This is a genomic window from Qipengyuania profundimaris (genome assembly GCF_030717945.1).
Taxonomy (GTDB): Bacteria; Pseudomonadota; Alphaproteobacteria; order Sphingomonadales; family Sphingomonadaceae; genus Qipengyuania; species Qipengyuania profundimaris.
This window is the reverse complement of record NZ_JAVAIM010000001.1, coordinates 2,415,816-2,528,235: the sequence shown is the minus strand read 5'-3', so window position 1 is coordinate 2,528,235 and position 112,420 is coordinate 2,415,816. Positions and strand designations below refer to the sequence as shown.

Genomic DNA, 112,420 nt, shown 5'->3' with positions numbered 1-112,420 from the left:
CAACACCGGCCATCCGGGCAGTTTCTCGACTGTTCACGCCAACAGCTTGCGCGGTGCGCTGGAGCAATTGTCGCTCATGGTCATGCAGACGGGAATCGGCCTGACTCGCAGCGATACGATTGCCTATGCAGCCAGCGTTATCGACGTGATCGTGCAGTTGGGGCGCGACGAAACGGGCAAGCGCGGCATCACGCAGATCGCGGAAAGCTATACGCTGGTTTAGGCCGCAGATTGGCAGACCATCGGATGCCGTAGCGTCAAGGTGCGTCCGGTCTGCGTCGATTGAACAACACTCGGTAAAAATCAACGGGCTTACGCGCAACAATCCTGCGTGGGACCTTGCGCGCATACGAATGTGTGTTAGCCTCCGCACCTGAAACCGCAAAGACGGTTCATGGAGAGGAGAGGGTTTATGAAGGTACGGGCTACCCTGCTCGCGGGTATCTGCGCGAGCGCGATTTCATTCCCGGCATTTGCTCAGGAAGCGACCGACGACGATCTGGAGAATCCCAATTTCGGGCAGAACGTCATCGTCGTGACCGCACAGCGTCAGGCGCAAAGCCTGCAGGAAGTGCCGATCGCAGTCAGCGCATTCGATGCCGAAGCGCTCGAAGCGCAGCAGATCGAGAATGCCAGTGACCTTCAGCTGACCCTACCGAACGTTTCCTTCACCAAATCCAACTTCACCGCCTCGAGCTTCACCATCCGCGGTATCGGCGACCTGTGCGTCGGCGTGACCTGCGACAGCGCGACGGCCATTCATGTCAACGGATCGCCCCTGTTCGGCACGCGCCTGTTCGAGACCGAATATTTCGATCTCGAGCGCGTCGAAGTGCTGCGTGGTCCGCAAGGCACGCTGTTCGGGCGTAACGCCACCTCCGGCGTCGTAAACGTCGTCACGGCCAAGCCTGAGATGGGTGTGTTCCGTGGCGCTGCCGAGTTCGAATACGGCAATTACAACAGCATCAAAGCGAAGGGCATGGTGAACGTGCCCCTTGGCGATACGCTAGGCGTTCGGGTGGCAGGTTACTATCTGAACCGCGACGGATTTACCGAGAACCTTTACGACAATTCGGACATCGACGGTCGCGACATGTACGCGGTGCGCGGATCGCTACGGTTCGAGCCGACCGAAAGCACGACGATCGATCTCATGGGTTTCTACTTCCGTGAGAACGACGATCGCCTGCGCATCCAGAAGCAGACCTGTCAGCGGGACCCGACCGGCGTGCTCGGCTGTCTCAACAACCGCCGGGATTTCGACAGCACCAATGCGAACTCGACGCTTGCTACCGTGCTTACCTCGGTCGAACTGTTCCGGATTCAAGGCATTCCGGAAGGGCTGGCCCTGGGCAGCGTTTACGGTCCCGATGGTTACGCGAACTTCGACGAGCCCAACGATGTCCGCACGGTAAACACGGCTTTCACGCCTGAATACTTCGCCGACGAACTCCAGTTGCAGGCTCATATCGATCAGAATATCGGCGCGATGAACCTGTCGCTGACCGGGATTTATCAGGAGACGACGGTCGATTCCCGGCAGGATTACAACCTCGGCATTCTGGACCGCACGGGATATGCCACCGGGCTCAACACCCTGGCGTTTCTGGCTGCCAACGGGATCCCGACCGGGCTTCCGGCGCCCGCCTTCATTCCGGGATCGAACGCCTATTTCGCTCCCATCGCCGATGCGCTCATTCCGAATGGTCCCAATGGCCAGCTCTGCACGTCGGACAATGACGACGGAAACCGCGGCGTCTTCGAAGGCAATGCAATCTGCAGCGATGTGCCGCTGTCGTTCGACAGGTCCAACCAGGATCAAACCGCTTGGTCGGCCGAGGCCATTCTCACCAGCGACTTCGATGGGCCGTTCAACTTCCTCGTCGGCGGTATCTATGCCGAAACGGAAGTCAGCGAGAACAGTTATTACGTGAACTCGTTCGGGCTGGATTACGCGACGGCCATTCTCGGGACGTTCTCCGCCTTCGCCAACGGGCTTCCGCCATCCTATCTCGCGACGTCGATGTATCGGAACAACACCACCGATTTCAAACTGGAGAGCTTCGGTGTGTTCGCGGAAGTCTATTTCGACATCACGGACAAGCTGACCTTCACCGGCGGCCTGCGTTACAACGACGATACGAAATCGGTCGCTGCACGCACCACACTGGCGAGCTTCCTGAACCCGTTCGGAGGCGGCGATCCGTTCGATTCGCCGTTCGTCGGCACGTTCGATGCCGATGCCAGCGTACCCGGCAACCAGTTGCTGCAGGAACGCGACGTCTCGTTCAACGCCATCACGGGGCGTGCGGTGCTCGATTACGAGATCACCCCGGACAACAGCCTCTATGTCTCCTACTCGCGCGGCTATAAATCCGGCGGCATCAACCCGCCGCTGTCGCCAATCTTCGCAGTGCCGGAGAGCTTCGATTCCGAAAGCATCGACGCCTTCGAAATCGGTTCGAAGAATGTCTTCCTCGACGGCGCAGCGCAGGTGAACCTGACTGGCTTCTACTACAAATATAAGGACCTGCAGCTCAGCCGCATCGTCGCCCGGACTTCGGTCAACGACACGATCGATGCCAACATCTGGGGTGTCGAGCTCGAGACGATCCTGCGGCCGAGCTACAACTGGCTGGTCAACATGAACCTGAGCTACCTGAATGCAGAGGTGGCCGGCGACCAGTTCTTCAGCGATCCGCGCGATCCCGGCGGCGGCGATCCCGACGCTGTGATCATCAAGGATATCTCCAACGGGGCGCTCTGTGCAGTGACCGGCGCGGGCGCCAACGCCTTCGTCGCCGCCGTGAACAGCGGACTTGGCCTACAAGGACCGGGACCGTTTCCGGGCGATGGCGGCATCGCATCGACCGGTGCCTTCTCGATCTGTTCGGTGCTTGCCGATCAGGCGACGGCGATCGGCGGCCTATTCGGCGGCGTGAACGTCCTCAGTCCGGGCGTCGAGAAAAACCTGCGCGGCAACAAGCTGCCGCAGGCTCCGGAGTACAAGGCATCGATCGGTGTTCAGTATACCGCCGAGTTCGACAACGGGATGTCGCTCGTACCCCGCTTCGACCTGGCGTTTACCGGCACACAGTACGGGAACGTGTTCAATGGCGCGGTCAATCGCATCGAGCCTTTCGTACAGGCCAATGCCCAGATCCAGCTCAATGGCGCGAACGATCGCTGGTTCGTGCGGGGTTTCGTGCAGAACATCTTCGACAGCGATTCGGTGACAGGGCTTTATGTCACCGACGCGAGCTCGGGGAACTTCACGAATATCTTCACCCTCGACCCGCGGCGCTACGGCATCGCGGTGGGCGCGAAGTTCTAATCCTAAGACCTGATAAAAGGGGGGAGGAGGGGCGGCCTGCGGGTCGCCCCTTTTTCGTGCCCTGCGCCAACTGCGCCGCCCATTTATTTCTTCGATGTAGCGAAGGGAGAGAAGTCGGTATCGGTATCGAAAATCTCGACCCCTTCGGCGCGTTTCAGCAAATTGATCGCTACATAGGTGAACGGAGTCAGCAGGGCCTCCCACAGCGTCTTGATCAGCCATTGCGACAAGGCCACCTGCCACAGCAGTTCCACCGGCCACCCGGCGAGCCCCCAGAAGGCCAGCGGATAGAAGATCAGGCTATCGAGACCCTGGCCGACCACGGTCGATCCGATGGTGCGAGTCCAAAGCGCGCGGCCTTCTGTCCAAATCTTCATCTTGGCCATGACGAGACTGTTGGCGAACTCGCCCACCCAGAAGGCGACAATGGAGGCGAGCACGATGCGCCAGCTATTGCCGAAAACGAATTCATAGGCTTCCTGTCCCGGCCAACCTTCCGCCGCAGGCAATTTCACAACGACCCATGCCATGAAGGCCATGAACAGCAGCGCTGCGAAACCAGTCCAGATCACTCGCCGCGCACGGGCGTAGCCATAGACTTCGGTCAGGATGTCGCCCATGATGTAGCTTACCGGGAAGAACAGCACGCCTGCGCCGAACGACCACTCGCCGATCACCGGCAGGACGACATAGCTCGGCTTCGATGCCCCGATGAGGTTCGATAACAGCAGGATCGTGACGAACGCCGCCATCACCAGATCGTAATAACGGAAGCGCGGCTGCTGGCCGCTTGGCGGGGACGATGCATGATTTTCCATGGCAAAGCTGCCTAGAGCCGATTGGCGCTGCGGAAAAGCCGCGTTATGGCAGGCCCAGCGCGCGCCCGTAGCTCATCTGGATAGAGCGCGAGACTTCTAATCTTGAGGCAGCAGGTTCGAGTCCTGCCGGGCGCGCCATCTCCGTACAGCTTTCCCTCGGACAAGCTGACCGTGACCGCGAGGCAAGCTAAACTTGACCGTAGGGCTTGTCTCCAGTCCGCAATGCGCCCTCATTTCGGACCTTCGAGCATTTGCCATCAAATCCGAGAACAGTTTTTCATGGATCGCACTGCCGGGGATTTTTGGTTTCTGCTGAGCCGCGTGGCGATGCGCTGGAGCGCGCCGTTTTCCCAGTTGTCGCATGACATTCGAGAGGCGATGACCATGGGATCGTGTCGGCGAAGGGCATTATGGTTGAAGTACTGAAAGGCGTCGCTCTGGTAAGCAACGGAACCCTTTACGCTTAATTGCGAGACGGCATTTCAAAACTTGATCGAAATGCGAATCTGATCTTCGTCAAGGCCGAGCTTGTGAGCAAGATCGCGTCGGGAAGCGGCGATCGTTTCCTGAAAAAAGACATTCGTACCGTTGTCCGGCGCCACGATGCTTTCCCGCATTTCTACCCCGGCAAATTGTGACCGTTTTAGAAAGTCGAGCACCGATTGCTGATTGTCGTGAGAAGGGGTCGCACGGCCGCTCTCCCAAGCCCACAGGGTCGGCCTGCTGACCCCGAGATGTCGAGCCAGTTCGGTCGTGGTGTAGCCCGAGGCCTGCCGCGCAGCCAGCAACGCTTCGGGAAGCTTGGCCAGAACACTTTCGGACGAAGTGACCTCGGTCGGACTAACGGAATTGACACGCAGGATGTCCGAAAGGTGGTCCTCCGAGAGTGGAGTGGCGAAGGTACAGCCATACAGCGTGTCGCTAGACCACGCTACAGTAGCCTCGATCGGATACTCGTCGCGCAATGTAATCTTCATGTTTATCGACTGACCGGGCAACAGGTATTCGAGCGTGGAGAGCAGACAACCCTCGCGTGACAGGTTGAGAATGCTGCCGGGAAGTTCCGCTCCTTCTCCGGAGATAATCGATATCGGCAGTTGTAAGGTGTAACGCGCCGAACTGCGCGACTGCGCTCCTCTGCCGACTGTCATGATGGCTATCCCGTATAGAAGACTGCAAGCCTAGCATATCCTGCGCATAGCCTCAATTCACCGCGGTAAAACATACTTTTGTTAAGTGGCCTGACCATCTGTTAAGCCTATTCCTTATGCGGGCGGAGGTCGACTGTGCCATCGCGAAACATTCCCCGTAAACACAACGCCTTGAGCATTTACATTTGGATTAACACCTTGTTAAGTGATTTGCATCGCAGGACGGCGATTCGAGGGGGTGGGCAGACAGTCATCTGCAGAAATCTTCGCTGAGTCAAAAGACTGCGCGCATGTTGCGCTCCGCAGATAGAAAAGACGGAGTTCTGGCAGTTCCTTTCATAGGGAGTTGCATATGGGTTCGCACTTAACGGCAGTGTTAAGCACTGTTCTCGCTACGATGTCTGAAAGGAAATACCTTATGAAGAAGCTTGCTCTGGTCGCTGTAGCGACTACCGCTATGGTCTCGTCGCCTGCCTTTGCCGACGCTACCGACTCCGCCACTCTCGACGTTAGTGCCACCGTAGCTGACGAATGCAGCATCGAAGCGCCTGCCGCTTTCGAATTTGCTTCTGTTAACATCAACCAAGGCGCTGGTGCCAATGCGTTGCTGCTGAAGAACGGTTCGCAAAATGCCGACTCGGGCACGCAGAACATCTACGTGAGCTGCAACTACGCCGCGCAGATCGCTGCGAAATCCACCGCCAACAACGGTCTGCTGAATGCTGCCGGCGCAAGCCTCGCCGCGAACGATGCCGCGGACTTCACCAACCTGATCCATTACCGCATCGAGCTGACCTCGAACGATGGCAGCTTCAGCAAGCTGGATTACCGCACCAAGGGCACCGGCAGCTCGCCGACCGTCACTCCTGGCGGCGCGTTCCACGACGATGCCAACCTGCGGGTCTACATCGACCGTGACGATACTCAGAAGCGTCCGGTTGCCGGCGCTTATGTTGACACCGCCGTGATCACCCTCGGCGCGATCTGAGGCTGAACAAGCCTTTTGAACAGGAAAAGGGGGAGCTTCGGTTCCCCCTTTTTTCTGCGTTTACCGCACATTGAGGGATAGGGATCAATGTGCGGACCGTTCGCCGGAGTGGCGAAGGATCGAGTGGGGGTTGCAGTGATCAGATATCTTCTCGCCGTACTGAGCGCGGCTTTGCTCGCAAGCGCACCGCTGCCTGTACAGGCAGCCCGTCTTTCGCCGATGGTCGTCGACGTCGAACCGTTCGGCCGGGAGTCCATCGCACGGGTCGAACTCACCAACCCCGGGGCCGGAGAGTTCCCGGTGGAAGTGCAGATGTTCCGCGGCGTAATCAGCGAAGACGGACAGTTGGAACTATTTCCTGCGGACGACGATTTCCTCGTTTTTCCGGCCCAAATCGTAGTGCCCGCCAATTCGCAACAAGCATTCCGTGTGCAGTACGTCGGCGATCCTGAGCTGGCCAAATCCGAAGTCTACTACATGCAGGTCAGGCAGGTTCCGGTGGAAGTTTCGCCGGGTCAGTCGCAAGTCCAGGTTGTCGTCAACTTCAATGTCCTGGTGAATGTCATACCTGACGGTAGTGCTCCGGACCCGGTGGTCGACGAGGTGGCTCCCGTGATGAACGGTGAACAGCCAGGCATCCAGGTGCGGCTGGCCAATCGCGGCACCCGATACTTCACCGCAGGAACCTTGCCGTGGCAGGTCCTTGGACGGGCCGAAGATGGAACCGCGGTCAGCATGCAGCTGACGCCGGAGCAGATGGCGAAGCTGATCGGCGTCGGAGTAGTCGCTCCCGAGCGGTTCCGATCGTTCTTCATCCCGACGGAAAGGCCAATGGCCGAGGAAGGCCTGACAGTTACCCTGGGGGGCTGATTCATGACCGGGGGTAAATCCGCCGGGCTGATCGCGGGGGTCAGCCGATTGGCACTGATAACCGCCTGTCTGGGCCTGCCCTATGGTGCGCGCGCCAACGAAGTTGTTGCGCGGCAGGCGAAGGAACCGACTGCCGGACAGCAATCGCGTTCGATCGACATGTCGGTACCGCTGGTATGGAATGGTCGCGTACTGGGCGACGTGCTCGTTCAGGTGGAGCCCGATGGAACGGCTGCCATCGAAAGCCAGTCGCTGACCACCCAACTCTCAAGACTACTGAATGATGCGGGCGTCCTCCGCCTCCGCGAAGCAATAGCGGGGGATCCTTTCGTTACCTCGTCGGAACTGGCGACTGCAGGATTCGACATCAATTTCGACATGTCGCGCCTGGCGCTTGTGGTACAGGCGATCGAGGCGACCTACCGTCCTATCGAACCGCTGAGAGGAAGACAGGAGTCCGCCGAGCCCGAGTTGCCGACGATCGAGCCGGCGAATTTCAGCGCCTATCTTAATACCAGTGCAAACCTGATCTACCGGGACACCGGCGGCCTCGGGCCACCCGAAATCTTTCTTTCCGGTGCAGCCCGCTATCGCAACGTCGTTCTCGAATATGACGGCGGACTCGCCGAGGGACTGAACGGCCGGTATCGTCCCTACAGACGGGCAGTAAGAGCGGTCTACGACCAGCCTGAATCCTATCGACGATGGAGCGCGGGCGATCTTCGGCTGACCAACACCGGCAGGTTGCAGACTCCTTTCATCGGCGGAGTCGCTCTCGAAAAAAGCCGCCGCGTTTTTGATCCGTTCGCGCCGGTCGTCAATCTGGGTGGGCGGCAGATCCTCCTGACCTCTCCTTCCACCGTGGAGGTCATCGTCAACGGCGCCTCATATCAGACGCTGGATCTCCAGCCCGGCACTTACAGCCTCGAAGATCTGCCAATACAGGCAGGGTCCAATGACGTCGAACTGGTCGTGCGGGATGCAACGGGGCGTGAACAGGTGACGCGCTTCGATTATTTCTTCGAGCCGATCGAACTCGAAGCGGGCGAGGACGAATACACCTTCGCGGCCGGGGTGCTCGCGACGGAACTGGACCTGCAGCCGCGGTATTCGGACGATCCCGTAGCAATTGCGCATTATCGCAAAGCGTTGAGCGATACGCTGATCCTCGGGGGCGGCTTCCAGGCTTCGCAGGACGTGCAGGTTGTTTCGGCAGAAACACGCTTCGTGCCTCAGGTGATCCCTGGCAGCTTCGATCTGCAGGCGGCGGTGAGCTCGGGCGGTGGCACTGGCTTCGCCGTGCGGGGTGGGTACCGCCTCATCGCAGGTTTTGGCCCAGAAGCGATCCGTTTTTCGGCCAGTTTCGATTACAACAGTGACAATTTCCGGACCGTGAGCGATCTGACCGATTTTCGCCTCGAGAGCCTTTCGCTTAATGCAATCTTCAGCAAATCGCTTTCCCCGCGCACTTCGATCCTAGGCGGTGCTAATTACCTGTCGCGATCGGGAGCGAGGGACCAAAGCACCGTTTTCGCGGACATCTCACATTCTACCAGACACAACCTGCGGTTTACCGCCGGGGTAGAGTACGGGACGGGTTCGACGTTCGGTCGCAACTTTGGTGTACGCGCGTCTGTTTCCTACTTCTTCGGGGGGCGGCACCGGGCCGATGCCAGTTACCAAAGCAGACGCAAGTTGGCGCGCGCTACGCTGTCACGCAGCCTGACCAACGATGTCGGGTCGCTAGGCTATTCGATCAATGCGCAATCGTCCGACGGCAGCACATCACTGGACGGGGTAGTAGATTACATATCCAATCGGTTCGAGGCGCGCGCATCGCTTGCAACTTCGGGGCCGAATCTAGGTGGAGTAACCGATAACCGGACCGCAAGACTGCAACTCGGCACATCCTTCGCGATAGCAGATGGCGTATTTGGTATCGGTCGTCCGATCCAGGACTCATTTCTTCTCGCCCGTCCCCATCAAACGCTCCGGGGCACCGACGTTATTACCGGACGCAGCCTTACCGGCGGCCGATACGAAGCCGCCAGCGGACCATTGGGTGCGGCTGTGGTCAGCCGCCTCTCATCCTACAATACGCAGGACGTGCGATACGATATCGACTCGCTCGAAGCTGGCTACGACATCGGGACGGGTGTGGCCCGTGTCGACCCGCCATACCGAAGCGGCTACGAATTCGTCGTTGGCAACGACCGGTTCGTAAGTGCAGTTGGCTTCCTGCAATCGGGCGAAGAACCGGCCGCGCTCATGGTCGGACGGATCACTTCGGTCGACGACGAGGGCTTCGAAGCCCAGCCGTTCTTCACGAACTCCGTCGGCCGTTTCGGAGTAATCGGGCTGGCTCCGGGGCGCACCTATGTCGTACGCCTCAACGATACCGGGCAGGAGTTTACGATAGAAGTGCCGATGGAAGTCACGGGCCTTCTTCGATTGGGGACGGTTCGAGTACCGGCGAAAAGCGACTAGGAGACGATATGAGACAGCTGAACTTAGTCCTGACCCTGATCGCGCTCGCCGCGATGCCCACTTCGCTGATGGCAGCCGAATGCGTGCCCGAGTTCGCGAGTTCCGACCAATCGGTAGTAGTTAGCGGCGTCGAGATTGCCCCCGGCGCGATGAGCGTCGACAATTTCCAGGTGCGTATAAGAAAATCGGTCGGAGAGGGCAGCGACGCCGGCCGCGGGCCTGCCGGAAATGCTTGCCCGGCGACGATCAGGGTCTCGCGTCTGACGGGCCCGGTCGATCCGAACTTTCCCGAATACAATCTCAGGGCGCCCGGACAGCCGCAAATCGAGATTCTCCAGGACCCTTCGTCCAGTGGCACTTCGCTCAGCGACGTGAAGATCGCAAATGCGTCGGTAGGACAACAAGGGCGTTCGGTCCCGTTCGAGCTACAAGTACCTACCGAGTGGGGTCTGACGGCAGGGACCTACACCGATCGGCTGGAACTGCTTTTGTTCGACCAGAACGGGGCACTTGTCGACCGGACCAACCTTACGATCACCATACTAATTCCAGCCACAGTCTCTGTTAGATTCGTAGGCGCAGTGATCGGTGGTGGCTTCGGATCCGGAGCACGGATTGATCTCGGCACATTATCAACGTCCGAACAGACGCGGTCACAACCTTTTGGCGCGCGCATTTTCAGCACCGCGCCTTATCTGGTGAACGTCGCTTCCGCCAATTCGGGTAACCTGGCGCACGTCGATCTCGGTAGCGAAATTCCCTATCGTCTGTACTTCGACGGGGCGCAAGTCGATCTCACTGGTATCAGCGCCTTCACTTACCTTGCTCCTACTCCCCGTTCAGGGAATACCCGCCCGATGAGCTTGGAAGTTCCGCCGGCTTCAGTTCCGGCGGGACGGTACAACGACCGGATAACACTGACAGTCAGTGCCCTTTGATCAAAGGGCCGTAATTCCAAGGCTGATCGCCAGTTCCTCGCGTAAGCCCCGCGCCTGAACGACGAACGGCACCTTTTTCGCTACAGGACTCTGGCGGACAGAAATCTCGGTAAGGCCGGTTGGCGCAAGCGGGCTGGCTTGTCCGGCGTAAACGATGCGCGCAGTTTCTCCTGCCGCCAATGTACGGTGCGACGCGATCACGCGAAAACCATGGCTGGCGTTGCACATCTCGAACACATCACCCGTAGTAACCCCACTTTCCGGATCGACCGAAGCGATAGAAGCTTCTAGCTGGCAAATCTCTGGGATATTTAGGGAAATGCGCATCCCTGCCGACGCGCCTGGATTGGCTTGGGCGGCGCAGGGAAAAGCCAGAACGGTAGCAAACAGGGCAAAGCGAAGCATGGTCTTCTCCTTTGCCCGAATTCATAACTAGGAAAATTAAACATCCGGTATATTTGGAGCTCCCGCCCCTTTCATAGAGATAGGATGCTGCTCGGCCACGGCTTCCTCTAACATTATTTCTTGCCGGACCAGCGCCAGAAGAAGCTTATCTTCCGTGCCTATCGCAACACCGCGCGCGTCGCCGCCAACTCGATCTCCCAGGAAGTCGTGAAGCTAGAGCGCGAAGGTCAATACTTCGAAGAGGTTGCGCATCTGGTGAAGGGACAGCGCGGCCTTGAAGGCTATGAAGTCAGCGATACCGATCGCGGGGTCTGGAGCGCAGGCATGATCCAAGGATTGATCTACGATGTTCCGGGCGTAAGCGAACTGGTCGAACGCATCATCGAAGAGGCGGCTGCGATCATCACTCAACGACTTGCCGAACTAGTTCTATAGGGCGCAAGGACATTGTGTGCCGAACAGCGACGACATTATCCTACATCATTACGATGCATCGCCGTTTTCCGACAAAGTCCGCGGGCTGCTCGGCCTCAAAGGCCTCAGTTGGAAATCGGTCGTCACGCCCAACATGATGCCGAAGCCAGATCTCATTCCCTTGACCGGCGGCTATCGCCGCGCGCCGGTAATGCAGATTGGGGCAGACATCTATTGCGATAGCCAAGTCATCATGGCCGAGATAGAGCGCCGCTTCCCTGAACCGGAGACCGATCTGGGGTCGAGTTGGCCCGTCAACCTATGGGCGGACAGAATTTGGTTCCAGCACTCGGTCGCCATCATTTTTGGCTCACTTGGCGACCAAGTTGCCCCAGCTTTCATCGCCGACCGCGAGAAGCTGTCGGGGCGCCCTTTCGACGTGAAGGCAATGGCAGCCGCTGCCGAGCCGGCGAAGGCGCAATGGCGTGCTCAGGCGGGCTGGATCGAAAGCGCTTTGGCTTCTGCCAACGACGCTTTCCTCTGTGGTGATACTGCCGGCATCGCCGACCCCTCCGCACACATGAACATCTGGTTCCTCGCTTCGGTTTTCCCCGACATGGCGAGCGAATTGCTGCAAGGCTTCGATCGCCTGAACGAATGGCGAGCATCCATCAAGCACATCGGGCAAGGAGATCGGCTAGAGATCAGCGGTGCCGACGCGATCAGAGTGGCTTCGGAAGCTGAGCCAGTTGAAGCGATACCGGAACATACAGAGGCAGGAACTATATGCCGAATGATCGGCAAGAAAGTGATCACCTCAGCCGACGATTATGGCCGTGATCCCATCGCAGGAGAACTCATCGCATCCACAAACCAGAGGTCGGTAATCATGCGAACTGATCCTGCGACCGGAACCGCAACAATCACGTTCCCCAAAGTCGATTTCGTCGTGACAGAAGAACAGTGATCGAACATACCGGCATACCCGGCTACACCCTTTTCGACCGCCCATATCAAGAAGCTACCTAGAGGTGGAGTATCCGCTCTCGCGAGTTTCGGAAGCCGTCCCGAATAGCCGGAATGAGGGCGCAAAGCCACGAGCATGGGGGCAGGAGGTTGAGATTCTCAAATGATTACAGTGCCTAGCATATTCATGCCGGGTGCGCCAAATCATTGGCAGTAAGCTTCTATCCCCGCGCCACGGTGTCCAGCGGTTCGCCGGTCACAGGATAGCCCAGGTCCTCACCGATCTCGAGCCAGGTCTGGCCGTCGCGGTCGCCCATGTAGGGCGTGATCGTGCGTACCGGGATTGCTTCTGCCTGCGCCTTGGCTTCGGCGTAGCTGCCGAAGAGGGCGAGACGTTCGAGATTGCGCCGGGTCGGGAAGATGACCTTGATCTCGCCGCGTTCCGCCGCATCGAGTGCGCCCTGCGCCGTCGTCCAGAACAGATGCGTGTTCTCGGACAGATCGGCTTCGATTTCGACTGCCCCTGTGCCGAGGTCCGCCAGGTAGAAGCGCGTGTCGTAGACGCGCGGTATGCGCTCATTCTTCGGAAACCAGCGCGCGAAAGGCGTCAGCTGCGCCAAGTCGAGGTCCCAGCCGAAATGATCGAGCACCGGCGCCAGTTCACCGGTCTGTTGCAGATAGTCCCGCGCCGCGCGGGCCTGGGCCGCGTCGATATCGCCCGACAGTCCGATTGCGAGGCCGGTCTCTTCCAGAGTTTCCCTTACGACTGCGATCTGATGCGCGGCCTCTTCCGGATCTAGCGGGCCGCCGATCCGGGCGCCGAGATCGAAATCCGCCGGATCGACCCGGCCGCCGGGGAACACCGCCATGCCGCCGGCGAACACCATCTCGCGCGATCGGATCGTCATGAGGATTTCCGGCGGACCATCGTCCGCGCCATGACGGAAGATCACTACGGTGGCGGCGGGAATTCCTTCGGACGCCGGGTCGGATGGTGTGCTCATGTTGGCATGTGTGGCCTGCAGTGCGCAGCTTGCCAAGTGCATTCGGCGAAGCGGTGTCGGAGAAGTTTACAGATGCGTCGGGTCAAGGCTTGGCGTTAACCATCGAAACTGCTGCAAACGCTGAAAATGTCTAGTTTGGCACGCTCTGTGCATAGTGATGGATGTCCCGACACAGTCTCCCGCGGGGCGCGCTGTCCCTGGTTTTAAGCAGCGCCTCGACGTGAACAAAAAGGCCCGCCCGGTTGTCTCCCGGGCGGGCCTTTCCCGTTCTGGTCTCGTCGGTCTGGGAAATCAGGACTCGGCTTTGGCCACCTGCTTTTCATCCATCATGGTCTGAAGCTCTCCGGCTTCGAACATTTCCATCATGATGTCGCTGCCGCCAACGAATTCACCCTTCACATAAAGCTGCGGAATGGTCGGCCAGTCCGAATAGGTCTTGATGCCTTGCCGGATTTCCATGTCCTGCAAAACGTCCACGCTTTCATAGGCGACGCCGCAATGGTCGAGGATCGCGACAGCGCGGCTCGAGAAGCCACACTGGGGGAACAGCGGCGTGCCCTTCATGAACAGGACTACATCGTTTGAGCCGACAACGTCGGCGATGCGCGTATTGGTGTCGGACATAGCGGTCCGTCCTTTATCTGAGAAACTTGATGGGGATCAGTTGGGGGCTTGGGTGGTCAGTTGCAAGGCGTGCAGTTCGCCGCCCATGCGCCCGCCCAGCGCATCGTAGACCATCTTGTGCTGTTGTACGCGGCTCTTGCCAGCGAACTGCGGGGCAGTGACCTTGGCTGCCCAATGATCGTTGTCGCCTGCCAGATCGCGCATTTCCACCTCGGCGCCGGGAAGCGCCGTCGTGATCGCCTCGACGATATCGTCTGCCGCCATCGGCATCGGATCAGCTTTCGCTCATATACTGGCGGCGGGCCTCTACGGCGCACTCTTCCAGCTTGGCGCGGATGTCGGCTTCGCTGACATCGCAATCGGCGGCGGTCAGGTCGCCCAGCAGCTTGCGGATCACGTCCTCGTCGCCCGCTTCCTCGAAATCGGCCTGGACGACCGCCTTCTTGTAGGCGTCGGTCTCTTCTTCGGTCAGGCCCATCAGGCCGGCGGCCCACTCGCCGACCAGCCGATTGCGGCGTGCCGCGATCTTGAAGGCGGTTTCCTGGTCGAAGGCGAATTTGGATTCCTCACCGCGTTCGCGATCCTTGAAGTCGGTCATGTCGTGTCCCTCGGGAATGAATAGCTGTTGCGGGGGAATAGGCGCGGCCCATCCCACCCGCAAGGGCGCTAGTCCATGGTGACGACGAGTTTTCCGATTGCGCCGCGGTTTTCCAGCTTGGCAATGGCCTCGTGGGCGCGTTCGATCGGATAGGTCTCGCTGACCAGCGGGCTGATCTTGCCCGCCTTCCACAAATCGAACAGCTCAGCAATGTGGGCCTTGTTCTTCTCCGGCTCGCGAGCGGTGAACGCGCCCCAGAACACACCGCGGATGTCACAGCTCTTTAGCAGCGTCAGGTTGAGCGGCATCTTGGCGATCCCGGCGGGAAAGCCAATAACAAGGAAACGCCCTTCCCACGCGATCGAGCGCAGGGCCGGCTCCGAATAATCGCCACCGACGATGTCGTAGACGATATCCGCCCCGCCTTCGCCGACAGCGGCCTTGAAGTCGTTCGCTAGCTGCTTGGAGGTGTCCTTGTCGAAAGGCGCGCGGGGGTAGATGACAACCTCGTCCGCACCGGCTTTCCTTGCGGTCTCTCCCTTTTCTTCGGTGGAGACGGCTGCGACCACGCGGCAGCCGTAGGCCTTGGCGAGTTCGACGGCAGAGAGGCCGACGCCGCCCGCTGCGCCGAGCACGAGGACGGTTTCGCCCTCCTTGATGTCGCCGCGATCCTTCAGGCCGTGGATGGTCGTCCCATAGGTCATCAGCAAGGCGCTGGCCTGCACCAGGTCGATGCCCTCGGGCACCTTGAACAGGCGTGCGGCATCGACGGCCAGTTTTTCCTGCAGACCGCCATTGCCGACGCCGCAGATCACCTTGTCACCGACTGCGAAGCCCTCGACGCCGTCGCCCAGCGCTTCGATCGTCCCGGAGATTTCGCCACCCGGCGCGAAGGGGCGGGGCGGCTTGAATTGATACATGTCGCGGATGATCAGCGTGTCGGGGAAATTGATCGCGCAGGCGGCGACCTTGATGAGAACCTGACCCTTACCGGGGGTCGGATCATCGATCTCCTCGACGACAAGGGTTTCGGGGCCGCCGGTTTCTTTCGACAGGACTGCTTTCATGCTGCGTCTCTCCTTTGCGGCGCGTCGAGCCAGGGAAGGGCCTGCGCGCGCTGTTGTTCATGGGTTTCAATGGCTGCGCCGCGTTCCAGCGTCAGGCCGATTTCGTCGAGCCCTTCCAGCAGGCAGTGCTTGCGGAACGGATCGACTTCGAAGGCGAAGCGATCCTGGAAGGGGGTGGTAACGGTCTGGTTCTCCAGATCGATCGTGATGGGGTGGTCCGCGGCGATTTCGAGCAGGCGGTCGACCTGATCCTGCGGCAGTTCCACCGTCAGGATGCCGTTCTTGAACGCGTTGCCCGAAAAGATGTCCGAGAAACTCGGCGCGATGACCGCCGTTATGCCGAGATCGAGCAGCGCCCAGGCGGCATGTTCCCGGCTCGACCCGCAACCGAAATTGTCGCCCGCGATGAGGATCGGGGCACCGGCAAAATCTTCTACGTCGAAAGGATTTCCGGGCGCTTCGCGGATAGTCTCGAATGCACCCTTGCCGAGGCCTTCGCGGCTGACCGTCTTGAGCCAGTGTGCAGGAATGATGACGTCGGTATCGACATTCTTCAGGCCCAGCGGGATCGCGCGGCCTTCGATCGTCGATACCTTGTCCATCAATCGGTCTCCGGTTTCTCGCCCGAGGGGATTTTGCCGGGCTGCTCTGGCTTGTTTTTGTCGGTGGTGCGCTTGCCTGCATAGAGCAGCGCGGCGGCGATGGCGGCAGAGCCGATGGCCCCGGCGATCTTGAGCTTGTTCGTCATGCCCCGTTCAATGGTCAGGCATCGACCGCTTGGCAAGGGGCGAGCGTGCGGACATCGGCGAGGCGACCGGTGACAGCGGCAGCAGCGGCCATCGCTGGGCTGACGAGGTGAGTACGTGCTCCGGGGCCCTGGCGACCGACGAAGTTGCGGTTGCTGGTGGACGCGCAACGTTCGCCGGGCGGCACTTTGTCGGGATTCATAGCCAGACAGGCCGAACAGCCGGGCTCGCGCCATTCGAAACCGGCGGCGGTGAAAACCCGGTCCAGGCCCTCGGCTTCCGCCTGCCGCTTGACGAGGCCGGAACCGGGCACGACGATCGCCCAGCGCACGTTCGCTGCTTTCGTGCGACCTTTGAGCACGTCCGCGGCGGCGCGCAGATCCTCGATGCGGCTGTTGGTGCAGCTGCCGATGAAGACGTTCTCGATCCGGATGTCCTCGATTCGCTGGCCGGGTTCGAGGCCCATGTAATCGAGGCTCTTGCGAGCGGCGGTTTGCTTGGAGGGGTCGGCGAAGCTTTCAGGAGCGGGCACATTGCCGCCCACTGGCACGACGTCTTCGGGGCTGGTGCCCCAGCTCACGGTCGGCTCGACAACCGCGGCATCGATCACGACGGTCTTGTCGAATACGGCATCGGGGTCGGAGTGCAGCGTCTTCCACCATGCGACCGCCTTGTCCCATGCTTCGCCTCGCGGGGCATAGGGGCGACCTTCGAGATAGGAAAAGACCGTATCGTCCGGCGCAATCAGACCGGCGCGCGCGCCGCCTTCGATGCTCATGTTGCAGACGGTGAGACGGCCCTCGACGCTCATCCGCTCGAACACGGGCCCGCGATACTCGATCACGTGGCCCGTGCCGCCTGCGGTGCCGATCACGCCGATGATGTGCAGGATCAGATCCTTCGGAGTGACGCCGGGGCCGAGTTCGCCTTCGACCCTGACTTCCATCGATTTCGACGGGCGCAATTGCAGCGTCTGCGTCGCCAGCACATGTTCGACCTCGCTCGTGCCGATGCCGAAGGCCAGCGCGCCGACGCCGCCATGCGCTGCCGTATGACTGTCACCGCAGACGATCGTCGCACCGGGGAGCGAAAAGCCCTGTTCCGGCCCGACGACATGGACGATGCCCTGTTCGGGTGCGGTCGCGTCGATGTAATCGATGCCGAATGCGGGGGCGTTCGCTTCCAGCGCAGCCAGCTGAGCGGCGCTCTGTGGATCCTCGATCGGCAGGCGGTTCCCGGACACATCGGTGCGCGGGGTGGTCGGTAGATTGTGATCGGGAACGGCCAGCGTCAGGTCGGGTCGGCGTACTTTACGTCCCGCCAGCCGCAGCGCCTCGAAGGCCTGCGGGCTGGTGACTTCGTGTACCAAGTGCCGGTCGATATAGAGGATGCAGGTGCCGTCGTCGCGGCGCTCGACCACATGGGCGTCCCAGATTTTCTCGTAAAGCGTGCGCGGTTTGCTGGCCATGGCGCGAAATTGCGGCACGAATGTCACGAGCGCAAAAAGGCAATTCCAGAGTCTTCCAAACTTAACCTTTCTCTGCTCTACTGACACTTATGTCAGCAAAGCCATTCGCATTTCCGATCAAAGTGATTCCCTCGGACATCGACTTCATGGGGCACGTGAACAACGCGCGTTACCTGAACTGGGTGCAGGATACGGTGCTGGCGCACTGGCAGAAGCTTGCACCGGCCGAGGAAGTGGCGAGCAAGGCATGGGTCGCACTCAAGCACGAGATCACGTACCGCAAGCCAGCTTTCCTGCATGACGATGTGATCGCCGAAACGGTGCTGGAGAAGATCAAGGGCGCACGCTCGTTCTACAACACCGTCATCAAGCGCGGCGAGGAGGTGCTGGCCGAGGTGCAGAGCATGTGGTGCTGCCTCGATAGCGAAACGCATCGCCCCGCACGCATCAGCAGCGAAGTCGCCGAGAAATTTTTCGGCCTTAAGACCCGCCAGCCTTCTTGCGGGGAATAGGGTTTTGCGCCGACGGCTGCGCATCCCTATATAGCAGACATGGGTCGACCGTCGGTCAGTACTGAAACCGCAGCCGGCGAAATACGCCAGGCGTTGACAGGCCTCGCGTTGACGGCGGCAATCTTTGCCGCGTGGCTGACCATCCATCTCTTCGCCATGTTCGTGTTCCAGCTAACCTGGGCGAGCCTGCCGCTGGCCCTGGTCATGGCGATCGTACAGTGCTGGCTTTCGGTCGGCATGTTTATCGCCAGCCACGACGCGATGCATGGCTCGCTCGTTCCCGGCGGCGGGCGCATCAACGACGTGGTCGGCGGCTTCCTGCTGTTCGTATACGCTGGCTTCGCCTGGAGGCGGATGCGCGATGCCCATTTCGCGCATCACAAGGCGCCGGGCACCGCTGACGACCCGGACTTCAGCGTCGATCATCCGACACGGTTCTGGCCGTGGTACGGTACCTTCTTGAAGCGCTATTTCGGGTGGCAGTCGATCGCCTTCGTCAGCACGGTCGTAACCACATACTGGCTGTTGCTGGGTGTGCCGGTCGAGAAAATTGTCCTGCTCTACGGCGCACCGGCGATCGCTTCTTCGATGCAGCTGTTTTATTTCGGGACCTATCGCCCGCATCGGCACGACACTGCCGGGTTCGACGACAAGCACCACGCGCGCAGCGACGATTTCGGCACGCTGGCTTCTCTCGCCAGCTGCTTTCATTTCGGCTATCATCACGAACACCACCGCGCGCCGCATGTGCCGTGGTGGAAGCTGCCGGCCGCACGCAAGGCCATGGCCCTCGAAGAGACCAAAGCATGAGCATCGGTGCAATCCTCCTGACCGTCTTCCTGTCGATCCTCGGCATGGAGCTGTTCGCGTGGTGGGCGCACAAATACATTATGCACGGCTGGGGTTGGGGCTGGCACCGCGACCATCACGAGCCGCACGAAAAGGTATTCGAGAAGAACGATCTCTACGCCGTGACCTTCGGCACCATCGTATTCGGCATGTTCGCGATCGGTTACGCCATGGGCTGGGACGTACTGTGGTGGGTAGCCTTCGGGATCACTTGCTACGGCCTGATATACACGCTGGTGCACGATGGACTGGTTCACCAGCGGTATTGGCGCTGGGTGCCCAAGCGCGGCTATGCCAAGCGGCTGGTGCAGGCGCACAGGCTGCACCATGCGACCATCGGCAAGGAAGGCGGCGTCAGCTTCGGTTTCGTGTTCGCGCGCGACCCGGCTAAGCTTAAGGCAGAATTACGACGCCAGCGCGAGACGGGCGAGGCCGTCGTACGCGAAAGCGCCGGAGCCTAGAGGCCCCGGCGCTTCCGGATCCTTCGCTGTAGCGCGTTTTACCTGGCGTAATTCACATACAGGCCGTGGATCAGGCCGGGAATGAAGCCGAGCAGCGTCAGCACGAGGTTGATCAGCGTCGTCGTGCCCAGACCATGCTTCGCCGCAACGCCGAGCGGGGGCAGCAGGATGGTCGCGATCAGAATCAGAATTGCCATTGAGAGTGTCCTTTCGTTCACCCTCCCGTCGTATGATTGATCAACGGGTGGTCGCTGGCGCAGTTCCCGATATCATTCGTTGCGGGTTGCAATCCAGCCGCCGCAAATCACCAGGATGGCGATCGAAATCCAGTACCAAGGATGGCCGAGCGTATACCATGTGAAGATTGCGCCCACACTCATCGCACCGATGGCCATGGTCTTTGCGCGCCGACTGATGGCGCGCCGTTCGCGCCAATCTTTGACCTGCGGCCCCCAATGCGGGTGATCGAGGATTTTCTGCTCCCATTCGGGATTGCTGCGAGCAAAGAAATAGACCGCCAGCAGCAGGAACGGCACGGTCGGCATGATCGGCAGAAAGGCGCCGACAGCGGCGAGGCCGACGCTCAGCAGGCCGAGCCCACGATAGATCGGGCGTTTCATTTCATCCCGCCGCGATCCGCGCCGCATGTTCCTTCACCAGCGAGATCATGTTCGGCACCCCCTGGGTGCGATTGCTGGACAGTTGGTTCTTGAGGTCGAACGGCTCGAGCGCGGCCGTGACGTCCATTTGCGCGACCTCTTCGGCCGGCTTGTCCTGCACGGCGCTGATGACGAGCGCGACGATACCCTTGGTGATGGCGGCATTGCTGTCGGCGAGGAAACGGAGCTTGTCGGCTTCGCCCGTTGGATAGACCCAGACCGCCGCCGAACAGCCGCGCACCAGCGTCGCGTCCGTCTTAAGCGCATCGGGCATCGGCTCCAGCTCGCGGCCCAGCTCGATCAGCAGGCGATAGCGTTCGTCCCCTTCGAGAAACTCGTATTCTTCTGCAATATCGTCGAGGTTTCGCACCGTATCTCCGTTCGCCGGGCCCTGTCCCGATTCACGCGCGCCGCTAAGCGGGAAAGCAGCAGGCGGCAAGTCTAAGACGAACGGGTCGGCGATAGGTTCACAAGTCCACGCCGCTGGCGATCGCTTCCAGCTTGCGGATGCGCTCCTTCAGGTCGGCGATCTCGATCCGGGCGGCGCCCATGGGCGAACCGTCCTGGCGCGGCGCGGCGTCCTGTTCGAGTTCGCGGCGCTTCAGCTCAAGCCAGCCGTGCCAGCCGCGCAGCATTGCGGTGGCGACGATGACCAGGCCGAGCAGGCTCGCGCTGGCGATGATGATGGATGGTTCGAACATTGTTCCCTCATGTCCTCCTTGAACCGGTGTTGATCCTGCCGCCTCAGTCGGCCTGCTTGTCGCGCAGCGCTTCGATCTCGGCGGAAATTCTCTTGGTTTCGGCGGCGTCGAGCGAGTTGCCTTCGGTGGCGATCCGCTCGAGCACCTTGATGCGCTCGCGCAGGTCCTCGACCTCGCGCTTCGTCTGCACCTTGTCTTCGGTGTCGACCGAGCTTGCGCCGGGACCGATCCAGTGCTGGTTGCCTTTGCGGTCGGTAATGATCCCGCCCTGCGCCCGGTACTTTGCGGCCATGACCTTACCCACGACCACCATCATGACGATGATGACAACTGCAAGCGGCCAGGTCATTCGTTCATCTCCCGATTGCCGGTCTCGATCCGGTCGAGCGTGCGCAGTTCATCGATCTGGGAAGCGAGCGCATGATTGCTGTCGGTGGCGATGCGTTCGAGCACACGGACGCGTTCTTCCATCCTGCTGTAATCGCCGTTCTGGAAGCGGGCCTGCTGCGCTTTCGCTTCTTCGGCGCGCGCCTGCAGCTCCAGCTTGCGCTCCTTGTGATCGTGCTCGCGCTTGTTCATGACATAAGCGAAGGGAAAGACGATCGACAGCACGACCAGAATGAAGCCGAAGATGAGGAGCAGGTCGGGGTCCATCAATTGGCCTCCCGCTTGTCGCGCAGCTGTTCGATCTCGCTGGTCAGGTGGTAGCCGCTATCGGTAACGATGCGTTCGACATTCGCCATCCGGTCCTTCATCGAGCCGAGCTCGGCGCGTAGTTCGGCGTTCTCCTGCGTGAGCAGCTTGACCCGTTCGACCGCCTGGTCGTTCTTCGGATAGATCGCCTTGCCCCAGCTGTTCTCCAGCGGGTAGCCCATCTTCATGCGCATCCAGCTGTTCACGATCCAGCCACCGGTCATGATCGCAACGCCGACGATGATCGCCGTTTCGCTAAGGAATTCCATTATGCTTTCTCCCCTTTCTTCAGCGACAGCGGCACGCCATTGTCTTCGTCGCGGTCGCGCAAGGCCTCGATCTCGTCATGGAGCGAGTAGCCGCGGTCGGTGACGATCTTCTCCAGCACGATCATGCGGTCCTGCATGGCGTCGAGCTTGTCGTGAAGCTGGCGGTTCTCTGCCTTGAGCGCTTTCGTTTCGACGGTATCGCCGCGCTCGGTCTTGCCGCCCCATTCGTCTTCGAGCGAATAGCCATGCTTGGCGCGGATCCAGTTGTTGACGAGCCATCCCACCGTACTGATTGCGACCAGCAGGACGACGAAGGTCGGTCCACCCCAATCCATCACGCCTTCTCCTGTCGCTTGATGTCGAGCGGGACGCCCGTGCCTTCTTCATGGCTTTTGGTGTCGCGCAGTGCCTCGATCTGGGCGGCGACGTCATAGCCCTTGTCGGTCACGATCCGCTCCAGCACCTGGACGCGCTGCTCCAGTTCGGCGACCTGGGTCGCGTGGCGGGCGGCTTCCTCGGCGCTTCGCGATGCGGTGGCGTTGAGGCGCTTCTCCTCCAGCTTGCGCTGGTTGGCGATCCACACGATGGCGACGACCATGATGAAGGGCGCCAGCGGGATCATGAGTGCGAGAATGCCTTCCATAAATCTTCCCCTTTTGTCTGGTGCTTACCGAAGCCGTTCGATTTCGGCGTTCAGGCGCGGATTGCTGCTGACGTAGAAGGTTTCGACTTCGGCCAGGCGGCGATCGACATCCTTCATCTTGGCGCGGATTTCGCGCGCCGTGCGCTTCGGGTTCTGGCGGACGCGCTGCCAGTATTTGCTCTCGTCCTGATCGGTGTAGAGATGCGGCGGCTTCTTGTTCAGCAAAATGCCGGCGGCGAAATAGGCGAGGATCGGCCAGCCCATGCTGATGGCCAGGATCAGGAAGCCCAGCCGGACCCACAGGGCATTGACCCCGGTGTAGTCGGCGATGCCCGAGAGCACGCCCATGAACTTCGCATTCTGCTTGTCGCGATAGAGGGTGGTGCGGGGGCTGTTCACTGGGATGCTCCTTTTTTCTCTGCCATCAGCTGTTCGAGTTCGCGCAGCTGCTGGTTGTCGACTTCGCTGTCATGGACGAGGCGGGCCGGCTTGAAGTCGGGATTGTCGGACGCGACCAGGCGCTCGACCGTGTCCATCCGGTCGTCGAGCCGCTTGGCGAGGTTGTAGAGTTCCTCCAGCAGGGCTTCGTCGTCGGTGGTGATGGTGGCGGAGGTCTTCCACTTCGTGATGTAGTGAAGGACGATCCACGGGAGTGCGATGAATAGCGCGGCGATAAAAAGTACTTCTTCCACGGATCAGTCCTCCTTGGGTGCGCTGCCTTTACCCAGCGCCTTTTTCATCTGTTCGAGTTCGTCGTCGATGGCATCGGCCCCTTCCAGCGCGGCGATTTCGTCCGCGAGATTCGGGCTGTTCTTGCCATCGGCAATCTGAAGTGCATCGGCACGCCCCTCGGCGTAATCGACCCGGCGTTCGAGCTGGTCGAAGCGGCTCAGCGCATCGTCCACCCGCTCGTTGGTCATCAGGCTGCGGAGCTTGACGCGGTTCTCCGCGCTTTCCAGCCGGGCCGCGATGGCGGTCTGGCGGCTGCGCGCTTCGCGCAGGCGGTTCTGCAACTTCTGGATGTCCTGCTCATAGGCCCGCAGGGCATCGTCGAGCACCGAGATTTCCTGCTTCAGCTGGTCGGACATGTCCGATGCCTTCTTGCGCTCTACCAGAGCGGCGCGGGCGAGATCTTCGCGATCCTTCGACAGCGCCAGCTGTGCCTTCTCGCCCCAGTCGGCCTGGAGCTTGTCCAGCTTGACCGTGTGGCGATGCATTTCCTTCTGGTCGGCGATGGTGCGCGCGGCACTTGCGCGGACTTCGACCAACGTTTCCTCCATCTCGAGGATGATCATGCGGATCATCTTCTGGGGGTCGTCGGCCTTGTCCAGCATGTCGTTGAAATTGGCGGCGATGATATCGCGGGTGCGGCTGAAAATGCCCATCAATGGTGCTCCAGTAGAAAAAAAGTCCGATCCGAACCCGGAATCCTTGGCGCGTCCGCCTTCGCGAGTCGGGGTGGGCGAGCGGCGCAGCCGTTCTACCTCTTCCTCGAGCCGCGACAAATTCGTGCGGGGGCGGCCCGGAGCGTCTTGGGGACTGTCGGGGGAGTTGCGCTCCGGGCCAAGGGGGTCGTGGTCGGGCGGCAGAGTCATGCGATCTCGACCTGCTCGTAGGTTGCGATTGCCGCGACCGGCGTCGTGACCGTGATATGCGAGCTTAGCATTACGAATGCCGACATGGCGACGATGCTGGCGAGCGCTGCCTGGCCCAGTTGGGTGCGGAAGAAGCTGCGATCGTACATGGCGGTGTGCCTCCCTTGGGGTCGTCCGGCTGATCCGGGACCGAAATTGCTGTTGTGATATGTTCAGCAAGGGCCGTGCCAAAACTCGAAAGCGGCTGGAAAGCTGGAAGTTTTCACCGTTATGCGAGCATCGTGTTGGTTTTAATTGCCAAGCCTTGGTGTATTTTCCTATATCTTGGTCATGGAGCGGGAAAACCAGTTCATCGGCCAGTCCGGCGCCTTCCTCGACGCGGTGGAGCGTGCCAGCCGCGCGGCCCCAATGCGCCGGCCGGTGCTCGTCATCGGCGAGCGCGGTACGGGCAAGGAATTGATCGCAGAGCGTCTGCACCGCCTCTCCACCCGCTGGGACGAACCGCTCGTCACCATGAACTGCGCCGCCTTGCCGGAAACGCTCATCGAGGCTGAGCTGTTCGGGCACGAGGCGGGAGCCTTCACCGGCGCTACCAAGCAACGCGTCGGCCGGTTCGAAGAAGCCGACAAAGGCACGCTGTTTCTCGACGAACTGGGCACGCTGTCGATGGGGGCGCAGGAACGCCTGTTGCGCGCCGTCGAATATGGCGAAGTCACGCGCATCGGCTCCAGCCGACCCGTTCGCGTGGACGTCAGGATCGTCGCGGCGACCAATGAAGACCTGCCCGAAAAGGCCGCCCGCGGCGAATTCCGGGCCGACTTGCTCGACCGGCTGAGCTTCGAGGTCATAACCTTGCCGCCGCTCCGCGTGCGCGAGGGCGATGTCGAGGTGCTGGCGGATTACTTCGGCCGCCGCATGGCCGCAGAGCTGGGCTGGGAAGGCTGGCCGAGCTTCGCTCCGCATGTGACCGAGCAGATGGTAGCGCACGACTGGCCGGGCAATGTGCGCGAGCTGCGCAATGTGGTGGAACGCGCCGTCTATCGCTGGGACGACTGGAACGAACCGATCGGCCATGCGCAGTTCGATCCCTTCGACAGCCCGTGGAAGCCGGTTTCGCCCGTAAAGCGCCCGCCCCAGGCCGCCCCCGCCGCTGCCGGAGCAACCGCGCCACACGGTGCCGGTCCGGATTTCGAACATATCGACGACTTGCGCACCGCGGTTGACGATCACGAGAGGGCCATCGTGGAACACGCTCTCGGCAAGCACCGCTGGAACCAGCGACAGACGGCAAAGGCGCTGGGGCTAAGCTACGACCAGCTGAGGCACTGCATAAAGAAGCATGGCCTGATGCAGGAAGCCGATTAGCGGATTTTTTACCGGCGCGTATTGTAATACCTCAACTTTACTGAGGGGTATTGCTCATGGACATCGTAAAAGCCGGACTTTCGCTGGTCGGAACTGCCGTCATCGCTGGCTGGGTGGCATATTCGGTGTCTGCGCCGCGCAATGCGAACGCTTATATGAACCAGGAAATGGATGCTCTCGGCGGGCAGTCGATCAACGAGCACATGGCAGAGAAAAAGGCTGAAGTTGATGCCATGCAGTGTGCGGAATACTCGCGCCTGTCGCAGGAGTTGTGGGATCGGGCGGTCGCAAACGGCACGACGGAAGTTGATTCTGCCCGGATCGACGAGTTGCAGCGCCAGGTGGATCGCTACTGCTAGGCCACGGGGGCCGCGCCTACGCCCGAGCAATTCTAGCGCTCGGCAAAGACTCATATTGCTTTTCGGTATCCGACGACCTAAATGGCCGTCATCCCGACATTGTCGCGACACTGAAGGGCTGGCGCCGCGAGGGGCCGGCACCAACCGCCGTTGCCGCAATGTCTATCGTACCGGAGACCAGATGGCAGATATCGCGCGACTGACCGAAGTTATCGAACCCGAGGCCGAGGCCCTGGGCTTCGAGCTCGTGCGCGTGAAGATGATGCCGTCCGAAGCCGGAGACGGCGGGCAGGCGCTGCAGATCATGGCGGAAGACCCAAAGACCGGCCAACTGGTGATCGAACAATGTGCCGCCCTGTCGCGCCGCGTCTCCGACCGGCTCGATGCGCTCGAGGAAGAGGGCACGGTCCTCGTTCCAGGGGCCTACCATCTCGAAGTCTCCAGCCCGGGCATCGACCGTCCGCTGACCCGCGCGAAGGATTTTGCGAATTGGGCAGGGCACGAGGCGAAGGTCTCGCTGACCGAGAAGGTCCACGGGCATCGCAACCTCAAGGGCGAGCTCAAGGGACTGGATGGCGACATGGTCGTCATCGAGGACCACAAGGCGGGCGAGGTCAGCTTCCCCCGCAATCTCATTCATTCGGCGAAGCTCGTCTTGACCGACGAACTGATTGCCGCCACCCAGCCGCTCGATACGAGCGGTGCCGACGAAATCGTCGAAACTGAAGAAGAAAAGGCAGACGACTGATGGCCAGTGCCATTTCCGCCAACAAGGCTGAACTCCTCGCGATCGCCAATGCGGTCGCATCGGAAAAGATGATCGACAAGGCCATCGTTATCGAAGCGATGGAAGAGGCGATCCAGAAGTCCGCCCGCAACCGTTATGGCGCGGAAAACGACATTCGCGCCAAGCTCGATCCGCAGACCGGCGATCTGCGCCTGTGGCGCGTCGTCGAGGTGGTCGAAGAGGTCGAGGATTACTTCAAGCAGGTCGACCTGAAGGCCGCGCAGAAGCTGCAGGACGATGCCAAAATCGGCGACTTCATCGTCGATCCGCTGCCGCCGGTCGATCTCGGCCGCATCGACGCGCAGTCGGCCAAGCAGGTGATCTTCCAGAAGGTCCGCGATGCCGAGCGTGAGCGCCAGTACGAGGAATTCAAGGATCGCGCCGGCGAAGTCATCACTGGCGTGATCAAGTCGGTCGAATTCGGCCACGTCATCGTGAACCTCGGCCGCGCCGAGGGCGTCATCCGCCGCGACCAGCAGATCCCGCGCGAAGCCGCCCGCGTCGGCGAACGTGTCCGCGCGCTCATCACCAAGGTGGAGCGGAATAATCGCGGTCCGCAGATCTTCCTCAGCCGCGCGCATCCCGATTTCATGCGCAAGCTGTTCGCGCAGGAAGTGCCCGAAATCTACGACGGCATCATCGAGATAAAGGCCGCCGCCCGCGACCCGGGCAGCCGCGCGAAGATCGGCGTCATCAGCCACGACAGCAGCATCGACCCGGTCGGCGCCTGCGTCGGCATGAAGGGTAGCCGCGTCCAGGCTGTCGTGCAGGAACTGCAGGGCGAGAAGATCGACATCATTCCCTGGTCGGAAGACGGCGCGACCTTCATCGTGAACGCGCTGCAGCCGGCCACCGTCAGCCGCGTGGTGCTGGACGAGGAAGAGGGCCGCATCGAGGTCGTCGTGCCCGATGACCAGCTCAGCCTCGCCATCGGTCGCCGCGGCCAGAACGTGCGCCTCGCCAGCCAGCTGACCGGTAACCAGATCGACATCATGACCGAGGAAGAAGCCTCGGAAAAGCGCAGCAAGGAATTCGCCGAGCGCTCCAAGATGTTCGAGGAAGAACTCGACGTCGACGAAACGCTCTCGCAGCTGCTCGTCGCCGAGGGCTTCGTCGAGCTCGAAGAAGTCGCTTACGTGGAACTCGAGGAACTCGCTTCGATCGAAGGCTTCGACGAAGACCTCGCCGAGGAGCTCCAGAGCCGCGCGCAGGAAGCGATCGAGCGCCAGGAAGCGGCGCACCGCGAAACGCGCCGCGAGCTGGGCGTGGAGGACGATCTTGCCGAGCTGCCGCACCTGACCGAGGCCATGCTGGTCACGCTGGGCAAGGCGGGCATCAAAACGCTCGACGACCTGGCCGATCTCGCCACGGACGAACTCATCCAGAAGAAGCGCGAAGCTCCGCGTCGCCGCAATAATGCCGATGGCCCGCCGATGCGTCGCGACCGTCCGCAGCGCGAGCAGGACAAGGGCGGCGTGCTGGGCGAGTACGGCCTGAACGAAGAGCAGGGCAACGAGATCATCATGGCCGCCCGTGCGCACTGGTTCGAGGATGAGGAACCTGCAGAGGCTCCCGCCGGAGACGCCGCAACCCAGGAGGCCGCCGATGCGGACTCCACCCAATGAGCGCCTGACGTCCGACATCGCCGACCCGCCCAAGGCACGGAACGCTTCCGAGCCCGGTAAGACCTGCCCGGAACGCCGCTGCATCCTGACCGGCGAGACCCAGCCGCGCGCTACCCTGCTGCGGCTGGCTGTCTCGCCGTCCGGCCTCGTCCTGCCCGATGCGCAGGAAAAGGCGCCGGGGCGCGGGGCCTGGGTGTGCAGCGAACGCGCGGCGATCGAAACCGCGCAAGGTAATGGCAAGCTGAAGGCCGGCCTGTCCCGCGCCTTCAAGACCGGCGACCTCGAGATCCCCGAAGAGCTGCCGCAAATGGTCGAAGATGCGCTGACCCGCGTCGTGCTCGACCGGCTGGGCCTCGAAATGCGCGTCGGACACCTTATGTTGGGCACCCAGCGCATTGCCGAAACGGCGCGGGCAGGGGGCGTGGCGCTGTTGTGCCATGCCAGCGACGCGAGCGAGGACGGGCGTAAGAAGCTGGACCAGGCCTGGCGCGTCGGGCGCGACATGGAGGGCTCGGGGGAGCGGGGGCTGATCCTGCCACTGGACCGCGACGCATTGTCTGTGGCATTGGGCCGCGACAATGTCGTCCATCTGGCGCTGGCCGATGATGCTGCGGCCGCGCGAGTGCTCAAGCCCCTGGTGCGCCTCATGCTTTACATGGGGCACGATGTGCCCGCCGAATACGGGCGCGCCGAGGCCTGACCGGGCCGCGCACGCCAGATGACGAACTGAACGATTAGATCGAAGAGAAACGAGCAAGAATGAGCGACGACGACAAGAAACCGGCCCGTAAACCGCTGACCCTGAAGGGTGCGCAACCGGGCGAGGTCAAGCAGACCTTCAGCCACGGCCGCACCAACAAGGTGGCGGTCGAGGTCAAGCGCCGCCGCAAGCTCGTGAAACCGGGCGAAACCCCGGCGCCCGAGGCGGCTCCCGCCCCTGCGCCTGCGCCCGCACCGGCTCCCGCACCTGCCTCGGCACCGGCAGCGAAGAAGCCTGCGGCCAAGAAGGCCCCGGCCGGAGAAACGCCGCAGGAACGCGTCGCGCGCCTCCAGCGCGAGGCCGAGGAAGAGCGCCTGCGTCTGGCCGAAGAGGCCCGCAAGCGCGAAGACCAGGAAGCCAAGCAGGCAGCCGAGGAAGAAAAGCAGCGCGCCGAAGACAACAAGAAGGCCGAGGCCGAAGCCGCGAAAAAGGCAAAGGAACAGGCCAAGGCACCGAAGGACGCGCCGGCCGAGGAAGCGCCCGCCGAGCAAGAGGCAGCACCTGCCGAGGACGGCACGCCCGCGCCTGCGCCGCGCAAGTTCACGCCCGTCAAGCGTCCGGAAATCAAGAAGCCCGAGCGCAAGAAGAAGGACGACAAGCCTGCGCGCGGTGCGGAAACGCCCGACAAGCGTCGCTCCGGCAAGCTCACCGTCAAGAAGGCGCTCAACGAGGACGAGGGCCGCCGCGCCCGCAGCCTCGCCGCGCTCAAGCGTGCGCGCGAAAAGGAGCGCCGCATGCAGGGCGGCGGCTCCAACAAGCCGCGCGAGAAGCAGGTCCGCGACGTGATCGTCCCCGAGGCGATCACCGTCGGCGAACTCGCCAAGCGCATGGGCGAAAAGGGCGCCGACCTGGTGAAGGAGCTCTTCAATCTCGACATGATGGTCACCGTCAACCAGACGATCGATCAGGATACGGCGGAGCTGCTGGTCGAGCAGTTCGGTCACAATATCGAGAAGGTCTCCGAAGCCGATGTGGACATCCAGGCCGAAGAGGATGTGGATCCGGAAGAAACGCTGAAGCCGCGTCCGCCGGTCGTCACCATCATGGGCCATGTCGACCACGGCAAGACCAGCCTGCTCGACGCGCTTCGCGGCGCCAATGTCGTGAAGGGCGAAGCCGGTGGCATCACGCAGCATATCGGCAGCTACCAAGTGAAGACGAAAGGCGGCGATGCCGTGACCTTCCTCGACACCCCGGGCCACGCCGCTTTCACCGAAATGCGCCAGCGCGGCGCCAATGTGACCGACATCGTGGTGCTGGTCGTGGCTGCCGACGACGGCATAATGCCGCAGACGATCGAGGCCATCAATCACACCAAGGCTGCCGGCGTTCCGATGATCGTCGCGATCAACAAGATGGACAAGCCGGAAGCCAACCCGGACAACATCCGCAACCGCCTGCTCGAACACGAGGTCATCGTGGAGAAGATGTCGGGCGATGTGCAGGACGTGGAAATCTCTGCCAAGGAGAAGACCGGGCTGGACGAACTGCTCGAGAAGATCGCGCTGCAGGCCGAACTGCTTGAACTGAAGGCCCGTCCCGACCGCATGGCCGAGGCGACCGTCATCGAAGCGCAGCTCGACAAGGGCCGCGGCCCGGTGGCGACCGTGCTGATCACGCGCGGCACGCTGGAGCGTGGCAACACCTTCGTCGTCGGTACGCAGAGCGGCCGTGTCCGCGCCATCGTCGACGATCATGGCAAGCAGATCAAGAAAGCCGGACCTTCCATGCCGGTCGAGGTCCTCGGCCTCGGCGGCGTGCCGAGCGCGGGCGATGTGCTGACCGTGGTCGAAAACGAGCAGCGCGCTCGCGAAGTGGCCGAATATCGGCAGGAAAAGGCGACCGAGAAGCGTACTGCACTGGCTCCGACCAGCTTCGATACGATGTTCAACAACCTTGCATCGGATCTCGTCGAATTCCCCGTACTGGTGAAGGCCGATGTGCAGGGTTCGGTGGAAGCGATCACGACCGCGCTGCACAATCTCGGCAACGACCTCATCAAGGTCCGCGTGCTCCATGCAGGCGTGGGTGCGATTACGGAAAGCGACGTCCAGCTGGCAGCGGCATCCAACGCGCCGATCATCGGCTTCAACGTGCGCCCGAATGCCAAGGCCCGCGAGCTGGTGAAACGCGACGGCGTGGAGATGAAGTATTACGACGTCATCTACCACCTGACCGAAGAAATCGCGAAGGAGATGGCAGGCGAGCTGGGTCCGGAGCGGATCGAGAACGTCGTTGGCCGTGCCGCGGTCAAGGAAGTGTTCCGCTCGGGCAAGAAGGACAAGGCGGCCGGCCTGCTGGTCGAGGAAGGCGTCATCCGCAAGGGGCTGCACGCACGCCTCACGCGCGACGACGTCATCGTCTCGGCCACGACCATCGCCTCGCTCCGCCGCTTCAAGGACGACGTGGACGAAGTTCGCGCCGGTCTCGAATGCGGTGTGGTCCTCGCCGATACGAACGACATCCAGGCGGGCGACCAGCTCGAGGTGTTCGAGGTCGAGGAGCGTGAACGCACGCTGTGAGCGCGAATACCGAAAGACCGCATAACCATGGGGCGGCGCACGCCGACCTCATGGGCGTCGAGTTCGATCATTTCGATGCGGAGCGTGAGGAAATCACGCTCCGCTTCACTGCACCCGACAGCTTCATCACCCCGCGCGGCAGCGTGCAGGGCGGGCTGGTCGCGGGCTTCCTCGACGAGGTCATGGGCTGGGCGCATGTCTGGGCGACCGAGCAGCGCGAGGCCCCGCTCAATCTCGACATCAGCATGACGCTGCTGCGTCCGGTGATGGCCGGGCCGCTGATCGGCAAGGGCCGTGTCATCCGGCGCGGGCGGCGGGTGATCTTCCTCGAAGGCGAATTGTTCGACGAGGCTGCCAATCTGCTGGCGCGGTCGACCAGTACCGCGATCCCGACGCCGAGGCCGGGAAGCGAGACGTGACCACGCGCCTCGCGCTGCTCGGTAGCATCAATATCGGCGGCAACCGTATCAAGATGGCCGATCTCCGTGAACAACTGGAGGCTGACGGCTTTGAGCGTGTCGCAACGGTAGCGGCGAGCGGAAACGTCATCTTCTCAAGCGATGACAGCGAAGCCGATCTCGCCACCCGCATCGCGACCGTCATCGAGCGCGACTTCGGCATTGCCGGCTTCGTCGTCGTCCGGACTCTCGCCGAGGTGCGCTCGGCCATTGAGGACAATCCCTTCCACGGGGAAGGGTCGGACAAGATGGTCCACACCATCTTTCTGCCGCGCCAACCGGACGAAGGCGGGTTCGAAGCCCTGCTGCAGGCACATCGCGATCGCGGCGCCGAACGGCTCGCATTGGGCGACCGCGTGCTCTATCTCGACTACGTGCACGGTGTCGGCGTGTCGGATCTGACCGGACGCTTCATCGAAAAACGCCTCGGCTGCCGGGGCACGGCACGCAACATGACCTCGCTCAAACGTATCCTCGCGAAAATGGAAGAATTCGCCTGATGGCCAAGCACCAGCATTCCACCCCCGAGCAACAGTCGGTCCGCGTCCTCAAGGTGGGCGAGCGGGTGCGGCATATTCTGTCCGAATTGCTCGCGCGCGGCGAAGCGCATGACGATGTGCTGCGTGCCTCGAACATCTCCGTCACCGAAGTGCGAATGACGCCCGACCTGCGCAATGCGAAAGCCTATGTGAAGCCGCTGCTCGGCCAGGACGAGGCGCAGGTCCTGAAGGCCCTGCGCACGAACACCGCCTTCTTCCAGAAGGAAGTCGCCAAGCGGCTGGGCCTGAAGTTCGCGCCGAAACTGTCTTTCCAGCCGGACGAAAGCTTCGACGAGGCCGACCGGATCGAGCAGCTATTGAACGACCCCAAGGTCGCCCGCGACCTCGACGACGAAGACTAAGGTCTACTCCATGATCGCCGGAGCTGCGGGTGCTGCCATCTCGGGCAGCGCGTAGCCCACCGGCGCGTCCGGCCCCAGCGGGATGCCGAGGTAGAACCACAGCACAATCAGCACCGTGCCCGATACCAGCAGCCAGATGGAATAGGGGATCATCATCGCGGTCAGGCTGCCGAGGCCGAAATCCTTCTGCCAGCGCTGGGCGAACACCAGGATCAGGGGGAAGTAGACCATCAGCGGGGTGATGATATTGGTCGCGCTGTCGCCCACGCGATAGGCGGCGGTTGCGCCTTCCGGGCTGATATTGAGCAGCATGAGCATCGGCACGAGGATCGGGGCCAGCAGCGCCCACTTCGCGCTCGCCGAACCCACGAACAGATTGAGCAGGCCGGTGAACAGCACCATCAGGCCGAGCACCAGCGGCAGCGGCAGGCCGGTCGACTGGATCGCCGCCGCGCCATGCACCGCGCTGATTAGGCCGAGGTTGGACCAGCCGAACATCGCCACGAAATGCGCCGCAGCGAAGGCGAGGACGAGGTAATAGCCCATGTCCTTCATGCTCTCGGCCATCATTTCGACGAGGTCGCGGTGATTTTTGATCGTCCCTACCGCGCGGCCATAGGCCCAGCCGGTCAGCAGGAAGAGCAGGAAGAAGGCCGCAACCAGCGACTTGTAGAACGGATCGAGTTCGGCGTGGATCGAACAGTCCGCCGCCGGAATACCCTCGCAAGCGGCTTCGTTGACCAGCGGCGTGCCGGGCGCGAACACCATGATCGCCCACAGCGCTACGACGAACAATGCGGCGAGACCGGCGGCGCGCAGCCCCTTCGACGCCAGCGCGCCTTCGTGATCGCTCGGGTCGGGGCTGAGATCGTCTCCGCCGGAGGCATGGTCTGTCGCCGCGTCGTCGCTAAGATCTTCCGTCACGCTGGCCGTTCCGGTCGCGTGATCGGCATTCGTGGTGGCCGCGCCTGCCTGCGCGCCGCCGGTCCATGCACCCAGTCGCGGCTCGATCACCTTGTCGGTGACGTACCAGATGATCGGCAGGAAAATGACGGTCATCGCGGCGATGAAGTACCAGTTGCCCGCGATATTGGCAGTCCAGGCCGGATCGAGCGCACTAGCGTTGACCGCTTCTTCGGTGATCCCGAACAGCAGCGCGTCGAGCTGGCCGGGCGAGATGTTGGCCGAGAAGCCACCCGACACCCCGGCAAAGGCGGCCGCGATCCCGGCCAGCGGATGACGTCCGGCGGCAGCGAACAGGATGCCCGCCAGCGGGATCAGCACGACGTAGCCCGCGTCTGCTGCGTGGTTGCCGATCATTGCTACCAGCGCCACGACGGGCGTCAGCAGGGATTTAGGTGCAGCCTTCACCGCCTTGGACATGCCTGCAGCAAAGAAGCCCGAGCGTTCCGCCACGCCGGCACCCAGCATCACGACGAGCACGTAACCGAGCGGATGGAAGTGCGTGAAAGTCGCGGGCATTTCGACCCAAAGGCGCTGGATGTTCTCCGGCGAGAGCAGACTGACCGCCTCGATCCGCTGGGCGCTGCCGGTAGCCTCGTCGATAGCAGTCGGGTGGAACGCGGACACGCCGCTGATGGCCGCGATCATGGACACTGCGACAAGGGCGAGGATCAGGTAGAAGAAGATGAAGACCGGGTCCGGCAGTTTATTGCCCGTCCGCTCGATCCATCCCAGAAAGCCGGTCTGCGTGTTCCCCGCCGTCGCTGCCGCGTCTGCCATGTAAGGTCCCTGTCGTCTTGTTCTGTCTGGTCGGGGCGTCATCCCCGATCCCGTATGACGCCCTCCTTAACACCTCGCGCGCCTGAGGCTAGGGCTGGGCGATGGCCAAGCTCTATTTCTATTTTGCGAGCATGAATGCGGGGAAGAGTTCGACCCTGCTGCAAACTGCGTTCAACTATGGCGAGCGGGGCATGCGTGTCTCGCTGTGGACTGCGGCGCTGGACGATCGGCCGGGCTTCGGCGCAATCTCCAGCCGGATCGGGCTGGCAAGCGACGCGCACAGGTTCGAAGCCGATACCGATATCGAAGCGCGCGTACTGGCCGACCACGCCGAGAATCCCCTCGCCTGCGTGCTGGTGGACGAGGCGCAATTCCTCACGCGCGAGCAGGTCTGGCAGCTCGCGCGACTGGCAGATGACGGCGGCATCCCCGTGCTCTGCTACGGCCTGCGGACCGATTTTCAGGGCGAGCTTTTCCCCGGCTCGGCGGCCCTGCTCGGCATCGCCGACCACCTCGTCGAAATGAAGGCCGTCTGCGATTGCGGCCGCAAGGCGACGATGAACCTGCGTGTCGACGAAAACGGCAAGGCCGTGAGCCAAGGCGCGCAGACGGAAATCGGCGGCAACGATCGCTATGTCGCCATGTGTCGCAAGCATTTCCGCGAAGCGCTGGCGGGCTGACCCGCCGGTCCCTATCTAGCCTCGATGACCGAAACTCTTATTCTTGCTGCGGTGCTGGTGCCGTGCCTAATCGTCGCCATCGTCTTTCACGAGGTGGCGCATGGCTGGGTCGCGCTGATGCTGGGCGATCCGACTGCGAAGGAGCAGCGCCGCCTCAGTCTTAACCCGATCCGCCATGTCGATCCGATCGGGACCATCATCGTACCCGGCGCACTGGCATTGTTCGGCGGGCCGATCTTCGGCTGGGCCAAGCCGGTGCCGGTCAACGCGCGGCGGCTCGACAATCCGCGTTTCGGCATGATGGCAGTCGCTGCCGCCGGTCCGGGGACGAACCTGCTGCTCGCGCTGGTCGCGGCGCTGTTCATCGGTGTGATCGGAGGGTTCGCGCTGAACTTGGGCGCGGCCTTGCCCGAATGGGTGATGACCGCTTTCGGCGCGTTCGTCCTGATCAACGCCTTCCTCGCTTTCTTCAACCTGTTGCCGATCCCGCCCTTCGACGGGTCGCATATCGTCGGCGGGCTGATGCCGCGGCGCTGGGCGAACCAGTGGCAAAAGCTGCAGGCGATGGGGATGCTGGTCTTCGTCGTGCTGATCGCGGCGACTTGGGCCTTCCCCGACGCTCGGTGGATCGAGAACACCATCCTGCCGCCGGTCGAATGGATCAGTGGCTTCTTCTTCTCGGTCGCCAACGGCATTGCGGGTGTGATCGGCGGATGAGCGATCTCAAACCTGCGCCGCACGGGTGGTTAGTGCTCGACAAGCCGCGCGGCCTCGGTTCGACGCAGGCCGTGAGTGCGGTCAAACGACTGTTGCGGCAGGGTGGCTATGCCAAGACCAAGGTCGGCCATGGCGGCACGCTCGATCCGCTGGCCGAAGGCGTGCTGCCGATTGCGCTGGGCGAGGCGACCAAGCTTGCCGGGCGCATGCTCGATAGCGACAAGATCTATGCGTTCACGATCCAGTTCGGCGAGGAGACCGATACGCTCGACACCGAAGGCGAGGTGATCGAGCGAACCGACCGCCGGCCACCGATGGCCGCCATCGCTGCGGTGCTGGAGCATTTCACCGGTGAGATCGAGCAGGTCCCGCCCGCCTATTCTGCGGTGAAGGTGGACGGCAAGCGCGCGTACGACCGCGCAAGGGCGGGCGAGGAAGTGGAGATGACAACGCGCCGCGTGACGATCCACAAACTCGGCTTCGAAGGGGAGCGGGAAGATGCGCCGCTGCGATCCGTTTTCGCCACCACGGCCGGTCGCCCCGATCCCTACGATCCGCAAGCCCCGCTCGAACTGGCCGACAGCATTACCTTGGTGGCGCATGTGTCAAAAGGCACATACATCCGCTCGCTGGCACGGGACATCGCACGCGCCCTTGGAACGCTGGGGCATGTGACTTATCTCAGGCGCATCAAGGCCGGTCCGTTCCGCGAAGATCAGGCGATTTCGCTGGACACGCTGGAGAAAAACGCTAAGGGCGCGGCCATCGAAAACCTTCTCCTGCCGCTGGAGGCGGGACTGGACGACATCCCGGTCCTCACCCTCGACCCGACAAGCGCGCAGGCGGTCCGCCAGGGCCGGGTATTGTCGGACTTGCCCCACACCGACGGGCTCCACCTCGCCACACTGCACGATGTGCCGGTGGCCCTGATGGAACTCAGCGGAGGCTCGGCCAAGGTCGTGCGGGGCTTCAACCTACCGGATGTCGCGGAGTAGAATGCATGTCGGTTACCGCCGAGAACAAACAGAAGATCATCAAGGACAATGCGCAGGGCAAGGGCGACACCGGTTCGCCGGAAGTCCAGGTCGCCATCCTGACCGAGCGCATCAAGAACCTGACCGAGCACTTCAAGTCCAACCACAAGGACAACCACTCGCGTCGCGGTCTCCTGATGATGGTCAACAAGCGTCGCAACCTGCTCGCCTATCTCAAGAAGAAAGACGTCGAGCGGTACAACGCGCTGATCCAGAAGCTGGGTCTTCGTAAATAAGAGTTTCGGGAGGGGCGGCTCGGAAGGGCTGCCCCTCTTGCTATCCGGCTCCCGGGCAATTCGGCTCCGGAGCGGGCAATGGGGCCAAAACAGCGCCCCGAACCGGACCGGGACGGTATCCCCGGCACAGTAGGCCCCGCCGGTGCAATCAGGCGCGGCGGGTCATTTAGGAAAATACATGTTCGACAAGAAAACCGTATCGATCGAGTGGGGCGGAAAGACCCTCACCCTCGAAACCGGTCAGATCGCCCGTCAGGCAGACGGCGCCGTGCTGGCCACCTATGGCGAAACCGTGGTGCTGTGCGCCGTGACCGCCGCGCGTAGTGTGAAGGAAGGGCAGGACTTCTTCCCGCTGACCGTCCACTACCAGGAAAAATTCTCCGCTGCGGGCCGTATCCCGGGCGGCTTCTTCAAGCGCGAAGGCCGCGCCACGGAGAAGGAAACGCTGACCAGCCGCCTGATCGACCGCCCCGTGCGGCCGCTCTTCCCGGAAGGCTTCTACAACGAAATCAACGTCATCGCGCAGGTCCTGTCCTATGATGGCGAGACCGAGCCCGACATCGTCGCGATGATCGCCGCCTCGGCTGCGCTGACCATCAGCGGCCTGCCTTTCATGGGCCCGATCGGTGCCGCGCGCGTCGGCTTCGACAATGATGGCAACTACGTTCTCAACCCGACCGTCGCCGACGCGCTGGGCGAAAACGGCAATCTCGACCTCGTCGTGGCCGCCACGCAGGACGCGGTGATGATGGTCGAATCCGAAGCGAAGGAACTGACCGAAGAGCAGATGCTCGGCGCCGTCATGTTCGCGCATGAGGAAAGCCGCAAGGTCATCGGCGCGATCATCGATCTCGCCGAACAGGCCGCCAAGGATCCGTGGGAACTCGCTCCGGTCGAAGACAAGACCGCCAAGCTCGAAGAGCTGCGCGGCGTTATCGGCGACGATCTGGCGAAAGCCTACAAGATCACCAACAAGGCCGAGCGCCAGGACGCGGTCAACGATGCCCGCGCCAAGGCGCGCGAGCATTACGCCGATCTGGAAGAGAGCGATCCGGCCGAATACATGGGCCGCCTGAAGCTCGTGAAGAAGCTGGAAAGCGACATCGTGCGCAAGGCGATCCTCAAGGATGGCCAGCGTATCGACGGCCGCAAGACCGACGAAGTTCGCCCGATCGAGGCGATGGTCGGCCTGCTGCCGCGCACGCACGGTTCGGCGCTGTTCACCCGCGGTGAAACGCAGGCGATCTGCACCACCACGCTGGGCACCAAGGATGCCGAGCAGATGATCGATGGTCTGGAAGGCCTGTCGTACAGCAACTTCATGCTGCACTATAACTTCCCGCCCTATTCGGTCGGCGAAGTGGGTCGCTTCGGCTTCACCAGCCGCCGCGAAACCGGCCACGGCAAGCTCGCTTTCCGCGCGCTGCGTCCGGTCCTGCCCGATCACGAGGACTTCCCGTACACCATCCGCGTGCTGTCCGACATCACCGAGTCCAACGGCTCGAGCTCGATGGCGACGGTGTGCGGCGGAAGCCTGTCCATGATGGACGCCGGCGTTCCGCTGGCGCGGCCGGTCTCGGGCATCGCCATGGGCTTGATCCTCGAAGGCAGCGACTTCACCGTGCTGTCCGACATCCTGGGTGACGAAGACCACCTGGGCGACATGGACTTCAAGGTCGCCGGTTCGGAAAAGGGCATCACGTCCCTGCAGATGGACATCAAGGTCGCCGGCATCACGCAGGAGATCATGCAGACCGCGCTCGAACAGGCGAAGGCCGGTCGTGCGCACATCCTCGGCAAGATGACCGAAGCTCTCGGTTCCTCGCGCGGCGAAGTGTCCAAGCACGCTCCGCGTATCGAAACGATGCAGATCGACAAGTCGAAGATCCGCGACGTCATCGGCACGGGCGGCAAGGTAATCCGCGAGATCGTCGCCGAGACCGGTGCCAAGGTCGATATCGACGACGAAGGCGTGATCAAGATTTCGTCGAGCAATGCCGATGAGATCGAAGCCGCGAAGAAGTGGATCGAAGGCATCGTCGAAGAGGCGGAAGTCGGCAAGATCTACACCGGCAAGGTCGTCAACATCGTCGACTTCGGTGCCTTCGTGAACTTCATGGGCGGCAAGGACGGTCTCGTCCACGTCAGCGAAATGAAGAACGAGCGTGTCGAAAAGCCGACCGACGTCGTGTCGGAAGGCCAGGAAGTGAAGGTCAAGGTCCTCGAGATCGACCAGCGCGGCAAGGTCCGCCTGTCGATGCGCGTGGTCGACCAGGAAACCGGCGAAGAACTGGAAGACACCCGCCCGCCGCGCGAACCGCGCGGTGATCGCGGTCCGCGCGGCGGCGGCGGCGGCCGTGGCGGCGATCGTCGCGGCGGTCGCGGTGGCCCGCGTCGCGATCGCGATGGCGGCGGAAACAAGGACGAGGGCGGCGAAGCCCACGTGCCGGACTTCCTTAAGGACTGATCTGCAACGCCTTTTGGCAATGTGGGGCCGCGAGGGTATAGACCTTCGCGGCCCTTCCTTTACGGGCCTGTTTTTGGGCGAGGAGATACGAGGGTCGATGTTCAGGGCGCTGCGGGACTTGCCGCCGGACAGTCTTACTTTCCTGCAAAGATTGCCGCTCGCCAAGCGCCGCCCGTGGATCGGCTATGGCGTCGCGGTCGTTGCGAGCTTAGCAGGGCTGCTGGTCCGCTGGGCGGTTGGCGGAGCCTTACCCGAGGGCTTTCCCTACATCACTTTCTTCCCCCCGGTCATTCTGACTGCCTTCTTCTTCGGCGTCGGCCCTGGGGCGCTCGCTGCAGTCCTGTGCGGACTGTTGAGCTGGTACTTTTTCATCCCGCCGCTCGATAGCTTCGCGCTCGACTATCGCGCCGTGGTGGCGCTGCTATTTTTCATCGGGATCGTCGTTGTCGATATCGCGCTCGTCCATTGGATGCAGATCGCCAATGCGCGGCTGGCGCTGGAGCAGCAACGCACCAGCCAGCTCGCTGAAACGCGCGAGATGCTGTTCAAGGAGCTCCAGCACAGGGTCGGCAACAACATCCAGATGATCTCCTCGCTGCTCAATCTGCAGCAGCGCGGGTTGGCGGACGGTGACGGCAAGCAAGCGCTGACTGATGCAGCCCGGCGGCTTGGTCTAGTCGGTCGTTTGCAGCGCACTCTCTACAGCGCCGATGGCGCCCAGCTGTCGCTGGCCAATTATATCGACCGCATCGCGCGCGACACGCTGGACGCCTCGGGTCGTGACGACATCGATTACGTCTTCGATGCCCAGGCGAGCGGCACGCTGGCGACCGAGCATGCCGTTTCGACCGCGCTGGTCGTCGCCGAGGCGATCAGCAATTGCGTGGAGCATGGCTATGCCGACGCAGGTGGGTCGCTTGAAGTGACGGTCGTGGACCGCGCTGACGAAGAGCCGTGCTACATCATCTGCATTCAAGACGAAGGATCAGGCTTGCCGTCCGGCTTTGCGCTGGAGAATGCCGACAGCCTCGGTCTGCGGATCGCCACAAGCCTTGCCCGTAGCCTGAAGGGTGAGTTCACCCTGTCCAACCGGGAAGACGGCAAGGGCGCCATCGCGCGTCTGGTCATTCCCCAATCCGAAGAGATCATCGATGCTGCCCCGTGAAACCCTGGCGACCGCCGAAGTGCCCGACGGCGAAACGCTGACGCTCGTCAGCCATGGCCGTGACTTCATCATCATGCTCGGCCGCGACGAGCTGATGGGCACGCGGATGCAGTTCTCCGAAGAGCAGCTTGCAGTGCTGACGCTAGCCGAACTCGATGCGGCCAAGCCGCGCGTCCTGATCGGAGGCTACGGGATGGGCTTCACCTACCGCGCGGCGCTCGACCGGCTGCCCGAGGGTGGCTCGGTGACCGTGGCCGAGATCGTGCCCGAGATCCTCGACTGGGCGAAGGGACCGCTGGCGCATCTTACCGGTGAGAGTCTCGCGGATCCGCGCGGAGAAGTGGTACTGTGCGATGTCGCCGCGCTGATTGACGATGCGAATGACGGCACCAGCGACAAATACGATGCCATCCTGCTCGACGTCGACAACGGACCCGACGGGATCGTGCGCGATGCCAACTATCGTATCTACAGCAAGACCGGGCTCGGCAAGGCGCGCGACGCGCTGCGGCCCGGCGGCATCCTGGCGGTGTGGTCCGCCGCGCCCGACCACAAGTTCACCGTTCGCCTGAAAGAAAGCGGCTTCGATGTGGAGGTGCGCGAAGTTCGCGCGCGGCCGAACAACAAGGGGCCGCGCCACACCATCTGGTTCGCCCGCAAGCGCTAGGTTTTGATGCGCACACGGCCCATAAAATCGCCCTTGCCGACGGGCACACCCTTCATCCGCAGGATGTCGTAGGCTGTCGCGCAGTGGAAATAGATGTTCGGCTGGCTGAAGCTGAGCAGGAAGTCCTCGGCGTCGAAGTCCATGCGGCGATCCTTGAACTCGAACCGCATCGGTTGGCCCATGAAGGCTTCGATATCGGCTTCCGACAGGGCTTCCATGGCCTCGCGCGCGCCCGACAGTTTTTCCCGCAACGCGTCGAACGTCGTCGGCGGCGGATTGAGATCGGGAGAATAGACGCCGGCGCGGACGCCTTCGATCGCGCCCTGCGTATGCTCGGCAACGCACTTCACCTGGTAGCACCACGGCAGCATGTCCTCGATGATCCGCGCGCCGATGATGTCGGCTTCCGAAACGCCGTTCTCACTGCACCATTTCTCCGCAGTGTCGACAAGGTGACGCGCTGTGCCCAGCATTTGGAGCGCGCTGGGGACATAGGCGGCGTGAAGCGAAAGGGGCATTGGCAAACTCCGGTCGGTCTAAAGAAAAGGCCCGGCGGTCGCGTGACTTCCGGGCCTTTCGGAAAATGAACTTTAGCGGACCCGCGGGCCGCCGAAGGGCAGGGGCGGAGGCGGACGGCGTGCACCGCGCGGAAGCTGTGCCTGGTACGCGCGGCCGCAATGTTCGACGCAATAGGGGAAGCCGGGGTTCACGGCTTCTCCGCAGAAGTGGAAATCGGGTTCGCCCGGATGGCCCATCGGCCAGCGGCACACCTTGTCCGACAGATCGAGCAGGCTGGTCTTGTCCGCGATCGAGGGATCGGGCTTGGCCGGCACCAGGCGGCGCGGCGGAGCCGGCGGGATCGGCGGCTGCTGATCGCCGGGCCCCTGACGCAGGAAGCCGCCTGGTCCGACGGAGACAATCTTGGGCAGGTCGGGCCGCTTGTCGGGCAGCGGTTGCGACGGGACCGCAGCGCTGGGCGCAGGTGTGGGCGCAGCGGCAGGCTTTGCCGGGGCTGCGGCCTTCGGGGCGGGCGGCTTGGGCGCGGCCTTCGGAGCCGGTTTGGGCGGGGCCTTGGCCTTTGGCGCAGCCTTCTTCTTCTCGTTGGCTTTCACCGGCGAAGGGCGCGATTTCAGGCCGAGGCGATGGGCCTTGCCGATGACCGCATTGCGACTGACGCCGCCGAGTTCCTCCGCGATCTGGCTGGCGGTCGATCCGCCTTCCCACATCTTCTTGAGTGTTGCGATCCGTTCGTCGGTCCAGCTCATTCGTGAATCCTGTATAGTCCTGGCCGTCCGGAGCTTGCCAAGACGGGGTACGTGGCCCTAGGCGCGCAGCCATGGCCGATCAAGTCAATCCTGCCCCCGCGGGCACCGAGCAACCCGACGCAAATTTCGTCGAGGATGGCGGCGCTGCGAAAGGCCGGTTCGCCGAACGCGGCAAGCCGGTGATCACCGGCATCAACCGCGTGGGTTTGTGGAGCCTCTATATTAAGGAGGTCCGGCGGTTTCTCAAGGTGCAGACCCAGACAATCTGGGCTCCAGCGATCACGACGCTTCTGTTCCTCGTCATTTTCTCGGTCGCCTTGGGGCGTGGCGGGCGCGAGGTGCTGGGCGTCAACTTCCCGACCTTCGTCGCACCCGGCCTGATCGCCATGGCGATGATGCAGAATTCCTTCGCCAATTCGAGCTTCTCGCTGCTGTCGGGCAAGATCCAGGGCACGATTATCGACCTGTTGATGCCGCCGCTGTCCGAAGGCGAGCTGATGATCGGCATCGTCGGCGCTGCCGTCACGCGCGCGATCGCAGTGGGCTTCGTCGTGGCTGCGGCCATGGCGCTCTATCCGGGCGTCAGTCTCGCCATGGCGCACCCTTGGGCGGTGGTCTGGTTCGGCCTGATGGGCGCCGCCATGCTGGCGATCCTCGGCCTGATCGCGTCGATCTGGGCGGAGAAGTTCGATCATAATGCGGCGGTCACGAATTTCGTCATCACGCCGCTGGCGATGCTGTCCGGCACGTTCTACATCATCGACCGGCTCGCGCCTGCATTCCAGGCGGTCAGCCGCGCCAACCCGTTCTTCTATGTGATTTCGGGCTTCCGTTATGGATTTCTCGGCCAGAGCGATATCGGCGATGCAGCGCACGTCGCATGGGCGGCATTCGGCCTTCTGGCGCTGAATACCGTGCTGGCGTTCGTCGCCTACAAGTTGCTCAAATCCGGCTGGAAAATCAAAAGCTGACGGTGCGCCGGGCCCTTGGCCGAAATCAGTGCGTCAGGCTGCGCCGCATGCGGTAGCGACCGCTTTCGAACTGCTGGAAATAGACGTGCACGTCCGGGTGCTCGACCGGGCCGCTGACCGCATCGTTCAGCAGGTTCTGCTGGCTGACATAGGCCACGTAGCTGTTCTCGTCGCTCTCCGCGAGCAGGTGATAGAACGGCTGGTCGCGGTCGGGCCGGATATCTTCGGGGATCGCTGCATACCATTCTTCCGAATTGGCGAAGACCGGATCGATATCGAAGATCACCCCGCGAAAATCGAACACCTTGTGCTTGACCACATCGCCGATGGCGAAGCGGGTCTTGGCGCGGCGCGGTGCCTCGATCGTGCGACCGGCCTGGGCGGAGAAGAATTGAGCGCGTTCCATAGTTGCGCAGGATATGGTGCGCTGCGGCAAGTAAACAAGGTGGGCGAGGCAGCCCATCCCCCGAATTCGCACCCGAAAGGGCTTGGCAAGCCCGGGCGGCTCGGCTAATCGGCCCGCCTCGCTTCGACCGAGGGCTTATGCCCGGAAGCACACCCGACATGCGGAGAGGTGGCAGAGTGGTCGAATGCGCTGCACTCGAAATGCAGTATAGGTGCAAGCCTATCGAGGGTTCGAATCCCTCCCTCTCCGCCATCGGCCTTTTCCGCAGATGTTATCCTGCCAAGGCAGCGGCGTTGTCTGCGCCGGTCCAGGCTTTCACCTGCTCGGCGGTCATCGGACGGCTGAGGAGATACCCCTGGATGCTGCGGCATCCTTCGCGGCGCAGGATGGCCAACTGTTCTTCGTCTTCGACGCCTTCGGCCAGCGTTTCCATGCCGAGCGCCTCGGCCAGCGTGGTGATCGCACGGATGATGGCGTGGCCGTTCTCGCCGCTGGCCAGATCGGTCACGAAGCTGCGATCGATCTTGACCTTGTCGAAGGGGAAAGACCGCAAATAGCTGAGCGAGGAATAGCCGGTCCCGAAATCGTCGAGGGCGATCCGTACGCCGAGGTCGCGCAGGCTATGCAGGATAGCCATGGTCTTCTCGACATTGGTGATGAAGATGTTCTCGGTGATTTCGAGTTCGAGCCGCTGAGGTGCGATTCCGGAGGCTGCGATGGCATTGAGGATCTTGCCGACCAGATCCGGTGATCCGAACTGTTTGGGCGAGATGTTGACGGCAACGGCCAGATCGTCGTCCCACAAGCTGGCCTGATGGCAGGCCTCGCGCACGACCCATTCCCCGATCGGCAGTATGAGGCCGGTTTCCTCGGCGAGAGGGATGAAATCGTTCGGAGGCACCAGTCCCTTGGTGGGGTGGTTCCAGCGGATGAGCGCCTCGAAGCCCTTAAGCCGGTCTTCCGTAAGGCTGTAGAGCGGCTGGAAATACAGTTCGAATTCGCCGTCGTTGATCGCCGTGCGCAGGTCCAGTTCCATCTGCCGCCGCTGGCGCGCCTGCTCGTCGAGCGCTGGCTCGAAGAAGTGGTAGCAAGACTTGCCTTCGCGCTTGGCACGATAAAGCGCCAGATCGGCGTGCTTCATCAGAGTGATGCCGTCGTCGCCATCCGCGGGGGCGATAGCAATGCCGAGACTGGCGGAACAGTCGGCTTTCTGGCCGTCGATGTCGATCATGCGCATGAAGCAGGACTGGATCCGTCGCGCCAGCGTGTTGAGATCGGTCAGTGGCCCGATGTCGTCGATCAGGATCGCGAATTCATCCCCGCCGAGCCGTGCGATGGTGGCTTCCGGAAGGTCCTCGCGCAGGAAACCGGCCACCTCTCGCAGCAGGATGTCGCCCGCAGGATGGCCGAGCGTGTCGTTGACGACCTTGAAATCGTCGAGATCGGCGTAGGCGACCATGACCTGCCGGTCGTCGCGCCGCCGGGTAAGCGCCAAGGTCAGTTGTTCGGTAAAGAGCTTGCGATTGGGCAGGTTGGTGAGGCCGTCGTGCAGGCCGACATGGACGATTTTCTTCTCGCGCTCGTCGATGGCCTCGATCATCGTGTTGAAGCTGCCGGCCAGGCGGCCGATTTCGTCATCGGTTTCTACCGGCACTTCTACCCGCTCTCCGGCGCTGACGAGCCGGGTAGCTTCGTCCAGCTTGCGGAGCGGCAGGGTAATCGTCTTCGCGACGCGCCAGCTGAGCGCGATCACGAGCAAGAGGCCGGCGAACGCCAGTGCCGCCAGCAGCCAGCGGATGCCGGAATATTCGGCCAGCGACTTGGTAAGCGAGTGCCTCAGCACGAGCTGCGGATTGAGGCCTTCTTCAAGCGTTGGAAGCGCGGACACACGATAAAGGAAGCGCTCGCCTTCTGAACGTTCGAACACTTTTCCCCTGGGGGCTTCGGCGATCCCATCGGGCAGTCGGGCCTGCCGCATCACCGTCGCGTCGAGATCGATGGCCGCCAGTTCGACGAGGCGGGCCAGTTCCGCTTCGTCGAGCGGCTGGGTGACGACGAGCCACCCGACGAGGTCGGGAACCTGGATTGGTGAAGCCGCGGCCAGCGCAAGCCGATCGCCCTGCATGATCACACCATAGCTGCGACCCTCGTCGAGCGCATTCCACAGGCCCATCGGGTCCGGCATGTCATCGCCGGTGGAACCCGTGAGCGAGGCATCGTAGCCGACGACGAAAGCGGCGCTGCTGCCGGACCGCTCGCGCAGGCTGTCGAGCGCGCTGGCAAGCGTTGGCCGGTCGTCGGTAGCTACCGCCTCGCGAAACCCGAAATCGCGGGACAGCACGTCGGTCGAGCTGCGCATCTGCTGCGCCCGAAGGACGAGTATCTCGTCGAAAACGCGGGCATTGGCGGCGAGATCGCGCGTGGTGGCGTCTTCAGCGAAGCGGCCGATACCCTGTCCGACGATAACCAGGATCGTCGCCAGCACGATAGCGAACAGGGTTGCATACAGGGCCGCCATTCGCAGCTTGAGCGAACCGAAGCGCAAGAGGTCGATAGGGGCCATCGCCGTCATCGCAGGCGAACCTTGTATTTGCGCGAGAGCCCGTTGCCGATCGACACGGTCTGGCTCGTCTCGTTGGCGGGCGCCCTGAGGCGGGGATGCCAAACGGTGATGCTTGCCGTTCCGCCGGGCAGACCGGTGATATCGACGATGCCGTTGCCGTTTGTCTTGCCCGCGAAGGGCGTGTCGACGACGCGGACATAGCCGCGCATATCGTCATGAATATTGCAGCCGAGCGCTGCGGCCCCTGTGGTGTCGAAGCGCTGGGTGCGTGTCTGGTCGCGGCCGTAGAGGTCGATTTCGAACCGGGCGATTTTGGAGAAGCTATAAATGCTGTGGCGGACGCGATCGAGGTTGGGGAAAGCAACGGTCGCCCCCTTGGCGACCACCAGCGTGCCGGGAACGAACTGCAGATCCTTTTGCCCCATTGCTGCCCGCCAAGGGAAGCGGACGGGCGATCCGGCGCCGCCTGCGGGCATGATCTCCACGACCGCATCGCGCACGGGCATGCCGCGTTCGTCGACGATCTGGATACGCGCATCGCGCGTGTTCGATGCCAGCAAATGCGCGGCCGGCACGGCCAGGCTCACGCATGCCAGAAGGATTGCGACCGGTTTCACAAGCGCCGGAGTAGTGGGAAATGATTAACGAACTGCTCTGCGCGAAATACGGGTATTAGCAGCCTGTTAACCACGCCGATCTACCACGCCGGTCATGAACAGGGTCCCCGCTTTGGCCGTCCTCGCGATTGGCTTCGTATTCTCCACCGCTCCTGCCATTGCGCAGGATGAGAACGCGCGAACCGAACCGGAAGCCATCGCAAACGAATCGGACACAAGTCTGCTACCGGGCGGCAAATTGTTGCTGACGAATGGCGTCACATCGATCGAAGGGGCGAGCGGCGGCGGCATTGCGACCTGGGCGACGATCGGCGGCCTGCAAACCGATCGCGGCATCGGGCTCACGGCGCATGGCACGCTGATCGAATTGCCCGATTTCGGCTGGCAGAGCCATGGCGTCGCCTTAGCCATCGCCGATCGGGTGGAGCTGTCCTATGCGCGCCAGAATTTCGATACGCGCGATGTCGGTGCCGCGCTCGGGCTCGGGCAGGGCTACACATTCAACCAGGACGTGTTCGGCGCCAAGGTGCGGCTGGCGGGCGACCTCGTCTATGGCGACCCGCTGATGCCGCAAATCGCCGTCGGCGTGCAGCACAAGCGCAGCCGCGATGCTGCCGTGGTGCAAGCAGTAGGCGCGGACAGCGCGAACGGAACCGACTTCTTCGTCAGCACATCCAAGCTGTTCCTCGCCCGCAGTGTGCTGGCTTCGGCCACGCTGCGCTATACATCGGGCAATCAGGGCGGGCTGCTCGGCTTCGGGAGCGCGACCGATGAGGGCCGTGAGCTGCAGTTCGAGGGATCCATCGCCTACCAGCTATCGCGGCGCGCGGTGGTCGGGGCCGAATTCCGCAGCAAGCCCGACAATCTCGGTTTCGGCGAAGACGACTGGATGGACGTTTTCGCCGCTTATGCCGTGAGCGATCATATCACCGTGGCCGCCGCTTACGCCGACCTCGGCTCCATCGCGACCTTCGAGGACCAGCGCGGCGGCTTCCTCTCCGCGCAGATCGCATTCTGACGTCACGACGATTACCGACAGCGAGATCATCATGCTTCTTTTTCCTATCGCCCTCATGGCCCTGCAGGACACGCCGCCCGCCGATATCGACTGGGACAAGGAATTCGGCGTGGAGGAGCGGGTGCGCGATCCGGAGACCGGCGAGTTGCCGGTCGATCCCTACGAACAATCGAACGACAATGCCGGGGCACGTCAGTTTTCAGGGTCGCAAATGGCGGACCATTTCGGCGGGCAGGACGGGATTCGCCGCATCGCTGTTCGCACCGTCGAACTATCGCGCGCGGACTCCCGCATTGCCGAGATTTTCGTCGCTCACGATATGGTGCGGCTGGAGCGCACGCTGTTCGAGCAGTTCTGCTTCATCCTCAATGCCGGATGCGATTACACCGGGCGCGACATGGCGGCGGCGCATGCCGGCATGGGCGTGACCCGGCGCGACCTGAATGCGCTCGTAGAGAATCTGCAACAGGCCATGCGCGAAGAAGACGTGCCTTTCGCAGCCCAGAATCGCTTCCTCGCCAAGCTCGCGCCCATGTCGAAAGACGTCGTCGAGCGGTAGGTTCGCGGAAGACTGGCTGTAGCCTTTATGGGCTGTGGGGCGTATCCTTATGGCATGCCGCCACTAGAGCCCCCTCCCGACGCCTTTGCAGCCCCCGCGCAGAATGCCGGGTTAGCAGACGGCCATGGTCGGCGATTTTCCTATCTGCGACTCTCCGTCACCGATCGCTGCAATTTCCGCTGCACCTATTGCTTGCCGAATGGCTTCAAGAAGCAGGCAGGCCTCGCGTCGGAGCTGTCGGTGGACGAGATGGCGCGCGCGGTACGCGCCTTCGCCGCTCTCGGCCTGTGGAAGCTGCGCCTGACCGGTGGCGAGCCGACGGTGCGCCACGACTTCACCGCGATCGCGCGCGCCATATCGGGAGTCCCAGGCGTCCGGCGCCTCGCGATGACCACCAATGGCTACCGCCTTGCCGAGAGAGCGCAGGAATGGCGGGATGCGGGGCTGCACGCAGTCAATGTCAGCATCGACACGCTCGACTCCGCAAGTTTCGCGCGCATCACCGGGCACGACCGGCTGGCCGATGTGGTGCGCGGCGTTGATCGGGCGGTCGAAACCGGGTTCGACGCGGTGAAGGTCAATACCGTGCTGATGAGCGGGCTGGACGACGCCGAATGGGACCGCATTCGCGCCTTTGTGGCCAACCGCCCGGTCGCATGGCGCTTCATCGAACTCATGCGGACCAACGACAATGCCGACTGGCGAGCGGGCGAGGCGCAATCGGGCGATCTGGTGCGCACGCGGCTGGCGGACGAGGGGTGGATTGCGAGGCCGCGCAAGGCGGGCGCCGGTCCGGCGGTCGATTACGCACATCCCGATTATGCCGGAACAATCGGCCTGATTGCACCCTACGCCCACGGGTTCTGCGACAGCTGCAACCGCCTTCGCCTCTCGAGCCGCGGCAAGTTGCATCTCTGCCTGTTCGGGGAGGGCGGGCTGGACCTGCGTCCGCTGCTTCAGCACGACGAGCAGCACGAAGAGCTGATCGCGGCCATTCGCCGCGCGATGCCGGACAAAGCCGCGGGTCACCGACTGCGCGAAGGCGATAGCGGCGCGACCCCGCACCTCGCGTCGATCGGCGGATAGGCGAGGGGCCGGTGCCGGATTTCGACGAGGCCATAGCGCTATTGGAGGCTGCCGTTTCGCCGCTCGGAACGGAAACCGTATCGCTCGAGCACGTGGCGGGACGTTATCTTGCCGAGAGACTGACCGCGCGGAGCGATGCGCCGCGTCGCGATTGCTCGGTCATGGATGGCTATGCCGTAGTGGAAACGAGCACGCAGGCTGGCGACTGGCTCGACTGCATCGGCGAGGTGCGCGCAGGTCAGTTACCCGAGCAAGCACTTGAGCCCGGACAGGCCATGCGCATCTTCACTGGCGCCTTCCTCCCGGAGGGCGCTGATTGCGTCATCATGCAGGAATATGCCGAGCGCGATGGCGACCGGGTACGATTTCGCGAGGGCTTCGGGCCGGCACGCCATGTGCGCCAGACCGGAAGCGATTTCCGCCGCGGAGACGTGCTGGTCCCTGCGGGTGCACGGCTAACTCCGCAAGCGATGGTGGCGGGGGCTGCGGCCGATCGGGCGGAAGTCGAGGTTCGGCACCGCCCACGGGTGGCGATCATTGCGACGGGTGACGAACTCGTCGAGCCCGGCGATGCTTATGCGGATGAAGCTACGCTGGCCGACAGTGCGAGCTATGGCGTTGCTGCCATGGCGAGGGCTGCAGGTGGCGAAGTGACGTACACCGCGCGCGGCGGCGACGATCTCGAACAACTGTCGCAATTGGCAGGCGCGGCTCTGGACGCGGCGGACTGCGTCGTCGTCACCGGCGGAGCGTCGGTGGGGGATTACGACCTCGCGCGGCCGATGTTCGCGGAGCATGGCCTAGAAGAAGTCTTCGCGCGCCTGCCGATCCGGCCGGGGCGCCCGGTGTGGTTCGGCATGGTGCAGGGCAAGGCGGTGCTCGGCCTGCCGGGCAATCCGACATCGGCCATGGTCACCGCACGCTTGTTCCTGCGGCCCCTGCTGGCCTGCCTGCAAGGGGGTTCGACAGCTTCGGAGCTGGCGTTCATGCCGATGGTGCTGGGTGCCGATTTCGGGGAAACGGGCTCGCGCGAAACCTTCGTCAGGGCTGCCTCCGGGGCTGGCGGCTTGCTGCCGCTCGGAAACCAGCAGAGCGGCGCACAGGCGCCTCTGCTGGACGCGCACTGGCTCATCCGCCGCCCGCCCGGCTCGGGTGCCGAGCAGGCCGGCGCGATCGTCTCGGCTCTCGAGTTCTGATCGCGCCGACGGCTTCAGCGGTTGACCGCGCGCAGCCGATGTCTCAATCGCGCCACTCCGAAACGAGAGGCTGCGCCGTGATCCGATCGCCGATATTTGCTTCGACCGTCTCCCTTGCCGCTGTGCTTGCAACCCCTGCCGCAGCGCAGGAGAGCGATGATGAGCCAATCATCGTCGTGACCGGCCAAGGCCTTGCCGAAACGCCTGCCGCACCGGCTTACGACGTCCAGGTGATCGAGCGCGAGACGCTGGTCTCGACCTCGTCGGGCCGGATCGAGGATGCGCTGGCAGCCGTGCCGGGCTTCCAGCAATTCCGCCGTTCCGACAGTCGCTCGGCCAATCCATCGGCGCAAGGGGCGACCCTGCGCGCGCTTGGCGGCAATGCGACCAGCCGCGCGCTGGTTCTGCTCGACGGCGTGCCGATGGCCGATCCCTTCTTCGGCTTCATCCCCTTCAGCGCGCTTGCCCCCGAGAGGCTGGCCGCGATCCGCGTCACGCGCGGCGGCGGCTCCGGCCCCTTCGGCGCGGGCGCGCTGGCTGGCACGATCGAATTGCAGAGCGCGGGGATCGACACGCTCGGCACGCTCGATGCCCAATTGCTCGCGAACGATCGCGGCGAAACCGAGGCAAGCGCCAGCGTGGCGTCGCGCCTCGGCGCAGGCTTCGGCGTGATCTCCGGTCGCTGGGATAGGGGGAAGGGTTTCTTCACCACGCCCGTCGGCGACCGCGTGCCCGCCACGGCCCGCGCAGCTTTCGATGGCTATTCGCTGCAAGTTCGCGGCGTTGCTCCGCTGACCGAGACGATCGAATTGCAAGCGCGCGGCCTCATCTTCGAGGACGAGCGGACCTTGCGCTTCGAAGGGGCGGACAGCCGGATCGAGGGGCAGGATGCAAGCCTGCGCATGATCGGGCGCGGGGCATGGGAATTCGACGTGCTCGGCTATGTCCAGGCGCGCAATTTCGCCAACCGGGTGATCAGCTCGACCCGCTTCGTGCCGGTGCTCGACCAGCGCAATACGCCCTCGACCGGCATCGGCGGCAAGATCGAAGTCCGCCCGCCGACGGGTGAGCGCAATGTCCTGCGTCTCGGCCTCGATTATCGCCGGAGCGACGGCGAACTGTTCGAGACCGCGATCAGCGCGTTCAGCGGGCAAGTCAGCGCGCGGCGCAATGCAGGCGGGACGAACACCGATCTCGGACTGTTCGTGGAAAACGACCTGACGCTGGGTTCGCTGACGCTGACCGGCGGAGCGCGGCTCGATCGCTACACGATCCGCAACGGCTTCTTTACCGAGCGGGATGCTGCGGGTGCGATCCAGATCGACGATCGGTTTGCGGATCGCGCGGGCTGGGAGACGTCTTTCCGCGCCGGAGCGCTCTATCGTCTCGGCGACGGCGCAAGCCTGCGCGCTGCGGCCTATACCGGTCTTCGCCTGCCGACGCTCAATGAACTCTACCGGCCCTTCGTAGTCTTTCCGGTGGTCACGCAGGCGAACGCCGCGCTCGAAAACGAGCGGCTCGAAGGTTTCGAGGTGGGTGTCGATTTCGCGCCCTCCGATCGTATCGCGCTCGGTCTCACGGCTTTCGACAACCGCGTAAAGGACGCGGTCGCGAATGTGACGATCGCCGAGAACCTGCGCCAGCGCCGCAATATCGACGCGGTCCGCGCGCGCGGGATCGAGGCCAATGCAAAGCTTTCGCTCGGCGAGGTGAGCTTCGATGGCGGCCTTGCTTACACCGATGCAGAGGCACGAGGATCGGGCGCTGCGGCCGCGCTCGACGGCAATCGCCCCGCGCAGACGCCGCGCTGGGTCGCAGGTGCAACGCTTGCCTGGCGTTCGGCTCAGGACTGGCTTCTGTCGGCCACACTGCGCCATGTCGGCGCGCAATTCGAGGACGATCTCGAGACTGACATATTGCCCGCCGCGACCACGCTGGGCGCCTTCGCGCAAGTCCCGCTAGCCGACGGCATCTCGCTCATTCTGCGCGGCGAGAACCTCACCGACGAAACTATCGTCACCCGCGATCAGGGCGGCTCGATCGACCTCGGCGTACCGCGCACCGTATGGGCCGGGGTGCGCCTCGGCTTCTAGAGAGAGCGCTCGCCTCAACTCAGAGGGCGATCGACTCCAGGCGCGAGCAATCCGCGCACCACGAGTTCGGCCGTGCTGGCAGCGAACCGCTCGACCAGCGCCTGATCGAGGTCGCCCGAACCCAGCAGGGCGCGGCGCGAGGCGGCAGAGGTGAAGATGTTCGCACATGCCCCCTCGATCGCATAGCCGACCAGATTGGTGTCGACGGGCCGGAAGAGCCCTTGCGCCACGCCTTCTTCGATGATCGTCCGGCGGGCATCGGCCACCGGAATGCTGAAGAAGCCGGTGACCAGCGTGGCCGCCTCGCGCGATCCTTCGCGGATCAGCTTTTGCAGCAGGCGGTGGAGGTAGGGCCGGCGGAAATAGGCGCGGACCATGCCGGTGACGTGATGCGCGATCTTGTCGGGCGGGCTCATGCCGGAAGCCAGCAGCCTGTCGAGCTCGCCGATCGCGAAATCCGCATCGGCGCGGGCGATCGACACCATCAGTCCCTCGCGCCCGCCGAAGTGATAGCTGACGGATGCAATGTTGGTGCCGGCCTTGCGCGTGATCTCGGAGATCGAGATCTCCAGGCTGTCCTGCTCCACCATCAACTCGCGCGCGGCATCGATGATCTTCTGCCGCGTGGGTGTTTTCGTTCGAGGCTCGCTCACGGGCCCGGTTCCTCCCCATTGGCCTCGCCAAGCAAGGGCGGCGGCGCGAGTTCAGGCATTTCGTAATCGCCGAACGTGAAGGGCGACCGCATCTCGCGGTAGCCGCCTTCGGTCGAGTGGCTGCGGCTGCGGAAGAAACCGGTTGCGGCGAGATGGGGTTCGTCCAGCATATCGTCGAGATCGCGCACGGCCTGTGCCGGGAGCTGGGCAGCATGGCATTTCTCGAGCAGCTCTTGCGTCGTGAATCCAGCGGTCAACCGTGCCATCTCGCGGTAGAGTCCGCCGATATTGGCAAAGCGGCTGGCCGGGTCGGCAAAACGCTCGTCGTCGAGCACTTCGGACGCGCCGAGTACGGCGAACACCTTGGGCCAGCTGGCATCGGTATAGGGGACGATGCTGATATATCCGTCGCTGGTCGGGAAGGGCTGGCGGTCGGGATCGACCTGCCGCTCGTAACCCGCGGGTGCATTCGGCGGATCGTAGGTGAGGCCGCCGAGATGTTCGAGCAGGATGAAGCCGGTGAAGGCCTCGAACATCGGCACTTCGACATGCTGGCCGCGCCCGGTGCGCAATTTGTGGACGATGGCTGCCAAGGCAGCATGGGCGGCGTGGAGCCCCGCGACCTTGTCGGCGATGAGCGACGGCAGATAACGCGCTCGCGGGTCGCCATCGACGCGCGGCAGCAGGCTCGCGGCGCCGCTCGCGGCCTGGATCACGTCGTCATAGGCTTGCAGATCGGCATAGGGGCCGTCCTGGCCGAAGCCGACGCAATGGACGTAGATCAGCTCCGGATTAATTGCTGTGAGGCTCTCGTAATCGAGGCCGAGCCGTTCCAGCGCCTTGCCGCGCACATTGACGACGAACAGGTCGGCGTCGCGCAGCAGGTCGAGCATCCTCTCACGATCATCGTTCTGCTTGAGATCGAGCGCGAGCGAACGCTTCCCGCGATTGATGGCAAAGAAACCCGGTCCCATTCCCTTGCTCGCCGCGGGCTTGCCTGCCCAACGATAGGCGTCGCCGATGCCGGGCGCTTCGATCTTGGTCACCTCGGCACCGAGATCGGCGAGCATCTGCGTACAATATGGCCCGAAGACGATGCTTGTGAGATCGACCACCTTGATGCCTTCGAGCATCGGTCGATTGTCTCCGGCATGCGCCACGATCAGTCGATCCCCGCGATGATATTGGTATCGTCGCACACTTCGATCCGCGCGCGCTTGCCGACGGGATCATCGGCCAGCAGCGCCTTCAGCGTCGCATCGTCGCCCTTGGCGATCCGGGCGAGGACACGGCCCTCCGTACCATCGCCGATGACAAAGCCGCGGGTCGGCACGCCCTTCTGGAAGACCACCGTGCAGGTCGCGATGTCGATTTCGCCATCGGCCTGTTCCGGCTCCGGCAGCAGCTGGGCGTTGATTTCGCGCTGGATGGTTTCGCTGGAGACCGGGGCCCAATTCTCCGGCAGCGTAGTCGAATAGACGCCGACCGCTTCCTTGGTCAGGAAGCCGCCATTGGCCATTATCAGGCCGAAGTCGCCCGGTTGTTCGCGCAGCCGCTCGGTCATGGTGGCAATGGCGTGAAGCGAATAATTATTGCCCGGTCCGCCGAAGAAGGGAAGGCCGCCGGTCAAGGTCACCGGCGTCTCGCGCCAGTCGATGTCGAGCGCTTCTGTCGCGAGCAGCACGGCGCAGGGAAAGCAGCTGTAGATGTCGAACAGCGCGATATCGCTCGCCTGCTTGCCGCTGGTGCGGAGCGCCTGATGCAGCGACTTCTCGATCGGCAGGGAGCGCGACAGGTCTTGCCGACGGGTGACGAAACCGTCCTTCGCCTCTGCATGGCCGTGGAGGAAGACCCACTTGGACCGGTCGATGCCCATCCGCTCGGCCTCGCCCACGGTGGTCATCACGACGGCAGCAGCCTGGTTCACCGCATCCTGCGCGACGTGCCATTTGAGATAGGGGTCGGCGACGGGGTAATTTTCCGCGCTGGGCGTCGAGAGAAATTCCTCGCTGCGCGCGGTGGGAAACTGGGCGTGCGGATTGTCAGCGGCGACCTTCGAGAATCCTGCCCACAGCTCGCTCATCAGCGCCAAATGCTCCTCGCGGCTGTTGCCGAGGCGACGGCGCAGCGCGTGTTCGAAGGCAGGATAGGTCTGCGTCGGCGCGCCTAGGCCGTTTCGGATCTCGTATGGGGAAAGCAGCGCGCCTCCATAGCCGCGGTCGGTCTGCGGGCCGGCGGCAGAGCGGCTCCAGTCGAGCGTCATCCCGGCCCGCACCGCCGCCTTGAGCGCGCGTGTCGCCTCCGCCCCAACGAGCAGTGCGGCACGGCATTCGCCTGCGTGCAAGGCAGCTGCAAGTTCGTTGACCAGCTCTTGCGGCTGGTTGCCGCCGAGCTCGGAATAGATGTTCTCGGTGTCCGCAAGGCCGAGGTCGGCCGCGACGGTGGCGGGCGGGTTCTCGCACCGGCCGAAGGGTTGCGGCGCGCCGGGTATGGAATCCGGCGTCGTGCGCACGGCGACGATCCGGTCGATCGTTTCGCGCAAGGCGTCCGGCGCGCCGCTATCGTCCAGTGCGATCCGTGCGGCATCCCGGCGCAGATCCTGCGGCGAGGGCGCGCTGGCCGGATCTTCGCCATACCAGTGGTCGGTGATCTGACCGGCACCGACGAGAACCGGGGTGTTTGCGGGAAGCGCGCTGTAATCGACCATCATCTCTCCTTGATTGAAACGAACATTTCAAAAGGAGTTTTGATTCGTCAAGCGATTGGTTGCCCGTTATGCGTTTTCAGGGTTCGTCAGTCTGGATCGGCTCCGCGGACGCTTCCTCGCCAGTCAGACCGGTGCGTAATCGGGAAAGTTGCGTGCGCATGCGGCCAGCATGGCGTGGGTCTGCTCCACATCGGCCACGGCGAGACCGGGCGGCGGAGCCTGCATCTTGGCTGCAGGCGGGAAGGTGCCGTAGCCAGCGAAAAGGCAGTGCCAGCTCATGTTCGCGTAGTGCGGATGGCCGCCATGCTGGCGCGCGTTCAGTTGGCCGATGTCCTCATGCGTGAACCAGGCCGACATCATGTCCTTGAGATTGGCCGACAGAGCGTGGTTGGCCGCATTGTCGCGCCAGTATTGCGTGTCGCTGCGCTGGTTGAGGCGGTAATGCGCCACGATATAGTCGCGAATGCCCTCGTATTTGTCGGCGATGCGGCGGTTGAATGCCTCGCGATTTTGCGCGGTGAACACGCCGCTTTCGAAAGCGCGTGCAAAGTCGAGCGCGGTCACGATAACGATGTGCAGCGCGGTCGCCTCAAGCGGTTCGATAAAGCCTTGCGAGAGGCCGGCGGCGAGGCAGTTCCTCGTCCAGCTTTCCCTCACTCGCCCCACGCGCATCTGTAGCACACGTGTCTCACCGTCGTGCTCCATGCCGATGGCTTTTCGCAATTCGGCCTCGGCGTCTTCTTCGGAGATGTATTTCGAAGAATAGACGTAGCCATTGCCGACCCGGCTGGTCAGCGGGATCGACCAGCGCCAGCCATTGCTCATCGCGATGGCATCGGTTTGCGGTTTGAGTTTTTCGCCATGCTTCGTCGGCATGACGACGGCGCGATCGTTGAAGAGGTTCTCAGTAAAGGGAATGAACTCGGCGCCGAGCGCCTGCTGCGCGATCAGCGAGCGGAAACCAGAACAATCGACGAAGATGTCCCCTTCGATGCATTCACCGCCTTCGCAGAGCAAGGCAGCTACATTGCCGTCTGCAGCAAACTCTACTTCGTCTACACGAACAGGCTTGTGCCTTACACCCAGCTTTACAGCCCAGTCGCGCAGGAATGCGCCAAGCTTGTGAGCGTCGAAGTGGTAGCCGTAGCTTGGCGGGAACGGAAAATTCTCGTTGGGCTGCGGTGCTTTCCGCGCGTCTGCCAGTGTCTCGGCGATGAACCAGTCGGCGGGATGGGCCGGTACGTCGACCCCCCGGCGGGCCAGCATGCAATTGTGCAGGAAGCCCGGCTCGCTGTGCAGGTCTGTCGGCGCAGGGAAGGGGTGGAAATAGCTCTCGAAACCGGGCCGCTCGCTCCAGCCGGTGAAGCGGATGCCAAGCTTGTATGTCGCATCGCAGGCCGCCATCCATTCGGACTCCTCGATGCCGAGATGGTCGAAGAAGGCTTTGAGCTGTGGCGTCGATCCCTCACCTACACCTATGATGCCGATCTCGGGGCTTTCGACAACGGTCACCGATCCACCGCGTGCCCCCCATTCGTGATGGAGCAGGCAGGCGGTAATCCAGCCGGCGCTGCCGCCGCCGAGGACGACGACGCGGGGAGGGGTGGGAGCGCTCACCCGCCAGTGGGTATCAGCCTGATCGCGAAGCCGCCACCCGGCGCCATGCGCAAGTCTAGCACGTCTGCGGATGTGACGGTCCGGTCTTCGATCACGATCTCGAACCGCGCATCGCCGCGATAGTCAGAGGTCGGGCCGTCGCGGTAGATTTCGGCGCGATAGGACTTTCCGGGATCGAGGAAGTCGAGCGAAACCCGGGCGTCACGCCCCTGCTCGTCCGCGCCGCCGCCCACGAACCATTCATCGCTGTTCCGGTCCTTGCGCGCGGTGACGACATATTCACCCACGGCGGCGTCGAGAATACGGCTTTCCGACCAGTCGGCGGGAACGTCCTTGATGAACTGGAAGGGCTCGGGATGCTCGGCATAGTGTTCGGGCAGGTCGGCGACCATCTGGATCGGCGAATAGATCAGTACATATTCGGCCAACGCCCGTGCCATCGTCATTTCGAGCGGCTGGCCGCGTCCCTGCAGGCTGAGGACGCCAGGCGTGTAATCCATCGGGCCGGACAGCATACGCGTGAACACCAGCGTCGGCACATGGCTCGGTCCGTTGGTCGGAACGCCCCAGGCGGCGAATTCCATGCCCCGCGCGCCTTCGCGGCTGACCCAGTTCGGATAGGTGCGTCGCAGGCCGGTATCCTTGACCGGCTCGTGCGGGTTCATCGCGATCTTCCGCTTGGCCGCCTCGGTCACGACCTTGAGGTGGTGGCGCTGCATCACCTGGCTTTCGGTGCATTCGCGCGTCTCGCGGCCATCGGGATGGACGTAGCGCAGATTGCAAGCATCGGTGACATAACCGCTCTTGATCGTCTTCACCCCGCGCGCTGCCATCAGGTCGAGTCCGGCAGAAAGCTGGCTTTCGTAATTGCCAACATCGCCGCTGGTCTCATGGTGGCCGACGATCGGCACGCCCTTTTCCGCGGCGTAGCGGGCCAGCTCTTCAAAGTCATAGTCGGGATAGGCTTCGGTGAAGCTGAAATCGGCCCCGTTGAAGAACCAGTTGCCGTCCCAGCCGATGTTCCAGCCCTCGACCAGGACGCCTTCGAAACCATGCTCGGCCGCAAAATCGATATAGCGTTTGACGTTCGCGGTCTTCGCGCCGTGTTTCGGGCCGGAGCCCCAGGTTTCCTCGTCGAGATGGAGCGACCACCAGACGCCGACATATTTGTGCGGCGTGAACCAGTTGACGTCGCCCAGCTTGTTGGGCTCGTTGAGGTTGAGCTCGACCAAGCTTTCGGCGAGTCCCGCGGCATCGTCCGAAATGCGGATCGTGCGCCAGGGCGTCGCAAAAGGCACATTGCGCACCGCGCGCGCGGGCGTGCTGCCTGTCGGGGCGAGCGTCGCGCGGAAGTTCGTGCCGGTGGTGCGCTTCACCCACATGCCGGCAAAGTCGACCAGCGCCGCCTCGTGCAGCGCGACATGCGTGCCGCTCTCCATGCGGAACGTGAGCGGCGTATGCGCGACCGACACGGCGGAAATCGGCGTCTTTTCGTAGAGATATTCGTAGCGGTTCCACTCTCCGCCGGGGATCCACCAAGCGGTCCCGTCCTGCGCGATGTTGAACTCGGTCAGCTCCTCCGCGATGTGCAAGGTCTCGCCGACGCTCGTGTCGTCGAACAGGTAACGGAAGGCCACTGCATCGTCGAAGATGCGGAAGACGACGCCGAACTTACGCTTCTCGTCGCTCTCCTCCTCGAAGCGCACGGTAAGCTCGTTGTGATGGTCGCGTACGAAGCGCTGCTCGCCCCACGGTTGCTCCCAAGTCTCGTCGTAACTGGCGCGAGCGGCACCGACCACGGCAAGGCGGCGCTCCAGCTTGTCCTGATCGGCCAGCAAGAAGCCCAGGCGGCTGTCGGTCAGCACCGGTTCGCCGCTCTTGGCGACGCGATAGAACGGCCGCCCTTCGCCATTCACGTCCACGGTGACGCTGATGGTTCCATCGGGGGAGGTGACCACTTCTTCGGCCAATGCGGCGGGCGCGGCTAACAGCAGGGTGAGGCCGGAGAGGATTGCGAAGGGTTTCATAGCTCGATCACCATTGCGCCATACGGCGGGAGTTCGTCGGGGGTGGCGGAGTTGACTGCAGCGAGGACGCTGCCCCGCGCGAGGTCCTGCGGCACGGAGACCGGTTTGCTCCCGAGATTGAACAGGCAGCGGATGTGCTGCCCATCGGCGAACCGCTCGATCACGAAGATGTCACCCTGCGTTTCGCACCGCTCGACCGACCCGTGATGCAGCGCCGGATTGGCGTTGCGCAGCGCGAGCATGGCGCGGGTATGGTTGAGCAAGGAACTTTCGTCTTCGTCCTGAACGGCCACCGATTTCGCGGCGTTGTCCTCGCCAACAGGCAGCCAAGGCTCGCCATCTGAGAAGCCCGAATTCGCTTCGCTAGTGCTCCAAGGCATCGGGGTCCGCGCGCCGTCGCGGCTCAGCGTCAGCGGCCAATTGGCGATCGCCTCAGGATCGTGCAACTGCTCGAAGGGGATATCGACCTGCGAAAGGCCGAGCTCCTCGCCGTAATATAGAATGATGTTACCGCGCAGCGAAGCGAGCAGCAGCGCCTTCATTCGCGCTGCAGCATCGCGGTTGGTCTCGCTCCACCAGCGGCTGATCGCGCGCGGCGCATCGTGGTTCTCGAAGGCCCAGCTCGGCCAGCCTATCCCCTCTTCGTCCGGCCATTGCGCCAGCGCGGCGCAGATCGCGCCCGGTGTTAGCTTCTCGGCGTAGAGGAAGTTGAAGCCATAGGCGGAGTTGAGGTGCGTCTCGCCTTGGGTGAAGGCCTTCATCTCGCGCTCCGCCTCGTCTCCGCCGACTTCGGCGACGGTGAAGATGCCGTCGTAGCTGTCGGTCAACGCGCGAATGCGTTCGATGAAGGCGGGTATATCCGCGTGGCTCTGGTTGTAGGTCTTGAGCTGGAAGTCGAACGGGCGCGTGCGCGGTTTGTCGGTGGCAGGTGCGGGCGGATTGTCGCGCAATTGCGGGTCGTGCATCGCGAAGTTGAGCGCATCGATACGGAACCCGTCCACGCCGCGGTCAAGCCAGAAGCGCATGACGTCGAGGATTGCCAGCTGCGTTTCCGGATTGTGCAGGTTCAGCTGAGGCTGGCTGCTCAGGAAGTTGTGCAGATAATATTGGCCGCGCCGAGCGTCCCACGTCCACGCGGGACCCCCGAACACGGATTGCCAGTTCGACGGAGGCGACCCGTCGGGCTTTGCGTCGGCCCAGACATACCAATCGTTCTTCGGATTGGTTCTGTCCGAGCGACTTTGCGCAAACCACGGATGTTCGTCCGAAGTGTGCGAATAAACCTGATCGATGAGGACCTTGAGGCCGAGTTCGTGAGCGCGGGTGACCAGCGCATCGAAATCGGTGAGCGTGCCGAAGATCGGATCGACATCGCAATAATCGGCGACGTCGTAACCGAAATCTCTCATCGGCGAGACGAAGAACGGCGAAATCCAGATCGCATCCACGCCGAGCGAGGCCACATAGGGAAGCCGCCGGGTTATTCCCGGCAAATCGCCGATTCCGTCGCCGTTCGAATCCTGGAAGCTGCGCGGATAGATCTGGTAGATCGCCGCGCCTTTCCACCATGGCATCGCTTCGCTGGCGGCATCGGCCTGCATCGAGGGATCGTGGCGGTTCACTCGGCGCTTCCCGACACACGGCACAGAGCCCAGCCGAAGGCGGGCAGGGTGAAGGCTGCGCTTCCGGGGACGGTCACGGCAGCGGGGCAGCTTCCGGCAAGCGTCGCCAACTCGCGGGCTCCGTAGCCGAGCACGACATTTGCGCTCCGTTCAGCCCCGGTGGTGTTGAACACCGCCAGATATTCGGTGCCGTCATCTGGATCGAAGCGGCTGACGGCGAAGATGCCCGCCTCCTGCTCGTAATGCCGCACAAGCTGTTTGCCGCGGGTGAGGGCAGGGTGTGCTTTACGGATCGCGGAAAATTCGGCGATGAGGCGGAATAGCGGGTGGCTCTCGTCGAAATTGCTCGTCGCCGTCGTCGCGTCGGTGCCGATCAGGTCGTTGTCGTTGTAGACCGCTGTCTGAGAGGGGAACATGTCCTCGCGCGCCAGCTGGTCGTTGCCGTCACCGACGAAACCCTGTTCGTCGCCGTAATAGATCACGGGGCTGCCGCGCAGGCTCAGCATCATTGCATGGCCCAGCATGACGCGAGCCAGAAGTTCGTCCTGTGAGATTTCGGGCTTGTCCCATTTGATCAGCGTCGAGAACCGCCCCATGTCGTGATTGCCGAGGAAGGTCGGCAGGCCGAGCGCGGTTTCCTCGCCGCCTTCATAGAGCACATCGCCATCGAACATGTGAGCGAGTACCACCGTGCCCCGGTCGCGCCCGAGCAGCTCGCGCATGGCAGCTTGGAAGGCGAAATCGAGCACGGCGGGCAGTTTGTCGCGCCGGGTGTATTCGGCGATGTAGCCGTTTTGGGGAATGTCCTTGTAGACCTCCCCGAACATATGGAAGTTCGGGATGCCTTCTTCCTCCGCGACTTTCTCTAGCGCAGGGACGAAGACCTGCCAGAAACCGGGATCGACGTGACGGGCGGTATCGATGCGAAACCCGTCGACGCCGAAATCGCGCACCCAGCCGGAGAAGATATCGATCATTCCCTGACGCACGCGGGGGTGTTCGGTGAACAGATCGTCCAGCCCGGCAAAATCGCCGAAGCGGCTGTCCTCGCCGGTGAAGCTGCTGTTGCCGCGATTGTGGTAATAGATCGGATCGTTCAGCCAGGCGGGGACTTTCACGTCCTTCTCGGCGTCGGGGACTAACGGCTTATAGGCGAAGTTTGGGTTCACCAGCTTGGCGAAGTTCGTCTCGCTGCTGTCCTCATCGCCCGTGAAGCCCGGGTTGATCCGTGCGCCCGACAAGTCGCCGACGGTCGAGTAGGGATAGTCGCCCTTGCTGCGATATTCGAAATTGGTCGCAGGGCCGTCGACATAGGTGATGACGTCGGCGGTGTGGTTGGTGATGATGTCCATATAGACCTTCATCCCGCGTGCATGGGCTGCGTCCACGAAGGCCTTGAACTCCTCGCGCGTGCCGAAATGGCCATCGGGGCGCGTGAAGTCCGTGACCCAATAGCCGTGATAGCCCGCGCTTTCCTCGCCCGGCGGGCCCTGGACGGGCTTGTTCTGGAAGATCGGTGCGAACCAGATCGCCGTGACGCCGAGCTTCTCGAGATAGTCGAGGCGCTGGGTCAGGCCCTTGAGATCGCCGCCGTGGAAAAAACCCTTGGATGTCGGGTCGAACCCGGTTTCGAGCCTGCCTCCGGTGAAATCGCCGGTGTCGTTCGACGGATCGCCATTCTCGAACCGGTCGGGGAGGACGAAATAGACGATTTCCTCGGAGGGTTCGCGCTCGCGGAAATCTCCCGTGTCTGCGGGTGTCGGCGTTTGCGCATGGACGCAGGCGCTCATGCCGAGAGCGAGTAGGGGCAGGGCAAGGCGGATCATGCGGGCACTCCCGGTGTCGGTGCGGAGGTCATCATGGACTGCAGGAAATCGAGATGGCGCGGCATCTGTCGAACTTCCTCGACCAACGCTGCTTCCGTGCCGTCGAGCAGGGCGCGAAGGTCGGTTTCCGGTAGGGAGTCGGCCAACGGATTATAGCCCCGCGCCTCGACGCCTTGGCCAACCAGCACCTGGAACCAGCCGACATCGGTGAACAGCTCCTCGTGCTCGCGATGGATAAGGCCAGTGGCGCGCCACTGGTCGAGCTTTGCGCGGAGCGTATCGGGCAGTTCCATCGTGCGAACCTCGTCCCAGAACGGCTCCCCCACGCGCGCATTTGCGGTGTAGTGGAGGATCAGGAAATCGCGGATGCGGGTCCACTCGAACTCGCACTGGGCGTTGAACCATTCGACGATTGCGGGATCGGGCTCGGCGCCGGGAAGCACGCTGAGGAAGCGGCTGATGGTCGACTGGATGAGGTGGATCGAGGTCGATTCCATCGGCTCGAGAAAGCCTGCCGAGAGACCCACGGCGAGGCAGTTCTTGTGCCACATCTTGCGCCGGATCCCGGTGGTAAATGGGATGGTACGCGGTTCGGCGAACGGTTCGCCGTCGAGATTGGCAAGCAGCGTGTCGGCTGCTTCGTCGTCGTTCATACGCGCGGTCGAATAGACGAGGCCGTTGCCGATGCGATGTTGTAGCGGGATGCGCCATTGCCAGCCGGCCTTGCGCGCAATGGCCTTGGTATAGGGCGTGAAGTCCCCGCCATTGGCACAAGGCACAGCCATCGCCCGATCGCAGCGCAGCCACTGCGTCCATTCCTCGTAACCTGTGTCGAGCGCCTGCTCGATCAGGAGGCCGCGAAAGCCGGTGCAGTCGATGAAGAAGTCGCCCTCGACGAGTCGATAGCCGTCTAGGGCGAGCGCCGTGATCGCACCGCTTTCGCCATCCTGCGTCACGCGCTCGATCAGTCCCTCGTGCCGCACCACGCCGCGCGCTTCGGCAAAGCGGCGCAGGTAGGCGGCATAGAGCCCGGCGTCGAAGTGGTACGCATAGGGCATTTCCGGTGCGCCCTGCGCCCGTCGCCCGCGCTGCATGCGCATCGTTCGCGCTGCCAGCTCATTCATGGAATAGCGCATCAGCGGCTTGGCGAAGCCGAGCTGTTTCGCGCGCAGCCAGTAATGCTGGAACGGCAGCAGGCCGACGCCGCGACCCACCGCGCCGAAGGCGTGCATGTAGCTCTCGCCCTCATGGTGCCAGCCGTCGAATTCGATGCCGAGCTTGAAGCTGGCCTTCGTTTCGCGGACGAACTCCGCCTCGTCGAAACCCAGCGCCCCGTTGAACAGATGGATCTGCGGGATGGTCGCCTCGCCTACGCCGACGGTACCGATCGCTTCGCTTTCGACCAGCGCGATCGATGTGCCCGGCGGTCCGAAGCGCGCAAGCGCGGCAGCCGTCATCCATCCGGCAGTCCCGCCGCCGGCGATGACGAAGCGCTTGATGGCGCGTGTATTAGACGTAGCGACAGGCATGGAAGACTCGATCCCCTAGGGTGATGCTTTTGCCGGGCCATAGCAGCAGCGATGACGCGGCAGGCAATTGGGGGCGGGGCGGCCGGGAGGAAGGTGGCCGCCCCGCAAGTCAGCTGGTCAGAAGCGGTAGGATGCCCCGACCAGATAGGTGCGACCGTATTCTTCGTAATCGATGATGAACTGACGATCGCCGTCGGTGTAGTTGATGAACGGCTCGTTGGTGAGGTTCAGCGCCTGCAGCGTGACCGACAGGCCCTCCAGCGAAGAACCGTCCTCGAAGCGATAGCCGATCTGAGCATCGAAGATCGATTCCGGATATGTCAGGCGCTGCGCCCGGCTGGCCGAAATGCCGGGGAATTCTGCGAGGAACTCCGTCCGGTAGCGATGACTGAGGCGTGCTTCGAAGCCGCTATTCTCGTAATAGACCGTCGAGTTCACGACCCATTTCGACAGACCCGGGACATCGCTCTCGAACGGATCGTCCTCCAGCGGATAGATGGTCAGTTCGCTGTCGGTGTAAGAAACGCTGGTCTGGAAACCGAAGCCGGAAGCGAAGCCACTCGTGAACGTGGAGAACGGCAGCGAGAGACTCGCTTCGATCCCGCGAATGTAGCCGTCGGCCCGGTTGTCCGGCGCGCTCACCAGTCCGAGATAGGTCGTCGCATCGGCGAAGGCACGCTGCTGCGGCGACAGGATCGGACGCAGGTAGCTGAAATCGCGGACCACCGATGCGTTCGGGTTCACGAAATCGTCCAGCCATTTGTAATAGCCGGCAATCGCGAAATACCCCGCGCCGCCGAAATACCATTCGTAAGACAGGTCGAAGCCGTTGGCGATATAGGGCCGCAGACGCGGATTACCGCCGCCGCCGCTGAAGATCGATCCAGTCTCGATATCGACGACATCGCTGACGCCGGCGTTGGACGACGCGCTGAGGTAGTCCATCCGGGCACGCGACAAGGTCCGCGCCGCGCCGAAGCGCAGTTTCATGTCCGGCGCGATCTCGAAGTTGAGCGTCATGCTGGGGAGGATGTGCGAATAGTCTTCCGTCTCGAACACCGGGATGGCGCTGGCGCCAACACCGCCATCGGAATCGAAGCCGGCAGAGCTTTGCTGCGTAAAGACCGCCTGCACGCCCATATTACCGGTGACCGGCAGCGATCCAAGCATGGTGTCGATGTCCATCCGCAGATAGCCGGTGTAGACATCCTCCGTCACCGTCCAGTCGCCCGGATAGGGCAGATCGGAGCTCTCGATGCTGGTCAGGATGTAAGTGCCGTCATTCAGCAGCGCGAACGGATCGTAAGCGACCTGCGGGCCGAAACCGAGGAAGCCGAGGCTGGCAATCGGATCGAGCAGCGCGCTTTCGGGGATCGGCGCGCGCGTGGTGGCACCATCCGCGATGAAGGCGCCGTTCGGGCCGCCAAGGCTCAGGAAGTTCTGCGTGATGTCGCGCGATTTCTGGCGGTGATCGTAGGAAAATCCGGCCACGAGGCTCTTGATCGTATCGTCATCCACCTTGCCGACAACTTCACCGCGCATGGTCCACAGCTCGTCGTCCGTCGCCGTGTTGTTGATGAAGCCGGCCTGCACGATGCCGCGTCCGCCGCCCCAGCCGCGGGGGTCGGTCAGCTGGATCAGGCTGGTATCGGAATAATCGATCCGGTTGGTGAACTGGAACGGGAAGCCCCCGCTATTGCGCGTATAAGTGACGACATCGCCCATATTGAAGCCGGGGCCCGTCTGCGCAGCGAAGTTGAGGCCCGAATAGCTCTCGATCTGCTGCAGGCGGCGGTCGGCGCGCGAATAGGCGATATCGGCCATCAGGATGACATCGTCATTTTCGTATTTCGCATTGTAGCCGATGGCGAGCGTCTCGACATCCTTGCGGTCATAGTCGTTGCGGACCACCGGCTGGACGTTGGAGAAGGTCACGCTGTCCGGGAAGTCGCCGCCACTGGTCGAGTCGATATTCGCGCCCGAACCCCAGCCGGGGTTGAGCGGAAACTCGATGCCGCGCTGCGGGATGCGCTCGCGATAATCGGCATAGAAGACGTCCAGCGTGCCGCTCCACTCGAGTGTCGGCTGCCACTCGACAGTGCCGAAGACGCCGAGACGGTCGAGATCGACCGAACGAGCGAAGGGCTTCATGCCGCCGAGCACACGCTGGCCGGAGTCGTCGGGGTAGCCCCAGGCGTTGAAGCGTTCGACCTGGCTCGGGCTCGACTGATAGGCGACGCCCACGGCCACACCCAGCGTGTCGTCGGCGAACTGGTCGACATAGGTGCCGGTGGCGCGATAGCCCCAGCCATCGATGTCGGGATTGAGCGAGCCGTCTTCGTTGAATTCGAGGCGACCCGAGAGCGAGATGATCCGCTCGCCCTTCGACAGCGGGCGGATGGTACGCAGGTCGACCGTACCGGCAAGACCCTGTCCGATGAGGCCGGCATAGGGCACCTTGTAGATGACGCCCTGGTCGATCAGCTCGGCCGGATACTGGTCGTATTCCACGGCGCGGTTGTCGCCCGAAGATACCAGCTGGCGACCGTTGAGCAGCGAATTCGAATAGTCGGGACCCAGGCCGCGAACCGAAAGGCTCTGGGCACGACCGTCGACACGCTGGACGGCGAGGCCGGGCAGGCGGCCCAGCGTTTCCGCGATCGAGACGTCGGGAAGCTTGCCGATATCTTCCGAGCTGAACGCTTCCGCGATGACCGGAGTATTGCGCTTCAGGCCGACCGCGGTTTCCAGCGACTGGCGATAGCCCTCGACGACAATGACGTTATCGGCAGCGACTGCATCGTCTTCGGGCTGCGATTCCTGGCCCGGCTCGATCGTCGCTTCCTGCGCGATGGCGGGCGACGCAAGCGCGGCGAGCGCGATCGAAATGGCGCCGGTACTGATGCCCCCGGCAAGAGACTTGCGAAATGCCATGATTTCTCTCCCAATGGCCCGGCTTGTGTGGAGTCCCGGACCGAATCCTAATCCCGACAGGCGGCTCAGCGGCAGCCTGTTCACCGTCTGGATAGGTCGCAAACTGGGCGGTCAGCTAGTGAGCATACGTATACGCAATGCGGCGGCGGGGGCCGCCCGTCGCCGAAATGTCACAACTTTTGGGCTCGGTCAGGAGAGGAACAGATTGAGTGTCAGGCGGCCGGTGCGCGGATCAAGATCGGGCGCGAAATCGCCCGGCAGATCGGCGCAATGCAGCGTGTTACCGCGGTAGATCGCCATCGCGTTGAAGCGCCCTTCGATGCGGTGGACGTGCTCGAAGAGTTCGGTGTCGCCGGAGATATAGCTCGCGGCTGGCAGGCCGACTTTGTCGATCCCCTGCTCCAGCTTCGATCGATAGCTTTCGAACCTCGTCGCATCGACGCTCTCGAAGCCTGTGGCCCGCTGGCGATAGAACCCCGTGCCCCCGCGTTCCGCCCGGTCGAGATATAGCAACACGGCAATCCGTTCATCCTCGACCCCATCGAAATGCGGCAGGCGCTGGATCGGCGCAAGGCCGGATGGTGGCTGGGTTACGAGGCTGAGATAGCACTCGCGATAAAGAGGCATGCGAGCAAGGGCGAATTCCTCTGCGATGCGGGGTAGCAACGGCTCGACCAATGGCATCGAGATCGCTTCGGAAACCGGCGCGCGCACGCCGGGATAGAATTCTCCATGCTGTGTGAAACGATGGCGCGCGGCGATTTCGATCACGAGGTCCACGTCGACCAGCGCATCGTCCACCTCGATCAGTGGCTGCCGTTCCTCGCCGAAATGGCGCGTGGCAATCCGTGCATTGGCATTCAGGGCGAGCGGGCTAGTCATTGTTGTCGCGCCATACAGGCAAAAAGGCGGCGAATGGAACTGCGGCGCGATTGCCTCCGCCCAGCCTCCTGCTAAGGTCGCCAGCGAAGGTTCGTCAGGACGGGCCGGGAGGAGTGAGATGGGTCGCAAGCCGACAGGTCGGCCGACCAGCTTCGACATAGCTTATGCGGCTGGGGTCTCGCAGCCCACCGTGAGCCGCGCTTTGCGGGGCGACCGGGCGGTCAGCGCGAAGACCCGCGAGCGCATCCAGCAAATCGCCCGCGACCTCAATTACACCGTCGACAAGAATGCTTCGTCGCTGCGCTCGCAGCGGTCGAACACGATCGCGCTTTTGTTCTTCGAGGATCCGACGCCCGACGAGAGCATGATCAATCCCTTCTTCCTTGCCATGCTGGGATCGATCACGCGCGCTTGCGCAGATCGCGGGCTGGATTTGCTTATCTCCTTCCAGCGGATGGAAGACGACTGGCACGTCCAGTATCAGGACAGCCACCGCGCCGATGGGCTCATCCTGCTCGGCTATGGCGATTACACCGTTTATCGCAAGCGGCTCGACCAGCTCGAGGAGCAAGGGACGCACTTCGCGCGCTGGGGGTCGGTGTCGTCCGACAGCAGCGGCGTGACAGTGGGGACGGACAATCATGCCGCTGGTGTGCTCGCCGGACAGCACCTTGCGCAAAGCGGACGCAAGGCGGTCGCCTTCTTGGGCCACGCGGACGAGCACTATCCCGAATTCGCGGGGCGCTATGCGGGCTTGTGCGAAAGTCTTCGCGAGTCGGGGATCGAGGCGGATCGCGAGCTGCAATTCGATGCAATTACGACCGAGGAAGCTGGTCATGCTGCGGCCGAGGCGCTGCTGGCGAGCGGCAAAGCCTTCGATGCAATCTTCGCCGCCAGCGACCTTATTGCGATCGGAGCCATGCGCGCGCTGGCAGAGGCGGGGCGTAGCGTGCCGGGCGATGTCGCCGTCGTCGGGTTCGACGATATCCCCGCCGCCAGCCTCACCACACCGCCGTTGACCACGGTGATGCAGGACATTCGCGGTGCCGGGCAGGCATTGGTCGAAACGCTCATCGCGCAGATCGAGGATCGGGACCTGCCGCCGCGCAAGCTCCCGGGTAAACTGATCGTGCGCGGGTCGAGCGCCGCCTTCTGAGGCCCTCTACGTATTCGTATACGTGCTTGGCGGAGAGGGGCCGCCATGCCAGCGTAGCAGCCTTAATTGTCGAGCGGACGCCAAGATCCGCGCGCAAGGGACTGAGGATACGTATCGATGGCCACGACACCGGCGGTGGACGCCGCACGCAAGCCGCATATGGGCTGGGGCGGGCTCGCCAACATCAGCTTCGGCTTTTTCGGCATCCAGATCGGCTTCGTGCTGCAGAACTCGAACATGAGCCGCATCTTCCAGACGGTCGGTGCCTCGCTCGACGATCTGCCTGCGCTGTGGGTCGCAGCGCCGCTGACCGGGCTGGTCGTGCAACCGATCATCGGCCATCTGTCGGATAAGACGTGGAACCGGTTCGGCAGGCGGCGGCCCTATTTCATGACCGGCGCTTTGCTGGCCGCACTTTCGCTCTTCCTGATGCCGCTTGCGCCAGCCTTCGCTGCGCCTTTGCTGTTTGCCGCTGCGCTATTGTGGGTGCTCGATGCGAGCTTGAACATCGCGATGGAGCCGTTCCGCGCTTTCGTGGGCGATATGCTCGACAGGTCGCAGCATGCGACCGGCTATGCAGTGCAGACCGCCTTTATCGGGGCTGGCGCGGTGGTCGCGGCGATCTTCCCGTGGCTGCTCGAGCAGTTCGGTGTCAGCAATGTCGCCCCCGCCGGCCAGATTCCGGACACGGTCCGCTGGAGCTTTTGGGCGGGCGCAGTCGCATTGTTCTGCGCCATCGGCTGGACGGTGATAACCACGCGCGAATATTCCCCTGAGGAAATGGCGCGCTTCGAAGCGGAGCGCGCGGTGGAGGCCGGGGCCCCTGTGCGCGCCCTTGCGGCGAAGAGCTACGGCAGTGCCCTGCTCTGGGTCGCAGCGGGCGCAGTGGTCGCAGTGCTTGTCGCGCCGCTCGGGCTGGAGAAGGAGATCTACCTGCTCGGCGGCCTGCTGGCGACGTATGGCCTCCTTAGCGCCATTGCCATTTCCATGGCCAAGCAGGGCCGTTCGGCAAACATGCTGTCGAGCATTGTCGGCGATTTCTCGGGCATGCCGGAGACGATGAAGCGCCTCGCGCTGGTGCAGTTCTTCAGCTGGTCCGCGCTCTTCATAATGTGGATCTATTCCGGGCCGATCGTGTCGCAATATTTCTACGGCAGCGCCGATCCGACCACCGCCGCCTATAACGAGGGCGCGAACTGGTGGAACCTGATCTACACCGTGCAGAACGGTGTGGCTGCCATCGCCGCGCTCGCGCTGCTGCCCGTGATGAGCCGCAAACTCGGCAAGGCGAAAACGCACATGACCTGCCTGCTCCTCGGCGCGGCAGGCTTCCTCGGCTATTTCGTGCTGCGCGATCCCGCGTTGCTGATCGTCTGCGAGATATTGAAGGGTATCGCCTGGGCCTCGATCCTCGCCATGCCATACGCCATCCTCGCCAGCAGCCTGCCGCAGGCGAAGCTCGGTATTTATATGGGCCTGTTCAACATCTTCATCGTGGTGCCGCAGCTGCTGGTCGCGACCGTCATGGGCAGCGTCATGAAGGCGTTCTTCCCCGGCGATCCGATCTGGACGATGCTGTTCGCCGCCGCCGCTTGGGCGCTCGCCGCATTTGCCATGCTCCGGGTCGAAGTGCCCGGCGAAAATTCGCAGGAGACCGCCAATGCCTAAGCTTCTTGCAAGCGCCGCTGCGCTTACCCTTCTCGTCACCGGCGTCGGCACTGCACCGGCCCTTGCCGACGATCATGTCGCCTCGCCCTGGCAGCCGCAAAGCGTGGTCGAGATCGAGCATCCCGAATGGTCGCGCAAGGCGGTGCTCTACCAGATCAATACCCGCCAGTTTACAGAGGAAGGCACATTCGCCGCAGCGCAGGAGCAGCTGCCCCGGCTGAAGGAACTCGGTGTCGATATCCTGTGGTTCATGCCGATCCACCCGATCGGCGAAGTCAATCGCAAGGGCGGCCTCGGCAGTCCGTATTCGGTGAAGGACTATTACGACGTAAATCCGGAGTTCGGCACGAAGGAGGATTTCCGCGCCTTCGTCGATGCCGCGCACGCGCAAGGGTTCAAGGTCATTCTCGACCTCGTCGCAAATCACACGGCATGGGACAACGAGCTCGCGCAGCAGCATCCCGACTGGTACGAAAAGGACTGGAAGGGCGACTTCCGCCCGACACCATGGTGGGACTGGTCCGACATCATCGACCTCGACTGGACCAAGCCCGGCGTCCGCCAGCATGTCGGCGAGGCGATGGAATACTGGGTCCGCGAGTTCGGTGTCGACGGATACCGCGCCGACGTGGCCGGATATGTCCCGCTCGATTTCTGGAACACCATGCGCGACCGGCTGACCGCGATCCGCCCGGTGTTCATGCTGGGCGAGGTGCAGGAAACCGCGTTCCACCAGAAGGCGTTCGACGCGACCTATGCCTGGGACTGGCATAACACCACGAAGAACGTCGCGCAGGGCAAGGGGAATGCGACCAGCTTCTACGGCTATTATGCCGAGAACGAGAGCCTGTGGCCCGAAGAAGCCATGCGCATGACCTATATCGAGAACCATGACAGCAATGCGTGGGAAGGCACCATGGCCGAGAACTACGGCGACGCGCTCTATGCGATGACGGGGCTGTCTTTCACGGGCGAGGGGCTGCCACTGATCCACAACGGCATGGAAGCCTGCAATGCCAAGCGGCTGGAATTCTTCGAAAAGGATGCGATCGATTGGAGCCAGGGGCGCGGCTGCATCTACGGCCTTCTGCTCGAGCAGCTGATCGAGTTCCGCAAGTCGAACCCCGCGCTCGACAACGGGCAGTGGGGCGCGCGGATGCAGAAGGTCGAGAACTCCGCGCCCGAGCAATTGCTCTCATGGGTCCGCCGGAAGGATGACAACAAGGTCCTCGGCCTGTTCAACATGAGCGACAGGCCGGTCAGCGCAAGGCTGACCAGCGGCTTGCCGGTGGGGACCTATGCCGAATTCCCGCTCCGCCGCGAAGTGACGATCGGCGAGGGCGAGACAATCGAACTGCCTGCCTGGGGCTGGCGCCTGTTTGCGAGCGGCAGCGACTAATCGCGCTGCCGCGCTGCAAGATCAGTCGACGAAATCGTCCACACGCTCGATGATGATCGCCGGCGCCATGCCGCCCGCCGCGCACATGGTGACAAGGCCGTAGCGCTTGTCCTGCCGTTCGAGCTCATCGACCATGGTGCCGATGAGGATCGATCCGGTTGCGCCGATGGGGTGGCCCAGTGCGATGGACCCGCCATTGACGTTCACCTTGTCCCAGTCGAGGTCGAGATCGCGCACGAACTTGGCGGCAACGACGGCGAAGGCCTCGTTAATCTCGTAAAGATCGATGTCGTCCTTGGTCAGGCCGGCCTTTTCGAGCACCTTCTTCGCTGCCGGCACGGGCGCGTTGAGCATCAGCGTGGGATCATCGCCCATGTTCGCCGTCGCCACGATGCGCGCGCGAGGCTGCAAGCCATGCTTCTGTGCGTAGTCCTTGCTGGCGACCAGCACGGCCGCGGCGCCATCGACCACACCGGAGCTGTTGCCCGCGTGGTGGAAGTGCTTGATTTCCAGATCGGGGTATTTCGCATTCACTAGCCCGGCGAACGTCGTGCCGTTCTTGTCGAGCGGGACGTTGGCGATCTTCGCGAAGGCGGGTTCCAGCTCGGCCAGCCCTTCGCGCGTGGTCTGCGGGCGCGGATATTCCTCCTTGTCGAGAACGACATTGCCCTCGTCGTCTTTCACCGGAACCACCGACTTGTCGAAGCGGCCTTCCTCGATCGCCTTGGCTGCGCGTTGCTGGCTGCGATAGCCGACCTCGTCCAACTCCTCGCGGGTGAAGCCCTCCATCGTGGCGATGGCATCGCCGCAAACGCCCTGGTGACTCTGCGGGTGGCTGGCCTGGAGCCGCTCGTTATAGCTGCCCATCATCGGCGGCTTCAGCCCGGCAGCCATCTTGTCCTTGGACATTTGTGCGGTGAGGCTCATCATTTCGGTGCCGCCCGCGACCACGCAATCCTCCATGCCGCTCATCACCTGCGCTGCCGCCAGGGCGACCGAAGTGATGCCGCCGCCGCAGAAGCGGTCCAGCGTCGTGCCCGAAGAGGTGATGTCGAAACCTGCGTCGAGCGCCGCCATGCGGCCCATGTCGCCGGCCTGCATGCCGTCCTGCGTGCTGACCGACCAGATCACGTCGTCAACCGTGCCGGTGTCGAGGTCGTTGCGCTCCTTGATGGCCTTGAGGCAGGTCGCAGCGAGATGCTGCGGGTGCATGTGCGCCAGCGCGCCCTTGCCCTGCTTGCCGATCCCGCGGGGGGTGCGGACTGCGTCGATGATATAGGCTTCGGCCACGGCGTATTCCTCTCTCGGTTTGGCGATTCTTGCGGCGATTGCCGGTTGACGTTTGCGTAAGCCTCCCGCAGCAAGGGCGCAAGACAAGTTTCGAATTGCAATGGAGAGAGAATCCGATGTCCGAGGAAGTCCTCACGAGCGTGGAAGACGGCATTCTGGTCGTCACGATCAACCGGCCCGATGCGAAGAACGCGATGACCAAGGCTGCGGCCAAGGGCATTGCCGCGGCGATGGACCGGCTCGACAGCGAGGATGATTTACGGGTCGGTATCCTGACCGGCGCGGGCGGCACTTTCTGCTCCGGCATGGACCTCAAGGGCTTCCTGCGCGGTGAAAGCCCGGTGGTCGAGGGGCGCGGTTTCGGCGGCGTCGTGCAGGCTCCGCCCAAGAAACCTCTGATCGCCGCTGTCGATGGCTATGCGCTGGCCGGCGGCCTCGAACTGATGATCGCCTGCGATCTGGTCGTTGCCAACGACGGCGCGAAATTCGGCATTCCCGAAGTGAAGCGCGGCCTGGTCGCCGCGGCGGGCGGGGTGATGATGCTGCCCGACCAGATTCCCGAGCGGATCGCGATGGAACTGGCGCTGACCGGCGACTTCATCGATGCCGCGCGTGCTTACGAACTCGGCCTGATCAACCGCGTGACCAATGGCTCGGCGCTCGACGGCGCGAAGGAACTCGCGGCGAAGATCGTGGCCAACGGTCCGCTCGCCGTCAAAGTTTCGAAGGCAGTCATCAAGGAATCGCGCGGCTGGCCGATGGACGAGCGCTACGAGCGCCAGACCCAGCTTATTGCGCCGGTCTTCGTCAGCGAGGATGCGCGCGAAGGCGCCGCCGCTTTCGCCGAAAAGCGGGCGCCGAACTGGAAGGGCAAGTAAGCCCGCCAGCACATAGAATTACCGGAGAGGACCCAGACAATGCCCGTTATCGACGTAGCCCCGCCCGAATTCATGGAAGACGAGGAAATCTCGATCTTCGCCGATGCCGTCGGCAAATTCTACCAGCAGCACGCGCCGGAGAAACGCGTGCTGAAATGGCGCGAAAACGGCCAGGTCGAGCGCGAATTCTGGAACGAGGCGGGCGAGGCCGGGCTGCTCGGCGTGTCGGTGCCGGAAGAATACGGCGGCCATGGCGGCGATTTTCGCCACGACATGGTCGTGATCGACCAGCAGGCGAAGCACAATGTCGAAGGTTTCGCGGCCAGCCTGCACAATACCGTGATCCTGCCGTACCTCGTGCGCCACGGTACCGAAGAGCAGAAGAAGAAATACCTCCCCAAGCTGGTAACTGGCGAGCTCGTCAGTGCAATCGCCATGACCGAGCCCGGCGTCGGTTCCGACCTCCAGAGCATCACGACGACGGCTCTCAAGGACGGCAATGGCTATCGCATCAACGGGGCCAAGACTTATATCTCCAACGGCCAGACCGCCGATTTCATCATCGTTGTCGCCAAGACCGATCCCAAGGAGCGGGCGAAGGGCATTTCGCTCATGCTGCTTGAAACCGAGGGCGCGGAAGGGTTCCAGCGTGGCAAGAAGCTCGACAAGGTCGGGCTCGATGCGGCGGATACGTCGGAATTGTTCTTCGACGATGTCTTCGTGCCAGCGGAAAACGTGCTCGGCGGGGAGGAAGGCAAGGGCTTCTACCAGCTGATGGGCGAGTTGCCGCAGGAACGCCTCATTATTGCCATGGGCGCGATGACCGGGATCGAGAAGGCACTCGAAACCACGATGGAGTTCGTGAAGGGGCGCAAGGCCTTCGGCCAGACGATCTGGGACTTCCAGAACACACAATTCGTCATGGCCGACCTCAAGGCGCGCGGCACGGCGGCGCGGGTGTTCGTGAACGATTGCATCGCCAAGCACCTCAAGGGCGAGCTCGACGTGCCGACCGCCTGCATGGCCAAATATTGGGTCACCGAGCTGCAAGGCGAGGTCGTCGACAAATGCCTTCAGTTCCATGGCGGCGCAGGTTTCATCAACGACTACCCGATCGCGCGCATGTATCGCGATAGCCGGATCACTCGAATTTTCGGCGGTTCGAATGAAGTCATGAAAATGGTGATCTCGCGCTCGATGTAACTATTCCGGCGGGGGTAAGTGGCCGCGAGCCGGTTTCCCCCATTACTGCGGGATTTTCCCACTTATCTGCCGTTCAAGCTGCGCGGGTGAGAGAACGCCGAGGCAATCCTCGTAGATCCGTCGCCATTGTCCTGCGATATGCTCCTTGCCGAAGGTGCCGGAGGCGAGAGCCTGGGCCGCCCGCGACATCGACAGCCATTCAGGTTCCTCGATTCTGAGCGCTTCGATTAGCGCGGTTTTTATGCTTTCCCGATCGGGACCGCATTTCAGGGCTGCCCCGTTTGCGTAGCCTTCGGGCAGATTGCATGCCGGGCTGATCGCCGCAGGAATGCCCGCGGACCATCCGTCGAGGATTGATATCGGCAGGCCCTCGCTCGAGGATGGCAGCACAAGAAACCGGGCGAGTTCCAGCAATGCCGCCTTCTGCGAGGCGAAGGCAGCGCTTACAAATTCAATGGAAGGGCCCATTGGCTCAAGGAAGCGCTCGAGTGCCGTAACCCCCTCTTCGTCGCCCCAGCCAGCTACGACGAGGCTCGCGTCGGGCGGCAAATCAGGCAGGGCAGCGAGCCAACCTTCCATGAGCGCGACGAGGTTCTTTTTCTCGTGAATGGTGCCGAGGTATAACACCATGGGAGGCGGCATGGTCTGGCGCGGCTGCGACGGCGGCGATGCACAGCTGGGGATGACACCGATCAGCTGAGCGCCGCACTCGCGGCCGATATCCCCTGCTTCGGCCGGGGTCAGCGCGTGAAATGCCATGGCATTGGACCAGGCGCTTTTCTCCCAAGCCAGACGCGCGAGGTTCTTTTTCCAGCGATTGCGTTCGATCATCCAGGCATCGCACATGCCTAGCGGGCTGATGACCAAGGGGCCGTTCGTCGCCTTCGACCAACGCGTCGCGGCGCGACTGGCATAGCTCCAGATCCCATGAAGATGGACCAAGTCCAGCCCTGCGTCCAAGAGCACCGGCGTCAGCCGTGGGGCAAACCCGGGATGCTTTGGTCCATGAATCTGCGCCAGCCGGATTTCGGCTCCCGCCAACCGCCACGCGTCGGCTGCATGACTGTCGTCTTCCGCAGCGACCACGACCGGCTGCGCGTCCAGCGTCTTCAATAGATCGACCTGTCTGACGACGGCTTCGAAAACACCGCCGTTCGTCCGGCTGGCGCGGGCAGTCAGTAGGCCGATGCGCTTGCCGGCCAGCGCGGCCATGGTCAGGCCTCGACGACTTTCTGTTCGATCGCGCCAAAGATCGAGTGGCCGTCTTCGTCCTTCATCTCGACCCGGACGGTGTCGCCCGGTGCCATGAAGCGCGTCTTGGCTTCGCCATCGGCGATCGTCTCGATCATACGGATCTCGGCGATGCAGCTGTAGCCGAGGCCGCCGTCTGCCACCGGCTTGCCCGGATCGCCGTCCGGCCCCTGGTTGGATACGGTGCCGGAGCCGATGATCGTGCCCGCGCCCAGATCGCGCGTCTTGGCGGCATGGGCGACGAGGTCGGCCAAGCTGAAGGTGGCATCGACGCCCGCATTCGCGCGGCCGAAGGCTTCGCCATTGTAATCGACCATCAGTGGCAGGTGGATGACACTGTCCTTCCACGCATCGCCGAGTTCGTCGGGGGTCACCGCGACGGGACTGAAAGCGCTGGCGGGCTTGGACTGGAAGAAGCCGAACCCCTTGGCCAGTTCGCCCGGGATGAGGCCGCGCAAGCTGACGTCATTGACCAGCATGACCAGCTTGATGTGATCCGCGGCCTTCTCGCTCGACACGCCCATGGGCACGTCATCGGTAATGACCGCGATCTCGCCCTCCATGTCGCAGCCCCAGCTGGTGTCTTTCAGCGGGATGTCGTCTCGCGGGGCGAGAAATCCATCGCTGCCGCCCTGATACATCAGCGGATCGTGATAGAAGCTCTCGGGCACTTCCGCGCCGCGCGCCTTGCGCACCAGTTCGACGTGATTGATGTAGGCCGAACCGTCGGCCCACTGATAGGCGCGCGGCAGCGGCGAATGCGCCTCGCGCTCGTGAAAGCGCTCGCACGGTACAGCTTCGTGCTGGACGTCGGTGTAAAGCGCCTCCAGCTTCGGCGCGATCTCGTCCCAATTGTCGAGCGCGGCCTGCAGGGTCGGCGCGATGTTGTCGGCGGCGCAATAGCGGGTGAGGTCTTTCGACACGACCACCAGCTTGCCGTCGCGGGTTCCGTCCTTGAGCGTGGCGAGTTTCATGGGTGGTCCTCTCTTATTTTCGTTCGGGATTATCGGGTTGCGCATCCGGATGGGCGCGCTGGAACTCTGGCAATGCAAGGCAGGCTTGTTCGATCCGCGCTATGTGCGGCTTGTCGCTGAAATCGAAGCCGAAGCGCTGCGCGTTATACACTTGCGGAAGCAGGCAGACTTCGAAAAAGCCGGGGCGGTCAAACAGGAAATCGCCGGTTCCGATCTGCGCCAGCCGTGCCTCCAGCGGGTCGAGCGTGCGCGCGAGCCAGTGGCGATACCAGACGCCGATTTCGTCCTGCGTCTTGCCGTATTCATTGGCGAGGTATTTCAGCACCGGCAGGTTGAGCGGCGCGTGCAGCTCGGTCGCGATGGCATAGGCCAGCTCGCGCGCGACATAGCGGTCGTGGGTGTCGGAGGGCAGTAGGGGGCGCTCGGTGTAAGCCTCGTCCAGCCACTCGATCTGCGCCATCGACTGGACGTAATCCTTGCCATCGACTTCCAGCAGGGGGACCGATCCGAAGGGATTGCGGCTGGTGAAGGCCGCGCCTTTCTGTTCGCTCTCCAGCAGGTTCACCGGGACATATTCGAAATCCAGCCCCTTCAGCTCCAGCGCGATGCGCAAGCGATAGCTGGTGGAACTGCGATAATAGCCGTGAAGGCGGATCATGGTGCGACCATCCCCCTGTTGGAGTTACCGAGGGCGAGTTCACGACATGGACCGCATGTTACACGGTCCAAGCGCAAAAAAACGGGCTCGCCCGTGAGAACGGCTGAGGAAGCTTCGGAAATGGCGCTGGCGCTGGTCATCCGGACCGTATCGCACACCCGGACCGTGTAGGACAGAACGCGGTCGATGCGCACCATCAAAACGCGGCGACGCCCGTGATCGCGCGGCCCAGGATCAGCGCATGGACGTCATGCGTGCCTTCATAGGTGTTCACCGTCTCGAGGTTCACCATGTGACGGATGACTTGGTATTCTTCGGAAATGCCGTTGCCGCCGTGCATGTCGCGGGCCTTGCGCGCGATATCGAGTGCCTTGCCGACATTGTTGCGTTTGACGATCGAAATCATGTCGGGTGCGAACTTGCCTTCGTCCATCAGGCGCCCGACGCGCAAGGAACCCTGCAGGCCCAGCGCGATGTCGGTCATCATGTCTGCCAGCTTGAGCTGGAACAGCTGCTTGCTGGCAAGCGGCACGCCGAACTGCTCGCGATCAAGGCCATACTGGCGCGCCGCATGCATGCAGAATTCCGCTGCGCCGAGCGCGCCCCAGCTGATGCCGTAGCGTGCGCGGTTGAGGCAGCCGAAGGGACCTTTGAGGCCCTGCACGTCAGGTAGCAAGGCGTCCTCGCCCACCTCGACCTCGTCCATCACGATCATGCCGGTGGTGCTGGCGCGCAGGCTCAGCTTGCCCGCGATCTTCGGGGCGGAAAGGCCCTTCATGCCCTTTTCGAGGATGAAGCCGCGGATGCCGCCGCCATGCTCCTCGCTTTTTGCCCAGACCACGAAAACGTCTGCGAAGGGAGAGTTGGAAATCCACGTCTTGGAGCCGGAGATCACATAGCCGCCGTCGACCTTCTTCGCGGTCGTCTTCATGCCTGCCGGATCGCTGCCGGCATCGGGTTCGGTCAGGCCGAAACAGCCGATCAGCTGTCCACTGGCAAGGCCGGGAAGGTATTTCTGCTTCTGCGCTGCGGAGCCGTAGGCATGGATCGGATACATCACGAGGCTCGACTGGACCGACGCCATCGAACGATAGCCGCTATCGACCCGCTCGATCTCACGCGCGATCAGGCCGTAGGCGACATAGCTAGCGCCTGCCCCGCCATATTCCTCCGGCACGGTCGCGCCGAGCAGGCCCGCCTCGCCCATCAGGGGGAAGAGTTCGGGCGCGTCGGTTTCCTCGCGATAGGCATCGGTCACGCGCGGCTGTAGCTCGCCTTGGGCGAAGGCGTGCGCGGCGTCGCGGATCATCCGCTCTTCCTCGGTCAGCTGCTCGTCGAGATTGAAGGGATCGTCCCAGGCGAAAGGCACCATACCGGCCATGTGGTCTCCTCTGTTGCCGATGTGCGATGGCAGGCTTGCGGGCGCTCTGCAAGGGGGCGTCAGGCCGCTTCGCTACCGTCCGGCGAGAGCAGGGCGTAGCGGCCTTCGTCGCAAAGTCCGGCTACCAATTGAGGTCCGGTTTTCAGCTCAGCTCGGAAGTGAACTTCACAGTTCTCGTCAAGTTCTGCGCCAAGAGAAAGAGGTGAAGCGAAACGGCGGCGTCAGCCGTGGGCGAGAACGCGCTGCACGTTTGCAATCATCTCGGCCGGGGGGCTCGGCTTCTGGACGGCCAGCGCTTCGGGAAAACGAGTGGCGACATCGTCTGGCGTTAATTGTCCGGAATGAAAGATGACCGGCACATCCTCGGCCATCATCTGCTCCGCGAGCGGATAGACGATGCCATCGCCCAGTTGCACATCGAGGATCGCAAGGTCGGGCTTGTGCTTTTGATAGGCCAGCATGGTCGACTGGATGTCCGTGAACGGACCTTCTACCACATACCCAGCTTCGGCGACGGTCTGGCACAGATCCTCACCGATAATCGTCTCGTCTTCGGCAACGAGGATGCGCAATTGCTGTCCCATAGGAAACTCTCCCAAACCATCGACCCATTCGATCAACAGGCCCGGTTTGGATTCGTTCCCCGATCAAGAAATCTTGCCGTATCTGCTCGCGAAACCGCTTTCGTCGCCATCGGCCAGAAGGCGCGCCTGGCCGACCCAGTCGTCACGCCGGATGCGGCCTTCGAAGCGACCCAGCGTCGGGTCGATCCGGTCGATGTCCTCCTCCGTCCACGCCGCTACCTGCGCGAAACCGGTGACGCCCTGCTCGCGGAGCAGCGCGGCCAGCTTCGGGCCGACACCCTTGATGCGGGTGAGATCGTCGCTCCCGGTTGTCTGCGTAGTGGTCGGCGGCACGGCGGCCGTCGGCTGCATCGGGGTGGCGGCAGGCGCGCTGTCGATCAAGGCCTTGTTGCGTGTCGCCGGCGCTGCGCCTTCGTCGAGCACGTCCTTGCTCGTTCCCGTGACCCGGGTTCGGCGGGAGGCGTGGAAGATGTACCAGGCGATCACCAGCCCGATGACGAGCGCGATCACGATGGCGGGCCAATAGGCCTCAAGCAGTTCGATCATTGGGGATCCTTCATGGTTCCGTCGGTTTCGATATCGCCCCGCTCCGTGCGGCCCCACAGGCCCCAGCCGATCCCGATGCCGGCGAAATAGCCGACCAGCATCAACACCACGACTTCGAACCAGATCGGCATCAGCGGGCTCCCGGCGTGTCGACTGGGGTGGGGCGAAGCGGCTCGGTGCGGATCACGGCGAATTCGATTCGGCGGTTGGCCGGGTCGCCGGGGGCCAGGCCTTCGACCGGCTCGGACGAACCCATGCCGCGCGCCCGGAGGCCGTCGCGCGGGATGCCGCGGCTCACCAGCGCTTCGCGCACCGCCCGCGCGCGTTCCATGCTCAAAGCGAGATTGCCGGGCTCGGTGCCCGACTTGTCGGTGTGGCCGGTGATCGAAATGATTGCGCCCAGACAAGGCTGCAAGGCTTCGGCCACTTCGTCGAGCAGAATGCGGCTTGCCGGCAGCAGCGCGCTCGAAGCTTCCTCGAAGCGGATCGAGCGACTGCGCAACAGGCCGTCGACGTCCTCCTGGCAATGGAGCGGTTCGAAAGTAGGCGCGTCGGTTTCCGCGCGCGCGGTTCCGTCGCTCCAGACCACGCCGCCGACGCCGGGCATTCCGGCCACGGCCTGCGCCACGCGGGCGCGGGTCTGTTCGGGCAGGTCCTCGCCATTGCTGAGCAACGGATGGCGCGTCGGCGAACCGTTAGCGCCCGTAAAGCGCGCAGTTACGCCGCCTCCGCCGTTCTCGGTGATCGCCTGCGCTGCACTCTCCTCGAGCGGCACGACGAAGGCCTCGTCGGTCTTCGTAGCATAGCCATAGCCGGCCACCGCGACGAGCGCGGCACCGGCGACGATGGCAAGGGCAGGGCGGATCGACATGCAGCGGCTCTTAGCCGCCCTACGCGCCCCCTGCCAAGGCCGCTAGTCCAGCGAGTCGGCGGTCTTCACCAGCTGCACGAATTCCTGCCGCCAGAAATCGCGCGGATTGCCTGCCAGCCCCGCGATCTGGTTGTAGCCGAAACTTTCGAGCATGGGGTCGCCGCGCAGCTTCTGGCCGAAGGCTGCCACCGCGCTGGCGAAGGCGAAATCGCCGCCGGGCAACGCGCCGGTCTGCAAGGCACGCGCCGGGAGTGTATAGGTGATGAGCGAGCTCTTCTCGCCATCGGGCATCTTGTAGCGCAGCTTGATATAGGCCGCTTCGGCAGCAAGATCGCGAGCGCGGGTGTCGATCTTGTCCTCGTAGCGGCGCTGCCCGATCCAGCCCTTGGTGCCTACCGGGACGACTTCGTAGAGCGCCGTCACCTGGTGGCCCGCGCCGATGTCGCCCGCATCGACGGCATCGTTGTCGAAATCCTCCTCGCGCAGGATGCGGTTCTCGTAGCCGACCAGCCGGTACTGGCTGACGACAGCGGGATTGAATTCGACCTGGATTTTCACGTCCTTGGCGATGGTGAACAGCGTCGCGCCCATCTCGTCGCCAAGCACCTTGCGGGCCTCCAGCGCGCTGTCGATGTAGGAATAATTGCCGTTTCCGTTGTTGGCGATCTGCTCCATCATCGCATCGTTCAGATTGCCGCGCCCGAAGCCGAGCACCGACAGGGTCACGCCGGTATCGCGCTTTTCCTCGACCAGTTCGACCAGCGCGTCGCGGTCCGACGTGCCGACATTGAAATCGCCGTCGGTCGCCAAGATCACGCGGTTGACGCCGCCCTCGATCCGGTTTGCTTCGGCGACGCGGTAGGCTAGCTCGATACCGGCACCGCCTGCCGTCGATCCGCCAGCCTGCAGTTGCTCGATCGCGTCCTTTATCTTGCGCTCGTCATTCGTCGGTTCGAGCACGAGTCCCGCGGCCCCGGCATAGACGACGATGGACACCCGGTCGCGCTCGGTCAGCTGCCCCGCAAGCTGGCGCATGGCCGTCTTCACCAGCGGAAGCTTGTCCGCGCTGTACATCGATCCCGATACGTCGAGCAGGAAGACGAGGTTGGCCGCCGGGCGCGTTTCCTCGGGCATCTCGTAGCCTGCCAGCCCGATACGGACGAGGCGCGTCTCCGGATTCCACGGCGACACTGCGACATCGGTATTGACCGTGAACGGCTGCGACCGGTCCGCCGGGCGATCGTAATCGTAGCGGAAGTAATTGACGAACTCCTCGGTCCGCACGGCGGCCTTGGGAGGCATTGCGCCCTCGGAGATGAAGCGCCGCGCATTGGCATAGGCGCCCGTGTCGACATCGACCGAGAAGGTGGACACCGGCTCGTTCGCGACGAGCTTTACCGGCGAGACTTCCTCACCGTCATACTGGTCCCGGCTCGGCACCGTCGGCACGAAGACCGGCGGGAAGTAGCGATACGTGCTGTCTGACGCGCTCGTACTCGTCGCCGCATCGGCCGCTTCCGCAGCAGGAGTGGCAATCCGAGAACCCGTCACCGCGATTGGCGCGGACTGGCTGTATGCGGCCGGCGGCGGAGGAGGTGGCGGCGGAGGAGGAGGCGGTGTCGACCGATCCACGTCCTGGATCCCCTTCGAACCGGTGAGGACGATCTCCTCGCCCCCTTGCTGCGAGGCGCATCCGGCAAGCAGTGCAGCGGCGGCGCAAGTGGCGAACAGGTTCCTCAAACGCATGGGCGGTCCTCCCTCTTTTTAAGAGATAACATTACATGGCTGGCGCGTGAATGCCGACTGAACGTTTGCCATCTGCGACGAGCCGTGTCAGGTCTGTTCCTCCGGGGGCTTGTCCAGATTGCGCCGGAACAGCACGCGATCTTCCGGACCGAAACCGCGTTTCCAGATGATCCAGCCATAAACGAGCAGGATCGCGGGCACGCCGAATGCGAGCTCCGCCCATTCGGGAAGGCGTGTCGCGAGCCAGCCGACCACTACGGCGGGCGCGATGGCGTAGACCAATGCCCAGCGGAAATTGTTGATCGAATGACCGAGAATTTTCGACAGCAAAACGGCCTTGATCAGGCTTGCCGTGCCGAGCGCGATGGCGAGGGCCAGGGCAGCGGCAGCCGCCTTGAACGGCTCACCATAGCCTGCTGCGACGACGACTTGGATCAGCACAACGGTCAGTACGGCTTGGAAGGCGATGGTGCCGATGGAGATCCACAAATTGCGGACGCGCGCGACGTAGATCAGCACGGCTTCCGATACCACCGCCGTCGCGGCCACCACTTCGGCAGCCAGCAATAGCGCAAGGGCTCCGGTCCCGCCGACGAATTCCGGCCCGACCAGGCCCATCACCGCCTCGCCCGGTACGCCGAGCGCCAGCGCGATGCCGGCCTGCATAGCGATGATCCAAAAGCCGACCTGGCAGACCTGTCTGGCGATCGCCTCGTAATTCTTTGTCTTGAGGTTCTTGGTGATGACCGGGCCGAGAATGGGCTCGAAACTGGTCTTGAGCTTTTGCGGCAGGCTCGCGACCTGTTGCGCGATGTAATAGACGCCGACCGCGCTGGGCGCGGCGAACAGGCCGAGGATGAAGATGTCGACGCGCCGGGTCCCCCATTCGATCGCATCGGCGGTTGCCAGCGGCAGCGCGCGGGCGGTCGTGCGGGCCATATAGGGCAGTTCGATCCGCCACTGGCGCGGCAGGCCGTAGGTGCGCAGGAAGGTCCACAGGCCCGTCGCCAGTCCGGCATAAATCGAGATCAGATAGGCCAACGACAGCCCGGCCTCCTGCAGCGAAGGCACGAACCAGAACACGCCCGCCATGATCGAGATCGTCCATGGCTCCACCACGGCGCGAGCGCGCACGGTGGTGGCGATATCGTATTTGTAGGCCTGCGCCGCGAGCACGACCTCGGTCAGCGCATAGCCGGGAATGGCGAGGACGATGAGCCGGTCGAGTTCGGAATACTGTCCGCTCGGGAAAAGCGGTGCGGGGACGAACCAGAAGAAGATGGCCGCAAGGGTCGAGAAAAACAGCGCCAACAACATACCGTCGAATGCGAGGTTGGCCGGATGGACGCCCTCGCCATCGGACATGCGCTGCGCCAGCCCGCGCTTCTCGCCCATCGCACAAACCAGCGCCACCAGCTCGACCACGACGAGCGCGGAGGCGAACACGCCCAGCGCCTCCGGCCCATAGAGGCGGCCCGCGATGAACAGGAAGGGCAGGCGCGCCAACAGGCGCAGCAGGAAGCCGAAGAAGTTCTGCCGTCCGCCCTTGGCGAGGGCAGTCATATCTTCGTCTGATTGTCCGGCTGTCACCCGGCGCTGCCCTGTTCGGCCTTGAGCGGGCGGGCGAGGATTCCCGATACGGTTGTGCGCGGATCGTCGCCCTTGATGAGACCGTAGACCGCCGCGACGATCGGCATGGCGACCCCGTGCCGGGCGGCGAGTTCGACGAGGACAGGCGCGGTATGCGCGCCCTCCGCCACCGTCCGGCGGTCGGCCATCAGCTCTTCGGCCTTTTGCCCTTCGCCCAGCGCCTTGCCGAGCGAGAAATTGCGGCTCGAGGTAGAGGAGCAGGTCAGCACGAGGTCCCCGAGGCCGCACAGGCCCGCCAATGTCTCCGCTCGCGCGCCCAGCGCCTCGCCGAAGCGCAGCATTTCGGCATAGCCGCGCGCGATCAGCGCCGCCCGGGCGTTCTGGCCGAGGCCGAGCCCGTCGACCACGCCGCAAGCGATGGCGAGCACATTCTTCACCGCGCCGCCGATCTCCGCGCCGGTCACATCGTCGGAATAATAGGGGCGGAAGGTGTGCCGCGCAACGACGGGCGAAATGCGATCCCACTGCGCCTCGCCGCCAGAACAGGCGAGGGTCACGGCGGTCGGCAAACCTGCCGCGACCTCATGCGCGAAGGTCGGGCCGGAAAGGACCGCGACCGCGCTTCCCGGCGCCGCGTTGCGCGCGACATCGTTCATCAACCGGCCGCTGCTCGCCTCGATGCCCTTGGAGCAGAGCAGCAGGTCCGCCGGATGCGCGGGCATGTCGGCCAGCACGCTGCCCATATGCTGTGCGGGCGTGACGACGAGCAGCACGTCGAGCTGTGCCATCTCGGCCAGATCGCCGGTGGCCCGCACGGTCTTCGCCAGCGTCGCCGAGGGCAGGAACAGCGTGTTGGTGTGGTGCGCGTTGATTTGCTCGACCAGTTCCGGCTCGCGCGCCCAGATCAGCACGTCGCGCCCGTCGCTGGCGAGCATTTGCGCGAGCGCCGTGCCCCAGGCACCCGCTCCGAGGACGCCGACACTCGTCATGCCTTCACTCCAGCGCCGCGGACAGGCTCCGCGTCGGGATCGAGCGGCCAGCGCGGGCGGGCGGCAATGTCGAGCGGGTCGGACTGGCCGAGGCGCTCGACACCCGCCCAGGCGATCATTGCAGCGTTATCGGTGCACAGAGCGGGCGGGGGAGCGGCAAAGCGCATGCCGTGGTCTGCGGCGAGGCCTTCAAGGGCCGCGCGAACCGTCGCGTTGGCCGCTACCCCGCCGGCCACCACCAACGTCTCGACATCGTCCATGCTCTCGAGCGCGATCCGCAGCCGGTCGACCACGCAGTCGACGGCAGCCTGCTGGAAGCTCGCGGCGAGATCTGAAGCCGTGTGGTTGCCGCTCTCGTAAGCGCGCAATACTGCGCTCTTCAGGCCGGCGAAGGAGAAATGCGGTTCGCCGCTGCCGACCATGGGGCGGGGCAAGGGCACGGCGGATGGGTCACCGTCTTTCGCCACGCGCTCCACCGCCGGACCGCCGGGGAAGCCCAGGCCGAGGATCTTGGCGGTCTTGTCGAAGGCTTCGCCCAGCGCGTCGTCGATAGTGGTGGCGAGGCGTTTGTATTGCCCGACGCCGTCGACGCGCAGGATCTGGCAATGCCCGCCGGAGACGAGCAGCAGGGCGTAGGGAAACCCGATCGAGCTATCGGCAAGGCGCGGGCTGAGTGCATGGCCCTCGAGATGGTTCACCGCGATCAGCGGCGTGTCGCTCGCCATCGCGAGTGCCTTGGCGCTGACGAGGCCGACCATCACGCCGCCGATCAGTCCCGGACCCGCCGTGGCGGCGATCGCATCGCAATCGGCGAGGTCCACACCGGCATCCGCCAGCACGCCCTCGATCATCGGGGCCAGCCGCTCGGCATGAGCGCGCGCGGCGATCTCCGGCACCACGCCGCCATACGGCGCATGTTCCGCGTCCTGCGAGGCGATACGCTGCGCCACGATGCGGCCCTCGCCATCGACCAGCGCGGCGGCGGTTTCGTCGCAGGAACTTTCTATGCCGAGCACGAGTACCATCGCGCTTTCCCTTAGCGGTATCGCTCGCTAGGGCAAGCGAACCTCTATGGTTGACACACCGCTCATCCGCCTCGGAACCCGCCAGTCGCCGCTTGCCATGGCGCAGGCACACGAGACCCGCGCGCGCCTGTGTGCAGCGCATGGCTGGGACGAAGCGGCGGTCGAGCTTGTGCAGGTGATCGCCAGCGGCGACCGCATCCAGGACCGCCCGCTGGCCGAAATCGGCGGCAAGGCCCTGTGGACGCGCGAACTCGATATCTGGCTGGCGGAAGGCCGGATCGACGCGGCGGTGCATTCGATGAAGGATGTCGAAACGCTGCGGCCCGAAACGCTGACCATCGCCGCGATCCTGCCACGCGCGGACAAGGCGGACGTACTACTCGGCGCAGCTTCGCTCGATGCCATTCCCGAAAGCGCGCGGGTGGGGACGAGCGCGCCGCGCCGCGCTGCGCAATTATTGCACAGGCGACCCGATCTCCAAGTGGTCGGCATTCGGGGCAACGTGGCGACACGCATGGCCAAGCTCGAGGGCGGTGAGGCCGATGCGACTTTCCTTGCGGCGGCCGGATTGCAGCGCCTTGGCGAGGAGCAGGTCGGCACGCGGCTCGAGCCCGAAGACTGGCTGCCCGCACCGGCACAGGCGGCGATCGGGATCGAATGCCGTACCGACAATGCGCAGGCTCGCGACTATCTCGCAGCCATCGACAACGGGCCCAGCCATGCGGAAATCCTCGCCGAGCGTCGCCTGCTGGAAGGGCTCGGCGGCGGTTGCAGCAGCCCGATCGCAGCGCTGACCACGACCGAAGGCGATACGCTGGTCTTGCGAGCGGCGATCTTCAGCGCCGACGGGAGAGAGCGGATCGAGGATAGCGCCAGCTTTGCCAGCGACGATGCCGATGCGCCGCGCGAGCTGGCGGCGCGTTTGCTCGGTCGGGCGCCGCCTCCGGTGCGCGCGCTCTTCGAGGGCGGGGCGTGAAGCCACTCCTTCTTTTGCGACCCGAACCGGGCTGGACGGTGTCGGCGAAGACCGCTCGCGATATGGGCATGGAGGTGGTCGGCGCCCCGCTGTTCGACATCGAGACGGTAGCCTGGGACCCACCGGAGCGGGACCAGTTCGACGGACTTCTGATCGGCAGCGCCAATGCCTTTCGCCATGCCGGCGACAGCCTGAAGCGTTATGCGAAGCTGCCGGTTCATGTCGTCGGACAGGCGACTGCCGATGCCGCCCGCAGCGCCGGCCTGATGGTCGGGCAGGTGGGCAAGGGCGGGCTTCAGTCCGTGCTCGACCGGCTTCAGGGCCGCAAACTGCGACTGCTGCGGCTGGCGGGAGAAGATCGGGTTCCGCTCAAGGCTCCCGAGGGGGTGCGTGTCGAGGCGCGGGTGGTCTATCGCGCCGTCCCGCAATCGCTGGAATTGCCCCAGCCCTTGCTGCGCGGCACGGTCGTGGCGCTTCATTCGGGGGCGGCTGCCGAACGCTTCGCGGAGGAATGCAGCCGGCTGAAAGTCGATCGCACGAAATTCATCGTCGTCGCGATCGGTTCGCGCGTTGCCGAAATGGTCGGCGAAGGCTGGGCCTCGGTCCACGTCGCCTGGACGCCCGATGATGGCGCAATGCTGGCCTTGGCGAAATCTTTGTGCCAAGAATCGTCGGACGGGGATGGATAGGTCCGGAATACCGGGCATCGGGTCGCAGAACGGAAGTCGATGAAAGAATTCACCAGCAGCTCGCGCAAGGGGCCGTCCGTGCGGCCCGTGCTCGCAGCGGTCCTTGCCTCTTTCCTGCTCGGCGGCGCCGTGGCGGGATACGCCGTCTACAAGATGCAGGACCGCGAGCCAGAGGTCGTACAGCTGCCTACGCCCTCGAATGCCGGCGAACCTTCCGCCGATCCATCCGCCTCGCCGACCCCGACGCCGTCTGCCACGGCCAGTCAGGCGGCGGAGCAGGCCGTCGCCCGTGTGGAAGAGCAGCAGGGCGGGATCGACCAGCGGCTGGCCGCAGCGGAGCAACGACTCTCGCGGCTCGACCTGCAGGCACAGGCTGCGGCGGGCAATGCCGCGCGGGCAGAGGGACTGCTCATCGCTTTTGCTACGCGGCGAGCGTTGGAGAAAGGCGCGGAACTTGGCTTCCTTGCCGACCAGCTGCGGCTCCGCTTCGGCGATGCCATGCCCAATGCGGTCGACACGCTGATCCGCACCAGCCGCAATCCGATAACGCTCGACGTTTTGATTGCGCGGCTCGAAGGCCTCGCGCCGCGCCTTGCCGAACCGTCGCAGGCTGGCGGCTTCGAGCGGTTTCAGGAAGAGCTCTCGCAGCTCTTCATCATCCGCAGCGAAAGCGCCCCGTCGCCGCAACCCGAACGGCGGCTGGAGCGTGCGCGCCTGTTTCTCGAGAGCGGACGGACCGAAGCGGCGATCGCCGAGGTACGCAATCTGCCGGGAGCGCAGAACGCCCGCAGCTGGATCCGCGATGCGGAGCGGTTCGCCGCCATGCAGCAGGCGCTCGATCTGATCGAAACGGCCGCCGTGCTGGAGCCGCGCCGCCTGCGCGACGGGGCGGGTAACCGGATCGAACAGCCGAGTCCGGTCGAGGAGTAGCCCTCCCTAGGCCTTCAGCATTTCCGGCAGGTCGCCGGAGACCCCGCGCGCCTCGTCCATGAAGAAGCGCTTGAGCCAGCTCGATCGCTGGACCCCGGCCATGCCGAAGCGGCGCAGCGCGCTGGCCGTTTTGCCGGGAACGCCGAACAGCCGCGTCAGGCTATCGGTTGCGCCCATGACCATCAGCGAATCGAGCGCACGCCATTCCTCGTATTTCTTCAGGACCTGCGCATCGCCGAGATCGAGGCCAAGCCGCAGCGCCTCGTCCAGTACTTCGACCAGCGCTCCCACGTCTCGCAGGCCGAGATTGAGGCCCTGTCCGGCGATCGGATGCATGCCGTGGGCGCTGTCGCCCACCAGCGCCAGCCGGTCGTCGACGATGCGCGCCGTGTGCTGGAAGCTGAGCGGATAGGACGAACGCCCGCTATTGAGCGTCAGCTCGCCCAGCAGATCGCCCATGCGCTTGCGGATTTCCGCAAGAAAGGCGCGGTCGGACAGCTTGAGGACGCCGGCGGCATTCTTCTCGTCCACCGTCCACACCAGCGCGCTGCGGTGCTTGCCGTCTGATCCGTCGAGCATGGGGAGGAGCGCGAAGGGGCCTTCGGGATAGAATATTTCCCAAGCGACATTGTCGTGCGGCTTGGTGTGATCGAGGCCGGCGATGATCGCGCGGTGGCTGTAATCCCAGCTCGCCATCTTGAGCCCGGCATCCTCGCGCGAAGGCGAACCGCGGCCTTCCGCGCCGACCATCAGCGCGGCCTTGAGCACCGTCCCGTCGCCCAGCGTCGCCGAAACGCCGAACTCGCCGCGATCCCGCGCGACGACATCGACCGGGGCGTGCCAGGAAATGAGCGGTTCCTTCGCCGCCGCCTCGTGCAGCGCGAGGCGCAGCTGGCGGTTGGCGAACATGCGCCCCAACGTGCCTTCATGCGGTTCGGGGCGAAAATCGAGCTGGCCGGGCTTCATCTGGTCGACCACCGCGATGGAGGCGATGTCACAGCCATGCGGTTCGAGCACCTCCTCCAACCCGATCTTGCGGAACAGGCGCCAACTGGCCGTCGATATGGCGGAGGCCCGCCCGTCGAAACCTTCCGCCGTCAGCGAGGCCGGATCGGCGCGGTCGACGAGATGGCTCGAAATGCCCTTGCTCGCCGCGGCCAGCGCCAGTGTCATCCCGACCAGACCACCGCCGAGGATCAGCAGATCGCGAGTGTCGTTTGCCTGTGTCACGTTTCAGCGCCTCGTTGCGAATAGCCTGTCATGGCCCTAGATGCGCATCCGTGGACGAAGCAAGGACAATGACTGGTTTGCGCGCCTTTCTGGCTGCCCTGCTCATAGCTGTCCTGGCGCTTTTCGCCGTGCCTGCCGCTGCGCAATCGCAGCCTGGCGGACCGAACGATATCGCGGTCGAGATTTTCTCCGACCGACAGCAGCGCGCCGAGGACGGCTCCGTCCAGATGACCGTCGCGCTGCGCTTCACGCCAAGATCCGAGGAATGGCACGGTTATTGGTCCAATCCGGGCGATGCCGGGCTCGGCATGCAGGTAGAGTGGTCCTGGCCCGAGGAATGGTTCGGCGAAGCGCAATATCCGCTGCCAAAGCGCCTCGTCATCGCCGACCTCATGAACCACGTTTACGAGGGCGAATACGCGGTTCTCTATCCGGTCAATATTCCTGCTGATGCCCCGCTGGACGATCTTGGCCCGCTCGAGGCGACGGTCGACTATCTTGCCTGCACGGACGTGATCTGCGTGCCGCAGACCGCGCAGGTGCGGCTGACGGCGGAGCGGATGGGTGTCTCGCTCGACCGCTGGCGCGCCGATGTCGTCCCGCCGCTCGGCAGCGAAGCGGGGTTCGAAATCGCAAAAAATCGACTTCGGATCGGCATTCCGCTGCCCGCTGCCAGCGACCTTGGCGACGTGCACGTGTTTCTCGCGACAAGCGATCTCGGCAGCGGCAAACGGCCCCGCTACGCCGCGATCCAGACCTTTATGCGCGAGGGCGATCTGCTGGTCGCCGAAATTCCCGTGCAGCAAACACCGCTCGCCGATGAGACCGGCACACAAAACCGGGTCGAAGGTATCCTCGATCTCGGCAATGGGCGCGGCGTAGGCTTCACGGCGACACCGTCGGATGTACCGCTCGAAGGCGTAAAGCCGATCCGCAGCGAGGCGGCCACGCCCGAACTGTGGCAATTGCTGCTCGCCGCGCTGGTGGGCGGACTGCTGCTCAATATCATGCCCTGCGTGTTCCCGATCCTCAGCCTGAAGGCGCTGGCGCTGGCCAAGGCTGGTGGAGAGCAGGCGTCGGCGCGCTCGGATGCGCTGGCCTATACCGCGGGGGTCGTGCTGGCCTGCGCCGGGCTGGGCTTGCTGATCCTTGCCTTGCGTTCGGCAGGCGAGCAGGTCGGCTGGGCCTTCCAGTTGCAGGAGCCGGTCGTCCTCGTCGGCCTGTTCCTGCTGTCGCTGGCCATCACAGCCAATTTCCTGGGTCTGTTCGACGTGCCCGGGCTTGCGGTATCGGGCCACGGACCGTCGCGCGGCGGGTCGTTTGCGACCGGCCTGCTCGCAGCCTTCGTCGCAACGCCGTGCACGGGGCCATTCATGGCGCTGGCCCTCGGCGCAGCCTTGGTGATTCCGCCCCTCGACGGGCTGCTGGTCTTCACCGCGCTCGGAGTGGGGCTCGCGCTGCCGTTTCTCCTCATCGGGTTTGTCCCTGCGTTTCGCAGGCGCCTGCCGAAGCCGGGCCCGTGGATGGAGCGCTTCCGCCGCTGGATGGCGCTGCCGATGGGTCTGACGGCGCTCGCACTGGGCTGGCTGCTCTGGCGGGTCGGCGGCTCGGAATACCTCGCGTTGGTCGGGGCTGTCGGCCTCTTTGCCGTGCTCGGCCTGGCGCTGGTCGGCCTGTTCCAGCGCCGCGGACGGAGCGGAGCAAGTGTTATCGCCGCCGCTCTAGTGGGAGTGCTCGCCCTCGGGACTGCGCTCTTGCCAGCTCCGCAAGCTCAGGCGAACAGTTCCGAAAGCCTCCTCGATCCGGTGGAGTTCTCCGAAGCCGCACTCGCCGAAGCGCGGGCGAGCGGACGGCCGGTGTTCGTCTGGTTCACCGCCGACTGGTGCGTCACCTGCAAGGTCAACGAGAGCGTCGCCATCGAGCGGGAGACAACACGGGCTGCCTTCGAGGAGGCAGGCGTCGTCGCGATCCGCGCGGACTGGACGCGGCGCGATGAGGAAATCTCGCGTATCCTCAGCCGGCAGGGCGCAGCGGGCGTCCCGCTGTACTTGTGGTACGAGCCAGGCGCAGATGCCGAGCAATTGCCGCAAGTGCTTACGCCGGATCTTCTGGCGCGGAAGGCTCGGGCTCCGCGCTAGTTTCCTCGGGTTGGGCGTCGTCTTGTAAACGACAACGCTCGACCAGCTCTCCCGGCAATGCACTTGGGTTGAGGATGAGGCTTCCCGCACCCGGAACGGTCGCTTCGACCTGCCGCGTGCCGGTGAGTACGTCGAGCGCCGGGTCCTCGGCCTCGACTGCGCCTTCCCAACGCCAGACGTTGCCGCGCTCAACCGCATCGATCTTGAGCCGCGAGACATGGCCGTTGCCGATCAACGCAAGGATTGCCTTCGCATGCGCGTCGGCCTTGGCGAAGCGTGTGTAGGCGACCAGCGGCAGGCCGCCCTGGTCGGTGCACTCGAGCGCGAAGAACGGTCGTTCGCCCGGTTTGCCGTAAAGCAATCGGTCGGCATTGTCCGTCGCGGCCCAGACCGCACCTTCGGTATCGGGAGACCGGATCGGTTCGGACGGCGCCTCGGCGCGCGGCGCAATGCGCGTGCGCTCGGTATATTCGTCGGACGCCGGCGGCTTGCAGGCTGCCAGCAAGAGGACGAATAGCGGGGCAAGGATGCGAACCATCGCTGCGGCTATGGCACAGCGCATCGCACGATCAAGCGGCAGAGCAAAACTGTCCTCAGCGGTCGCGAATAAAGGCGCGGATGTCGGCCGAAAGCTTCGCCCGGTCCTCGTCGCGCACATACATCATGTGGCCCGCATCGTAATAGCGGAAGGTCAGCCGGTCCTGTGGTATGCCGTATCGGTTCAGCGAATATTCCGCGCCGAAAAAGGGTGTCGCGAAATCGTACCACCCTTGCGCGTTGAACAGACGCAGTTGCGAATTCTCGCGCATGGCCTTGCCGATGAAGGGCGCGACGTTGAGATAGGCATTCCGGCCACCGCCCAGCGACCAGTCCCAATTGCGGCCCGGTTCGCTGCCGATGGACTGGTATTCGCGCTCGGTTTCGAAGCCCAGCCCCTCGCGCAGCCATTCGTTGATGGCGGCGGTGTAGCCTGCGTCGATGCCATAGAAGCTCGGGTCGTTGTCGGGTGTCTCGCCCGCATTGTCGAAGTCTGTTCCCGTATAGCGCGCGTCGAGCCGGCCTATGGTCAGCCCCCGGTCGCGCAACAGCTCCTTGTAGAAGCGCTGGCTGGTGACGCGCAAATTGGCCTGGTCGAGATAGGTCTCCGACAGGCCGGTCAGCCGTGAGAGTTCCGCGCGCACTGCGGCGCGTTCCGCATCTGGCAGGTCCTGCCCCTTGAGCAGCGCGGTGGCGAAGGGGCCGATGGCGAACTGTCTCGCTTCCTCGGCGATCGCTTCGACCGACGGCGCCTGCACCTTGCCATGGTAATAGGCCGCAGCGGCCATGTTCGGCAGCGTGACGAGATAGGCCATCTCGTTGCCCGGCGTGGGCTCGCGTGCTGCGAAGTCGAGGATCGTGGACACGAGGATCAGGCCGTTGAGACCGACATCGTTGAAGGTGCCGCCTTCCAGCTCGTCCACCACCATGGCAGTGCGCGTAGTGCCGTAACTTTCGCCGCCGAGATATTTCGGGCTGTTCCAGCGGCCGTTGTCGTTGATCCAGCGGCGGATCACCTCGGCGACGGCACGCGCATCCTGCCGCAAGCCGTAGTATTTCTCGGGATCGGTGCCGTGGGTCAGATGGCTGAAACCCGTGCCAGGCGGATCGATGAAGACGAGGTCAGCAACGTCCAGCAAGCTGTCGGGATTGTCGAGCAGCGGATAGGGCGGTGCGCCATCGTCGCGCGCATCGGACGGTATCGCGACCCGCTTGGGTCCCCATGCGCCCATCTGCAGCCAGACCGAACCCGATCCCGGCCCGCCGTTGTAGATGAAGAACACCGGCCGCGACGTGTCCCGCGGGGTCCTGACGTAGCTGGTAGTGACGATGACGGCCTCGGGTTCGCCCTCGTCGCTCTCAAGCACGGTTTCACGGACCGTGGCGCGGTAGGGGACGCGCTGACCGGCGAAGGTTCCGGTCAGGTTGCGCGTGCGCACTTGGGGATCGACGGGCGCTGCAGCCTCGGCTTCGGGAGGCTGGTCCTGTGCCGAGAGGGGTAGCGGCAGGGCGAGCGATGCGGCGGCGGCCAGGAGCAAATATCTCATGCGCCCGGCTATGCCGCCTTCACCTCATCACGTAAATGCGCTTCGCCCCCTCAGGAGTCCGACATGCAGGCATCGAGTGCAGCGGTCAGCTGCTCTGAAGCGGGTACGGTGATCGAGCGTTCGCCCAGCGTCAGCGTGGTCGGCGATGTCGCACCGGCCAGCAGCATGTATGCCTCGCTGCCTTGCGGAACATCTCCCTGCCAGATCGCGTCGGGCCCGAGGACGCTGGCAACGCCTTCGACCTCGACTTCCGCGGCATTATCGCCATTGCGGATCGCGAGCATTTCGGTCGCATCGGCAGTCGCCTGCTCGATCCACTGGAAGACCAGCGTCTCCTCGCCAGTCACAGCGCCATTGCAGGAGAACGAAATCACACCTTCGCTTTCCGCCGTGCCGTAGAGCGCGGTGCGGGTCGACGGTTTGTAGAACCAGCGCCGGCCTTCCTCGTCGAATTCGGTATTCTCGCCCGAGCGCGGGCCTTCGATGGGGCGGTTCTCGGCAATGGCGGCCGCTTCTTCGCTGACATCGCCTTCGCCCTCACCGGTATCGCCGCAGGCGGCCAAGGCCAGCACGGCAACGGAAGCAAGCAGGACACGCATGGTCATCTCCGAATAGTTCGCCGGATAAACTCGGGCGAAGGGCATCGGGTTCCAAATACGATGGTTAATCAGGTATTTACCTTAAGGCTTGCCACCCATCCGCTTGTATCGTGTCTTGCCGTAACGGGTCTTGCGCGTGCCGGGTCGGCCGGCATCGCTGCGCCCGACGCGGGGCGCTTTCTTCTCATCGTCGCCGAGGCCGAGTTCGTCGTTCTCCAGCCTGCGGATCTCGTCGCGTAGGCGGCCGGCTTCCTCGAATTCGAGGTCGGCGGCGGCGGCGCGCATCCTCTTTTCCAGATCCTCGATATAGGCACGCAGATTGTGGCCGACGAGATTGTTGCGCTCGTCGTCGCCCGTATCGACGGTAACGCCGTCCTGCGCCGCAGTATGCGCGACAATGTCCGCGATGTTGCGCTTGATCGTCTTGGGCGTGATGCCGTGTTCTTCGTTGTAGGCCTGCTGCTTTTCGCGGCGGCGATCCGTTTCCGCCATGGCGCGCTCCATGCTGCCGGTAATCCGGTCGGCATAAAGGATCACCCGACCCTCGACGTTGCGCGCCGCGCGGCCGATGGTCTGGACGAGGCTGGTCTCGCTGCGGAGGAAACCTTCCTTGTCAGCATCGAGAATGCAGACCAGCCCGCATTCGGGAATGTCGAGGCCTTCGCGTAGCAGGTTGATGCCCACCAGCACGTCGTAAACGCCAAGCCGCAGGTCGCGGATCAGCTCGATACGCTCCAGCGTTTCCACGTCGGAGTGCATGTAGCGGACTTTCACGCCCGCTTCGTGCATGAACTCGGTGAGGTCTTCCGCCATCCGCTTGGTCAGCGTGGTGACGAGCGTGCGGTAGCCCATCTTCGCGGTCTTCTTGCACTCCTCGATGCAGTCCTGGACCTGGTCCTCGACCGGCTTGATCTCGACCGGCGGGTCGATCAGTCCGGTAGGGCGAATAACCTGTTCGGCGAACACGCCGCCGGTTTGCTCCATTTCCCAGGTACCGGGCGTGGCCGAGACGCAGAAGGTCTGCGGGCGCATCGCGTCCCACTCGTTGAAGCGGAGCGGGCGGTTGTCGATACAGCTGGGCAGGCGGAAACCGTATTCGGCGAGCGTGATCTTGCGCCGGTGGTCGCCCTTCGCCATCGCGCCGATCTGCGGCACGGTCTGGTGACTTTCATCGACGAACAGCAGCGCGTTTTCAGGCAGGTATTCGAACAGCGTGGGCGGTGGTTCGCCGGGCAGGCGGCCGGTCAGGAAGCGGCTGTAGTTCTCGATGCCCGCGCATGAGCCGGTGGCGGCGATCATCTCCAGGTCGAAATTGGTGCGCTGCTCCAGCCGCTGCGCTTCAAGCAGGCGGCCTTCCTCATGCAGCTCCTTGAGGCGTTCGGTCAGCTCGAACTTGATGGCTTCCGAGGCCTGTTTCATCGTCGGGCCTGGCGTGACGTAGTGCGAATTGGCGTAGATGCGCACCTTGTCGAGGCTGGCGCCTTTCTTGCCGGTGAGCGGATCGAACTCGCTGATGTCCTCGATTTCGTCGCCGAAGAAGCTGACGCGCCAGGCCATGTCCTCGTAGTGGCTCGGGAAAATCTCCAGATTGTCGCCCCTAACCCGGAAATTGCCGCGCGCGAAAGCAGCGTCGTTGCGCTTGTACTGCAGGGCCACCAGCTTGCGGATCAACTCGCGCTGGTCGACGCTGGTATCTTTCTTGATGTCGAAGATCATGGCCGAGTACGTCTCGACCGAACCGATACCGTAGAGGCAGGATACCGAGGCGACGATGATGACATCGTCGCGCTCCAGCAGGGCGCGGGTGGCCGAGTGGCGCATCCGGTCGATCGCCTCGTTCACCGAGCTTTCCTTCTCGATATAGGTATCGGACCGCGGGACGTAGGCTTCGGGCTGGTAGTAATCGTAATAGCTGACGAAATACTCGACCGCATTCTCCGGGAAGAAGCTTTTGAACTCTCCATAGAGCTGTGCGGCGAGGATTTTATTGGGCGCAAGAATCAGGGCCGGGCGCTGCAATTCCTCGATCACCTTGGCCATGGTGAAGGTCTTGCCCGAACCCGTCACGCCGAGCAGCACCTGCGTCTGCTCTTCGTCCCTGGCTGCCGAAGTCAGCTCGGCAATGGCCGTCGGCTGGTCGCCCGACGGCGTATAGTCGCTGACGAGCTTGAACTTCTTGCCCGGCATCGATTTCTCGGGGCGGGCGGGTTTGTGCGGGGTGAACTCGCCGGTGGTGTCCGGTTCTTCGAGTCCGCGCCTGATAACGAGTTCGGCCATGCGCGCACATATGGGGAACGGCGGCGCGGCGATCAACGCCCGGTTGCGCGAGGCGTCATGGCTGCTAGCTTGCGGCATTCATCAGGGGAGAATTGGCCATGCACAGATATCTATTCGCAAGCGTTGCGGCGCTCGGCCTCGCGGCATGCGGCGGAAACACCAGTGCCGATGCGGACGGCGATGGCGAGATCACCGGTGCAGAAGTCGCCGAGATGGCCGACGAAATGGTCAAGCCCGAGGCCGGCCAGTATCGCGCCACCACCGAACTGGTCGAGCTGGAGGCGCCCGGCGCACCGCCGGAAGCGGTCGAGATGATGCGCGGCATGATGAGTCGCAGTTTCGAATACTGCCTCACCCAGGAAGAAGCCGACCGGGGCTTTGAGGAAATGGCGCGCGAGTCCCAGGACGAGAATTGCTCGTTTGAGAAGTTCGACGTCGATGGCGGCGATATCGACGCTGTCATGACCTGCTCCGGCCAGGGCGAGGGCACGATGCGCATGACCATGCAGGGCAGCGGCGGACGGACGAGTTCCGAAATGACCATGACCATGGAAGGCAATATACCGGGCCAGGGCGAAGGCAGGATGGTCATGAATACCAGCCACGAACGTATCGGCGATTGTCCGGCCGAGGGCTGATGACATCTCGGTGACAGTTTGAAATTCGGGACCCGTTAATCGCGCCCGTGCATTATGACGCGGTGATGGCAACGTTACCATTCAAAGACAGCGCACTCCAGCATGGCGAGGAACTCGCGCGCCGCTGGGCGCTCGCGAAAGAGCCATGCCCCGACGATGCCCGCGGGCCGCGCTGGCAATTGCTGCTCCGCGAATTTCTCTGGCCGTTCGAACCCCTGCGCCGACGGCTCGGCGACGCTCTGGAAATCTCTCCGGCTGCCGATCCCAAGCACATCATGCTGCTGCCGGGCTTTGGTGCGCATCCGATTCGCATGCGCTGGATGGCGCGGCGGCTGGAAGAAGCCGGGCATACCGCCAAGCGCTGGGGCCTCGGTTACAACCTCGGCGCCACGGCCGACCGTTTCGCGCGCGTCGAGAAGCGCTTGCTCGCCCTGCATAAGCGGCATGGCGAGTCGATCGTGCTGGTCGGCTGGAGCCTCGGCGGGGTGATGGCGCGCGAACTTGCCAAGCAGCATCCCGACAAGGTCGCAAAGGTCGTCACCATGGGCTCGCCCTTCTCCGGCAGTCCGCGGGCGAACAATGGCTGGCGGGCCTATCAGGCGATCGCGGGACACCGTGTCGACGAGCCGGAAATCGACACCGTCGTCGCGGAGAAGCCGCCGGTGGAGACGGTCGCTATCTGGAGCCCGTGCGACGGCGTCGTCCATCCGAAATCGGCCTGCGGCCGCCCCGGCGAACGCGACCGCGCCATTCCCGTGCGCTGCTCGCACATGGGCCTCGTCATGACCAATGAGGCGATGGCGGCGCTTCTCGCGGAACTTGATCGCGGCTGAAGGCTTGTGTTCCTGTAGGATCACGGCATGTTCTGTGCCGTGAACATCCCCGGGGGACAATGACGGGCAACGCCGAATTCTTCGACGAAATGCATGGTGCCGATGGCAGCGTGCGCGATGCCTATGAGCGGTATTGCGACTGGTTCGACGAACAGAAGACCGGCCTGCTCAAGCGCAAGCATGCCGAGGCGGAGACGAACTTCCGCAAGACCGGCATCACCTTCAACGTTTATGGCGAGGACGAAGCCGAAGAACGGCTGATCCCGTTCGACATGGTCCCGCGCGTGATCACCGCGGCCGAATGGCGCAAGCTGACCCGCGGGATCGAGCAGCGCGTGTCGGCGCTCAATGCTTTCATGCACGATCTCTACCACCGGCAGGAAATCATCCGCGCCGGGCGCATTCCCGAACGCTTGTTCCGTGACAATGCGGCGTGGCTGCCGAACATGGTCGGCTTCACTCCGCCGGGCGGGGTTTACACGCATATCGTCGGCATCGACCTGGTCCGCACCGGGCCGGACGAATTCTACGTACTGGAAGACAATGCCCGCACGCCGTCGGGCGTCAGCTACATGCTGGAAAATCGCGAAACCATGATGGCGATGTTCCCCGAGCTGTTCATGCGCGTGCCGGTGGAGCAGGTCTCCGACTATCCGCGCCGGCTGGCCAAGAGTCTCGCCGCCTGCGCGCCCGATTGCACCGAGGGTAAGCCGACCGTCGCAGTCCTCACGCCGGGGATCTACAACTCGGCCTATTTCGAGCATGCCTTCCTCGCCGACCAGATGGGCGCGGAACTGATCGAAGGCAGCGATCTGAGGGTCATCGACGGTCGCGTCGCCATGCGGACCACGCACGGGTTCCAGCCGGTCGATGTAATCTATCGCCGGGTGGACGACGAGTTCCTCGACCCGCTGACCTTCAACGAGGACAGCGTGCTCGGCGTGCCGGGCATCATGGACGTCTATCGCGCCGGCGGCGTCACGATTGCGAATGCCCCGGGCACGGGCGTCGCCGACGATAAGGCGATCTATTCCTTCATGCCGGAGATCGTCGAGTTCTATACGGGCGAAAAGCCGCTCCTGCCGAATGTCGAAACGCATCGCTGCGCCGATGAGGAGACGCTGAAATACGTGCTCGACAATCTTGAGGAGCTGGTTGTCAAGGAGGTCCACGGCTCCGGCGGCTATGGCATGCTGATCGGCCCGGCTGCTTCGAAGAAAGAGATCGACGAGTTTCGCAAGAAGCTGGTGGAAAAGCCCGAGAATTATATCGCGCAGCCCACGCTTTCGCTGTCGACCTGCCCGATCTTCACCAAGAAGGGCCTGGCGCCGCGCCATGTCGACTTGCGACCCTTCGTGCTTGTGTCGCCCGACAAGGTCGACATCACGCCCGGCGGCCTGACGCGCGTTGCGCTGAAGGAAGGTTCGCTGGTCGTGAATTCCAGCCAGGGCGGCGGCACCAAGGACACCTGGGTGCTCAAAGACTGATGCTGGGAAGAACCGCCAACGGACTGTTCTGGATGTTCCGCTATCTCGAGCGGGCCGAGAACACCGCGCGCCTGCTCGACGCCGGCTTGCGCATGGCGCTTACCCGCGACCTCGTGACGGCCGAAGAAGAATGGCGTTCGGTCATGGCCACTGCCGGGCAGAAGCAGGGGTACGAGGCCAAGCACGGCACTTACACAGGTATGCAGGCCTGGAATTACATGCTGCGCGACAAGGACAATCCCGCCTCGATCCTGTCGATGTTCGGGCAGGTCCGCCAGAATGCCCGCCTCGCCCGCAACGCCATCAGCGGCGAACTGTGGGAAGCGATCAACGAGAACTGGCTGGTCATGGAGAAACAGCTGGGCAAGCCGGTTGGCGAGAACCGCGTGCTCGACACGGTGGCCACCATCCGCCGCGCCGGGACGTTGGCGCATGGCGCGATGGAAGGCTCCATGCTGCGCGACGAAGGCTATCATTTCGCCCAGGCCGGTACGTTCATCGAGCGCGCCGACAGCATCGCGCGTATCCTCGACATCAAATACTACCTGCTGTTGCCCTCGCTGTCCTATGTCGGATCGAGCCTCGACACCGGACAATGGGACCAGGTCTTGCGGTCGGTCTCCGGCGACCGCGCCTATCGCTGGCTCAACGCCGGACAGATCGACGCGAAGGGCATTTGCGAATTTTTGATCCTTGACGATGCCTTTCCGCGCAGCCTGGCCTTTTGCCATTCCGAACTTCGCGCAAATCTCGCCGCGCTCGCGCGACTTCATGGGCGCGAGGGCCAGAGCAACGAGTTGATGCGCGAAGCCGATACGCGCATCACCGACCTCACCATCGATGAGGTTTTCGACCAGGGGTTGCACGAGTTCCTGATCGAATTCATGTCCAGCAACGCAGCGATTGGCCAGGCGATCGCGCAAGATTACCGGTTTCTCGCCTGATGCGCCTCTCTATCCGCCATACCACCCGCTATCGCTTCGACACTCCGGTCGTGCACGCGCTCCAGCGTCTGCGCCTGACGCCGAAGGAAACGCAGGGGCAGGAAATTCTCGAATGGGAGATGGAGTATGAGAACGCCCATCCCGAGCTGACCTACGAGGACCAGCATCACAACACGACGACGCTGGTCTCCGTCGAGAGCGGATCGCAGGAAGTGCGCGTGACCTGTCATGGCAAGGTCGATACGCATGATCATGCGGGTGTCATCGGGCGCCATGCAGGCCATCTTCCGCTCTGGAGTTTTCAGGGACAGACGGACCTTACCCGTCCGGGGCCAGGCATGAAGAAGCTGCTCAAGGAGATCGAGAAGAGCGAGGACAGCGGTCTCGATCGCCTTCACCGGCTTTCGGCAACGATCTTGGAGCGGGTGGAGTATCAAACCGGGACCACCCATTCGCGCACCAGCGCGGAGGAATCCTTCGCTGCGGCCCACGGCGTTTGCCAGGACCATGCGCATATCTTCATCGGCTCCGCCCGCGCGCTGGGCATTCCCGCGCGCTATGTCAGCGGATATCTGATGATGAACGACCGGATCGATCAGGAAGCGAGCCATGCCTGGGCCGAAGCGCATGTCGAAGGACTCGGCTGGGTCGGCTTCGATATTTCGAACGGGATAAGTCCCGACGAGCGTTATGTCCGCGTTGCAACGGGCCGAGATTACCGCGATGCAGCGCCGGTGACAGGGATCAGTTTCGGCACGACATCGACCGTGCTCGAAGTCGATGTCGCGGTCGAGCAACAACAGATACAGCAGCAATAGCTGCCGAGGGTAGTTTTCAATGACCTATTGCGTAGGCATGATGCTCGACAAGGGCCTCGTCCTGATGAGCGACACAAGGACCAACTCGGGCGTCGATAATATCTCCGTGTTCCGCAAGATGTTCACCTGGCAGGAGCCGGGCGAGCGGATCATCACCGTCATGACCGCCGGAAATCTCGCTTCTACCCAGGCTGTCGTTAGCCAGCTCGAAGAGCGGATGAAGGAGCCGGGCCAGCGCGAGAACATCCTGTTCGAGGCGCCGACCATGTTCAACGTCGCGACCGAAATCGGCAAGCTATTGCGCTCGACTATAGGAGAGCGGCAGTCGGCCAATGGCGCGCGGGGGCAGGGCAAGTTCACTGCGTCCATCATCGTGGCCGGCCAGATCAAGGGCATGGAGCCGCGCCTGTTCATGATCTATCCCGAAGGCAATTTCATCGAGGCGAGCCTCGACACGCCTTTCTTCCAGATTGGTGAGACGAAATACGGGAGACCGATCATCATTCGCGGTTACGACCGCGAAATGAGCTTGGAGGATGGGGTCAAGCTGCTGATGGTAAGCTTCGATTCGACGCTCAAGGCGAACCTGTCAGTTGGCCTGCCGCTGGACCTTCAGGTGATCGAGCGCGATACGTTCGAGCCCAAGCACCAGCACCGGATCACCCACGACGATACGTACTTCCAGACGATCTCAGCGGGGTGGGGGGATGCTCTCAAACATGCATTTCATTCGCTCCCCGACTACAGCTTTTATCGAGAAGATTGAACGAGCGAAAATATAGTAAATGATTGATCTATGAGGACGTTTCAGTGGAATTAAGTATTCGTAAAACTTCGGATAGGTAGTGATTCGAATTACGCATTATCCCGCATTGCGTCATGCTTGCGGGCATGGAACAGCGTCAAACTCTCCACATCGTCGGCGGGTCCAGCCGCTCCCGCGCAGAACAAGCCCATCTCGGCTATAAGCTCGGCCACCACTGCGAAATCTACGCCAATGTCGGCGAATTGATCGAGCATGTGCCCGACAGCGGCATGATCCTCGCTTTCGACGATCCCGCTGAAGGCGGCGTATCGCGCGTACTGCGAGCTTTGTCGGTGATTGGCAAATGGCTGCCGGTCGTGGCGACCTCGTTCGATCCTAGGCCGACCTGCGTGGTCGAGGCGATCAAGGCGGGCGCGCTCGATTATCTCCGCTTGCCATTAAAGGAAGATCGCCTCGGTAGCGCGATAGCGCGCATTGCGGGCGAGGCGGATGCCTATGCTCACGCGCGCCGAAAAATGGTCGAGGCCAGAAACCGGATCGCCGTTCTGTCGCCACGCGAACGCGAAGTTCTCGACTGGCTGGCCGAAGGGTGCAGCAACAAGATGATCGCGCGCGAATTATCGATCAGTCCGCGGACCGTCGAAATCCACCGCGCGAACATGATGACCAAGTTAGGCGCCGAGCATCCGAGCCAAGCGGTGCGCTTGAAGCTTGAGGCCCAGCTGGAGCAGGCTAGCCAAGTGGCGGTCGGATAGCCTGCCGGACCTTTTGGTCGCTCAGCGACAGAAGGAGCCGTTACCGAACTCCAGATGCAGGTGGTCGCGGTGCGCCGCGTCATAGTCCGGACCGAGAACTGTGCCAAAGCGCTTGCAAGCGCTAGCATGGACCGTGCGTAGGAACTCTCGCTCTCGCGGCGATGCGTGCCAATCGTCCTTCACCGATATGCGGCGGCCGTCGGCGAGTACGAAGCCCGATACGTCGATCGCCTCAGCCCTGGCATGAGCCGAGCGGCGGCCAGTCCCGGCGACATTGCGGCAGGAGTAACTACCGAAGGTCTCGATGCGCGCGAGCGGGCTGCCGAGGATCTGCCGCGCTGCCCGGTCCACGCCGAAGCGGGCCCAGCCGGCTAGCGTATTGGCGGCGGGACAGGCCAGCGGGCCGAGATTGGTGATGGCGAAACTGTTCTCGTCTCCCCCGATACCGTCCAGCTTTACAGTGTTGAGGTTGCTGCAGCCTGCGCCGAAAAAGCGGTCGGGTAGGGGGGAGAAACTCGATCCGGTCTTGCCGAGCTCGGCATGGCACTGGCGCGCCTCCGGCCGAGGCTGAGCGATGGCAGGCACCGAGCTTTCGGTGCGCACCCTCGTGGGCGCCTCGCGATCGGGAATAGCGCCGCATCCTGCCACCAACAGGAGGAGAGGAGAAAGAATGGCAGGATGCGAACGCATGCCTGCGAGTATCACCGAACATAGTTAACGTAAGGCTAACCCGTTTGCTTTCGGTCAGGCGGTGGTCGGCATCGGCTCGCGATAGGTCGCCTTGCTCACCAGTACGATGGCCAGCCATGCGGCGATGAAGCCGGGTACGATCTCGTACAGTCCGCCGTCGAAACCGGGTAATTCCGAATTCCAGCCTAGCGCGATCCACGCCACGACGACAGCCGCGCCGGTGACGAGTCCCGAGAGCGCTCCCGCGCCGGTCATGCGGTCCCAGGTCAGCGACAGGATGATCAGCGGACCGAAGGCTGCCCCGAAGCCGGCCCAGGCATTGGAGACGAGGCCGAGAACCTCGCTTTCGGGATCGCTCGCGATCAGGATCGCGGCGAGGGCCACCAGCGCGACGCAGATGCGGCCGATATTCACGCTCTCGCGCTCGCTGGCGTTCTTGCGGAAGAACAGCTTGTAAAAATCTTCAGTGAGCGAGGACGAGGCCACCAGCAGCTGCGAGCTGATGGTCGACATGATCGCGGCGAGCAGTGCAGCCAGCAGGAAGCCCGTGATCAGCGGGTGGAACAGCAAGTTCGCCAAGACGATGAATATCGTCTCCGGATTGTCGATCGCCAACCCGTTGCGCTCGACATAGGCGCGGCCGGCGATGCCGATGCCGATCGAACCCAGCAGCGCGACGCCCATCCAGGTCATGCCGATATTCCTTGCGGTTTTGACCTTGTCGATGGTGTCGATGGCCATGAAGCGCACGATGATATGCGGCTGACCGAAATAGCCGAGGCCCCACGTAACCGCGCTGATGAAGCCGAGAAGCGTGAGGCCTTGCGTCAGACTGAGGAAACCCTCGACCGGCACATCGGACAGCGAGCCGCCGCCTTCGCCCCCGGCGCCGAACATCACCACCAGCGGCATCAGCACCAGCGCCACCACCATGATGCAGCCCTGCACGAAATCGGTCAGGCTGACCGCGAGGAAGCCGCCGACCATGGTGTAGGCGAGAACCACCAGCGCGGTGATCCAGATGCCCATCATGTAATCGCTCATTCCGACATCGGGTAGGATGCCGGCGAAACTGGTCTCGAACAGCAGGCCCCCGCCGACGAGGCCGGCAGCGGTATAGACCGAGAAAAACACGACCACGATGAGCGCGCTCGCAACCCGCAGGGCTACGGCCTTGTCGGGGAAACGGTTGGCAAGGAATTCGGGGATCGTCAGCGCATTGCCATAGCTTTCCGTCTGGGCGCGAAGGCGCGGTGCGACGACGATCCAGTTGACCAGCGCGCCGAGGAACAGGCCGATCCCGATCCACGCCTCGACCAGGCCGCTGGCGTAGAGCGCGCCGGGCAGGCCTAGCAGCAGCCAGCCGCTCATGTCCGAGGCCCCGGCGGACAGCGCAGCGACCGCCGGCGGCAAATTGCGTCCGGCCAGCAAATAGCCCTCGCTGGTGTCGGTCGAGCGCTTCCAGGCCCACAGGCCGATGGCGATCATGAGCACGAAATAGAGCGCGAGGCTGACGAGTGTTCCTGTTTCCATGCGGGCGCTGGTAACAAACGCAACCGGGATGGTCCACCGCCACGCCTGCGACGCGATATCGACGCGCCGTGTGTGCCCCACTGAGTGGGCAAGAGAGGCGGGTGAAACCTAAGATCCGGCGGTATCTCACGTGGTCGCGCTACAAGGGTGTGGTCTAGCCGATATTACCGCACGAAAGCCCTCGTACTGCTCAATCGGCAATATGCTGGTGTAGCCGCGGGCTTGGGTGCGGCACATTTGAAAGAGCCGTTCATTGACTGGATGAAACACCCCGACAGGAGCGGTTCAGTGCAAAGATTTACAAGCAAGACAGTCATCGTAACGGGCTCGTCCTCGGGCATCGGAGAGGGCATCGCGAGGCGCTTCGCCGAAGAGGGTGCGAATGTCGTCCTCAATTCGCGCAGTCGGGACGATCTGGAGAAAGTCGCGAAAGACCTCGACGGTGACCGCACCTTGATTGTCGAAGGCGACGTCGGAAAACGCGAGTTTGCCAAGAACATCGTCGGCAAGACCGTCGACCGCTTCGGTGGCCTCGACGTGCTGGTCAACAACGCCGGTGTCGGCGCTTTCGGCATGCTCGCCGATGCGAGCGACGATGATATCGACAAGGTGATCGATATCAATGTGAAGGGCCTGCTGTTTCTATGTCGCGAAGCGATCCCGGACCTCGCGAAAAGCAAGGGCTCGATCATCAACACCTCGAGCGTGTCGGGCACCGGGGGCGACTGGATTTTGCCAATCTACAACGCTTCGAAGGGAGCAGTGACGAACCTTACGCGGGCCTTGGCGCTGCAGCTGGGTAAGCAGGGGATTCGCGTGAATGCGGTTTGCCCGTCCCTTACACGGTCGGAAATGAGTTCGGGCATCCTGGACAATGACAGTCTGATGGAAGCGTTCATGCGGCGCATTCCGCTCGGCAGGCCCGGAGAGCCAGAGGACGTCGCTGGGCCGGTTTTGTTTCTCGCCAGCGACGATGCCCGGTTCGTCACCGGAGTGAACCTCGCTATCGATGGAGGCTTATCGGCCAGCAACGGGCAGCCCAACTTTATGGCGTTCCAAGACGAGTGAGCGCCGGAGTCCTCGTCACGCTGGCGATGGCGCTGGCCTTTGCGGCCACGCACATCTTTGTCGGCAAATTGCGTTTTCTCGACCGCACCCCGCGCAGCAAGTGGTTGAGCTTCGCGGGCGGCGTGGCGGTCGGCTATGTGTTCATGCATGTCTTGCCCGAACTCGGCGCTCACGCGGCGACCTTCGAGACGGCGACCGGTTTCGATGCCACTCTTGCCGAGGGCTTGGTCTATACGCTGGCGCTGGCCGGACTAGCGTTATTCTATGGTCTTGAACGAGCATTGGCTGCCTCGACCGGCCAGCGAATGGAGCAGGAGGGGCGCGACCGTCCGCACCACGGCGTATTCTGGCTGCACATCGCTGCCTCCTCGCTGCTGATCCTGGTGATCACGTACTTGCTTTCGCATCGCGAGGACACATCGCCGCTCGGGCTCGTCCTCTATTTCGCCGCGATGCTGTTGCACTTCGTCACAGCCGATTTCGGCTCGCGCACCGACCACCCCGAACTTTACGATGCGAAGGGCCGCTGGGTCCTGGTCGCCGCCACGCTCGGCGGCTGGGCACTGGGGCGGGTGGTCGAGCTGCCCGAGATCGCCATCGGCTGCCTGTTCGCCTTCCTGGCCGGCGGCGTGATGCTGCTGGTGCTCAAGGAAGAGCTACCGGAAAACCGGAGAAGCTTTTTCCTGCCGTTCCTCGGTGGTGCAGTGCTCTATGCCGGGCTGGTGCTGGCCGAGACCTATCACGTCTCGGCCTAGCCCTAAACCTCAGCTCTGCGCGGCGCGCTTGGCACGCTTGCGTTCGTGCGGGTCGAGGATCGCCTTGCGCAGGCGGATGCTCTCGGGCGTCACTTCGACCATTTCATCGTCGTCGATATAGGCGATGGCCTGTTCCAGCGTCATCACGCGCGGCGGAGTGAGGCGGATGGCATCGTCCTTGCCGGTCGAACGGAAGTTCGTCAGCTGTTTCGACTTCATCGGATTGACTTCGAGATCGTCGGGCTTGGCGTTCTCGCCGATGATCATGCCTTCGTAAATCTTCGCGCCGCCACGGATGAACAGCTCGCCGCGATCCTCGAGCGCGTTCAGTGCGTAGGGCACCGCTTCGCCCGGTACCATCGAGATCAGCACGCCGTTCTGGCGGCCTTCGATGGGGCCGCGATAGGTATCGTACTTCTCGAACAGGCGGTTCATGATGCCCGTGCCGCGCGTGTCGGACAGGAATTCACCGTGATAGCCGATCAGGCCGCGCGACGGGGCGGAGAAGGTGATGCGGGTCTTGCCCTGGCCCGAGGGGCGCATTTCGGTAAGCTCGGCCTTGCGGCGCTGCATCTTCTCGACGACCGTGCCCGAGTGCTCGTCGTCGACGTCGATGACGACGGTCTCGAACGGCTCCATGCGTTGGCCATTCTCTTCGCGGAACAGCACGCGCGGGCGGCTGATACCGAGCTCGAAGCCTTCGCGGCGCATCGTTTCGATCAGCACGCCGAGCTGCAATTCGCCGCGACCGGCGACTTCGAAGCTGTCCTTGTCGTCGCTCTCGGTGATGCGGATCGCGACATTGGTTTCCGCCTCGCGGTAGAGACGGTCGCGGATCATGCGGCTGGTCACCTTGCTGCCCTCGCGGCCTGCGAGCGGGCTGTCGTTGACCGAGAACTGCATGGCGAGCGTCGGCGGATCGATCGGCTGCGCCTCGATCGGCGTCTTCACGCTCGGGTCGGCGATGGTATTCGAGACGGTCGCCTTTTCAAGACCCGCCAGCGCAATGATGTCGCCCGCAGACGCCGTTTCGACCGGAACGCGGTCGAGCCCATCGAAGCTCATCAGCTTGGTAGCGCGCCCGACCTCGATCACATTGCCCTCGCTGTCGAGCGCATGGATCGGGTCGTTGATGTTGATCGTGCCGGACTGGACGCGGCCCGTGAGCACGCGGCCCATAAAATTGTCGCGGTCGAGCAGGGTGGCGAGGAAGCTGAAGGGCGCTTCGGTGTCGAGGCCCGGAGGCGGCACATGGTCCACGATCAGCTTGAACAGCGGCTCCAGATTGCCGTCGCGCGCGGTCTCGTCTTCGCTGGCATAACCGTCGCGGCCCGAGGCCCACAGGCTCGGGAAATCGAGCTGGTCGTCGTTCGCATCGAGGCTGGCGAAGAGGTCGAATACTTCGTCGAGCACTTCCTGCGGGCGGGCGTCGCCGCGGTCGATCTTGTTGACGACCACGATCGGGCGCAGGCCGAGGCCCAGGGCCTTGCCGGTGACGAACTTGGTCTGCGGCATCGGACCTTCGGCGGAATCGACCAGCAGGATGACACCGTCGACCATTGAGAGGATGCGCTCCACCTCGGCGCCGAAGTCGGCGTGGCCGGGCGTATCCACGATGTTGATGCGCGTGCCGTTCCACTCGACGCTGGTGCACTTCGCCAGGATCGTGATGCCACGTTCCTTTTCGAGATCGTTCGAATCCATCGCACGCTCTTCGACGCGCTGGTTCTCGCGGAAGGTGCCGGACTGGCGGAAAAGTTGGTCGACAAGGGTGGTCTTGCCGTGGTCGACGTGGGCGATGATCGCCACGTTGCGCAGGTCGCGGGACATGGATGTATGCTTTCGTTTAGAATGCCGTAGCGGCAGGCGCGCCATGCGCCTGGCAATTCGGGCGCGCCCCTAGCGCAGATGCTGCAATGCGGCAAGCATATGCGGTGTAACGCGAAAGGCACAGTGGCGGAATCGCGTAGGTTCGCGACCGGCTAAATGCTTGAGGTGGCGCGTGCATACGAATATTCGCCGCCCCGCTTGCGTGATTTTGGGAACTGCGCGGCAGACCAGAATGCGTCTTGAGAGAAGAGGACAACTCATGAAATTCACCACTTTCGGCCGCACTGCGACCGTTCGTACCGCTCTGCTTGCCGGTGCTGCGACCATCTTTGTACCGGCCGCGGCGGCTGCACAGGATGCGGACGCCCTCGAGGAAGTGCAGGAGCAGGTCGATAGCGACGGCGATAACATCGAAGACGCTTCTGACGCGCAAACCGGCAATGTGATCGTTGTGACCGCCACCAAGCGTGAGCAGACATTGCAGGAAACTCCGGTCGCCGTCAGCGTGACCACTGCCGAGACGATCGAGCGCGCTCAGATACGCGATGTTGCGGATTTGGCCACCGTGGTCCCTTCGCTTCGCGTCAGCCAGCTGCAGAGCGCCTTTGCAACGAGCTATTCCATTCGTGGCTTCGGCACGGACGGTAACAACATAGGACTCGAGCCGTCGGTCGCGATGTTCGTCGACGGGGTCTATCGCAGCCGCGCAATCGCCCAGATTTCGGACCTTCCCGATATCCAGCGTGTCGAAGTGTTGCGCGGACCGCAATCGACCCTCTTTGGCAAGAATGCGAGCGCCGGCGTTATCTCCATCGTCACCAAAGAGCCGCAGTTCGATTTCGGCGGAATGGTCG

113 protein-coding genes and 2 tRNA genes (2 of these 115 only partly in view) are annotated in these 112,420 nt (G+C 63.3%); 54 read left to right on the top strand and 61 right to left on the bottom strand.

Annotation, left to right across the window (positions count from 1 at the left end):
* Both virB11 and Q9K02_RS12500 read left to right on the top strand, forming a co-directional pair.
* Positions 1–223, top strand: partial view of a P-type DNA transfer ATPase VirB11 gene (gene virB11, locus Q9K02_RS12505; protein WP_422785432.1) — the final stretch only. Its footprint begins 803 nt before the window's first position; the window shows 223 of its 1,026 coding nt (coding positions 804–1,026); the start codon falls outside the window, past its left edge; its stop codon occupies positions 221–223.
* Positions 224–412: 189 nt separating this feature from the next.
* Positions 413–3,334, top strand: a complete 2,922-nt coding sequence (locus Q9K02_RS12500) for a TonB-dependent receptor (RefSeq protein WP_305933193.1) — start codon at positions 413–415, stop codon at positions 3,332–3,334.
* Between the two features lie 83 nt (positions 3,335–3,417).
* On the opposite strand, the gene Q9K02_RS12495 is transcribed toward Q9K02_RS12500, so the two are convergent.
* Entirely contained in the window at positions 3,418–4,152 is a 735-nt protein-coding gene (locus tag Q9K02_RS12495; RefSeq protein WP_305933192.1) for a queuosine precursor transporter, read from the bottom strand.
* Positions 4,153–4,213: 61 nt separating this feature from the next.
* Between Q9K02_RS12495 and Q9K02_RS12490 the strand changes: the two genes are divergently transcribed.
* Positions 4,214–4,290 (top strand) — tRNA-Arg (locus Q9K02_RS12490).
* 344 nt (positions 4,291–4,634) lie between these two features.
* On the opposite strand, the gene Q9K02_RS12485 is transcribed toward Q9K02_RS12490, so the two are convergent.
* Positions 4,635–5,303, bottom strand: coding sequence for a PilZ domain-containing protein (locus tag Q9K02_RS12485; protein ID WP_305933191.1), 669 nt, complete (start codon positions 5,301–5,303; stop codon positions 4,635–4,637).
* Between the two features lie 418 nt (positions 5,304–5,721).
* On the opposite strand from Q9K02_RS12485, the gene Q9K02_RS12480 reads away from it, so the two are divergent.
* The 4 genes from Q9K02_RS12480 (at position 5,722) to Q9K02_RS12465 (ending at position 10,586) form a co-directional block, all read left to right on the top strand.
* On the top strand, positions 5,722–6,291 hold the full coding sequence (locus tag Q9K02_RS12480) for a spore coat protein U domain-containing protein (RefSeq protein ID WP_305933190.1): 570 nt from the start codon (positions 5,722–5,724) through the stop codon (positions 6,289–6,291).
* Positions 6,292–6,426: 135 nt separating this feature from the next.
* A complete protein-coding gene (locus Q9K02_RS12475; RefSeq protein WP_305933189.1) occupies positions 6,427–7,161 on the top strand; it encodes a fimbria/pilus periplasmic chaperone in 735 nt (244 codons plus the stop codon).
* Between the two features lie 3 nt (positions 7,162–7,164).
* Entirely contained in the window at positions 7,165–9,648 is a 2,484-nt protein-coding gene (locus tag Q9K02_RS12470; protein WP_305933188.1) for a fimbria/pilus outer membrane usher protein, read from the top strand.
* A gap of 8 nt (positions 9,649–9,656) precedes the next feature.
* A complete protein-coding gene (locus tag Q9K02_RS12465) occupies positions 9,657–10,586 on the top strand; it encodes a Csu type fimbrial protein (RefSeq protein WP_305933187.1) in 930 nt (309 codons plus the stop codon).
* Here the strand turns inward: Q9K02_RS12465 and Q9K02_RS12460 are convergent, their stop codons facing one another.
* The gene (locus tag Q9K02_RS12460; RefSeq protein WP_305933186.1) at positions 10,587–10,991 is read right to left on the bottom strand and encodes a hypothetical protein; all 405 of its coding nucleotides are present in this window, start codon (positions 10,989–10,991) and stop codon (positions 10,587–10,589) included.
* A 120-nt stretch (positions 10,992–11,111) separates the two neighbouring features.
* Here Q9K02_RS12460 and Q9K02_RS12455 point away from each other — a divergent pair, with 120 nt between their 5' ends.
* Together Q9K02_RS12455 and Q9K02_RS12450 are read left to right on the top strand one after the other, a co-directional pair.
* Entirely contained in the window at positions 11,112–11,426 is a 315-nt protein-coding gene (locus tag Q9K02_RS12455; protein ID WP_305933185.1) for a nitronate monooxygenase family protein, read from the top strand.
* A gap of 16 nt (positions 11,427–11,442) precedes the next feature.
* Entirely contained in the window at positions 11,443–12,372 is a 930-nt protein-coding gene (locus Q9K02_RS12450; RefSeq protein WP_305933184.1) for a glutathione S-transferase, read from the top strand.
* A 220-nt stretch (positions 12,373–12,592) separates the two neighbouring features.
* Here Q9K02_RS12450 and Q9K02_RS12445 read toward each other — a convergent pair whose 3' ends face one another.
* The 8 genes from Q9K02_RS12445 to leuC form a co-directional block, all read right to left on the bottom strand.
* Entirely contained in the window at positions 12,593–13,375 is a 783-nt protein-coding gene (locus tag Q9K02_RS12445; protein ID WP_305933183.1) for an NUDIX hydrolase, read from the bottom strand.
* Positions 13,376–13,666: 291 nt separating this feature from the next.
* On the bottom strand, positions 13,667–13,999 hold the full coding sequence (grxD, locus tag Q9K02_RS12440; protein ID WP_278328019.1) for a Grx4 family monothiol glutaredoxin: 333 nt from the start codon (positions 13,997–13,999) through the stop codon (positions 13,667–13,669).
* Positions 14,000–14,035: 36 nt separating this feature from the next.
* A complete protein-coding gene (locus Q9K02_RS12435; RefSeq protein ID WP_305933182.1) occupies positions 14,036–14,269 on the bottom strand; it encodes a BolA family transcriptional regulator in 234 nt (77 codons plus the stop codon).
* A gap of 4 nt (positions 14,270–14,273) precedes the next feature.
* The gene (locus Q9K02_RS12430; RefSeq protein WP_278322105.1) at positions 14,274–14,597 is read right to left on the bottom strand and encodes a DUF1476 domain-containing protein; all 324 of its coding nucleotides are present in this window, start codon (positions 14,595–14,597) and stop codon (positions 14,274–14,276) included.
* A gap of 68 nt (positions 14,598–14,665) precedes the next feature.
* Positions 14,666–15,664 (bottom strand): NADPH:quinone oxidoreductase family protein, encoded by a 999-nt coding sequence (locus tag Q9K02_RS12425; RefSeq protein WP_305933181.1) that lies wholly within the window; start codon positions 15,662–15,664, stop codon positions 14,666–14,668.
* Positions 15,661–16,266: a 3-isopropylmalate dehydratase small subunit gene (gene leuD, locus Q9K02_RS12420; RefSeq protein WP_305933180.1), complete on the bottom strand. Its 606-nt coding sequence runs from the start codon at positions 16,264–16,266 to the stop codon at positions 15,661–15,663. Before leuD ends, Q9K02_RS12425 begins: the two co-directional genes overlap by 4 nt.
* Complete coding sequence (locus Q9K02_RS12415; protein ID WP_278328023.1) at positions 16,266–16,412, bottom strand: isopropylmalate isomerase; 147 nt, start codon at positions 16,410–16,412, stop codon at positions 16,266–16,268. The genes leuD and Q9K02_RS12415 overlap by 1 nt, the downstream gene beginning before the upstream one ends.
* A 14-nt stretch (positions 16,413–16,426) precedes the next feature.
* The gene (gene leuC, locus Q9K02_RS12410; RefSeq protein ID WP_305933179.1) at positions 16,427–17,878 is read right to left on the bottom strand and encodes a 3-isopropylmalate dehydratase large subunit; all 1,452 of its coding nucleotides are present in this window, start codon (positions 17,876–17,878) and stop codon (positions 16,427–16,429) included.
* 89 nt (positions 17,879–17,967) lie between these two features.
* Between leuC and Q9K02_RS12405 the strand changes: the two genes are divergently transcribed.
* Genes Q9K02_RS12405 through Q9K02_RS12395 form a run of 3 tightly spaced genes read left to right on the top strand, consistent with a single transcriptional unit; the run spans position 17,968 to position 19,700 of the window.
* The gene (locus tag Q9K02_RS12405) at positions 17,968–18,390 is read left to right on the top strand and encodes an acyl-CoA thioesterase (protein WP_305933178.1); all 423 of its coding nucleotides are present in this window, start codon (positions 17,968–17,970) and stop codon (positions 18,388–18,390) included.
* Between the two features lie 39 nt (positions 18,391–18,429).
* A complete protein-coding gene (locus Q9K02_RS12400) occupies positions 18,430–19,200 on the top strand; it encodes a fatty acid desaturase (protein ID WP_305933177.1) in 771 nt (256 codons plus the stop codon).
* Positions 19,197–19,700, top strand: coding sequence for a sterol desaturase family protein (locus Q9K02_RS12395; RefSeq protein WP_305933176.1), 504 nt, complete (start codon positions 19,197–19,199; stop codon positions 19,698–19,700). The genes Q9K02_RS12400 and Q9K02_RS12395 overlap by 4 nt, the downstream gene beginning before the upstream one ends.
* Before the next feature lie 38 nt (positions 19,701–19,738).
* Here the strand turns inward: Q9K02_RS12395 and Q9K02_RS12390 are convergent, their stop codons facing one another.
* From Q9K02_RS12390 to Q9K02_RS12330, 13 genes are all read right to left on the bottom strand, one after another.
* The gene (locus Q9K02_RS12390; protein ID WP_067788628.1) at positions 19,739–19,897 is read right to left on the bottom strand and encodes a YqaE/Pmp3 family membrane protein; all 159 of its coding nucleotides are present in this window, start codon (positions 19,895–19,897) and stop codon (positions 19,739–19,741) included.
* 72 nt (positions 19,898–19,969) lie between these two features.
* The gene (locus Q9K02_RS12385) at positions 19,970–20,320 is read right to left on the bottom strand and encodes a YbaN family protein (protein WP_305933175.1); all 351 of its coding nucleotides are present in this window, start codon (positions 20,318–20,320) and stop codon (positions 19,970–19,972) included.
* Position 20,321: 1 nt separating this feature from the next.
* Positions 20,322–20,729, bottom strand: coding sequence for a SufE family protein (locus Q9K02_RS12380; protein WP_305933174.1), 408 nt, complete (start codon positions 20,727–20,729; stop codon positions 20,322–20,324).
* A gap of 97 nt (positions 20,730–20,826) precedes the next feature.
* Entirely contained in the window at positions 20,827–21,060 is a 234-nt protein-coding gene (locus Q9K02_RS12375; protein ID WP_305933173.1) for a hypothetical protein, read from the bottom strand.
* 43 nt (positions 21,061–21,103) lie between these two features.
* Positions 21,104–21,409, bottom strand: coding sequence for a hypothetical protein (locus Q9K02_RS12370; protein ID WP_305933172.1), 306 nt, complete (start codon positions 21,407–21,409; stop codon positions 21,104–21,106).
* Positions 21,406–21,714, bottom strand: coding sequence for a hypothetical protein (locus Q9K02_RS12365; protein ID WP_305933171.1), 309 nt, complete (start codon positions 21,712–21,714; stop codon positions 21,406–21,408). The genes Q9K02_RS12370 and Q9K02_RS12365 overlap by 4 nt, the downstream gene beginning before the upstream one ends.
* The gene (locus tag Q9K02_RS12360; RefSeq protein ID WP_305933170.1) at positions 21,714–22,022 is read right to left on the bottom strand and encodes a hypothetical protein; all 309 of its coding nucleotides are present in this window, start codon (positions 22,020–22,022) and stop codon (positions 21,714–21,716) included. Before Q9K02_RS12360 ends, Q9K02_RS12365 begins: the two co-directional genes overlap by 1 nt.
* Positions 22,022–22,357, bottom strand: coding sequence for a hypothetical protein (locus tag Q9K02_RS12355; protein WP_305933169.1), 336 nt, complete (start codon positions 22,355–22,357; stop codon positions 22,022–22,024). Before Q9K02_RS12355 ends, Q9K02_RS12360 begins: the two co-directional genes overlap by 1 nt.
* On the bottom strand, positions 22,357–22,665 hold the full coding sequence (locus Q9K02_RS12350) for a hypothetical protein (RefSeq protein ID WP_305933168.1): 309 nt from the start codon (positions 22,663–22,665) through the stop codon (positions 22,357–22,359). The genes Q9K02_RS12355 and Q9K02_RS12350 overlap by 1 nt, the downstream gene beginning before the upstream one ends.
* Before the next feature lie 24 nt (positions 22,666–22,689).
* Positions 22,690–23,064, bottom strand: coding sequence for an envelope stress response membrane protein PspC (gene pspC / locus Q9K02_RS12345; RefSeq protein ID WP_278328037.1), 375 nt, complete (start codon positions 23,062–23,064; stop codon positions 22,690–22,692).
* Positions 23,061–23,357, bottom strand: coding sequence for an envelope stress response membrane protein PspB (pspB, locus tag Q9K02_RS12340; protein ID WP_305933167.1), 297 nt, complete (start codon positions 23,355–23,357; stop codon positions 23,061–23,063). Before pspB ends, pspC begins: the two co-directional genes overlap by 4 nt.
* A gap of 3 nt (positions 23,358–23,360) precedes the next feature.
* The gene (gene pspA / locus Q9K02_RS12335; protein WP_422785431.1) at positions 23,361–24,260 is read right to left on the bottom strand and encodes a phage shock protein PspA; all 900 of its coding nucleotides are present in this window, start codon (positions 24,258–24,260) and stop codon (positions 23,361–23,363) included.
* A complete protein-coding gene (locus Q9K02_RS12330) occupies positions 24,257–24,409 on the bottom strand; it encodes a hypothetical protein (protein WP_278328039.1) in 153 nt (50 codons plus the stop codon). The genes pspA and Q9K02_RS12330 overlap by 4 nt, the downstream gene beginning before the upstream one ends.
* A 181-nt stretch (positions 24,410–24,590) precedes the next feature.
* Between Q9K02_RS12330 and pspF the strand changes: the two genes are divergently transcribed.
* The 9 genes from pspF (at position 24,591) to rbfA (ending at position 33,037) form a co-directional block, all read left to right on the top strand.
* Positions 24,591–25,625 (top strand): phage shock protein operon transcriptional activator, encoded by a 1,035-nt coding sequence (gene pspF / locus Q9K02_RS12325; protein ID WP_305933166.1) that lies wholly within the window; start codon positions 24,591–24,593, stop codon positions 25,623–25,625.
* A gap of 56 nt (positions 25,626–25,681) precedes the next feature.
* The gene (locus Q9K02_RS12320) at positions 25,682–25,984 is read left to right on the top strand and encodes a hypothetical protein (protein WP_305933165.1); all 303 of its coding nucleotides are present in this window, start codon (positions 25,682–25,684) and stop codon (positions 25,982–25,984) included.
* A gap of 181 nt (positions 25,985–26,165) precedes the next feature.
* The gene (rimP, locus tag Q9K02_RS12315) at positions 26,166–26,732 is read left to right on the top strand and encodes a ribosome maturation protein RimP (protein WP_305933164.1); all 567 of its coding nucleotides are present in this window, start codon (positions 26,166–26,168) and stop codon (positions 26,730–26,732) included.
* Positions 26,732–28,396, top strand: coding sequence for a transcription termination factor NusA (nusA, locus tag Q9K02_RS12310; RefSeq protein ID WP_305933163.1), 1,665 nt, complete (start codon positions 26,732–26,734; stop codon positions 28,394–28,396). The genes rimP and nusA overlap by 1 nt, the downstream gene beginning before the upstream one ends.
* Positions 28,377–29,096, top strand: a complete 720-nt coding sequence (locus Q9K02_RS12305) for a DUF448 domain-containing protein (protein ID WP_305933162.1) — start codon at positions 28,377–28,379, stop codon at positions 29,094–29,096. Before nusA ends, Q9K02_RS12305 begins: the two co-directional genes overlap by 20 nt.
* 59 nt (positions 29,097–29,155) lie before the next feature.
* Positions 29,156–31,678, top strand: a complete 2,523-nt coding sequence (gene infB / locus Q9K02_RS12300) for a translation initiation factor IF-2 (protein ID WP_305933161.1) — start codon at positions 29,156–29,158, stop codon at positions 31,676–31,678.
* Positions 31,675–32,097 (top strand): PaaI family thioesterase, encoded by a 423-nt coding sequence (locus Q9K02_RS12295; RefSeq protein ID WP_305933160.1) that lies wholly within the window; start codon positions 31,675–31,677, stop codon positions 32,095–32,097. Before infB ends, Q9K02_RS12295 begins: the two co-directional genes overlap by 4 nt.
* Positions 32,094–32,636 (top strand): DUF1697 domain-containing protein, encoded by a 543-nt coding sequence (locus Q9K02_RS12290; RefSeq protein WP_305933159.1) that lies wholly within the window; start codon positions 32,094–32,096, stop codon positions 32,634–32,636. The genes Q9K02_RS12295 and Q9K02_RS12290 overlap by 4 nt, the downstream gene beginning before the upstream one ends.
* On the top strand, positions 32,636–33,037 hold the full coding sequence (gene rbfA / locus Q9K02_RS12285) for a 30S ribosome-binding factor RbfA (RefSeq protein WP_305933158.1): 402 nt from the start codon (positions 32,636–32,638) through the stop codon (positions 33,035–33,037). Before Q9K02_RS12290 ends, rbfA begins: the two co-directional genes overlap by 1 nt.
* Positions 33,038–33,040: 3 nt before the next feature.
* On the opposite strand, the gene Q9K02_RS12280 is transcribed toward rbfA, so the two are convergent.
* Entirely contained in the window at positions 33,041–34,780 is a 1,740-nt protein-coding gene (locus Q9K02_RS12280) for an AbgT family transporter (protein ID WP_305933157.1), read from the bottom strand.
* 101 nt (positions 34,781–34,881) lie between these two features.
* On the opposite strand from Q9K02_RS12280, the gene Q9K02_RS12275 reads away from it, so the two are divergent.
* The 7 genes from Q9K02_RS12275 (at position 34,882) to Q9K02_RS12245 (ending at position 41,746) form a co-directional block, all read left to right on the top strand.
* Positions 34,882–35,460, top strand: a complete 579-nt coding sequence (locus Q9K02_RS12275) for a thymidine kinase (RefSeq protein WP_305933156.1) — start codon at positions 34,882–34,884, stop codon at positions 35,458–35,460.
* Between the two features lie 24 nt (positions 35,461–35,484).
* The gene (locus Q9K02_RS12270; protein ID WP_305933155.1) at positions 35,485–36,177 is read left to right on the top strand and encodes a site-2 protease family protein; all 693 of its coding nucleotides are present in this window, start codon (positions 35,485–35,487) and stop codon (positions 36,175–36,177) included.
* The gene (gene truB, locus Q9K02_RS12265; RefSeq protein WP_305933154.1) at positions 36,174–37,172 is read left to right on the top strand and encodes a tRNA pseudouridine(55) synthase TruB; all 999 of its coding nucleotides are present in this window, start codon (positions 36,174–36,176) and stop codon (positions 37,170–37,172) included. The genes Q9K02_RS12270 and truB overlap by 4 nt, the downstream gene beginning before the upstream one ends.
* A 5-nt stretch (positions 37,173–37,177) precedes the next feature.
* Entirely contained in the window at positions 37,178–37,447 is a 270-nt protein-coding gene (gene rpsO, locus Q9K02_RS12260; protein WP_278328052.1) for a 30S ribosomal protein S15, read from the top strand.
* Between the two features lie 178 nt (positions 37,448–37,625).
* Positions 37,626–39,914 (top strand): polyribonucleotide nucleotidyltransferase, encoded by a 2,289-nt coding sequence (gene pnp, locus Q9K02_RS12255; RefSeq protein WP_305933153.1) that lies wholly within the window; start codon positions 37,626–37,628, stop codon positions 39,912–39,914.
* A gap of 97 nt (positions 39,915–40,011) precedes the next feature.
* Entirely contained in the window at positions 40,012–41,079 is a 1,068-nt protein-coding gene (locus Q9K02_RS12250) for a sensor histidine kinase (RefSeq protein WP_305933152.1), read from the top strand.
* The gene (locus Q9K02_RS12245; RefSeq protein WP_305933151.1) at positions 41,066–41,746 is read left to right on the top strand and encodes a spermidine synthase family protein; all 681 of its coding nucleotides are present in this window, start codon (positions 41,066–41,068) and stop codon (positions 41,744–41,746) included. The genes Q9K02_RS12250 and Q9K02_RS12245 overlap by 14 nt, the downstream gene beginning before the upstream one ends.
* Here Q9K02_RS12245 and Q9K02_RS12240 read toward each other — a convergent pair.
* A complete protein-coding gene (locus Q9K02_RS12240; RefSeq protein WP_305933150.1) occupies positions 41,743–42,264 on the bottom strand; it encodes a DUF1993 domain-containing protein in 522 nt (173 codons plus the stop codon). The genes Q9K02_RS12245 and Q9K02_RS12240 overlap by 4 nt on opposite strands.
* Before the next feature lie 72 nt (positions 42,265–42,336).
* On the bottom strand, positions 42,337–43,011 hold the full coding sequence (locus Q9K02_RS12235) for a GcrA family cell cycle regulator (RefSeq protein WP_305933149.1): 675 nt from the start codon (positions 43,009–43,011) through the stop codon (positions 42,337–42,339).
* A 71-nt stretch (positions 43,012–43,082) separates the two neighbouring features.
* Between Q9K02_RS12235 and Q9K02_RS12230 the strand changes: the two genes are divergently transcribed.
* Positions 43,083–43,982: an ABC transporter permease gene (locus Q9K02_RS12230; protein ID WP_305933148.1), complete on the top strand. Its 900-nt coding sequence runs from the start codon at positions 43,083–43,085 to the stop codon at positions 43,980–43,982.
* A 25-nt stretch (positions 43,983–44,007) separates the two neighbouring features.
* On the opposite strand, the gene hspQ is transcribed toward Q9K02_RS12230, so the two are convergent.
* Positions 44,008–44,388 carry a heat shock protein HspQ gene (hspQ, locus tag Q9K02_RS12225; RefSeq protein WP_305933147.1) on the bottom strand — a complete coding sequence of 127 codons (381 nt, stop codon included), beginning with the start codon at positions 44,386–44,388 and terminating at the stop codon, positions 44,008–44,010.
* Positions 44,389–44,550: 162 nt separating this feature from the next.
* On the opposite strand from hspQ, the gene Q9K02_RS12220 reads away from it, so the two are divergent.
* Positions 44,551–44,640 (top strand) — tRNA-Ser (locus Q9K02_RS12220).
* 19 nt (positions 44,641–44,659) lie between these two features.
* On the opposite strand, the gene Q9K02_RS12215 is transcribed toward Q9K02_RS12220, so the two are convergent.
* Complete coding sequence (locus Q9K02_RS12215; RefSeq protein ID WP_305933146.1) at positions 44,660–46,960, bottom strand: putative bifunctional diguanylate cyclase/phosphodiesterase; 2,301 nt, start codon at positions 46,958–46,960, stop codon at positions 44,660–44,662.
* Complete coding sequence (locus Q9K02_RS12210; RefSeq protein ID WP_305933145.1) at positions 46,957–47,538, bottom strand: cupredoxin domain-containing protein; 582 nt, start codon at positions 47,536–47,538, stop codon at positions 46,957–46,959. Before Q9K02_RS12210 ends, Q9K02_RS12215 begins: the two co-directional genes overlap by 4 nt.
* Positions 47,539–47,662: 124 nt before the next feature.
* Here Q9K02_RS12210 and Q9K02_RS12205 point away from each other — a divergent pair, with 124 nt between their 5' ends.
* The 5 genes from Q9K02_RS12205 to Q9K02_RS12185 are packed head-to-tail and all read left to right on the top strand — an operon-like array spanning position 47,663 to position 53,520.
* Positions 47,663–48,586, top strand: a complete 924-nt coding sequence (locus Q9K02_RS12205) for a DUF3034 family protein (protein WP_305933144.1) — start codon at positions 47,663–47,665, stop codon at positions 48,584–48,586.
* Between the two features lie 31 nt (positions 48,587–48,617).
* Positions 48,618–49,145 (top strand): group I truncated hemoglobin, encoded by a 528-nt coding sequence (locus Q9K02_RS12200; protein ID WP_305933143.1) that lies wholly within the window; start codon positions 48,618–48,620, stop codon positions 49,143–49,145.
* Between the two features lie 27 nt (positions 49,146–49,172).
* On the top strand, positions 49,173–50,231 hold the full coding sequence (gene moaA / locus Q9K02_RS12195) for a GTP 3',8-cyclase MoaA (RefSeq protein ID WP_340310206.1): 1,059 nt from the start codon (positions 49,173–49,175) through the stop codon (positions 50,229–50,231).
* A gap of 11 nt (positions 50,232–50,242) precedes the next feature.
* The gene (locus Q9K02_RS12190; protein ID WP_305933141.1) at positions 50,243–51,427 is read left to right on the top strand and encodes a molybdopterin molybdotransferase MoeA; all 1,185 of its coding nucleotides are present in this window, start codon (positions 50,243–50,245) and stop codon (positions 51,425–51,427) included.
* A gap of 38 nt (positions 51,428–51,465) precedes the next feature.
* Positions 51,466–53,520: a TonB-dependent receptor gene (locus Q9K02_RS12185; RefSeq protein WP_305933140.1), complete on the top strand. Its 2,055-nt coding sequence runs from the start codon at positions 51,466–51,468 to the stop codon at positions 53,518–53,520.
* Between the two features lie 14 nt (positions 53,521–53,534).
* Here the strand turns inward: Q9K02_RS12185 and Q9K02_RS12180 are convergent, their stop codons facing one another.
* The 10 genes from Q9K02_RS12180 to Q9K02_RS12135 form a co-directional block, all read right to left on the bottom strand.
* A complete protein-coding gene (locus Q9K02_RS12180; protein ID WP_305933139.1) occupies positions 53,535–54,173 on the bottom strand; it encodes a TetR family transcriptional regulator in 639 nt (212 codons plus the stop codon).
* Positions 54,170–55,372 (bottom strand): CaiB/BaiF CoA transferase family protein, encoded by a 1,203-nt coding sequence (locus Q9K02_RS12175; protein ID WP_305933138.1) that lies wholly within the window; start codon positions 55,370–55,372, stop codon positions 54,170–54,172. Before Q9K02_RS12175 ends, Q9K02_RS12180 begins: the two co-directional genes overlap by 4 nt.
* Positions 55,336–56,880 (bottom strand): hypothetical protein, encoded by a 1,545-nt coding sequence (locus tag Q9K02_RS12170; protein ID WP_305933137.1) that lies wholly within the window; start codon positions 56,878–56,880, stop codon positions 55,336–55,338. The genes Q9K02_RS12175 and Q9K02_RS12170 overlap by 37 nt, the downstream gene beginning before the upstream one ends.
* 123 nt (positions 56,881–57,003) lie before the next feature.
* The gene (locus Q9K02_RS12165) at positions 57,004–58,497 is read right to left on the bottom strand and encodes a tryptophan halogenase family protein (protein ID WP_305933136.1); all 1,494 of its coding nucleotides are present in this window, start codon (positions 58,495–58,497) and stop codon (positions 57,004–57,006) included.
* Positions 58,494–60,524 (bottom strand): glycoside hydrolase family 97 protein, encoded by a 2,031-nt coding sequence (locus Q9K02_RS12160; RefSeq protein ID WP_305933135.1) that lies wholly within the window; start codon positions 60,522–60,524, stop codon positions 58,494–58,496. The genes Q9K02_RS12165 and Q9K02_RS12160 overlap by 4 nt, the downstream gene beginning before the upstream one ends.
* A complete protein-coding gene (locus tag Q9K02_RS12155; RefSeq protein ID WP_305933513.1) occupies positions 60,521–62,125 on the bottom strand; it encodes an alpha-amylase family glycosyl hydrolase in 1,605 nt (534 codons plus the stop codon). Before Q9K02_RS12155 ends, Q9K02_RS12160 begins: the two co-directional genes overlap by 4 nt.
* Positions 62,126–62,142: 17 nt before the next feature.
* Entirely contained in the window at positions 62,143–63,972 is a 1,830-nt protein-coding gene (locus Q9K02_RS12150; protein WP_305933134.1) for an alpha-amylase family glycosyl hydrolase, read from the bottom strand.
* The gene (locus Q9K02_RS12145; protein WP_305933133.1) at positions 63,969–65,501 is read right to left on the bottom strand and encodes a tryptophan halogenase family protein; all 1,533 of its coding nucleotides are present in this window, start codon (positions 65,499–65,501) and stop codon (positions 63,969–63,971) included. Before Q9K02_RS12145 ends, Q9K02_RS12150 begins: the two co-directional genes overlap by 4 nt.
* Before the next feature lie 117 nt (positions 65,502–65,618).
* A complete protein-coding gene (locus Q9K02_RS12140; RefSeq protein WP_305933132.1) occupies positions 65,619–68,435 on the bottom strand; it encodes a TonB-dependent receptor in 2,817 nt (938 codons plus the stop codon).
* Positions 68,436–68,624: 189 nt separating this feature from the next.
* Entirely contained in the window at positions 68,625–69,317 is a 693-nt protein-coding gene (locus tag Q9K02_RS12135; RefSeq protein WP_305933131.1) for a DUF6445 family protein, read from the bottom strand.
* Between the two features lie 118 nt (positions 69,318–69,435).
* On the opposite strand from Q9K02_RS12135, the gene Q9K02_RS12130 reads away from it, so the two are divergent.
* The 3 genes from Q9K02_RS12130 to Q9K02_RS12120 all read left to right on the top strand — a co-directional run bounded on the left by Q9K02_RS12130 (position 69,436) and on the right by Q9K02_RS12120 (position 73,540).
* Positions 69,436–70,473, top strand: coding sequence for a LacI family DNA-binding transcriptional regulator (locus tag Q9K02_RS12130; protein WP_305933130.1), 1,038 nt, complete (start codon positions 69,436–69,438; stop codon positions 70,471–70,473).
* 117 nt (positions 70,474–70,590) lie between these two features.
* A complete protein-coding gene (locus tag Q9K02_RS12125; RefSeq protein ID WP_305933129.1) occupies positions 70,591–72,141 on the top strand; it encodes an MFS transporter in 1,551 nt (516 codons plus the stop codon).
* Positions 72,134–73,540, top strand: a complete 1,407-nt coding sequence (locus Q9K02_RS12120) for an alpha-amylase family glycosyl hydrolase (protein ID WP_305933128.1) — start codon at positions 72,134–72,136, stop codon at positions 73,538–73,540. The genes Q9K02_RS12125 and Q9K02_RS12120 overlap by 8 nt, the downstream gene beginning before the upstream one ends.
* Before the next feature lie 21 nt (positions 73,541–73,561).
* Here Q9K02_RS12120 and Q9K02_RS12115 read toward each other — a convergent pair whose 3' ends face one another.
* Positions 73,562–74,830 (bottom strand): acetyl-CoA C-acetyltransferase, encoded by a 1,269-nt coding sequence (locus Q9K02_RS12115; protein WP_305933127.1) that lies wholly within the window; start codon positions 74,828–74,830, stop codon positions 73,562–73,564.
* A 116-nt stretch (positions 74,831–74,946) separates the two neighbouring features.
* Here Q9K02_RS12115 and Q9K02_RS12110 point away from each other — a divergent pair, with 116 nt between their 5' ends.
* Together Q9K02_RS12110 and Q9K02_RS12105 are read left to right on the top strand one after the other, a co-directional pair.
* Positions 74,947–75,708: a crotonase/enoyl-CoA hydratase family protein gene (locus tag Q9K02_RS12110; protein WP_305933126.1), complete on the top strand. Its 762-nt coding sequence runs from the start codon at positions 74,947–74,949 to the stop codon at positions 75,706–75,708.
* 39 nt (positions 75,709–75,747) lie between these two features.
* Positions 75,748–76,911, top strand: coding sequence for an acyl-CoA dehydrogenase family protein (locus Q9K02_RS12105; protein ID WP_305933125.1), 1,164 nt, complete (start codon positions 75,748–75,750; stop codon positions 76,909–76,911).
* 42 nt (positions 76,912–76,953) lie between these two features.
* On the opposite strand, the gene Q9K02_RS12100 is transcribed toward Q9K02_RS12105, so the two are convergent.
* The 12 genes from Q9K02_RS12100 to tsaD form a co-directional block, all read right to left on the bottom strand.
* Positions 76,954–78,123 carry a glycosyltransferase gene (locus tag Q9K02_RS12100; RefSeq protein WP_305933124.1) on the bottom strand — a complete coding sequence of 390 codons (1,170 nt, stop codon included), beginning with the start codon at positions 78,121–78,123 and terminating at the stop codon, positions 76,954–76,956.
* A 2-nt stretch (positions 78,124–78,125) separates the two neighbouring features.
* Complete coding sequence (locus Q9K02_RS12095; protein WP_305933123.1) at positions 78,126–79,136, bottom strand: fumarylacetoacetate hydrolase family protein; 1,011 nt, start codon at positions 79,134–79,136, stop codon at positions 78,126–78,128.
* Between the two features lie 13 nt (positions 79,137–79,149).
* The gene (gene maiA / locus Q9K02_RS12090) at positions 79,150–79,791 is read right to left on the bottom strand and encodes a maleylacetoacetate isomerase (RefSeq protein ID WP_305933512.1); all 642 of its coding nucleotides are present in this window, start codon (positions 79,789–79,791) and stop codon (positions 79,150–79,152) included.
* A gap of 199 nt (positions 79,792–79,990) precedes the next feature.
* Positions 79,991–81,175: an acyl-CoA dehydrogenase gene (locus tag Q9K02_RS12085; RefSeq protein WP_305933122.1), complete on the bottom strand. Its 1,185-nt coding sequence runs from the start codon at positions 81,173–81,175 to the stop codon at positions 79,991–79,993.
* Between the two features lie 221 nt (positions 81,176–81,396).
* Positions 81,397–81,759 (bottom strand): response regulator, encoded by a 363-nt coding sequence (locus Q9K02_RS12080; protein WP_305933121.1) that lies wholly within the window; start codon positions 81,757–81,759, stop codon positions 81,397–81,399.
* Positions 81,760–81,822: 63 nt separating this feature from the next.
* On the bottom strand, positions 81,823–82,305 hold the full coding sequence (locus tag Q9K02_RS12075; RefSeq protein ID WP_305933120.1) for a hypothetical protein: 483 nt from the start codon (positions 82,303–82,305) through the stop codon (positions 81,823–81,825).
* A complete protein-coding gene (locus Q9K02_RS12070; protein ID WP_305933119.1) occupies positions 82,302–82,436 on the bottom strand; it encodes a hypothetical protein in 135 nt (44 codons plus the stop codon). The genes Q9K02_RS12075 and Q9K02_RS12070 overlap by 4 nt, the downstream gene beginning before the upstream one ends.
* Positions 82,436–83,176 carry an OmpA family protein gene (locus tag Q9K02_RS12065; RefSeq protein WP_278328088.1) on the bottom strand — a complete coding sequence of 247 codons (741 nt, stop codon included), beginning with the start codon at positions 83,174–83,176 and terminating at the stop codon, positions 82,436–82,438. Before Q9K02_RS12065 ends, Q9K02_RS12070 begins: the two co-directional genes overlap by 1 nt.
* 42 nt (positions 83,177–83,218) lie before the next feature.
* The gene (locus Q9K02_RS12060) at positions 83,219–84,922 is read right to left on the bottom strand and encodes a vWA domain-containing protein (RefSeq protein ID WP_305933118.1); all 1,704 of its coding nucleotides are present in this window, start codon (positions 84,920–84,922) and stop codon (positions 83,219–83,221) included.
* Between the two features lie 87 nt (positions 84,923–85,009).
* A complete protein-coding gene (locus Q9K02_RS12055) occupies positions 85,010–86,485 on the bottom strand; it encodes a lipopolysaccharide biosynthesis protein (protein ID WP_305933117.1) in 1,476 nt (491 codons plus the stop codon).
* A gap of 23 nt (positions 86,486–86,508) precedes the next feature.
* Positions 86,509–87,501, bottom strand: coding sequence for an NAD(P)H-dependent glycerol-3-phosphate dehydrogenase (locus tag Q9K02_RS12050; protein ID WP_305933116.1), 993 nt, complete (start codon positions 87,499–87,501; stop codon positions 86,509–86,511).
* Positions 87,498–88,526 carry a tRNA (adenosine(37)-N6)-threonylcarbamoyltransferase complex transferase subunit TsaD gene (gene tsaD / locus Q9K02_RS12045; protein ID WP_305933115.1) on the bottom strand — a complete coding sequence of 343 codons (1,029 nt, stop codon included), beginning with the start codon at positions 88,524–88,526 and terminating at the stop codon, positions 87,498–87,500. The genes Q9K02_RS12050 and tsaD overlap by 4 nt, the downstream gene beginning before the upstream one ends.
* Before the next feature lie 46 nt (positions 88,527–88,572).
* On the opposite strand from tsaD, the gene hemC reads away from it, so the two are divergent.
* Genes hemC through Q9K02_RS12030 form a run of 3 tightly spaced genes read left to right on the top strand, consistent with a single transcriptional unit; the run spans position 88,573 to position 91,121 of the window.
* Positions 88,573–89,502 carry a hydroxymethylbilane synthase gene (gene hemC, locus Q9K02_RS12040; RefSeq protein WP_305933114.1) on the top strand — a complete coding sequence of 310 codons (930 nt, stop codon included), beginning with the start codon at positions 88,573–88,575 and terminating at the stop codon, positions 89,500–89,502.
* Positions 89,499–90,191 (top strand): uroporphyrinogen-III synthase, encoded by a 693-nt coding sequence (locus Q9K02_RS12035; protein WP_305933113.1) that lies wholly within the window; start codon positions 89,499–89,501, stop codon positions 90,189–90,191. The genes hemC and Q9K02_RS12035 overlap by 4 nt, the downstream gene beginning before the upstream one ends.
* Positions 90,192–90,230: 39 nt before the next feature.
* A complete protein-coding gene (locus tag Q9K02_RS12030) occupies positions 90,231–91,121 on the top strand; it encodes a hypothetical protein (RefSeq protein WP_305933112.1) in 891 nt (296 codons plus the stop codon).
* A gap of 6 nt (positions 91,122–91,127) precedes the next feature.
* Here the strand turns inward: Q9K02_RS12030 and Q9K02_RS12025 are convergent, their stop codons facing one another.
* Positions 91,128–92,351, bottom strand: a complete 1,224-nt coding sequence (locus Q9K02_RS12025; protein WP_305933111.1) for an FAD-dependent monooxygenase — start codon at positions 92,349–92,351, stop codon at positions 91,128–91,130.
* Positions 92,352–92,419: 68 nt separating this feature from the next.
* On the opposite strand from Q9K02_RS12025, the gene Q9K02_RS12020 reads away from it, so the two are divergent.
* A complete protein-coding gene (locus Q9K02_RS12020) occupies positions 92,420–94,489 on the top strand; it encodes a protein-disulfide reductase DsbD family protein (protein ID WP_305933110.1) in 2,070 nt (689 codons plus the stop codon).
* On the opposite strand, the gene Q9K02_RS12015 is transcribed toward Q9K02_RS12020, so the two are convergent.
* The 4 genes from Q9K02_RS12015 to uvrB form a co-directional block, all read right to left on the bottom strand.
* Positions 94,446–95,027 (bottom strand): hypothetical protein, encoded by a 582-nt coding sequence (locus Q9K02_RS12015; protein WP_305933109.1) that lies wholly within the window; start codon positions 95,025–95,027, stop codon positions 94,446–94,448. The two genes, Q9K02_RS12020 and Q9K02_RS12015, sit on opposite strands and share 44 nt — an antisense overlap.
* 55 nt (positions 95,028–95,082) lie before the next feature.
* Positions 95,083–96,573 (bottom strand): S10 family peptidase, encoded by a 1,491-nt coding sequence (locus Q9K02_RS12010; RefSeq protein ID WP_305933108.1) that lies wholly within the window; start codon positions 96,571–96,573, stop codon positions 95,083–95,085.
* Positions 96,574–96,623: 50 nt separating this feature from the next.
* Positions 96,624–97,178, bottom strand: coding sequence for a hypothetical protein (locus Q9K02_RS12005; protein WP_305933107.1), 555 nt, complete (start codon positions 97,176–97,178; stop codon positions 96,624–96,626).
* 75 nt (positions 97,179–97,253) lie between these two features.
* Positions 97,254–99,449, bottom strand: coding sequence for an excinuclease ABC subunit UvrB (gene uvrB, locus Q9K02_RS12000; protein ID WP_305933106.1), 2,196 nt, complete (start codon positions 99,447–99,449; stop codon positions 97,254–97,256).
* Between the two features lie 98 nt (positions 99,450–99,547).
* Between uvrB and Q9K02_RS11995 the strand changes: the two genes are divergently transcribed.
* The 7 genes from Q9K02_RS11995 (at position 99,548) to Q9K02_RS11965 (ending at position 105,690) form a co-directional block, all read left to right on the top strand.
* Complete coding sequence (locus Q9K02_RS11995) at positions 99,548–100,087, top strand: DUF3617 domain-containing protein (protein WP_305933105.1); 540 nt, start codon at positions 99,548–99,550, stop codon at positions 100,085–100,087.
* A gap of 65 nt (positions 100,088–100,152) precedes the next feature.
* Positions 100,153–100,920 carry an esterase/lipase family protein gene (locus tag Q9K02_RS11990; protein ID WP_305933104.1) on the top strand — a complete coding sequence of 256 codons (768 nt, stop codon included), beginning with the start codon at positions 100,153–100,155 and terminating at the stop codon, positions 100,918–100,920.
* A 59-nt stretch (positions 100,921–100,979) separates the two neighbouring features.
* The gene (locus Q9K02_RS11985; protein WP_305933103.1) at positions 100,980–102,407 is read left to right on the top strand and encodes a circularly permuted type 2 ATP-grasp protein; all 1,428 of its coding nucleotides are present in this window, start codon (positions 100,980–100,982) and stop codon (positions 102,405–102,407) included.
* Positions 102,407–103,351 carry an alpha-E domain-containing protein gene (locus Q9K02_RS11980; protein WP_305933102.1) on the top strand — a complete coding sequence of 315 codons (945 nt, stop codon included), beginning with the start codon at positions 102,407–102,409 and terminating at the stop codon, positions 103,349–103,351. Before Q9K02_RS11985 ends, Q9K02_RS11980 begins: the two co-directional genes overlap by 1 nt.
* Positions 103,351–104,169 carry a transglutaminase family protein gene (locus Q9K02_RS11975; protein ID WP_305933101.1) on the top strand — a complete coding sequence of 273 codons (819 nt, stop codon included), beginning with the start codon at positions 103,351–103,353 and terminating at the stop codon, positions 104,167–104,169. The genes Q9K02_RS11980 and Q9K02_RS11975 overlap by 1 nt, the downstream gene beginning before the upstream one ends.
* A 19-nt stretch (positions 104,170–104,188) precedes the next feature.
* A complete protein-coding gene (locus tag Q9K02_RS11970; protein WP_305933100.1) occupies positions 104,189–104,935 on the top strand; it encodes a proteasome-type protease in 747 nt (248 codons plus the stop codon).
* 125 nt (positions 104,936–105,060) lie between these two features.
* Entirely contained in the window at positions 105,061–105,690 is a 630-nt protein-coding gene (locus Q9K02_RS11965) for a response regulator transcription factor (protein WP_305933099.1), read from the top strand.
* A 21-nt stretch (positions 105,691–105,711) separates the two neighbouring features.
* Here the strand turns inward: Q9K02_RS11965 and Q9K02_RS11960 are convergent, their stop codons facing one another.
* Positions 105,712–106,275, bottom strand: coding sequence for an extensin family protein (locus Q9K02_RS11960; protein ID WP_340310196.1), 564 nt, complete (start codon positions 106,273–106,275; stop codon positions 105,712–105,714).
* A 159-nt stretch (positions 106,276–106,434) separates the two neighbouring features.
* Positions 106,435–107,913 carry a sodium/proline symporter PutP gene (gene putP, locus Q9K02_RS11955; protein WP_305933097.1) on the bottom strand — a complete coding sequence of 493 codons (1,479 nt, stop codon included), beginning with the start codon at positions 107,911–107,913 and terminating at the stop codon, positions 106,435–106,437.
* Positions 107,914–108,201: 288 nt separating this feature from the next.
* Between putP and budC the strand changes: the two genes are divergently transcribed.
* The gene (gene budC / locus Q9K02_RS11950) at positions 108,202–108,981 is read left to right on the top strand and encodes a meso-2,3-butanediol dehydrogenase (RefSeq protein ID WP_305933096.1); all 780 of its coding nucleotides are present in this window, start codon (positions 108,202–108,204) and stop codon (positions 108,979–108,981) included.
* A complete protein-coding gene (locus Q9K02_RS11945) occupies positions 108,978–109,736 on the top strand; it encodes a hypothetical protein (protein ID WP_305933095.1) in 759 nt (252 codons plus the stop codon). Before budC ends, Q9K02_RS11945 begins: the two co-directional genes overlap by 4 nt.
* Before the next feature lie 9 nt (positions 109,737–109,745).
* On the opposite strand, the gene typA is transcribed toward Q9K02_RS11945, so the two are convergent.
* Positions 109,746–111,566 carry a translational GTPase TypA gene (gene typA / locus Q9K02_RS11940; RefSeq protein ID WP_305933094.1) on the bottom strand — a complete coding sequence of 607 codons (1,821 nt, stop codon included), beginning with the start codon at positions 111,564–111,566 and terminating at the stop codon, positions 109,746–109,748.
* Between the two features lie 259 nt (positions 111,567–111,825).
* On the opposite strand from typA, the gene Q9K02_RS11935 reads away from it, so the two are divergent.
* Positions 111,826–112,420 carry the beginning of a TonB-dependent receptor gene (locus Q9K02_RS11935; protein WP_305933093.1) on the top strand. It continues 2,132 nt past the right edge of the window, so 595 of the gene's 2,727 nt are visible here — the first part of the coding sequence; it begins with the start codon at positions 111,826–111,828; its stop codon lies off the right edge, out of view.

Coding starts and splice junctions, on each gene's coding strand:
- Q9K02_RS12500 (WP_305933193.1), top strand. CDS start 413: ATGAAGGTACGGGCTACCCTGCTCGCGGGTATCTGCGCGAGCGCGATT.
- Q9K02_RS12495 (WP_305933192.1), bottom strand. CDS start 4,152: ATGGAAAATCATGCATCGTCCCCGCCAAGCGGCCAGCAGCCGCGCTTC.
- Q9K02_RS12485 (WP_305933191.1), bottom strand. CDS start 5,303: ATGACAGTCGGCAGAGGAGCGCAGTCGCGCAGTTCGGCGCGTTACACC.
- Q9K02_RS12480 (WP_305933190.1), top strand. CDS start 5,722: ATGAAGAAGCTTGCTCTGGTCGCTGTAGCGACTACCGCTATGGTCTCG.
- Q9K02_RS12470 (WP_305933188.1), top strand. CDS start 7,165: ATGACCGGGGGTAAATCCGCCGGGCTGATCGCGGGGGTCAGCCGATTG.
- Q9K02_RS12465 (WP_305933187.1), top strand. CDS start 9,657: ATGAGACAGCTGAACTTAGTCCTGACCCTGATCGCGCTCGCCGCGATG.
- Q9K02_RS12460 (WP_305933186.1), bottom strand. CDS start 10,991: ATGCTTCGCTTTGCCCTGTTTGCTACCGTTCTGGCTTTTCCCTGCGCC.
- Q9K02_RS12445 (WP_305933183.1), bottom strand. CDS start 13,375: ATGAGCACACCATCCGACCCGGCGTCCGAAGGAATTCCCGCCGCCACC.
- grxD (WP_278328019.1), bottom strand. CDS start 13,999: ATGTCCGACACCAATACGCGCATCGCCGACGTTGTCGGCTCAAACGAT.
- Q9K02_RS12435 (WP_305933182.1), bottom strand. CDS start 14,269: ATGCCGATGGCGGCAGACGATATCGTCGAGGCGATCACGACGGCGCTT.
- Q9K02_RS12430 (WP_278322105.1), bottom strand. CDS start 14,597: ATGACCGACTTCAAGGATCGCGAACGCGGTGAGGAATCCAAATTCGCC.
- Q9K02_RS12425 (WP_305933181.1), bottom strand. CDS start 15,664: ATGAAAGCAGTCCTGTCGAAAGAAACCGGCGGCCCCGAAACCCTTGTC.
- leuD (WP_305933180.1), bottom strand. CDS start 16,266: ATGGACAAGGTATCGACGATCGAAGGCCGCGCGATCCCGCTGGGCCTG.
- Q9K02_RS12415 (WP_278328023.1), bottom strand. CDS start 16,412: ATGACGAACAAGCTCAAGATCGCCGGGGCCATCGGCTCTGCCGCCATC.
- leuC (WP_305933179.1), bottom strand. CDS start 17,878: ATGGCCAGCAAACCGCGCACGCTTTACGAGAAAATCTGGGACGCCCAT.
- Q9K02_RS12405 (WP_305933178.1), top strand. CDS start 17,968: ATGTCAGCAAAGCCATTCGCATTTCCGATCAAAGTGATTCCCTCGGAC.
- Q9K02_RS12400 (WP_305933177.1), top strand. CDS start 18,430: ATGGGTCGACCGTCGGTCAGTACTGAAACCGCAGCCGGCGAAATACGC.
- Q9K02_RS12395 (WP_305933176.1), top strand. CDS start 19,197: ATGAGCATCGGTGCAATCCTCCTGACCGTCTTCCTGTCGATCCTCGGC.
- Q9K02_RS12390 (WP_067788628.1), bottom strand. CDS start 19,897: ATGGCAATTCTGATTCTGATCGCGACCATCCTGCTGCCCCCGCTCGGC.
- Q9K02_RS12385 (WP_305933175.1), bottom strand. CDS start 20,320: ATGAAACGCCCGATCTATCGTGGGCTCGGCCTGCTGAGCGTCGGCCTC.
- Q9K02_RS12375 (WP_305933173.1), bottom strand. CDS start 21,060: ATGTTCGAACCATCCATCATCATCGCCAGCGCGAGCCTGCTCGGCCTG.
- Q9K02_RS12370 (WP_305933172.1), bottom strand. CDS start 21,409: ATGACCTGGCCGCTTGCAGTTGTCATCATCGTCATGATGGTGGTCGTG.
- Q9K02_RS12365 (WP_305933171.1), bottom strand. CDS start 21,714: ATGGACCCCGACCTGCTCCTCATCTTCGGCTTCATTCTGGTCGTGCTG.
- Q9K02_RS12360 (WP_305933170.1), bottom strand. CDS start 22,022: ATGGAATTCCTTAGCGAAACGGCGATCATCGTCGGCGTTGCGATCATG.
- Q9K02_RS12355 (WP_305933169.1), bottom strand. CDS start 22,357: ATGGATTGGGGTGGACCGACCTTCGTCGTCCTGCTGGTCGCAATCAGT.
- Q9K02_RS12350 (WP_305933168.1), bottom strand. CDS start 22,665: ATGGAAGGCATTCTCGCACTCATGATCCCGCTGGCGCCCTTCATCATG.
- pspA (WP_422785431.1), bottom strand. CDS start 24,260: ATGACTCTGCCGCCCGACCACGACCCCCTTGGCCCGGAGCGCAACTCC.
- Q9K02_RS12330 (WP_278328039.1), bottom strand. CDS start 24,409: ATGTACGATCGCAGCTTCTTCCGCACCCAACTGGGCCAGGCAGCGCTC.
- pspF (WP_305933166.1), top strand. CDS start 24,591: ATGGAGCGGGAAAACCAGTTCATCGGCCAGTCCGGCGCCTTCCTCGAC.
- Q9K02_RS12320 (WP_305933165.1), top strand. CDS start 25,682: ATGGACATCGTAAAAGCCGGACTTTCGCTGGTCGGAACTGCCGTCATC.
- rimP (WP_305933164.1), top strand. CDS start 26,166: ATGGCAGATATCGCGCGACTGACCGAAGTTATCGAACCCGAGGCCGAG.
- nusA (WP_305933163.1), top strand. CDS start 26,732: ATGGCCAGTGCCATTTCCGCCAACAAGGCTGAACTCCTCGCGATCGCC.
- Q9K02_RS12305 (WP_305933162.1), top strand. CDS start 28,377: ATGCGGACTCCACCCAATGAGCGCCTGACGTCCGACATCGCCGACCCG.
- infB (WP_305933161.1), top strand. CDS start 29,156: ATGAGCGACGACGACAAGAAACCGGCCCGTAAACCGCTGACCCTGAAG.
- rbfA (WP_305933158.1), top strand. CDS start 32,636: ATGGCCAAGCACCAGCATTCCACCCCCGAGCAACAGTCGGTCCGCGTC.
- Q9K02_RS12280 (WP_305933157.1), bottom strand. CDS start 34,780: ATGGCAGACGCGGCAGCGACGGCGGGGAACACGCAGACCGGCTTTCTG.
- Q9K02_RS12275 (WP_305933156.1), top strand. CDS start 34,882: ATGGCCAAGCTCTATTTCTATTTTGCGAGCATGAATGCGGGGAAGAGT.
- Q9K02_RS12270 (WP_305933155.1), top strand. CDS start 35,485: ATGACCGAAACTCTTATTCTTGCTGCGGTGCTGGTGCCGTGCCTAATC.
- truB (WP_305933154.1), top strand. CDS start 36,174: ATGAGCGATCTCAAACCTGCGCCGCACGGGTGGTTAGTGCTCGACAAG.
- rpsO (WP_278328052.1), top strand. CDS start 37,178: ATGTCGGTTACCGCCGAGAACAAACAGAAGATCATCAAGGACAATGCG.
- pnp (WP_305933153.1), top strand. CDS start 37,626: ATGTTCGACAAGAAAACCGTATCGATCGAGTGGGGCGGAAAGACCCTC.
- Q9K02_RS12250 (WP_305933152.1), top strand. CDS start 40,012: ATGTTCAGGGCGCTGCGGGACTTGCCGCCGGACAGTCTTACTTTCCTG.
- Q9K02_RS12245 (WP_305933151.1), top strand. CDS start 41,066: ATGCTGCCCCGTGAAACCCTGGCGACCGCCGAAGTGCCCGACGGCGAA.
- Q9K02_RS12240 (WP_305933150.1), bottom strand. CDS start 42,264: ATGCCCCTTTCGCTTCACGCCGCCTATGTCCCCAGCGCGCTCCAAATG.
- Q9K02_RS12235 (WP_305933149.1), bottom strand. CDS start 43,011: ATGAGCTGGACCGACGAACGGATCGCAACACTCAAGAAGATGTGGGAA.
- Q9K02_RS12230 (WP_305933148.1), top strand. CDS start 43,083: ATGGCCGATCAAGTCAATCCTGCCCCCGCGGGCACCGAGCAACCCGAC.
- hspQ (WP_305933147.1), bottom strand. CDS start 44,388: ATGGAACGCGCTCAATTCTTCTCCGCCCAGGCCGGTCGCACGATCGAG.
- Q9K02_RS12215 (WP_305933146.1), bottom strand. CDS start 46,960: ATGACGGCGATGGCCCCTATCGACCTCTTGCGCTTCGGTTCGCTCAAG.
- Q9K02_RS12205 (WP_305933144.1), top strand. CDS start 47,663: ATGAACAGGGTCCCCGCTTTGGCCGTCCTCGCGATTGGCTTCGTATTC.
- Q9K02_RS12200 (WP_305933143.1), top strand. CDS start 48,618: ATGCTTCTTTTTCCTATCGCCCTCATGGCCCTGCAGGACACGCCGCCC.
- moaA (WP_340310206.1), top strand. CDS start 49,173: ATGGGCTGTGGGGCGTATCCTTATGGCATGCCGCCACTAGAGCCCCCT.
- Q9K02_RS12185 (WP_305933140.1), top strand. CDS start 51,466: ATGTCTCAATCGCGCCACTCCGAAACGAGAGGCTGCGCCGTGATCCGA.
- Q9K02_RS12170 (WP_305933137.1), bottom strand. CDS start 56,880: ATGGTCGATTACAGCGCGCTTCCCGCAAACACCCCGGTTCTCGTCGGT.
- Q9K02_RS12160 (WP_305933135.1), bottom strand. CDS start 60,524: ATGAAACCCTTCGCAATCCTCTCCGGCCTCACCCTGCTGTTAGCCGCG.
- Q9K02_RS12155 (WP_305933513.1), bottom strand. CDS start 62,125: ATGCAGGCCGATGCCGCCAGCGAAGCGATGCCATGGTGGAAAGGCGCG.
- Q9K02_RS12150 (WP_305933134.1), bottom strand. CDS start 63,972: ATGATCCGCCTTGCCCTGCCCCTACTCGCTCTCGGCATGAGCGCCTGC.
- Q9K02_RS12145 (WP_305933133.1), bottom strand. CDS start 65,501: ATGCCTGTCGCTACGTCTAATACACGCGCCATCAAGCGCTTCGTCATC.
- Q9K02_RS12140 (WP_305933132.1), bottom strand. CDS start 68,435: ATGGCATTTCGCAAGTCTCTTGCCGGGGGCATCAGTACCGGCGCCATT.
- Q9K02_RS12135 (WP_305933131.1), bottom strand. CDS start 69,317: ATGACTAGCCCGCTCGCCCTGAATGCCAATGCACGGATTGCCACGCGC.
- Q9K02_RS12130 (WP_305933130.1), top strand. CDS start 69,436: ATGGGTCGCAAGCCGACAGGTCGGCCGACCAGCTTCGACATAGCTTAT.
- Q9K02_RS12125 (WP_305933129.1), top strand. CDS start 70,591: ATGGCCACGACACCGGCGGTGGACGCCGCACGCAAGCCGCATATGGGC.
- Q9K02_RS12120 (WP_305933128.1), top strand. CDS start 72,134: ATGCCTAAGCTTCTTGCAAGCGCCGCTGCGCTTACCCTTCTCGTCACC.
- Q9K02_RS12110 (WP_305933126.1), top strand. CDS start 74,947: ATGTCCGAGGAAGTCCTCACGAGCGTGGAAGACGGCATTCTGGTCGTC.
- Q9K02_RS12105 (WP_305933125.1), top strand. CDS start 75,748: ATGCCCGTTATCGACGTAGCCCCGCCCGAATTCATGGAAGACGAGGAA.
- Q9K02_RS12100 (WP_305933124.1), bottom strand. CDS start 78,123: ATGGCCGCGCTGGCCGGCAAGCGCATCGGCCTACTGACTGCCCGCGCC.
- Q9K02_RS12095 (WP_305933123.1), bottom strand. CDS start 79,136: ATGAAACTCGCCACGCTCAAGGACGGAACCCGCGACGGCAAGCTGGTG.
- Q9K02_RS12085 (WP_305933122.1), bottom strand. CDS start 81,175: ATGGCCGGTATGGTGCCTTTCGCCTGGGACGATCCCTTCAATCTCGAC.
- Q9K02_RS12080 (WP_305933121.1), bottom strand. CDS start 81,759: ATGGGACAGCAATTGCGCATCCTCGTTGCCGAAGACGAGACGATTATC.
- Q9K02_RS12075 (WP_305933120.1), bottom strand. CDS start 82,305: ATGATCGAACTGCTTGAGGCCTATTGGCCCGCCATCGTGATCGCGCTC.
- Q9K02_RS12070 (WP_305933119.1), bottom strand. CDS start 82,436: ATGCCGATCTGGTTCGAAGTCGTGGTGTTGATGCTGGTCGGCTATTTC.
- Q9K02_RS12065 (WP_278328088.1), bottom strand. CDS start 83,176: ATGTCGATCCGCCCTGCCCTTGCCATCGTCGCCGGTGCCGCGCTCGTC.
- Q9K02_RS12060 (WP_305933118.1), bottom strand. CDS start 84,922: ATGCGTTTGAGGAACCTGTTCGCCACTTGCGCCGCCGCTGCACTGCTT.
- Q9K02_RS12055 (WP_305933117.1), bottom strand. CDS start 86,485: ATGACTGCCCTCGCCAAGGGCGGACGGCAGAACTTCTTCGGCTTCCTG.
- Q9K02_RS12050 (WP_305933116.1), bottom strand. CDS start 87,501: ATGACGAGTGTCGGCGTCCTCGGAGCGGGTGCCTGGGGCACGGCGCTC.
- tsaD (WP_305933115.1), bottom strand. CDS start 88,526: ATGGTACTCGTGCTCGGCATAGAAAGTTCCTGCGACGAAACCGCCGCC.
- hemC (WP_305933114.1), top strand. CDS start 88,573: ATGGTTGACACACCGCTCATCCGCCTCGGAACCCGCCAGTCGCCGCTT.
- Q9K02_RS12030 (WP_305933112.1), top strand. CDS start 90,231: ATGAAAGAATTCACCAGCAGCTCGCGCAAGGGGCCGTCCGTGCGGCCC.
- Q9K02_RS12020 (WP_305933110.1), top strand. CDS start 92,420: ATGACTGGTTTGCGCGCCTTTCTGGCTGCCCTGCTCATAGCTGTCCTG.
- Q9K02_RS12015 (WP_305933109.1), bottom strand. CDS start 95,027: ATGGTTCGCATCCTTGCCCCGCTATTCGTCCTCTTGCTGGCAGCCTGC.
- Q9K02_RS12010 (WP_305933108.1), bottom strand. CDS start 96,573: ATGAGATATTTGCTCCTGGCCGCCGCCGCATCGCTCGCCCTGCCGCTA.
- Q9K02_RS12005 (WP_305933107.1), bottom strand. CDS start 97,178: ATGACCATGCGTGTCCTGCTTGCTTCCGTTGCCGTGCTGGCCTTGGCC.
- uvrB (WP_305933106.1), bottom strand. CDS start 99,449: ATGGCCGAACTCGTTATCAGGCGCGGACTCGAAGAACCGGACACCACC.
- Q9K02_RS11995 (WP_305933105.1), top strand. CDS start 99,548: ATGCACAGATATCTATTCGCAAGCGTTGCGGCGCTCGGCCTCGCGGCA.
- Q9K02_RS11990 (WP_305933104.1), top strand. CDS start 100,153: ATGGCAACGTTACCATTCAAAGACAGCGCACTCCAGCATGGCGAGGAA.
- Q9K02_RS11985 (WP_305933103.1), top strand. CDS start 100,980: ATGACGGGCAACGCCGAATTCTTCGACGAAATGCATGGTGCCGATGGC.
- Q9K02_RS11980 (WP_305933102.1), top strand. CDS start 102,407: ATGCTGGGAAGAACCGCCAACGGACTGTTCTGGATGTTCCGCTATCTC.
- Q9K02_RS11975 (WP_305933101.1), top strand. CDS start 103,351: ATGCGCCTCTCTATCCGCCATACCACCCGCTATCGCTTCGACACTCCG.
- Q9K02_RS11970 (WP_305933100.1), top strand. CDS start 104,189: ATGACCTATTGCGTAGGCATGATGCTCGACAAGGGCCTCGTCCTGATG.
- Q9K02_RS11965 (WP_305933099.1), top strand. CDS start 105,061: ATGGAACAGCGTCAAACTCTCCACATCGTCGGCGGGTCCAGCCGCTCC.
- putP (WP_305933097.1), bottom strand. CDS start 107,913: ATGGAAACAGGAACACTCGTCAGCCTCGCGCTCTATTTCGTGCTCATG.
- typA (WP_305933094.1), bottom strand. CDS start 111,566: ATGTCCCGCGACCTGCGCAACGTGGCGATCATCGCCCACGTCGACCAC.